This is a genomic window from Gracilibacillus halophilus YIM-C55.5 (assembly GCF_000359605.1).
GTDB classification, from domain to species: domain Bacteria; phylum Bacillota; class Bacilli; order Bacillales; family Amphibacillaceae; genus Gracilibacillus; species Gracilibacillus halophilus.
Map to the genome: position 1 here is coordinate 1 of NZ_APML01000022.1, position 115,343 is coordinate 115,343.

112 protein-coding genes, 9 pseudogenes and 1 riboswitch (1 of these 122 running past the window's edge) are annotated in these 115,343 nt (G+C 38.2%); of the genes and pseudogenes, 67 read left to right on the forward strand and 54 right to left on the reverse strand.

Annotated elements, in window-relative coordinates:
* Window positions 1-23: 23 nt before the first annotated feature.
* Together J416_RS06310 and J416_RS06315 are read right to left on the reverse strand one after the other, a co-directional pair.
* On the reverse strand, window positions 24-1,214 hold the full coding sequence (locus J416_RS06310; protein ID WP_003467004.1) for a MalY/PatB family protein: 1,191 nt from the start codon (window positions 1,212-1,214) through the stop codon (window positions 24-26).
* A 22-nt stretch (window positions 1,215-1,236) separates the two neighbouring features.
* Window positions 1,237-2,046, reverse strand: coding sequence for an alpha/beta fold hydrolase (locus J416_RS06315; protein ID WP_003467006.1), 810 nt, complete (start codon window positions 2,044-2,046; stop codon window positions 1,237-1,239).
* A 298-nt stretch (window positions 2,047-2,344) separates the two neighbouring features.
* On the opposite strand from J416_RS06315, the gene J416_RS06320 reads away from it, so the two are divergent.
* Window positions 2,345-2,683, forward strand: coding sequence for a CvfD/Ygs/GSP13 family RNA-binding post-transcriptional regulator (locus J416_RS06320; RefSeq protein WP_003467008.1), 339 nt, complete (start codon window positions 2,345-2,347; stop codon window positions 2,681-2,683).
* Between the two features lie 231 nt (window positions 2,684-2,914).
* Here J416_RS06320 and J416_RS16195 read toward each other — a convergent pair whose 3' ends face one another.
* Window positions 2,915-3,046, reverse strand: coding sequence for a DUF378 domain-containing protein (locus tag J416_RS16195; protein WP_003467011.1), 132 nt, complete (start codon window positions 3,044-3,046; stop codon window positions 2,915-2,917).
* 190 nt (window positions 3,047-3,236) lie between these two features.
* Here J416_RS16195 and J416_RS06330 point away from each other — a divergent pair.
* Both J416_RS06330 and J416_RS06335 read left to right on the forward strand, forming a co-directional pair.
* Window positions 3,237-4,582 (forward strand): annotated as a pseudogene (locus J416_RS06330) (glucose-6-phosphate isomerase).
* Window positions 4,583-4,671: 89 nt separating this feature from the next.
* A complete protein-coding gene (locus J416_RS06335; RefSeq protein WP_003467013.1) occupies window positions 4,672-5,076 on the forward strand; it encodes a YugN family protein in 405 nt (134 codons plus the stop codon).
* 54 nt (window positions 5,077-5,130) lie between these two features.
* Here the strand turns inward: J416_RS06335 and J416_RS06340 are convergent, their stop codons facing one another.
* A complete protein-coding gene (locus J416_RS06340; protein ID WP_003467014.1) occupies window positions 5,131-6,141 on the reverse strand; it encodes a potassium channel family protein in 1,011 nt (336 codons plus the stop codon).
* Window positions 6,142-6,207: 66 nt separating this feature from the next.
* On the opposite strand from J416_RS06340, the gene J416_RS06345 reads away from it, so the two are divergent.
* On the forward strand, window positions 6,208-7,272 hold the full coding sequence (locus J416_RS06345; protein ID WP_003467016.1) for a M20/M25/M40 family metallo-hydrolase: 1,065 nt from the start codon (window positions 6,208-6,210) through the stop codon (window positions 7,270-7,272).
* A 223-nt stretch (window positions 7,273-7,495) separates the two neighbouring features.
* On the opposite strand, the gene J416_RS06350 is transcribed toward J416_RS06345, so the two are convergent.
* Entirely contained in the window at window positions 7,496-7,864 is a 369-nt protein-coding gene (locus tag J416_RS06350; RefSeq protein ID WP_003467018.1) for a PaaI family thioesterase, read from the reverse strand.
* 66 nt (window positions 7,865-7,930) lie between these two features.
* Entirely contained in the window at window positions 7,931-8,875 is a 945-nt protein-coding gene (locus tag J416_RS06355; RefSeq protein WP_003467021.1) for a 1,4-dihydroxy-2-naphthoate polyprenyltransferase, read from the reverse strand.
* A gap of 239 nt (window positions 8,876-9,114) precedes the next feature.
* Here J416_RS06355 and J416_RS06360 point away from each other — a divergent pair, with 239 nt between their 5' ends.
* The 6 genes from J416_RS06360 to J416_RS06380 all read left to right on the forward strand — a co-directional run bounded on the left by J416_RS06360 (window position 9,115) and on the right by J416_RS06380 (window position 15,439).
* On the forward strand, window positions 9,115-10,497 hold the full coding sequence (locus tag J416_RS06360) for an isochorismate synthase (protein WP_003467031.1): 1,383 nt from the start codon (window positions 9,115-9,117) through the stop codon (window positions 10,495-10,497).
* On the forward strand, window positions 10,498-12,219 hold the full coding sequence (gene menD / locus J416_RS06365) for a 2-succinyl-5-enolpyruvyl-6-hydroxy-3-cyclohexene-1-carboxylic-acid synthase (protein WP_003467045.1): 1,722 nt from the start codon (window positions 10,498-10,500) through the stop codon (window positions 12,217-12,219).
* 17 nt (window positions 12,220-12,236) lie between these two features.
* Window positions 12,237-12,854: an alpha/beta fold hydrolase gene (locus tag J416_RS06370; protein WP_003467046.1), complete on the forward strand. Its 618-nt coding sequence runs from the start codon at window positions 12,237-12,239 to the stop codon at window positions 12,852-12,854.
* The gene (locus tag J416_RS16200; RefSeq protein WP_052000939.1) at window positions 12,821-13,069 is read left to right on the forward strand and encodes a hypothetical protein; all 249 of its coding nucleotides are present in this window, start codon (window positions 12,821-12,823) and stop codon (window positions 13,067-13,069) included. Before J416_RS06370 ends, J416_RS16200 begins: the two co-directional genes overlap by 34 nt.
* The gene (gene menB, locus J416_RS06375) at window positions 13,047-13,865 is read left to right on the forward strand and encodes a 1,4-dihydroxy-2-naphthoyl-CoA synthase (protein WP_003467048.1); all 819 of its coding nucleotides are present in this window, start codon (window positions 13,047-13,049) and stop codon (window positions 13,863-13,865) included. The genes J416_RS16200 and menB overlap by 23 nt, the downstream gene beginning before the upstream one ends.
* Window positions 13,866-13,957: 92 nt before the next feature.
* On the forward strand, window positions 13,958-15,439 hold the full coding sequence (locus J416_RS06380) for an o-succinylbenzoate--CoA ligase (RefSeq protein WP_003467049.1): 1,482 nt from the start codon (window positions 13,958-13,960) through the stop codon (window positions 15,437-15,439).
* Here J416_RS06380 and J416_RS06385 read toward each other — a convergent pair.
* Complete coding sequence (locus tag J416_RS06385) at window positions 15,430-16,677, reverse strand: DNA polymerase IV (protein ID WP_003467057.1); 1,248 nt, start codon at window positions 16,675-16,677, stop codon at window positions 15,430-15,432. The two genes, J416_RS06380 and J416_RS06385, sit on opposite strands and share 10 nt — an antisense overlap.
* Before the next feature lie 253 nt (window positions 16,678-16,930).
* Between J416_RS06385 and J416_RS06390 the strand changes: the two genes are divergently transcribed.
* The 6 genes from J416_RS06390 to asnB all read left to right on the forward strand — a co-directional run bounded on the left by J416_RS06390 (window position 16,931) and on the right by asnB (window position 23,019).
* The gene (locus J416_RS06390) at window positions 16,931-17,767 is read left to right on the forward strand and encodes an ABC transporter ATP-binding protein (protein WP_003467058.1); all 837 of its coding nucleotides are present in this window, start codon (window positions 16,931-16,933) and stop codon (window positions 17,765-17,767) included.
* A gap of 366 nt (window positions 17,768-18,133) precedes the next feature.
* A complete protein-coding gene (locus tag J416_RS06395; RefSeq protein ID WP_003467059.1) occupies window positions 18,134-18,445 on the forward strand; it encodes a hypothetical protein in 312 nt (103 codons plus the stop codon).
* A 109-nt stretch (window positions 18,446-18,554) separates the two neighbouring features.
* Window positions 18,555-19,118, forward strand: coding sequence for a hypothetical protein (locus J416_RS06400; protein WP_003467060.1), 564 nt, complete (start codon window positions 18,555-18,557; stop codon window positions 19,116-19,118).
* Between the two features lie 15 nt (window positions 19,119-19,133).
* Window positions 19,134-19,616, forward strand: coding sequence for an RNA deprotection pyrophosphohydrolase (gene ytkD / locus J416_RS06405; protein WP_003467061.1), 483 nt, complete (start codon window positions 19,134-19,136; stop codon window positions 19,614-19,616).
* Window positions 19,617-19,787: 171 nt separating this feature from the next.
* Complete coding sequence (gene metK / locus J416_RS06410) at window positions 19,788-20,984, forward strand: methionine adenosyltransferase (protein ID WP_003467062.1); 1,197 nt, start codon at window positions 19,788-19,790, stop codon at window positions 20,982-20,984.
* A 148-nt stretch (window positions 20,985-21,132) separates the two neighbouring features.
* On the forward strand, window positions 21,133-23,019 hold the full coding sequence (gene asnB / locus J416_RS06415) for an asparagine synthase (glutamine-hydrolyzing) (RefSeq protein ID WP_003467063.1): 1,887 nt from the start codon (window positions 21,133-21,135) through the stop codon (window positions 23,017-23,019).
* Here asnB and J416_RS06420 read toward each other — a convergent pair.
* Both J416_RS06420 and J416_RS06425 read right to left on the reverse strand, forming a co-directional pair.
* Window positions 23,016-23,879, reverse strand: a complete 864-nt coding sequence (locus tag J416_RS06420) for a C39 family peptidase (protein WP_003467064.1) — start codon at window positions 23,877-23,879, stop codon at window positions 23,016-23,018. The genes asnB and J416_RS06420 overlap by 4 nt on opposite strands.
* Window positions 23,880-23,889: 10 nt before the next feature.
* Window positions 23,890-24,411 carry a gamma carbonic anhydrase gene (locus J416_RS06425; protein ID WP_003467065.1) on the reverse strand — a complete coding sequence of 174 codons (522 nt, stop codon included), beginning with the start codon at window positions 24,409-24,411 and terminating at the stop codon, window positions 23,890-23,892.
* An 84-nt stretch (window positions 24,412-24,495) separates the two neighbouring features.
* On the opposite strand from J416_RS06425, the gene J416_RS06430 reads away from it, so the two are divergent.
* The gene (locus J416_RS06430; protein WP_003467067.1) at window positions 24,496-25,569 is read left to right on the forward strand and encodes a tetraprenyl-beta-curcumene synthase family protein; all 1,074 of its coding nucleotides are present in this window, start codon (window positions 24,496-24,498) and stop codon (window positions 25,567-25,569) included.
* A gap of 14 nt (window positions 25,570-25,583) precedes the next feature.
* On the opposite strand, the gene mnmM is transcribed toward J416_RS06430, so the two are convergent.
* The gene (gene mnmM, locus J416_RS06435; protein WP_003467070.1) at window positions 25,584-26,156 is read right to left on the reverse strand and encodes a tRNA 5-(aminomethyl)-2-thiouridylate-methyltransferase MnmM; all 573 of its coding nucleotides are present in this window, start codon (window positions 26,154-26,156) and stop codon (window positions 25,584-25,586) included.
* 98 nt (window positions 26,157-26,254) lie between these two features.
* On the opposite strand from mnmM, the gene J416_RS06440 reads away from it, so the two are divergent.
* From J416_RS06440 to J416_RS06485, 11 genes and pseudogenes are all read left to right on the forward strand, one after another.
* Entirely contained in the window at window positions 26,255-26,536 is a 282-nt protein-coding gene (locus tag J416_RS06440) for a DUF2524 family protein (protein WP_003467072.1), read from the forward strand.
* Window positions 26,537-26,737: 201 nt separating this feature from the next.
* Window positions 26,738-27,487, forward strand: coding sequence for a hypothetical protein (locus J416_RS06445; RefSeq protein WP_003467073.1), 750 nt, complete (start codon window positions 26,738-26,740; stop codon window positions 27,485-27,487).
* 2 nt (window positions 27,488-27,489) lie between these two features.
* Window positions 27,490-27,873, forward strand: a complete 384-nt coding sequence (locus J416_RS06450) for a GntR family transcriptional regulator (protein WP_003467075.1) — start codon at window positions 27,490-27,492, stop codon at window positions 27,871-27,873.
* Window positions 27,857-28,534, forward strand: coding sequence for an ABC transporter ATP-binding protein (locus J416_RS06455; RefSeq protein WP_003467077.1), 678 nt, complete (start codon window positions 27,857-27,859; stop codon window positions 28,532-28,534). Before J416_RS06450 ends, J416_RS06455 begins: the two co-directional genes overlap by 17 nt.
* Before the next feature lie 283 nt (window positions 28,535-28,817).
* A pseudogene (codB, locus tag J416_RS06460) lies at window positions 28,818-30,067 on the forward strand (cytosine permease).
* 1 nt (window position 30,068) lies between these two features.
* Complete coding sequence (codA, locus tag J416_RS06465) at window positions 30,069-31,337, forward strand: cytosine deaminase (protein ID WP_003467079.1); 1,269 nt, start codon at window positions 30,069-30,071, stop codon at window positions 31,335-31,337.
* Window positions 31,338-31,478: 141 nt separating this feature from the next.
* A complete protein-coding gene (locus tag J416_RS06470) occupies window positions 31,479-33,191 on the forward strand; it encodes a hypothetical protein (protein WP_003467081.1) in 1,713 nt (570 codons plus the stop codon).
* A gap of 265 nt (window positions 33,192-33,456) precedes the next feature.
* A complete protein-coding gene (locus J416_RS16680; protein ID WP_420805429.1) occupies window positions 33,457-33,522 on the forward strand; it encodes a hypothetical protein in 66 nt (21 codons plus the stop codon).
* Window positions 33,523-33,624: 102 nt separating this feature from the next.
* Window positions 33,625-34,263 (forward strand): helix-turn-helix transcriptional regulator, encoded by a 639-nt coding sequence (locus tag J416_RS06475; RefSeq protein WP_003467084.1) that lies wholly within the window; start codon window positions 33,625-33,627, stop codon window positions 34,261-34,263.
* A 17-nt stretch (window positions 34,264-34,280) separates the two neighbouring features.
* Complete coding sequence (locus tag J416_RS06480; protein WP_003467086.1) at window positions 34,281-35,090, forward strand: pyruvate, water dikinase regulatory protein; 810 nt, start codon at window positions 34,281-34,283, stop codon at window positions 35,088-35,090.
* Between the two features lie 23 nt (window positions 35,091-35,113).
* Window positions 35,114-36,082, forward strand: coding sequence for a 2-hydroxyacid dehydrogenase (locus J416_RS06485; protein ID WP_003467091.1), 969 nt, complete (start codon window positions 35,114-35,116; stop codon window positions 36,080-36,082).
* A 257-nt stretch (window positions 36,083-36,339) separates the two neighbouring features.
* Here J416_RS06485 and J416_RS06490 read toward each other — a convergent pair whose 3' ends face one another.
* The 4 genes and pseudogenes from J416_RS06490 to J416_RS06505 all read right to left on the reverse strand — a co-directional run bounded on the left by J416_RS06490 (window position 36,340) and on the right by J416_RS06505 (window position 40,611).
* Window positions 36,340-37,743, reverse strand: a complete 1,404-nt coding sequence (locus tag J416_RS06490) for an ABC transporter substrate-binding protein (RefSeq protein ID WP_003467093.1) — start codon at window positions 37,741-37,743, stop codon at window positions 36,340-36,342.
* Window positions 37,744-37,758: 15 nt separating this feature from the next.
* Window positions 37,759-38,570 (reverse strand): annotated as a pseudogene (locus J416_RS06495) (carbohydrate ABC transporter permease).
* Entirely contained in the window at window positions 38,567-39,472 is a 906-nt protein-coding gene (locus tag J416_RS06500) for a carbohydrate ABC transporter permease (RefSeq protein WP_240407258.1), read from the reverse strand. The pseudogene J416_RS06495 and the gene J416_RS06500 overlap by 4 nt, the downstream one beginning before the upstream one ends.
* A 14-nt stretch (window positions 39,473-39,486) precedes the next feature.
* Window positions 39,487-40,611, reverse strand: a complete 1,125-nt coding sequence (locus J416_RS06505; protein WP_003467101.1) for an ABC transporter ATP-binding protein — start codon at window positions 40,609-40,611, stop codon at window positions 39,487-39,489.
* 232 nt (window positions 40,612-40,843) lie between these two features.
* On the opposite strand from J416_RS06505, the gene J416_RS06510 reads away from it, so the two are divergent.
* From J416_RS06510 to J416_RS06525, 4 genes are all read left to right on the forward strand, one after another.
* Window positions 40,844-41,068, forward strand: coding sequence for a hypothetical protein (locus tag J416_RS06510; protein WP_003467102.1), 225 nt, complete (start codon window positions 40,844-40,846; stop codon window positions 41,066-41,068).
* Window positions 41,069-41,135: 67 nt separating this feature from the next.
* A riboswitch (cyclic di-GMP riboswitch) is annotated at window positions 41,136-41,221 on the forward strand.
* Between the two features lie 208 nt (window positions 41,222-41,429).
* Window positions 41,430-42,383 carry a flagellar assembly protein A gene (locus J416_RS16420; protein WP_040513095.1) on the forward strand — a complete coding sequence of 318 codons (954 nt, stop codon included), beginning with the start codon at window positions 41,430-41,432 and terminating at the stop codon, window positions 42,381-42,383.
* 35 nt (window positions 42,384-42,418) lie between these two features.
* Entirely contained in the window at window positions 42,419-43,525 is a 1,107-nt protein-coding gene (locus tag J416_RS16425; RefSeq protein WP_040513097.1) for a FapA family protein, read from the forward strand.
* Window positions 43,526-43,545: 20 nt separating this feature from the next.
* Entirely contained in the window at window positions 43,546-43,857 is a 312-nt protein-coding gene (locus J416_RS06525) for an STAS domain-containing protein (protein WP_003467105.1), read from the forward strand.
* Between the two features lie 68 nt (window positions 43,858-43,925).
* On the opposite strand, the gene J416_RS06530 is transcribed toward J416_RS06525, so the two are convergent.
* The 6 genes from J416_RS06530 to J416_RS16215 form a co-directional block, all read right to left on the reverse strand.
* Window positions 43,926-45,371, reverse strand: coding sequence for a NarK family nitrate/nitrite MFS transporter (locus J416_RS06530; protein WP_003467107.1), 1,446 nt, complete (start codon window positions 45,369-45,371; stop codon window positions 43,926-43,928).
* 116 nt (window positions 45,372-45,487) lie between these two features.
* Window positions 45,488-47,623: an assimilatory nitrate reductase catalytic subunit NasC gene (gene nasC / locus J416_RS06535; RefSeq protein WP_003467109.1), complete on the reverse strand. Its 2,136-nt coding sequence runs from the start codon at window positions 47,621-47,623 to the stop codon at window positions 45,488-45,490.
* Window positions 47,624-47,641: 18 nt separating this feature from the next.
* Window positions 47,642-47,908 carry a hypothetical protein gene (locus tag J416_RS15900; protein WP_003467111.1) on the reverse strand — a complete coding sequence of 89 codons (267 nt, stop codon included), beginning with the start codon at window positions 47,906-47,908 and terminating at the stop codon, window positions 47,642-47,644.
* Window positions 47,909-48,156: 248 nt separating this feature from the next.
* Complete coding sequence (locus tag J416_RS15905) at window positions 48,157-48,297, reverse strand: NAD(P)/FAD-dependent oxidoreductase (protein WP_169331762.1); 141 nt, start codon at window positions 48,295-48,297, stop codon at window positions 48,157-48,159.
* Window positions 48,294-49,151, reverse strand: a complete 858-nt coding sequence (locus J416_RS16210; protein ID WP_003467115.1) for a (2Fe-2S)-binding protein — start codon at window positions 49,149-49,151, stop codon at window positions 48,294-48,296. The genes J416_RS15905 and J416_RS16210 overlap by 4 nt, the downstream gene beginning before the upstream one ends.
* Window positions 49,133-50,002, reverse strand: coding sequence for an NAD(P)/FAD-dependent oxidoreductase (locus tag J416_RS16215; RefSeq protein WP_003467116.1), 870 nt, complete (start codon window positions 50,000-50,002; stop codon window positions 49,133-49,135). The genes J416_RS16210 and J416_RS16215 overlap by 19 nt, the downstream gene beginning before the upstream one ends.
* A 231-nt stretch (window positions 50,003-50,233) precedes the next feature.
* Here J416_RS16215 and nirB point away from each other — a divergent pair.
* From nirB to J416_RS06565, 5 genes and pseudogenes are all read left to right on the forward strand, one after another.
* Window positions 50,234-52,635: pseudogene (gene nirB / locus J416_RS06545) on the forward strand (nitrite reductase large subunit NirB).
* Between the two features lie 17 nt (window positions 52,636-52,652).
* Complete coding sequence (nirD, locus tag J416_RS06550) at window positions 52,653-52,982, forward strand: nitrite reductase small subunit NirD (protein WP_003467124.1); 330 nt, start codon at window positions 52,653-52,655, stop codon at window positions 52,980-52,982.
* Window positions 52,983-53,054: 72 nt separating this feature from the next.
* On the forward strand, window positions 53,055-53,837 hold the full coding sequence (gene cobA / locus J416_RS06555) for a uroporphyrinogen-III C-methyltransferase (RefSeq protein ID WP_003467127.1): 783 nt from the start codon (window positions 53,055-53,057) through the stop codon (window positions 53,835-53,837).
* A gap of 12 nt (window positions 53,838-53,849) precedes the next feature.
* On the forward strand, window positions 53,850-54,608 hold the full coding sequence (locus tag J416_RS06560; RefSeq protein ID WP_003467129.1) for a sirohydrochlorin chelatase: 759 nt from the start codon (window positions 53,850-53,852) through the stop codon (window positions 54,606-54,608).
* Window positions 54,593-55,630, forward strand: coding sequence for an anthranilate phosphoribosyltransferase (locus tag J416_RS06565; protein WP_003467131.1), 1,038 nt, complete (start codon window positions 54,593-54,595; stop codon window positions 55,628-55,630). The genes J416_RS06560 and J416_RS06565 overlap by 16 nt, the downstream gene beginning before the upstream one ends.
* An 18-nt stretch (window positions 55,631-55,648) precedes the next feature.
* Here the strand turns inward: J416_RS06565 and J416_RS06570 are convergent, their stop codons facing one another.
* Entirely contained in the window at window positions 55,649-56,260 is a 612-nt protein-coding gene (locus J416_RS06570) for an NAD(P)-binding protein (protein ID WP_003467132.1), read from the reverse strand.
* Between the two features lie 115 nt (window positions 56,261-56,375).
* On the opposite strand from J416_RS06570, the gene J416_RS06575 reads away from it, so the two are divergent.
* The 7 genes and pseudogenes from J416_RS06575 to J416_RS06600 all read left to right on the forward strand — a co-directional run bounded on the left by J416_RS06575 (window position 56,376) and on the right by J416_RS06600 (window position 62,532).
* Complete coding sequence (locus J416_RS06575; protein ID WP_420805428.1) at window positions 56,376-57,005, forward strand: alpha/beta hydrolase; 630 nt, start codon at window positions 56,376-56,378, stop codon at window positions 57,003-57,005.
* Between the two features lie 403 nt (window positions 57,006-57,408).
* Window positions 57,409-57,747, forward strand: coding sequence for a GntR family transcriptional regulator (locus J416_RS06580; protein WP_003467134.1), 339 nt, complete (start codon window positions 57,409-57,411; stop codon window positions 57,745-57,747).
* The gene (locus J416_RS06585) at window positions 57,722-58,621 is read left to right on the forward strand and encodes an ABC transporter ATP-binding protein (protein ID WP_003467136.1); all 900 of its coding nucleotides are present in this window, start codon (window positions 57,722-57,724) and stop codon (window positions 58,619-58,621) included. Before J416_RS06580 ends, J416_RS06585 begins: the two co-directional genes overlap by 26 nt.
* Complete coding sequence (locus J416_RS06590) at window positions 58,596-60,329, forward strand: DUF6449 domain-containing protein (protein ID WP_003467138.1); 1,734 nt, start codon at window positions 58,596-58,598, stop codon at window positions 60,327-60,329. Before J416_RS06585 ends, J416_RS06590 begins: the two co-directional genes overlap by 26 nt.
* A gap of 12 nt (window positions 60,330-60,341) precedes the next feature.
* Window positions 60,342-60,881, forward strand: coding sequence for an RNA polymerase sigma factor (locus tag J416_RS06595; protein ID WP_003467140.1), 540 nt, complete (start codon window positions 60,342-60,344; stop codon window positions 60,879-60,881).
* Between the two features lie 74 nt (window positions 60,882-60,955).
* Window positions 60,956-61,213: a hypothetical protein gene (locus tag J416_RS15730; RefSeq protein WP_156809539.1), complete on the forward strand. Its 258-nt coding sequence runs from the start codon at window positions 60,956-60,958 to the stop codon at window positions 61,211-61,213.
* Between the two features lie 279 nt (window positions 61,214-61,492).
* Window positions 61,493-62,532: pseudogene (locus J416_RS06600) on the forward strand (lactonase family protein).
* 111 nt (window positions 62,533-62,643) lie between these two features.
* Here J416_RS06600 and J416_RS15910 read toward each other — a convergent pair.
* From J416_RS15910 to J416_RS06615, 4 genes and pseudogenes are all read right to left on the reverse strand, one after another.
* Entirely contained in the window at window positions 62,644-62,820 is a 177-nt protein-coding gene (locus J416_RS15910; RefSeq protein ID WP_003467146.1) for a hypothetical protein, read from the reverse strand.
* A 16-nt stretch (window positions 62,821-62,836) separates the two neighbouring features.
* A pseudogene (locus J416_RS06605) lies at window positions 62,837-64,785 on the reverse strand (aconitate hydratase).
* A 160-nt stretch (window positions 64,786-64,945) separates the two neighbouring features.
* Window positions 64,946-66,826, reverse strand: a complete 1,881-nt coding sequence (gene htpG, locus J416_RS06610; RefSeq protein ID WP_003467149.1) for a molecular chaperone HtpG — start codon at window positions 66,824-66,826, stop codon at window positions 64,946-64,948.
* A gap of 132 nt (window positions 66,827-66,958) precedes the next feature.
* Window positions 66,959-67,555 (reverse strand): SCO family protein, encoded by a 597-nt coding sequence (locus J416_RS06615; RefSeq protein ID WP_003467150.1) that lies wholly within the window; start codon window positions 67,553-67,555, stop codon window positions 66,959-66,961.
* 681 nt (window positions 67,556-68,236) lie between these two features.
* Here J416_RS06615 and J416_RS06620 point away from each other — a divergent pair.
* Window positions 68,237-68,788, forward strand: a complete 552-nt coding sequence (locus J416_RS06620) for a hypothetical protein (protein ID WP_003467151.1) — start codon at window positions 68,237-68,239, stop codon at window positions 68,786-68,788.
* A gap of 539 nt (window positions 68,789-69,327) precedes the next feature.
* On the opposite strand, the gene J416_RS06625 is transcribed toward J416_RS06620, so the two are convergent.
* The 6 genes and pseudogenes from J416_RS06625 to J416_RS06650 form a co-directional block, all read right to left on the reverse strand.
* Window positions 69,328-69,807 (reverse strand): hypothetical protein, encoded by a 480-nt coding sequence (locus J416_RS06625; protein WP_169331763.1) that lies wholly within the window; start codon window positions 69,805-69,807, stop codon window positions 69,328-69,330.
* A complete protein-coding gene (locus J416_RS06630; protein WP_003467153.1) occupies window positions 69,747-70,043 on the reverse strand; it encodes a hypothetical protein in 297 nt (98 codons plus the stop codon). The genes J416_RS06625 and J416_RS06630 overlap by 61 nt, the downstream gene beginning before the upstream one ends.
* 37 nt (window positions 70,044-70,080) lie before the next feature.
* Window positions 70,081-73,784 (reverse strand): annotated as a pseudogene (locus J416_RS06635) (multicopper oxidase domain-containing protein).
* An 11-nt stretch (window positions 73,785-73,795) separates the two neighbouring features.
* Window positions 73,796-74,092, reverse strand: a complete 297-nt coding sequence (locus J416_RS06640) for a hypothetical protein (protein ID WP_003467154.1) — start codon at window positions 74,090-74,092, stop codon at window positions 73,796-73,798.
* 21 nt (window positions 74,093-74,113) lie between these two features.
* Window positions 74,114-74,404, reverse strand: a complete 291-nt coding sequence (locus tag J416_RS06645) for a hypothetical protein (protein WP_003467155.1) — start codon at window positions 74,402-74,404, stop codon at window positions 74,114-74,116.
* Between the two features lie 87 nt (window positions 74,405-74,491).
* The gene (locus tag J416_RS06650; protein ID WP_003467156.1) at window positions 74,492-75,262 is read right to left on the reverse strand and encodes a hypothetical protein; all 771 of its coding nucleotides are present in this window, start codon (window positions 75,260-75,262) and stop codon (window positions 74,492-74,494) included.
* A 139-nt stretch (window positions 75,263-75,401) separates the two neighbouring features.
* On the opposite strand from J416_RS06650, the gene J416_RS06655 reads away from it, so the two are divergent.
* The 3 genes from J416_RS06655 (at window position 75,402) to J416_RS06665 (ending at window position 78,073) form a co-directional block, all read left to right on the forward strand.
* Window positions 75,402-75,815: a hypothetical protein gene (locus tag J416_RS06655; RefSeq protein WP_003467157.1), complete on the forward strand. Its 414-nt coding sequence runs from the start codon at window positions 75,402-75,404 to the stop codon at window positions 75,813-75,815.
* 29 nt (window positions 75,816-75,844) lie between these two features.
* Window positions 75,845-76,300, forward strand: a complete 456-nt coding sequence (locus tag J416_RS06660; RefSeq protein WP_052000941.1) for a hypothetical protein — start codon at window positions 75,845-75,847, stop codon at window positions 76,298-76,300.
* Between the two features lie 213 nt (window positions 76,301-76,513).
* Entirely contained in the window at window positions 76,514-78,073 is a 1,560-nt protein-coding gene (locus tag J416_RS06665; protein WP_003467161.1) for an FMN-binding glutamate synthase family protein, read from the forward strand.
* A gap of 47 nt (window positions 78,074-78,120) precedes the next feature.
* On the opposite strand, the gene J416_RS06670 is transcribed toward J416_RS06665, so the two are convergent.
* From J416_RS06670 to ilvB, 8 genes are all read right to left on the reverse strand, one after another.
* Complete coding sequence (locus tag J416_RS06670) at window positions 78,121-78,828, reverse strand: TraR/DksA C4-type zinc finger protein (RefSeq protein ID WP_003467163.1); 708 nt, start codon at window positions 78,826-78,828, stop codon at window positions 78,121-78,123.
* Between the two features lie 161 nt (window positions 78,829-78,989).
* Complete coding sequence (gene leuD, locus J416_RS06675; protein ID WP_003467165.1) at window positions 78,990-79,574, reverse strand: 3-isopropylmalate dehydratase small subunit; 585 nt, start codon at window positions 79,572-79,574, stop codon at window positions 78,990-78,992.
* Window positions 79,575-79,602: 28 nt separating this feature from the next.
* Window positions 79,603-81,021 carry a 3-isopropylmalate dehydratase large subunit gene (leuC, locus tag J416_RS06680; protein ID WP_003467167.1) on the reverse strand — a complete coding sequence of 473 codons (1,419 nt, stop codon included), beginning with the start codon at window positions 81,019-81,021 and terminating at the stop codon, window positions 79,603-79,605.
* 41 nt (window positions 81,022-81,062) lie between these two features.
* The gene (leuB, locus tag J416_RS06685) at window positions 81,063-82,139 is read right to left on the reverse strand and encodes a 3-isopropylmalate dehydrogenase (protein WP_003467169.1); all 1,077 of its coding nucleotides are present in this window, start codon (window positions 82,137-82,139) and stop codon (window positions 81,063-81,065) included.
* Between the two features lie 24 nt (window positions 82,140-82,163).
* Window positions 82,164-83,708, reverse strand: coding sequence for a 2-isopropylmalate synthase (locus tag J416_RS06690; protein WP_003467171.1), 1,545 nt, complete (start codon window positions 83,706-83,708; stop codon window positions 82,164-82,166).
* Window positions 83,689-84,726 (reverse strand): ketol-acid reductoisomerase, encoded by a 1,038-nt coding sequence (gene ilvC, locus J416_RS06695; RefSeq protein ID WP_003467182.1) that lies wholly within the window; start codon window positions 84,724-84,726, stop codon window positions 83,689-83,691. Before ilvC ends, J416_RS06690 begins: the two co-directional genes overlap by 20 nt.
* 55 nt (window positions 84,727-84,781) lie before the next feature.
* Window positions 84,782-85,303 carry an acetolactate synthase small subunit gene (gene ilvN / locus J416_RS06700; RefSeq protein WP_003467184.1) on the reverse strand — a complete coding sequence of 174 codons (522 nt, stop codon included), beginning with the start codon at window positions 85,301-85,303 and terminating at the stop codon, window positions 84,782-84,784.
* A complete protein-coding gene (ilvB, locus tag J416_RS06705) occupies window positions 85,300-87,036 on the reverse strand; it encodes a biosynthetic-type acetolactate synthase large subunit (protein ID WP_003467185.1) in 1,737 nt (578 codons plus the stop codon). Before ilvB ends, ilvN begins: the two co-directional genes overlap by 4 nt.
* 695 nt (window positions 87,037-87,731) lie before the next feature.
* On the opposite strand from ilvB, the gene J416_RS06710 reads away from it, so the two are divergent.
* The 4 genes from J416_RS06710 to J416_RS16580 are packed head-to-tail and all read left to right on the forward strand — an operon-like array spanning window position 87,732 to window position 89,180.
* The gene (locus J416_RS06710) at window positions 87,732-88,190 is read left to right on the forward strand and encodes a DUF6884 domain-containing protein (RefSeq protein ID WP_003467186.1); all 459 of its coding nucleotides are present in this window, start codon (window positions 87,732-87,734) and stop codon (window positions 88,188-88,190) included.
* 11 nt (window positions 88,191-88,201) lie between these two features.
* Window positions 88,202-88,384 carry a hypothetical protein gene (locus tag J416_RS16570; protein WP_003467187.1) on the forward strand — a complete coding sequence of 61 codons (183 nt, stop codon included), beginning with the start codon at window positions 88,202-88,204 and terminating at the stop codon, window positions 88,382-88,384.
* A complete protein-coding gene (locus tag J416_RS16575; protein ID WP_338029448.1) occupies window positions 88,381-88,686 on the forward strand; it encodes an MDR/zinc-dependent alcohol dehydrogenase-like family protein in 306 nt (101 codons plus the stop codon). The genes J416_RS16570 and J416_RS16575 overlap by 4 nt, the downstream gene beginning before the upstream one ends.
* Before the next feature lie 53 nt (window positions 88,687-88,739).
* Entirely contained in the window at window positions 88,740-89,180 is a 441-nt protein-coding gene (locus tag J416_RS16580; RefSeq protein ID WP_338029449.1) for a zinc-binding dehydrogenase, read from the forward strand.
* Window positions 89,181-89,357: 177 nt separating this feature from the next.
* Here J416_RS16580 and spoVAE read toward each other — a convergent pair whose 3' ends face one another.
* From spoVAE to J416_RS06735, 4 genes are read right to left on the reverse strand one after another with little or no spacing between them, the layout of a single operon-like run.
* Window positions 89,358-89,711, reverse strand: coding sequence for a stage V sporulation protein AE (spoVAE, locus tag J416_RS06720; protein WP_003467188.1), 354 nt, complete (start codon window positions 89,709-89,711; stop codon window positions 89,358-89,360).
* A 20-nt stretch (window positions 89,712-89,731) separates the two neighbouring features.
* A complete protein-coding gene (gene spoVAD / locus J416_RS06725; protein ID WP_003467189.1) occupies window positions 89,732-90,739 on the reverse strand; it encodes a stage V sporulation protein AD in 1,008 nt (335 codons plus the stop codon).
* On the reverse strand, window positions 90,739-91,194 hold the full coding sequence (spoVAC, locus tag J416_RS06730; protein WP_003467190.1) for a stage V sporulation protein AC: 456 nt from the start codon (window positions 91,192-91,194) through the stop codon (window positions 90,739-90,741). Before spoVAC ends, spoVAD begins: the two co-directional genes overlap by 1 nt.
* A 16-nt stretch (window positions 91,195-91,210) precedes the next feature.
* Window positions 91,211-91,675: a hypothetical protein gene (locus tag J416_RS06735; RefSeq protein ID WP_003467194.1), complete on the reverse strand. Its 465-nt coding sequence runs from the start codon at window positions 91,673-91,675 to the stop codon at window positions 91,211-91,213.
* A 211-nt stretch (window positions 91,676-91,886) separates the two neighbouring features.
* On the opposite strand from J416_RS06735, the gene J416_RS06740 reads away from it, so the two are divergent.
* Window positions 91,887-92,333 (forward strand): hypothetical protein, encoded by a 447-nt coding sequence (locus J416_RS06740; protein ID WP_003467198.1) that lies wholly within the window; start codon window positions 91,887-91,889, stop codon window positions 92,331-92,333.
* 66 nt (window positions 92,334-92,399) lie between these two features.
* Here the strand turns inward: J416_RS06740 and J416_RS06745 are convergent, their stop codons facing one another.
* Together J416_RS06745 and J416_RS06750 are read right to left on the reverse strand one after the other, a co-directional pair.
* Window positions 92,400-93,533, reverse strand: a complete 1,134-nt coding sequence (locus J416_RS06745) for a S1C family serine protease (protein ID WP_003467200.1) — start codon at window positions 93,531-93,533, stop codon at window positions 92,400-92,402.
* A gap of 14 nt (window positions 93,534-93,547) precedes the next feature.
* The gene (locus J416_RS06750; RefSeq protein ID WP_003467203.1) at window positions 93,548-94,708 is read right to left on the reverse strand and encodes a zinc-ribbon domain-containing protein; all 1,161 of its coding nucleotides are present in this window, start codon (window positions 94,706-94,708) and stop codon (window positions 93,548-93,550) included.
* A gap of 544 nt (window positions 94,709-95,252) precedes the next feature.
* On the opposite strand from J416_RS06750, the pseudogene J416_RS16430 reads away from it, so the two are divergent.
* A pseudogene (locus J416_RS16430) lies at window positions 95,253-95,422 on the forward strand (aspartyl-phosphate phosphatase Spo0E family protein).
* A gap of 24 nt (window positions 95,423-95,446) precedes the next feature.
* On the opposite strand, the gene J416_RS06755 reads toward J416_RS16430, so the two are convergent.
* A complete protein-coding gene (locus tag J416_RS06755; RefSeq protein WP_003467207.1) occupies window positions 95,447-96,601 on the reverse strand; it encodes an aminotransferase A in 1,155 nt (384 codons plus the stop codon).
* Window positions 96,602-96,729: 128 nt separating this feature from the next.
* Between J416_RS06755 and J416_RS06760 the strand changes: the two genes are divergently transcribed.
* A complete protein-coding gene (locus J416_RS06760; RefSeq protein ID WP_003467210.1) occupies window positions 96,730-97,092 on the forward strand; it encodes a hypothetical protein in 363 nt (120 codons plus the stop codon).
* Window positions 97,093-97,103: 11 nt separating this feature from the next.
* Here the strand turns inward: J416_RS06760 and J416_RS06765 are convergent, their stop codons facing one another.
* From J416_RS06765 to J416_RS06775, 3 genes are read right to left on the reverse strand one after another with little or no spacing between them, the layout of a single operon-like run.
* Window positions 97,104-97,574 (reverse strand): YkyB family protein, encoded by a 471-nt coding sequence (locus J416_RS06765; RefSeq protein WP_003467213.1) that lies wholly within the window; start codon window positions 97,572-97,574, stop codon window positions 97,104-97,106.
* Window positions 97,575-97,626: 52 nt separating this feature from the next.
* Window positions 97,627-98,193: an SCO family protein gene (locus J416_RS06770; RefSeq protein ID WP_003467216.1), complete on the reverse strand. Its 567-nt coding sequence runs from the start codon at window positions 98,191-98,193 to the stop codon at window positions 97,627-97,629.
* Between the two features lie 3 nt (window positions 98,194-98,196).
* The gene (locus J416_RS06775) at window positions 98,197-99,066 is read right to left on the reverse strand and encodes a metallophosphoesterase (protein ID WP_003467218.1); all 870 of its coding nucleotides are present in this window, start codon (window positions 99,064-99,066) and stop codon (window positions 98,197-98,199) included.
* A gap of 158 nt (window positions 99,067-99,224) precedes the next feature.
* Between J416_RS06775 and cbpB the strand changes: the two genes are divergently transcribed.
* The 3 genes and pseudogenes from cbpB (at window position 99,225) to J416_RS06790 (ending at window position 101,806) form a co-directional block, all read left to right on the forward strand.
* Entirely contained in the window at window positions 99,225-99,662 is a 438-nt protein-coding gene (gene cbpB, locus J416_RS06780) for a cyclic-di-AMP-binding protein CbpB (RefSeq protein WP_003467221.1), read from the forward strand.
* Between the two features lie 74 nt (window positions 99,663-99,736).
* The gene (gene dapD / locus J416_RS06785) at window positions 99,737-100,447 is read left to right on the forward strand and encodes a 2,3,4,5-tetrahydropyridine-2,6-dicarboxylate N-acetyltransferase (RefSeq protein ID WP_003467223.1); all 711 of its coding nucleotides are present in this window, start codon (window positions 99,737-99,739) and stop codon (window positions 100,445-100,447) included.
* A 244-nt stretch (window positions 100,448-100,691) separates the two neighbouring features.
* Window positions 100,692-101,806 (forward strand): annotated as a pseudogene (locus J416_RS06790) (N-acetyldiaminopimelate deacetylase).
* Between the two features lie 83 nt (window positions 101,807-101,889).
* On the opposite strand, the gene J416_RS06795 reads toward J416_RS06790, so the two are convergent.
* Entirely contained in the window at window positions 101,890-102,723 is an 834-nt protein-coding gene (locus J416_RS06795) for a mechanosensitive ion channel family protein (protein WP_003467228.1), read from the reverse strand.
* Between the two features lie 144 nt (window positions 102,724-102,867).
* Between J416_RS06795 and J416_RS06800 the strand changes: the two genes are divergently transcribed.
* From J416_RS06800 to J416_RS06815, 4 genes are all read left to right on the forward strand, one after another.
* A complete protein-coding gene (locus J416_RS06800) occupies window positions 102,868-103,407 on the forward strand; it encodes a peroxiredoxin (protein ID WP_003467233.1) in 540 nt (179 codons plus the stop codon).
* Between the two features lie 234 nt (window positions 103,408-103,641).
* Window positions 103,642-105,393: an ABC transporter ATP-binding protein gene (locus J416_RS06805; RefSeq protein WP_003467236.1), complete on the forward strand. Its 1,752-nt coding sequence runs from the start codon at window positions 103,642-103,644 to the stop codon at window positions 105,391-105,393.
* Window positions 105,394-105,408: 15 nt separating this feature from the next.
* Window positions 105,409-107,247: an ABC transporter ATP-binding protein gene (locus J416_RS06810; protein ID WP_003467239.1), complete on the forward strand. Its 1,839-nt coding sequence runs from the start codon at window positions 105,409-105,411 to the stop codon at window positions 107,245-107,247.
* Window positions 107,248-107,357: 110 nt separating this feature from the next.
* Window positions 107,358-108,029, forward strand: coding sequence for a potassium channel family protein (locus J416_RS06815; RefSeq protein WP_003467242.1), 672 nt, complete (start codon window positions 107,358-107,360; stop codon window positions 108,027-108,029).
* A 43-nt stretch (window positions 108,030-108,072) separates the two neighbouring features.
* Here the strand turns inward: J416_RS06815 and rnjA are convergent, their stop codons facing one another.
* The 3 genes from rnjA to J416_RS15745 are packed head-to-tail and all read right to left on the reverse strand — an operon-like array spanning window position 108,073 to window position 110,115.
* Complete coding sequence (rnjA, locus tag J416_RS06820) at window positions 108,073-109,740, reverse strand: ribonuclease J1 (RefSeq protein WP_003467245.1); 1,668 nt, start codon at window positions 109,738-109,740, stop codon at window positions 108,073-108,075.
* Between the two features lie 2 nt (window positions 109,741-109,742).
* A complete protein-coding gene (locus J416_RS06825) occupies window positions 109,743-109,952 on the reverse strand; it encodes a DNA-dependent RNA polymerase subunit epsilon (protein ID WP_003467249.1) in 210 nt (69 codons plus the stop codon).
* A gap of 22 nt (window positions 109,953-109,974) precedes the next feature.
* Window positions 109,975-110,115, reverse strand: a complete 141-nt coding sequence (locus tag J416_RS15745; protein WP_156809541.1) for a hypothetical protein — start codon at window positions 110,113-110,115, stop codon at window positions 109,975-109,977.
* A gap of 331 nt (window positions 110,116-110,446) precedes the next feature.
* Here J416_RS15745 and J416_RS06830 point away from each other — a divergent pair, with 331 nt between their 5' ends.
* Window positions 110,447-111,217: a Cof-type HAD-IIB family hydrolase gene (locus J416_RS06830; protein ID WP_003467252.1), complete on the forward strand. Its 771-nt coding sequence runs from the start codon at window positions 110,447-110,449 to the stop codon at window positions 111,215-111,217.
* A 41-nt stretch (window positions 111,218-111,258) separates the two neighbouring features.
* Here the strand turns inward: J416_RS06830 and def are convergent, their stop codons facing one another.
* Window positions 111,259-111,813 carry a peptide deformylase gene (def, locus tag J416_RS06835; RefSeq protein ID WP_003467263.1) on the reverse strand — a complete coding sequence of 185 codons (555 nt, stop codon included), beginning with the start codon at window positions 111,811-111,813 and terminating at the stop codon, window positions 111,259-111,261.
* Window positions 111,814-112,022: 209 nt separating this feature from the next.
* Here def and J416_RS06840 point away from each other — a divergent pair, with 209 nt between their 5' ends.
* From J416_RS06840 to J416_RS06855, 4 genes are all read left to right on the forward strand, one after another.
* The gene (locus J416_RS06840) at window positions 112,023-112,670 is read left to right on the forward strand and encodes a YkyA family protein (protein ID WP_003467265.1); all 648 of its coding nucleotides are present in this window, start codon (window positions 112,023-112,025) and stop codon (window positions 112,668-112,670) included.
* Window positions 112,671-113,066: 396 nt separating this feature from the next.
* The gene (gene pdhA / locus J416_RS06845; protein WP_205619686.1) at window positions 113,067-114,128 is read left to right on the forward strand and encodes a pyruvate dehydrogenase (acetyl-transferring) E1 component subunit alpha; all 1,062 of its coding nucleotides are present in this window, start codon (window positions 113,067-113,069) and stop codon (window positions 114,126-114,128) included.
* Window positions 114,129-114,131: 3 nt separating this feature from the next.
* The gene (locus J416_RS06850; RefSeq protein WP_003467270.1) at window positions 114,132-115,109 is read left to right on the forward strand and encodes an alpha-ketoacid dehydrogenase subunit beta; all 978 of its coding nucleotides are present in this window, start codon (window positions 114,132-114,134) and stop codon (window positions 115,107-115,109) included.
* A gap of 82 nt (window positions 115,110-115,191) precedes the next feature.
* Window positions 115,192-115,343, forward strand: the 5' portion of a protein-coding gene (locus tag J416_RS06855) for a dihydrolipoamide acetyltransferase family protein (RefSeq protein WP_003467273.1). 1,123 nt of this gene lie beyond the right edge of the window; the window shows 152 of its 1,275 coding nt (coding positions 1-152); it begins with the start codon at window positions 115,192-115,194; its stop codon lies off the right edge, out of view.

Consider the following 115,343-nt stretch of genomic DNA (forward strand, 5'->3'; position numbering starts at 1 on the left):
TTACTTCTTTTCTTTATCGACTGTTATTTTTGATAAGCGGTGATGTCTTCATTATCAAGTGCATGAATGATTCGTTGTACCCCTTCTTTAACGGTTTCCAATGGGCATGCTACATTCATTCGTAAGAAGCCACTTCCAGCCTCTCCAAAAGACATACCGTCATTTAATCCGACTTTTGCTTTTTCTTGTATGAATTTCTTTAGATTGTCATGGTTGAGACCGAGTGAGCGAAAGTCTAACCAAAGCAAATAGGTGCCTTCTGGACGGATAAATGTGACATCAGCTCGATCTTTGAATTGTTCTTCTACGTAGTCTATATTTTCTTCCAAGTGTTCTTTTAAGTGTGTTAACCATTCTTTCCCACCACTATAGGCAGCGTCGATGGCAGCAACCCCCATCGTATTAATCATATTAAGTCCTTGCTTATGCAACATTCCTTGTACAGCGTCTCGTAATTCCTTGTTAGAAATGACAGCGTATGATACTTGTAAACCGGCTAAATTAAAAGTCTTCGTCGGTGACATTAACGTAATGGTTTGATCATTGATTTCCTCATCAAGTGATGCAATCGGAATATGACGATGTGGTTCAAATACAAGATCAGCATGAATTTCATCAGAGAAAATGAAGACATTGTATTTTTTACATAGATCAATCATTTGTTGCAATTCATCTTTCGTCCAAACTCTTCCAATTGGATTGTGCGGGTTACAAAGGATAAACGCTTTTACACCATTTTTTAATTTTTGTTCAAAATCGTCAAAGTCTATTTTGTACTCATTATCTTTTAACGTTAATGGATTTTCTACAATTTGACGGTCATGATCTTTAATCACTTTATAGAATGGTGGATAAACGGGTGTCTGAATTAAGATTTGATCATTTTTTTCAGTTAATGCTTGCACGGCCATATAAAGAGTAGAGACTACTCCTGGGCTGTAAATAATCCATGATTCAGAAATATCCCAATCGTGCTCATTTTTAATCCAATGACGTATGTTTTTATTTAATGGTGTATCTGTAAATGTATAACCGAAAATACCGTGTTGAGCTTTCTCAGTGAGTTTCTCTCTGACGGCACTTGGCACTTGGAAGTCCATATCGGCTACCCACATTGGTAGTACATCATCCGATCCATATAGTGATTGAACCAAATCCCATTTCACCGCTCGAGTATTCTTACGGTCAATAACTTTTTGAAATTCTTGTTTCATTATGGCATCTCCTTTATGTAGTCTATTCTGTTAAACAGAAGGACGCGACGGTGTATGTCGCTTCTTCCGGGATCAAATGGCCAACCTCTGAAAGAACATGTAAGACAGCATTCGGTAAAAAACGAATGAGTTCATATGCTAATTCAACTGGAAGGATGGCATCTTCAATCCCCCAAAAAATAGTGGTTGGTTGCTGAATTTGACGAAGTTGTGTCTCGTCTAAATCTCCTTCATGATCTTCTACCCATCGTAATAAACAAGGATAAATCTGCTTATCTTGAAATGGCTGTTTGTATGGGGGGATCATCTTATCCTTTATTATTGTATCATGAAAAACAGATTGACGCAGTATTTCCCGCACACCCTTTTTTCGTAATAGGTGACGTGTATATGTACTAGCCAAAGGGGCTCTGCATGCCAGGTTTACGAAGAAAGGTGTTTTCTTCATAAAACAACAAGGTGCCAGTAATGTCAGTTGATTCACGTGATTAGGATAGTGATAAGCAAATCGTAGGGCCAGCTGACCGCCCATGGAATGGCCAATAATATGAAGTCGATCGATTTGCAATTTTTCTAATAAAGTTGCAATAACACTCGTCATTTCTCGGTATGTGTAGGTAGCTTGGGCATTTTTTGAACTGAAACCAAATGGAGGGATATCGATTGTAATAACATGGAATTTCTCTTGTAATTTGGAGCATATGTTACGAAAAGAATACATGGAAGCAAGAAATCCGTGTAATAACAGAATATGTTGTGTCGCGTCTTTTTGTTTACTGATCTTATATTGATAATGGATCACATGGTTATGATATCGAAAACTTGTAGCCATACGCTGATTCCTTTCCTAACCTAAAAAAATAAGCAAAGCGAATAGAATCGCTTTGCTGTCCAGGGGGAATACGAGAAAGTCTTACGTACAATAGTATTACCCGAATCACTTCTCATTAAACATAAAATCAATCATTTTTTGTTATTTGCTTTGCGATATGACAAACCGTTATGCTAATATTACGTAAAGTCATAAATAAACAAAAGTTTTTAAGCGCAAGGACATATATCAAGCAAGACTTACCATTACGTCGTTTTGTTCCTAGTTGGACAAGTTTTGAATATAAGGAGTTGAGAATATGACTCATAAAGTTTTTCAAGAAGGGGATATCGTCGAAGGAACAGTCACAGGCGTGCAATCATATGGTGCATTTGTCGAATTAGATGATCATGTGAAAGGCCTTGTGCACATATCTGAGGTTACGAATGGGTTTGTAAAAGACATTCATCAATATGTGCAAAAAGGGGATCATATCAAAGTGAAAATTCTCCATATTGACAAAGATCAATCCCGCTTTGCCTTATCCATGCGAGCTTTAGTACAAGAAGAAAATCGTGATACTTCAGAACATGAAGTCAATCAAGGCTTTCATACACTAAAGAACAAATTGAACGAATGGATCAAGCAATCACAATAAACGAAAGAGACTGGGGCAAAAGGAAATTCATTTTTTAAAATGCATATTAATTTCCAACATACCCGAATATTAACTGACATAAACAGCTAACATTCGGGTATTCATCATTCATCCATTCTTTTGTCCGAATGTCTCACTTTTTACGAAGTGGATTCGGGTTCATTGTTCGAATCAAACAAGAAGGCAATACTAAATAACCCACTGATTCCGACAATAATATAAATGATCTTGCTAACATGCCTTCTTGCTACCACCACCAAATAAAGTTGCAACAAGGTCAAATTCAAATAAACCGATTAACCCCCAATTGATGGCTCCAATTATAATGAACAACAAAGCTATTTTTTTCCAAGTATTATCCATAAGTCACTCTCCTTTCTTATATTTTTAGTTTCTAACCGATGATTCGCGAATATACATGAAATGTTTGATTGGATTGTCATCTTACAGCAAAACATTCAGAAATTTTCAAATTCTCATGTTACAACGCTTGATTTACATCGGTGGATTCGGTACATTAAAATAGTGAGATAAATGAATGGAGGGTCAAAGAATGACACATGTACGTTTTGACTACGAAAAAGCGCTTGACTTTTTCGGGCAACATGAAATCGATTATTTAAAGGAACCCGTACGATTAGCGCATGACATGATACATAATGGAACAGGCGCTGGGAATGACTTCTTAGGTTGGGTGAATTTACCGACAGATTATGATAAAGAAGAGTTTGACCGTATTCAAAAAGCGGCTAAAAAAATTCAGTCTGATTCCGATGTGCTTTTAGTTGCTGGTATTGGTGGTTCTTATTTAGGTGCGCGTGCAGCCATCGAAATGTTAAATCATACATTTTATAATGAATTAGCCGGTAACCAACGCGATACGCCTCAAGTTTTCTTTGTGGGAAATAGTATTAGTGCACCTTATTTAAATGATTTATTTGATCTGTTAAAAGATAAAGATGTATCGGTCAATGTGATTTCTAAAAGTGGTACAACGACTGAGCCTGCGATCGCATTCCGTATTTTCCGCAAGTTCCTAGAGGATAAATACGGTGTAGAAGAGGCACGTAAGCGAATTTATGCGACGACAGACAAAGAAAAAGGTGCCTTAAAAACATTAGCGAATGAAGAAGGATATGAAAGCTTTGTTATACCAGATGACGTCGGTGGTCGTTATTCGGTATTAACGGCTGTAGGCTTATTGCCGATTGCTGTTAGTGGTATTGATATCAATGCATGATGCAAGGGGCCCAACAAGCACAACAAGAGTTAAGCGAACCAGATATGGATAAAAATCCTGCGTATCAATATGCAGCCGTTCGTAACATCCTTTATAACAAAGGGAAAACCATTGAAATGTTGATTAATTATGAGCCTGCATTACAATATTTTGCTGAATGGTGGAAACAATTATACGGAGAAAGTGAAGGAAAAGATTTCAAAGGCATTTACCCATCTAGTGCCAACTTCTCCACTGACCTTCACTCACTCGGCCAATACGTTCAAGAAGGTCGTCGTGATATTTTTGAAACGGTACTTCATGTGGAAGAACCTAAATCTGATATTACGATTGAAAAGGATAGCCAAGATCTTGACGGTTTAAATTATTTAGCTGGACAAACCATCGACTATGTAAATCAAAAAGCATACCAAGGTACATTACTTGCGCATACGGATGGACATGTTCCGAACTTACTTGTTCATTTGCCGAAGCTTGATGCATATACATTCGGATACATTGTTTATTTCTTTGAAAAAGCATGTGCGATTAGCGGATACTTACTTGGTGTGAATCCATTTGATCAACCGGGTGTAGAAGCGTATAAGAAAAATATGTTTGCTTTACTTGGTAAACCTGGATTTGAAGAAGAAAAAGAAAAGTTAGAAAAACGTTTATAAAATGCAATACTCCTCGCCTTTTACGGAGGGGAGTTTTTTTATACATAAAAGTGAAGGGACGGGTAAAAGTAAACGTAAGAGGTGATTGGATGTATCCGTTAGAATCGTCAATAAATGAGAAAGTATACCCTTTTACTCAGTTACAAGAGAAGCTAGAAACATATGGTATGTCACTTGGTGGTGCTTGGGAATATGATCATGGTTATTTTGATTTGAAATTAGCAGATGATGGTGCGTATCATTTTCTGCGCATACCGTTTCGTGCGCTTCAAGGTTCGCTCGATGAGAAAGAAGCGATGGTCCAAATTGATCAACCTTATCTCTTGTCACATCGCTACAAAAATGATGTCGACGCTTACGCAAGTAGTGGCGCGCTTGAAGGAGCTGTCAATCAATTTCAGACACCCGTAGAAAAAGATGCTGATATTCCCCATGAATACATCGAAAAAGGAAAAGAAGCATTGCAACGCTTGGAAGGTTTACTAATTAAATAATTCAGTAAAAAGCTTGGCTTACCCATGGCCAAGCTTCATTTTTCAACTTTATGATTACATATGTTTTGTTATGGGGTCTAAAAAGAGTAAGTGATCTTCTTTTTGTAATTTTTTGTGAAAAGGTGGGTGAATGAATAATTCTTCATTCCGGATAATGCCTGTTAAAATTTTTTCCTCTTGAATATAATGTTGAATCACGTCATTGAAATCATTGCCAACAAGTTCATGAGGAATTTCAATCGCGTAAAACTGTTGCTCCTCTAATGTTTGTGCGATAATATTACTCGCTTGAATCGGTGTTGTGCGAAAAATTTCCTGGTAAAATAATGAACTCATAAAACGGTTTGATCGAATGATTCCATTTGCTCCAGCACGTTTGGCGTTCTTCTTTTGTGCTTCGGTTAAAATTTCAGCAATCACATGAGCATCAGGATTGTTTCCTTTCGCTGCAATAATATTTAAGATTGTTTGTTGATCGGCTTCATCCTCGATCTTTTCTGGATCGGCGGTAATCGCTACGTATTTGGCATGTTTAATGTTTGCTTTTTGTAAAATTTGATCAGAAGTTGGATCACCATGAATGAAATGGATGTTATTTTTTTGATAGGATAGACTGGATAAGGAGTGGTCGATTAATACAACATCCATTTGTTGATCGGCTTTTTTAATCATCTTCATTAATTGTTTGGTTCGTTCATTCCAACCAATGACAACAAGATGATTCGCTCCTTTGTAGGAAACTCTTCCTTTGGTTAAATCCTGTTCATGTTTAATGGTGCCTGCCGATAATGTCGCCATATAAAATGTCACCAGCCCTCCGCCAGCAAGTATAAGTAGAATGCCAATGGTTCGTCCGACCGTGCTTAATGGTACATAATCGCCATAACCAACTGTCGATCCGGTAACAAATGCCCACCATACGCCATCAAAAAAAGTCGGAAAATGCTTAGGTTCAATGATATGAATCAAATAACCAAAAACGGTCATAAGAAAGAATACGGTGAAGAGTAAACGGATAAATGTGGGTAGATGAAAGTATAATTTCACAAATCGATTCCAGAACATATGTACATCACCAGAAAATAGTTTGTGATCTTACTCGAAAAATCATACATAGAAAGGATAGATAACATGAAACAAGAACGTATGGATTTTTTAATGGAATTACTACATACACCATCGCCATCTAGTTTAGAAATGGAGATTCAAAAGAAATGGATTCATCAAGTTCGGCCATATGCTGATGAGATTCAAACAGATAATGCTGGCAATGCGATTGCTATTGTGAATAAAGATGCTGATTTTCATGTCTTATTAGCTGGACATTGTGATGAGGTCGCTTTTGTTGTTACGAGAATTGATGAGAATGGTTTTGTTTATGTCGATAAAATGGGTGGTATTAATCCGAATGCGGCCATTGGAATGAAGGTTGAAATCATTGGTGACGAAGATACATTAAACGGTGTGATTGGTGTGAATGCACAACATCATGGTGGTGTCAAAAGTGATTTTGATGTAGAAGATTTATTTATTGATTGTGGTGCTAAAAATAAAGCGGAAGTACTCGCTCATATTCAGATAGGTGATTTAGTTGTTTATCGGCGAGATTCTGAAGTCTTATTCGACCGATATGTATCGGGGCGTGGTCTTGATAATCGTACAGGTGCATTTATGGTAGCAGAAGTGATAAAGGAATTAAAAGCAAAAGATATACAGATTGGTGTTTATGCGGTGAGTACCGTGAATGAAGAAACGAATATGGGAGGCGCGTTTTTTGCTGCAGCCGGTTTAAAACCAGATGCTGCTATTGCGTGTGATGTGACATTTGCGACTGATTATCCACATGTTAATAAGCAAAAATATGGCGATATTCGTCTAGATGGTGGTCCTGTTCTTGCAAAAGGTGCGCCGATCAATCGAAAACTCAATCGCTTGTTAGAACAAGCAGCGAGACAGTTAAATATGGAAGTCCAATATGAATTGACACCTCGTAGTACAGGTACAGATGCAGACCGCATGCGATTGACCGGTGAAGGCGTACCGATTAGTTTAGTATCATTGCCGTTGCGATATATGCATTCTCCAGTTGAAACGGTAAGTATAAAAGATATGGAAGAAGAAATCGCGTTACTAGTAGCTTTTATCGAATCATTGTCTGGAAAAGAAAGTTTAAAACCGTTAGAAGATGACTCGTGATGAGCGGGTCAAAGAGGTGAATTGTGATTTACCAGGAAATCGAGCGGGAGTGAACAGGAGATTTCCCAGTAATTTATGATTTACCGGGAAACCGAGCGAGAGTGATCAGGAGATTTCCCAGTAATTTATGATTTACCGGGAAACCGAGCGGGAGTAATCAGAAGATTTCCTATTAATTTCTAACTTCACTAGGGATTCAAGTTATAATGAGGTGCGGATCTCTTTAAATAATCCCTAGTGTGCAACGAGATGTTGCGATAAGTTGTTCTTTTTCATCAGTAACGGTAATGGAAAACACCATTGTTTGTTTGCCGATATGTAATGGTGTGGCACTTGCTGTAAGAACGCCATCTTTTTTTGCTTTGATGTGATTGCAGTTAATTTCCACACCAACGACTGATTGTTGAGTTGTATCAATTTGCTGGAGTCCACCAACACTGGCAGCAGTTTCAGCTAGGGCAACCGTCGCTCCGCCATGTAAAAATCCCATTGGTTGTTTTACAGTATCTGTGACTGGCATGTTAATCATCACTTCTTCCTTTGATGTTTTGATCGTTTCCATGCCGAGTGTATCCATAAGTGTATGTGACAATTGTGTGATCTCCTTTCATCAAATAAATGATGCCTTAAAATTGTAACGACAAGTGAGAACTTGCCGTTACAAACTTAGTGGGAAAAAGTAGTGAATCAAGAGCGACATGCCAATCAGCATTCCATACATGGTATTTGTTTTGGCTGTTGCTCCCATGGCAGGTGCCATCCCAATATTGGTTGTGTTCGCTTTAAATAGGATAATAGCTTGTTTCGTTTTTTTAATGGCAAATAAACTGATCAAACTGTAGATAGGAAGTAGCCCGATCATCATAAATATTGCACTCAACAAATAAGCGCTAATCATCAAACCTGCTAATAAATAAATGGCTTTGTCTCTTCCAAGTAAAATGGCTAACGTTTTTCTGCCGTTTTCTTGATCTTCTTCTAAATCGCGTATACTGTTTGATAATAAAATACAGCCAATGAATATTGCCACTGGTATTGAGATAAGAATCACATCCCAATTTATCGAGAGCGTTTGAATATAATAACTAATTCCGATAATAGCTGTTCCCATTAAGAGACCAGAGACAACTTCACCCAATGGACTATAGGCGATCGGATATGGACCAGCTGTATACAAGTAACCACATAACATACATATAAGTCCGACGAGACAGATCCACCAGCTAGATTCAATGCAAATGTATATGCCTAATAGCATGGCAAGTCCAAAAAATCCAAATGCTAATTTTTTTACGAGTTGTGGAGAAACGCCATCGCGCACAATGGTTCCGCCGATGCCGACTGATTCTTCATTATCTAATCCGCGTTTATAATCATAATATTCGTTAAACATGTTTGTCGCTGCTTGAATTATAATGGATGCGAGTAACATGGTAATGAATAATAGGAAATGGAATTTACCATCTAATAATGCTAACATAGTGCCAATGAAAACAGGTACAAATGAAGCCGTTAATGTATGAGGACGGAGCAATCGCCACCATACTTGAAATCCTGGTTTTTCTTTGACACGATTTTCTGCGTTTACTTTCGTATATGTCATTGTTCAATCTCCTTGATACATAAGATAAAAAAATAATATCATTTTTAAGTTTATTGAATTGTATATGTTGTGTCAATCAAGTGATCATCGTATTCATCTCTTATATAGTCGCCAATCAAGCATGTGAATATGTTTTTTTGTTATACTAGTAATAGTTTGCATCTATTTCAAAAAGAAATGATTTGTACTATAATAAATAGCGTTTATGATATTTGCCCTATGATAACGGAGGGTTATAAATGATAGAGATAAAAGAAATTAATATAGAACAAGCGTTACAAAAAGCAAAAACTAAGGCCATTGAACAAGGTAAGAGAGCTTTGTTAAGCATAGCTGAACCGATTGCGCCGATCGATCCGATTCTTTTCTTTCAATCGGGAAGTCAGTATCAAGTACCGAGAACGTTTTGGTCAAGCGCTGATCATGACTTTTTTTTAGTTGGAATTGGTAACGAAATGACGTTACATGCCAACAATGACACGTATCGTCAAATAAGTGTGCTGTGGCAGGAGTTATTAGAACATACGGTTGTGGAGCATCCCTTTTCTAATCAGAAAGTTGGCCCAATCGCATTTGGTGGTTTTCCTTTCGATGCCGATACAAACCAGTATTGGCAAGGCTTTGAAGGGAGCCAGTTTCGAGTGCCAAGATTTTTATTGACGAAAGATAAAGATCATTATTTTTTGACGATCAATGTCATGGTAGAGCATGATGAGGATATTGAGACGCTATCAGCTCAATTGGTTGAAGATAAACAGTATTTGCTATCGGCGCCATTTCATCCTCTATTCACAAATGCAATCGCCTCTAAACAAGAGAAACAAACAGAGGAATGGAAGCAATTAGTGAGACAAGCAACGGCTGAGATACGAGAAAATAAAATGAGTAAAGTTGTTTTAGCACGTCAAATGGAAGTTACGTATCATCATGAAATAGTGATTAGTCAAGTATTAGAGCATCTGCGCCGTGAGCAGAAAAATAGTTATTTATTCGCATGGGAAACGGAAGATGCTTGCTTTGTCGGCGCGACGCCAGAAAGGTTAGTGCGTGTTGATGAGCAACATTTGTTATCTACTTGCTTAGCCGGAACAGCGCCAAGGGGGGAGAGTGCTGAGAAAGACGAACAAATGGGAAGCTTTTTGATGAATGATCAAAAAAATCGAAGAGAACACCAATTTGTCGTTGATATGATCCAAGAAGCCGTTCGTAGCTTTGCAGAAAATGTTCATATACCTGATGAACCACAACTTTATCGCTTGAAAAATTTACAACATTTATATACGCCAGTACGTGCAAAATTACGGGATGAGTATACGATATTAGACGTAGTAGCTAAACTGCATCCGACACCAGCGTTAAGTGGGTTTCCGCGTTTAGCATCATTACACTTTATTCGCAAATATGAACAAATGCAGCGTGGGTGGTATGGAGCTCCGATTGGTTGGATCGATCAAGATTTTAATGGTGAGTTTGCTGTCGCGATACGTTCAGCCCTAGTGAATAAAAGCTCAGCCACGTTATTTGCTGGTTGTGGTGTCGTCGAAGATTCTGATCCTGACATTGAATTTAGTGAAACGACGATAAAGTTTACCCCCATGCTACAAGCATTAGGAGGGTTATAAATGGTAGATCAAATAGCTTTAACGAAATATGTAGGCCATTTCATCCAGCAATTATATTTGAGTGGTGTTGAAGATGTCGTCATTTCACCAGGTTCTCGTTCAACACCGTTAGCTCTAACGATGGCCGAACATCAAGGAATAAGGACATGGATTGATATTGATGAACGTTCGGCTGGCTTTTTTGCGTTGGGGATAGCAAAAGCTAATCAACAAGCTGTTGCTTTAGTTTGTTCATCGGGAACGGCTGCGGCCAATTATTTTCCAGCTGTGATTGAAGCGAGACAAAGTCGCATTCCATTAGTTGTGTTAACGGCAGATCGACCGCATGAATTACGTGATGTGGGTGCTCCTCAAGCGATTGATCAAATCAAACTGTACGGTGATTATACGAAATGGTTTCATGAAATGGCACTACCCGAAGCGTCAACGGAAATGTTACAATACGCAAAAAATCATGCCAATCGTGCTGTGTCAACGGCTGTACAACCGCATGCTGGTCCCGTACATCTGAATTTTCCTTTCCGTGAACCTTTAATTCCTGATTTTTCGCTTGATGATATCTGGGGAGAGAGAGACGTCATCCCGTCCATCACTGGTGATCGATTCGCAGATGAGAGCCAATTACGCTTTCTTTTGTCAAAAATTGCTGATAAGCAGCGAGGTATTATGATTTGTGGGCCGCATGATTCGCACCAATTACCTGAAGCGCTGGTGCATTTAGCGGAAGCATGGAATATACCGATTTTAGCTGATCCTTTATCACAATTGCGCTCGTTTCGACAGTCACAAGAGAACGTAATCGATGCCTATGATTCTTTTTTACGTTCAGAAGCCGTGCGCGATCAATTAGCTGTTGATTTTGTGGTTCGATTTGGTGCCATGCCCGTATCCAAGTCATTATTACAGTTTATCAAACGTCAAGATCATATCACTCAGATCATTGTTGATGATCCAGAAGGCTATCGGGAACCCGCGCTAAAGGGAAGTTCTTTCATTTTTGCGGCACCTCCTTTAGTAGCTAAACAATTAACAGATATCGTTGATCCGTTAAGAAAAGAATGGCTTAATCGTTGGAAAATGATCAATCAGACAACTAAAAACGTGTTACATGAAGAGACAACAACTGATAGGATGACAGAAGGGCAAGTGATGATCGGAATTCAGCAACAAATTCCTGATGATAGCATCTTATATGTCGGAAATAGTATGCCAATTCGTGATGTCGATACATTTTGGCAAAACCAACAACAATCACTTTCAATTTATGCGAATCGAGGAGCGAATGGAATTGACGGCATGTTATCGAGTGCATTAGGTGCATCAGCGAAGGGACAGCGAGTCACATTAGTCATTGGCGATGTTTCTATGCTACATAGCTTGAATGGTTTGTTGTTAGCGCGGCACTACGATTTTGATCTTACGATTGTGTTAGTGAACAATGATGGTGGGGGAATTTTCTCTTTCTTGCCACAGGCAAACATGGAGTCAGAACATTATGAAGCATTGTTCGGAACGCCGACGATGATGGATTTTGAAAACCTCGCTCGCGCGTACTCCGTCGATTATGAGGATACGAAAACGTGGGATGAATTTGTAACAGCTTTATCCCGAAGTTATCAAACGTCTGGCATCTCGCTGATTGAAGTGCAAACAGACCGTTCGGAAAATGTACAATGGCATCGCGAAAAATGGAGACAAGTCGAACAAAAATTGCTTTCATGATATAAGGATGAGTGAACATGTACATTGATGTGAATCAACGGACGTATTGGGTAGAGACTTTTGGGCAAGGCGATCCCGTTTTGTTTTTACATGGTTTTACAGGTTCAACGAAGACATGGCATTTTTTACTGGATCAACAACCGAAAGATGTTCAATTCATTTTTATCGATTTGCCGGGGCATGGACAGACAAAGATTTCTCAGCCTGTTTCTATAAAAGAATGTTGCCGTGATATTGCATCAATACTGCAGAAATTAATGATTTCATCGGTACATGTAATTGGTTATTCGATGGGAGGACGTGTGGCGTTGTCGTTTGCCTCTTGGTTTCCTTCATGGACACGCTCTCTTATTTTAGAGAGTGCATCACCAGGAATCGAATCGGTAGAAGAACGAAAACATCGCGCGCAACAAGACCAATCGCTTGCTGATTTTATTCGTCAACATACGTTAGTTGAGTTTGTCGATTATTGGGAGAACATTCCTCTCTTTCAATCGCAAAAACAGCTACCTATTGACGTACAGAGCGAAATACGCGATGAACGCTTGTGTCAACATGCTGAAGGACTTGCTTTATCACTTGAAGGAATGGGACTGGCGTTATGCCTTCTTTGTGGGACAATCTATGTCAGTTGATGCTTCCCGTTTGTCTATTGGTGGGCGAGTGGGATGAGAAATTTGTAAGCTTGGCTAAAAAAATGGATGAGCGATTGCCGAACAGTCAAGTAAAGCAGGTAAAACAGAGTGGCCATGCAATTCATGTGGAACAAGCGCAAATTTTTGGTATAATTGTAATGAACACTATCAAACAAACAGGAGGAAAGACAAATGACAGTAGAATGGATAAATGAACGTACATATGAAGATATTCTATATGAAACATATGATGGTATTGCAAAAATAACGATTAATCGTCCAGAGGTGCGCAATGCATTTCGTCCGCAAACAGTGAATGAATTAATTGATGCCTTTAGTTATGCACGTGATGATTCGCGAATTGGCGTCATTGTATTAGCTGGTGCTGGAGACAAGGCGTTTTGCGCTGGCGGTGATCAGAAAGTACGCGGACATGGCGGGTATGTCGGTGATGATCATATCCCAAGACTGAATGTATTAGACTTACAGCGTTTGATTCGTGTGATTCCAAAACCAGTCATTGCCATGGTATCTGGTTATGCAATCGGTGGAGGCCACGTATTACACGTCGTATGCGACTTAACCATTGCAGCTGACAATGCGATCTTCGGACAAACTGGACCAAAAGTAGGCAGCTTCGATGCTGGTTATGGTGCTGGATTACTAGCTAACATCGTTGGTCAAAAGAAAGCACGCGAAATCTGGTATTTGTGTCGCCAATATAGTGCTGAAGAAGCGCTAGATATGGGATTAGTAAATACCGTCGTGCCTGTGGACAAGCTAGAAGAAGAAACGGTTCAATGGTGTGAAGAAATTTTAGAAAAATCATCAACAGCATTGCGTTTCCTTAAAGCCTCCTTTAATGCTGATACGGATGGCTTAGCTGGTTTACAGCAAATGGGCGGTGACGCTACATTGCTTTATTATACGACAGATGAAGCGAAGGAAGGACGCGATGCCTTTAAAGAAAAACGTAAACCTGACTTTAAACAATTCCCTCGCTTCCCTTAATGAATGAAATCATTTGTAATCCAGCAACTCGTGATGGTATGTTGCTGGATTTTTCATATTCGATAGATACGACAAGCTGAGGAGGTGGAATAATGAGTCATATAATGGAGCATTGGTTAGAAAAACGGGCCCATTTATCACCACATGATACCGCAATTGAGACAGTGACTGGTGAAGTATGGACCTTTCGACAATTAAGAGATGCAGCGTGTGATCTTGCGAAGCGAGTGGCGTCCATAGGTCCGAAAGAAACGTCACATATTGGGATTCTATCCAATAATTCTGTCGATATGATTTTACATTTTTTCGCATGTACATATTTACAATGTCCAGCTGTGTTTTTCAATACGCGTCTATCCATTGCTGAGCTCAAACAACAATGTGACATAGCGGACGTCGAAATGTTACTGACAGCCGATCAATATCATACGATAGGAAAAGAATTAGCTGATGAAAAAAATCTACCGCATTATACGTTTAGGGAAGTGAAACAGTGTCAGCCACTATCTATTTCAGTGGCTACTGATATTGATTTAGACGTCGTATGTTCGATGATGTTCACTTCAGGTACGACTGGTATACCAAAAGCGGTGATGCACACATTTAATAATCACTGGTCAAGTGCTATTTCGTCTGCGCTTCATTTAGGATTATACTCATCTGATAAATGGTTAGCGTGTTTGCCTTTATTTCATATCGGTGGCTTGTCGATTGTGATCAAAAGTGTGATTTACGGTATGCCCATTTATTTATTGGAAACATTTGATGAAAAGCAGGTGCATGATGCGATTATGTATCAGCAGGTGACGATGATTTCAGTTGTCGCTGTAACATGCCAACGTTTATTACATGTGCTGGGCGATCAACGGTATCCTGATACATTTCGCTGCATGCTTCTTGGTGGAGGGCCAGCACCAAAATCTTTATTAGAACAAGCAAGAGAAAAAGAAGTGCCAATTGTGCAAACGTATGGTATGACGGAAACTTGTTCGCAAATTGCGACTTTATCCGCATCTGATGCACTGCGGAAACTTGGCTCGGCAGGGAAAGCGTTGTTTCCGGCATCATTACAAATTTGGCAAGATGAAAAGCAGCAATCAACCGGTCAAATTGGAGAAATTGTTGTCCGTGGACCAATGGTGACAAAAGGATACTATCAGCGACCTGATGCGAATCAATCTGTTTTTCAAAATGGCTGGTTATATACGGGTGATGTTGGATATGTAGATGATGAAGGCTTTTTGTATGTTGTTGATCGTCGAAGTGATTTAATCATATCGGGTGGCGAAAATATTTATCCTGCTGAAGTAGAAGACGTTTTATTACAACTTTCCGCAATTAATGAAGCGGGAGTTGTTGGAATAAAGAATCAAACGTGGGGAGAAGTGCCGATAGCATTTGTGGTTCTTTCTGAAACCATTGATCAAGAGACGATTTTGTCCCATTGTAAAAAGAATCTAGCTTCATTCAAAGTACCAAAGCAGATTCATTTTGTTGACGATCTACCACGTAACGCCACCAATAAATTACAACGTCACCGCTTAAAAGAGTGGGGGACAAAACATCAAGCGTAATGTCCCCCGATTTTTTTACTGCGTTCACGAGTAATGCCAGCTTCTGTATAGCTAGTAGCGCGTAGAATAGCGGTTGATCCATACTTCTCACGTATTGCGTCCATTGCATAACCAAGGTCTTTTTTCTTTTCTTGATCATCAAATAAATCCAGTTGCGTTTCTTTATCATCATATAAATTGTCTAAGCTCACAGATACACGACGGATGGGACTATGGCCATCATAAAACGTGTGAAACAACTGCAAACAAATATGATACATATGCATGGTCATATTGGTGGGGAGATCAATTGAACGCGATCGATGAAACCCGCCTTTATTGTTAGCGTACCCGATACTGAGATGGATGGTTCGACCTGCTTTTTGATGGGTGCGTGCACGGCGACACACTTCTTCTGTTAAATCGAGGATGCAAGTTCGTGTTTCTTCGGCGCTGTAATCTCGGAGTAACGTAATCCCGTGCCCAAAACCTTTCTGTTCTTCTTTGACAAATTGATCATATACAGGACTTAGATCAACGCCCCATGCATGCCAGTAAAGTTGTTCACCGATCACACCAAAACGTTTCTTTAATCGGTCGAGTGAGAAATGAGCCAGTTGGCCCAAATTAAGAATCCCCATACGGTTTAAGTGGTGAGTGAGGCGTTGACCAATGCCCCAAACTTTTTCAATCGGAATGGGCCAAAGCAAACGTTCCACATCTTCATAATGACATGCCGTAATTCCTTGCTTTTTGGCGTATAAATCCATGACGACTTTGGCCAAAAATTTATTATCACCAATACCAATGGCACAATGTAATCCCATAGTTTCGTAAAGTTCTTCTTGAAGCATTGTGGCCATTTGATAGGCTCCACCATACAATTTTTCTAATCCATCAACTGTAATCCACATTTCGTCAACCGAATACGGATGGATCGCTTCTTTGGGTACATATTGGTAAAGTAGCTTCGTAATCTCAATGGATACGTTAACATAATCGCCCATTTTCGCTTCTACAACATAAATGTCTGGGTCATATGGTAGTTCGAAATAACGACTAACGTTTTTGACACCATGTTTTCGTTTGAGAGCAGGGGAAGCAGCTAAAATGATACTTCCTGAGCGTCTTTTATCACCAACAACAGCTAACATGTCTCGCATAGGATTCAAGCCATGTTTCACACATTCAACGCTAGCATAAAAGGAGCGCATATCGATGCATAGTATTTGATGTCGAGGAAGCAAATGGTAATCCATCATATCTCACCTCTCTAAATAAAAGGAACATTTGTTCTGTTATAGTATACGATCTGTTCGAAGAAATGAAAAGCGGTAATTTTTGTCTTTTAAAATGTTAATTGATAAGGATTATCATTGACTTATCATCAAAAAAAGAATACACTAGGGGATAGAAATTCGCCGTTCCATCCAAAAATTAAAAATCGATGTTGTTTGAATCAACGAGTTACGGTGCAAATAGAGTAGGCGCGAGCAAGGGAGAGGTTCTAAGATGGACACATTAGTTACAAAGGATTTGACGCTCGGTTATGGCGATGAAGTAGTGATCGATGATTTAGATATAACGATACCGAAAGGGGAAATTTCGGTATTTATTGGCGGGAACGGATGTGGAAAATCGACGTTACTGCGTTCATTAGCACGGTTATTAAAGCCGCAACAAGGAGACGTTGTATTAAACGGTGAGGATATTGCGAAGGTTCCGACGAAAGAAGTAGCTAAACAACTTGCTATATTACCACAGAGTCCAACAAGCCCAGAAGGATTAACAGTAGAGGATTTAGTGAAACAAGGTCGTCATCCATATAAGAAAATGTTTAAAAGATGGTCGGATGAAGATGAAAAGGCAGTTCATGAAGCATTAGATGCAACGAATATGAACACATTAAAAGATCGGTCTGTTGACTCTTTATCTGGTGGTCAAAGACAGCGTGCTTGGATTGCTATGACATTAGCTCAAGGCACAGATACGATCTTATTAGATGAACCGACCACATATCTTGATATGAGTCATCAAATTGAGATTTTAGATTTGTTGTTTGAATTGAACGAAGAACGAGGCAGTACGATCGTCATGGTACTTCATGATTTGAATTTAGCATGTCGTTATGCGCATCATATCGTTGCCATTAAAGATAAGAAGGTATATGCTCAAGGAAAACCAGAGGAGATCATTAATTGCGGACTTGTACATGATGTGTTCCAAATGAAATGTGATGTCATGTATGATCCGATGTTCGGCACACCAATGTGTATTCCTCATGGCCGAGGGCGTTGCTTAATTAAAGAAGCGGTAGAGGAATCGCGACAACAACAGACAGGTTCATAAATAAGAATATTGTAAGCTGTCCCAACGTCATTTAATTGGCGTATGGGGCAGCTTTTTTTATGTTAAGGGATAGGATAGAATTTGTGTCAAACAAAATGACTGGAGGTAACTGTTTGCATCGAAAATAAATATACGCATCAAATGAAAGAAAGAAGAGCACCTGTTTGCATAAAATATGACATTTATCCTGCAAACAGAAGACTTAGCGCATACCGTTTGCATGAAAAAAAGCCGATGTGCGTCTTATCGCGAAAATCTTCGTATTGTCCATCGAATATCCATTCGTAATTGTCATTAAGTGATCCATTTCACCAATACATGTTTTGAGCGGAGAGACATACACTAACGTGAAGGAGGGATGGTGTCATGGAAAAGAAGAAATATTATGTGAATTTAGGTACGCAGGAAATATCTCAGATGGTTTATGGAAACAACAATGATTTTACGATATATGCAACAGGGGAAGAAGTTTTTTTGCTACGGGAAAAATTTAATGACATCCATGATGCTGATATGCGTTCATATGTAAGATCTCATATACCATTTACCCCGTATCATAACGATCCACAAAATGATGATTATGATACAGGCATGACCGAAGTGATCCAAATGATTTATCAGTTAGGCGATGAAAAAACAAAAAAAGATATTAATGAAATGGGCATATTAGAAAAGTGAAACAAATATAGCTTTTATACGTCTATATGAATAAACAATGGGGAATCATGTTTAACAGAATCGCGAAAAAGGAATAGTAATAATACAAGGCAATATTGGAGGGGAGAATATGAAAAAAATTAGCATCATGATTATTACGGTCTTATGCTTATCTATTTTTACTGCGACTGTCATTCAGTTACAAAGTAATAAGCAACAATATACGGTCACTTCCCATGCCGCACAAATAGAAAAAACAAATACACAGAAAACCATGAATATTCAAGCTTCATTTCTAGAAAGCCAACATCAATTGACACATGAAGATATTGTAAAGAAAACAGACCAGTTTATGGATACGTTAGTACAAGACATTGATAAGAATTATCGCGTAAAAAACTATGATACGAAGAAAGAACTATTATCAGAATTTGAATCGTTTATGAACAAAGAAGTTGCCAAACCATATATTGATTTTTATTATAAAGAAAAGGAAGAAGGATTATATATTGTTCCAACTGAAACACCAGCATGGTTTGACAATGACAACACATATGAGAAAATAGAAGAAGAGAATGAACATGTCGTTATTCAACAAACGAATCAAACGGATTTATATGGAGAGTATACCATTACCATTGGATTTGAATATATCGATGGGACATGGAAAATTTCCAGTATAGACAGAAAATAAAGGTCGTATGATACTATGAAAACTTTTTATGATTATTACAACAATAAAGTTAAACTCTCTTTTGAGGACCATCCATTTGACCCATCACCGAAACACGTATGGGTCATTTGTCGTTATCAAAAATATTGGTTGCTTACGAAACATCGCTATCGTGGTTTAGAATTTCCAGGCGGTAAAGTAGAAAAAAATGAAACACCAAAAGAAGCTGCGATTCGTGAAGTCTACGAAGAGACAGGCGGTAAAGTGGATTGCTTAGAATATATTGGTCAATATTATGTGGCAGGGAAAAAAGAACAATTAGCGAAAAATATTTACTTTGCTGCTATACGATCGATTGAAAAGCAATCAACCTACTATGAAACATTAGGCCCCAAATTGCTTGAGCATTTACCGAAAAACATTCGCACGAACAATGAATATAGTTTTATTATGAAAGATAATGTATTATCGGACAGTATCAATTATATGGAAGAGATAGGGGTGCCAACATATAGCTAACTGAACGTTAGTTATATGTTTTTTTTGGTTTCTCGTCATTCAACAAGTGTTCTTCGTGCATTTTTTGTTGATTCGTTGTATAGTTAATATGAATACCTATTTTACATACTGTTGTCGTGTTAAAATAAAAGAAGATGTTCGGTCGTTAGTAGTTTAGAAGGAGGAAGAAACATGAATCGACGCTTATTTACATCAGAATCGGTGACAGAAGGGCATCCTGATAAAATTAGTGACCAAATTTCTGATGCTATATTAGATGAAATTGTACAAAATGATCCGAATGCCCGAGTGGCTTGTGAAACAACGATAACAACGGGATTAGTGTTAGTTTCAGGAGAAATCACTACCTCTACTTATGTAGATATTCCTAAAATTGTGCGGGAAACCATTAAAGATATCGGGTATACAAGAGCGAAATATGGATTTGACGCAGAAACATGTGGCGTTCTGACAGCGATTGATGAGCAATCGGCTGATATTGCTGGTGGGGTAGACCAAGCATTAGAAGCAAGAGAAGGGCATATGACCGATGACGAAATTGAAGCAATTGGTGCTGGTGACCAAGGACTGATGTTTGGATATGCCATTAATGAAACACCAGAATTAATGCCATTACCGATTAGTTTATCGCATAAGTTAGCGAAACAGTTAAGTGATTTGCGTAAAGATAAGACGTTAGAATACTTGCGTCCAGATGGAAAAACACAGGTTACGGTTGAATATGACGAGAACAACCAGCCAAAGCGTATTGATACGATCGTTATTTCCACCCAACATCATCAGGATATAACGTTAGAACAAATTCAAGCCGATGTAACTGATAAAGTCATCAATCCCGTTGTACCAGAAGCGTTATTAGATGAAGAAACGAAATACTTTATTAACCCAACCGGTCGATTTGTAATTGGTGGGCCTCAAGGTGATGCAGGGTTAACGGGACGAAAAATCATTGTCGATACATATGGTGGTTACGCACGCCATGGCGGTGGTGCTTTTAGTGGTAAAGATGCGACAAAAGTAGACCGCTCAGCTGCTTATGCTGCGCGTTATGTGGCGAAAAATATTGTGGCAGCAGGATTAGCAGAGGCGTGTGAAGTTCAGTTTGCTTATGCGATTGGTGTTGCTCAACCGGTCTCGATTTCAATTAATACATTTGGTACAAGCGACTATTCAGAAGAAGTACTGGTTGATGCTGTTCGCAAACACTTTGATTTACGACCAGCTGGTATTATTAAAATGTTAGATTTACGTCGTCCGATTTACCGCGATACGGCCGCCTATGGGCATTTTGGGCGTACGGATGTTGAATTTCCATGGGAAAAAACGGATAAAGTGGAATTGTTAAATGATTACTTGTCAAATCATTAATGACTTCGTATAATAATATAGTCTTAAAACATGAAACCAAGTGAACAGAGCACTTGGTTTCAAAATTGTATAAAAAGATGTAAAAGTGAAATATTATTATGAAGGAATTCGTCTTATAGGATAATCAAAGGTAGAAAGTAGGGGCAAAATGTGTGGCTTTATAGGCATCATGAAAAATCAACCATCAAAAGAATTTGAAGAATACAATTACCGCAATCAAATGATCTATCATCGCGGGCCTGATGATGAAGGATATTATCAGGATGATTATGTAGCTTTCGGCTTTCGACGATTGAGTATTATCGATATTGAAAGTGGTCACCAACCCTTTCCATATGATGATGAACGTTATTGGATGGTATTTAATGGCGAAATATACAATTTTATTGAATTGCGAAATCAGTTAATGGAACAAGGACATACATTTTTAACAGATTCGGATTCAGAAGTTGTGGTAGCCATGTTTGATGTATATGGTACCGAAGCTTTTCAGTATCTGCGAGGAATGTTTGCGATTTTAATATGGGACAAGCAGGAAGCAACACTTTATGGTGCAAGAGATCCATTCGGTATCAAACCATTATATTATAAAGAATCTGAACAAGGTACATATTTTGGTTCAGAGAAGAAAAGTATTATTTCTGCAGAAGATACCGTCGATGTAAAAGCGTTACAAAATTATTTAACGTTTCAATATGTTCCCGAACCAGATACGATGCATCAATCGATTAAGAAATTAGAACCTGGTCATTATTTTGTAAAACAGCCTGGAGAAGAAATGATATTCACTCGTTATTTTCATGCTTTTTTCCAACCTTCCGTCAAACAGGAAGAGAATGTTTGGATCGATAAAATACAACAGGTAATGTATGATTCAGTCGATGTACACTTGCGAAGTGATGTTCCTGTAGGTTCGTTCTTATCAGGTGGAATTGATTCTTCACTCATTGTTTCTATCGCTAAATATTATCATCCAGAGATTAAAACCTTTTCAGTTGGTTTTGAACAGAACGGTTATTCAGAGATGGATGTTGCCAAGGAAACAGCTGATCGTTTAGGAGTAGAGAACTACCGATATGTGATTTCGCCTGAAGAATACATGGATCAGCTGCCAAGCATAATTTGGCATTTGGATGATCCGTTGGCTGATCCTGCTTGTGTTCCGTTATACTTTGTAGCAAGAGAAGCCAAAAAACATGTAACGGTGGCGTTATCTGGTGAAGGAGCCGATGAACTGTTTACAGGATATAATATTTATCGTGAGCCAGAATCATTAAAGATGTTTCAATCGATTCCGAATCCACTTAACAAAATGTTAGGTTGGATAGCCAATACCTTACCTGAAGGTGTGAAAGGAAAAAGCTTTTTAGAACGAGGGACGACACCGCTTAGTGATCGGTATATCGGCAATGCTAAGATATTTGAAGAGAAGGCCAAACAACAAATGTTAGTTCAATATGATAAGAACCAACCTTATCAAAAAGTGACAAGACCACTGTATCAACAAGTGAAAGATAGTCACTTCGTGCATCAAATGCAATATGTCGATATCCATACTTGGTTACGTGGTGATATTTTATTAAAAGCAGATAAAATGTCGATGGCTCATTCCTTGGAATTGCGTGTACCATTTTTGGATCAAGAAGTGTTTAAGGTGGCTCGTCAGATACCTGCTGAATTAAACATTGCACAAGGTACGACGAAACATATCTTGCGTCAAGCAGCAAGGGGAATTGTTCCTGATCATGTGTTGGACAGAAAGAAATTAGGCTTTCCTGTCCCCATTAGACATTGGCTAAAGAATGAAATTTATGATTGGACATTACAACTCATTCGAGAAAGTGAAACCGACCATTTATTGCACAAGCCAATGATTGAACAAATGTTGGAAAATCATCGCTTAGGTAAAGCAGATTATAGCCGTAAGCTTTGGACGGTTATTGTATTTATGCTATGGCATCAGATTTTTATCGAAAATAAATATGACTTTGATAAATTACAAACCGAAAACAAGAAGGAAAGCAAACTCGTTTAACGATTGGTTATCGTAACGGCTTGCTTCCCCATTTGCTCCCAAGCAGCAATAAATGGTCGTTTGGGAGCTTTTTTATGTTCACCATCATAAGGATCATTAAAATAAATATCATTCTCATCATATCCAGTGATCACAACCGCATGTTGCTTTCTTGTCACTTCAATCGGGCCGTCAGGTGTTTGCCATGTTTGAAACGAAGATTGTGGCAATGGTTCGTAAGTGATATTCGTAATAATGAGAACCGGTTGTTTTTGGTGAATTCGATTGAGAATTTCGGTAAAAGACGATTTCGTTAAATTTTCGGCACGATTGCCAGCATGTTGTTTGGTTAATTGATAAATCGGCTCATGATACACACCATAACCTGGCTGATCATACGTATACATACTTCCCACAAATCCGTTGTGAGGATTGCCAAAGTGAACCTTTCCATTCTTCACTTGATAAGGAGTGGTATCTTTTTTGATTTGTTCTGCTAATTGAAGCTTATCAATCGTGATCTCATGATAACGCAATAACATAGACAAGCTCGTTACCTCACATCCTCTAGGGAGTTCAGGAAACTGTCTCGCTTTCGGTATTTGCATTTGGACTGAGCGTTGTCTTTTCGTTGACATTGTTTTATGGATTGGTTGGTGATTTGTTACTTTTCGATTTTCATCTGATGGCAAACTGATGGCATGAATTAAATTGATGTCAGACGTATATATGAGATAGCCACCAAGACCGAGGCTAGTCATACTAAATAAAACAAAGTATAGCATGGCCATGATCTGAAAAATTTTTTTCTGAAAACGCTGATAAGCAAAAAATAAAAAGAATGCGAAAATCATTGATACAATAAATAAAGGGCCAACCATTAGTGCTACTTCACTCCTGTTTATTTTCTAGTTGTTTATAATACTGTCCCTTGTCAACATATTCTTGTTGAATTCGTTGCATGTCTTCGATATCTTCATCGGTGAGATCTCGAATGACTTTGGCTGGTCGCCCAAACGCTAATACACCAGGAGGAATCTTTTTTCCTGGAGGAACGAGGCTACCTGCTCCGATGAAGGCACCTTCACCAATTTCGGCACCATCAAGAATGACCGATCCCATACCAATGAGGGCATGTTTTCGTATTTTTGCTGAATGGAGCGTCACTTGATGGCCAATGGTGACATAATCTTCAACTATTAAAGGCATATCAGGACTTTGGTGTAAAAGAGATAAATCCTGTATATTAGCATAAGCACCAATTCTCACTGGGGCTACATCCCCGCGAATAACGGTTTTAAACCAAATACTTGTATACGCACCGCATTCGATGTCACCAGTGAGTACGGCATCACTTGCGACAAAAGCACTTGTATCTATTGCAGGGAAATAATCTTTATAAGGATAACGCATGAAGCAAACCTCCTTATGTTGCTTTACATGTATGATATCATATTTTGTAGATGATTCGTGAAACAGAAAAAAAGTGAGGGGAACATGGTGACCAACAAAGTTCCAACGAAAGCACCTATATTAATGAAACAAGTGTATCAAAAAATTTTTCCACAAGTGAATAAAGAATTGCGTTATTGGAGAGCACGAGCAGAAGGTATCCCCAATCTTGAATTACGTACGCAAGCTTTAGCAAGTATCGAATCAAAAAAGTTCCATTGCCAGGGTGGTTCTGTATATAGTCTGTTAGCTGGCGAGGACTGGAAGAGAGCAGTGCGTTTTATTGTGGCGTACCAGACGATTAGCGATTATTTGGATAATTTATGTGATCGCAGTACATCGATGGATCCGACTGACTTTCGCATGCTTCACCAGTCCATGGAAGATGCTCTGACCTTGTCAAACTCGATCCAGGACTATTATGTGTATCGCGATGATCGAGAGGATGCCAATTATTTAGTCGATTTAGTAAACACGTGTCGAGAAGTGCTTCAAGAAGTAGATTCATTACACGTGATTCATCCCTATATTATAAAATTAGAACAGCTGTACAGCGACCTGCAAGTACATAAGCATGTCATTCATGAGGAAAGAATTCCACGACTGGAAAATTGGTTTGCCACCTATCAAAGCCAATGGCCAATGTTGAGTTGGTATGAGTTTTCTGCTTGTACGGGTTCAACTTTAGGTATTTTCTGTATGGTATCTTATGGTTTAGGTGGATCGATTGATCATCATTTGACTGAACGGATTTATCAGAGTTATTTTCCGTACTTACAAGGATTACATATAATGCTTGATTATTTCATTGATCAACAAGAGGACTGGGAAGAAGGCGATTTGAATTTTTGCAACTATTATCAGGATGAACAAGAATTAGAGAATCGCCTTAAATATTTTATTGAACAAACCAATCATCAAGTGCAAGGGCTACCGGATCAATCGTTTCATGAAATGATTCAGCATGGTTTGGTCGGTTTATATTTGGCTGATCCAAAAGTGAGGAAGTTAGAAGCTGGTGATCGTACAGCGAAAACATTGATCAAAACGAGTGGCTTTCGGTCACAGTTTTTCCACTGGAACATTAAATTATATAACCGTTTGGCTGGTAAATCGTAAAAGATCACGATTCCCTATTCATGGGGATTCGTGATCTTTTCAATCGCTAAAATAAATGGTGGTTGATTCACTTGATTGATGAATTGATACTGTAAGACTTGAAAATATTGTTGGTCAATTTGCTCACAATAAGATAATAATGCATCTTTTTCTCGTTTGCCACCTTCGTGTCCATGATAGACAACGATGACAATGCGACCCGTTGGCTTGAGTCGTTGTTGTAACGATTGAATGGCTTTGATTGTATTGTCAGGTGTTGTAATGACAGAATGATCGCCTCTTGGTAAGTATCCAAGGTTAAAAATCGCTCCTCCTACCGTTTCATGGGGAGCCATATAATGATTCATGTTTTCATGCCCGTCAACCATTAAATTCACATTTTGTCTCTGATTCTTATCTAATAAAGACTGTGTACGATTGATCGCTTCTTGTTGAATATCAAACCCGATCACTTTCCCTTCATCACCAACGAGGTAACTCAGAAACAAAGTATCTTTCCCGTTTCCGCAAGTTCCATCGACTACGGTTTCACCGATAGTTACGTTTTTTTCCAATAGATCATGAGCAAATGGAATAATCCCTTTCATTGTGTGTACCCCTTTGTATTGAAATTATCCTTATTTTATCAGATAGTAAACGAATAAAATAGCTAGGAAGGTTAGAAACTACACGTGAGGTGATCGAAATGACGACAAGAGAATCGTTGGAACATTTATTGGCAGAAGGAAATCAAATTATTGAACAGGCGGAAGAACAGCTACAAATGTCCAACCGAAATCATTTTCATATGAATGAAGACTACACGAATGCCCATTTGGAATTGGAACAGTTATCAGAGGATATTGACCGAATGATGCGTAGTGCAAATCACCAACAAAAAGAACAACTGCACCGGTTTCAACTTGTTGTTCGTGAAAAACTAAATGATATGATACTTGATGAAGTTGATGTCACACGCTTTGAATGAGACGGGCAAACCTTTATGATTCCGCTTTGTCAAAACATCTTTAAAATCATCATTTTGGGTGATTTCAGCTCTTGCAGTTCTTGTAGGCGTCGATGTTTTGACAAAGCTTTTTTATCATCTTTTGTTCAATTTTTTCTTGTCATTACCTCTGTATTAGTGTACTATTTTAATAGTACACTAATACAAAAAGGGGAATGTGAAATGCAAGTGTATCGTGGGTTATGGCGCAAAGAAATATCAATGATGCAAGGATTTCATATCGTGAGTGGATTGTTATTAGTGATCGTCATTTTGTGGAGTATAATAACATATAACGATAGTACTTCATATTCAGATTTGGGCATTTTAGCTTATTTAACCTATCTTCATTTGACCATTATGCCGGCGACGATTTTATTTAGTTTAAATATGGAAGTGCATCAGTTATCTTTGTTATTATTTCAAAAGCAAAAAGTGGCAAAGACGATTCATATAAAGTTTTTGCATGGATTTTCGTATTCAATCATTTATCTTTTGTTTCTGATATTATTATTATATTGTTTTAAAGTCATCGGCGTCTTGGAATTTTCGAACACGACTTTGATGAAAATAGTCGGCTTATCCTTAATCTTCACTGGGACTGTATCAATGATCATGTCTGTATTGATCTATGTCGCATGGGTGATTCATCAATGGTTACGATTTAAGCTTGGTTTTTTACTAAGCATTGTTTCATTGGGACTCATAAGTTACCTCTGTCTTAAGTATAGTACACCATTTATCGCATTTATTGAGCGGTCACGAGACTTTTGGACAATTGATATCGATGGACATACGGAATTGCAAGCTCTTGCTTCGTTTCTAGGAAATCAACATTCCATCTCAATCAGTTATATACTTGTGATTCTCTGCTTGTTGATCGTATTGTATGGCGCTTTTACATGGTTATTGAAAGAAAAAGTGGAGGTGTAACCATGCCTCTACATTTTCAATCAGATAAACCGATTTATCTACAAATCGTCGATACCATGATTCATGAAATTGTGCGTGGAAGGCGATTTCCCGGTGATAAACTTCCATCGGTTCGAGAATATGCGGTTGAGGTTGGCGTCAATCCGAATACGATGCAACGTGTCTATCGTGAATTAGATGCGAGACAGATTACAAAAACAAAGCGAGGACAAGGTACATTTGTAACCGATGACGAAGAAACAATTCAACAATTACGTGAACAATTAAAGCAACGATATATTGATAGTTTTCTAACAGATATGACGGGACTGGGGTTTACAATTGAGGAGATTATTTCGAGTATCGATAAAGAGAAAGGTGGTACCTCAGATGATTCAAATCAGTAATGTCAGCAAGCGATACAGCATTCACCAAGTGTTAAAACAATGCAACATGACCATTGAGAAAGGGAAAATTGTTGGCTTGATCGGTGAAAATGGTTGTGGAAAAACTACGCTTCTAAAAGTGTTGGCTGGAATACTACGTCCGAATCATGGTCGTATAGATGGAATCCATGAAAATGATCGAAGTCGTTTTATTTCATACAGCCCTGATAATAGTTACTTTTATCCGTATTTCACGATTGAAGCGTTAATGGATTTTTATCAAGATGTTTATGAAGATTTTGATCGCGATCGCGCAGAATCATTGTTACATTTCTTTGAACTAGAGAAAAAACAAAAAATTCGTCATTTATCGAAAGGGCAAGCAGGTCGAGTGAAGATATTGATTACCATTGCGAGAAGGGCTCCATTATTGATGTTGGATGAACCACTAGCTGGGCTTGATCCAATGGTGAAACAAAAGATTATCAAAAGCTTGATTCAGTTTATTGATTTAGAACAGCAAACCTTACTGATGACAACACACGAATTAATGGAGGTTGAACCATTATTGGATGACGTGGTTGTGATGAAGCATGGCACAATTATTGAGCAATCAAGTGTCGAATCAATTCGTGAAAATGACATGGTAAGCCTTCAACAATGGTTAGAAAACACGTATTGACAAACCTATTCGTGATTGAGATAATACGAGCAATTGCATAGCGGTACCTTTAATTCAGTCCCGTGAGGCTGACAAGGACATTGGATAGCAGAAGGGAAAATTGTATCTTTTATACCCTTTTGTCTCGCTTCTTGTCAGTTGGGCAAGAAGTTTTTTATTGTCTAAAAAGAGTGTGAGATTCATTAAAGAACCATTCGATTTACAAACAAAACTTTTTTTATAATGAAACTTCATCGCCCAACGACGGTACCCGCAGCAAAGACAAGACAAGGGGGACATTATCATGGATAAGGAATTTTCTTTACAAGCTGTACCACAAGCCAATCGAAATGGATTTTGGAAAATGTTTGTTGTCATGCTTGGTTTTACGTTTTTTTCAGCGAGTATGCTATCAGGTGGCGAATTAGGCTTAGGTCTCACGATGCAGGAATTTATTTGGATGGTTTTATTAGGAAATTTAATTTTAGGTGCTTATACAGGTGGACTCGCTTATATCGCTGCAAAAACCGGTTTATCAACACACTTATTGGCCCGTTATGCCTTTGGTGAAAAAGGATCTTATCTCGCATCTTTTTTACTAGGGGGAACACAAGTCGGCTGGTTTGGTGTTGGGCTGGCAATGTTCGCTGTACCCGTTAGTGCTGCCACAGGTATTGACAGATTGCCATTAGTCATTATTTCTGGTATTGTTATGACGTTTTCTGCTTTTTTCGGAATGAAAGCACTCGCGATTCTCAGTTTTGTTGCGGTACCTGCGATTACCATTTTAGGCAGTGTATCCGTAGGAAAAGCGATCGAATCAGTTGGTGGATTGTCAGAGTTAATGGCATATCAACCTGAGGAAGCATTAGGAGTAGCAACAGCGCTGACGATTTGTGTAGCATCCTTTGCTAGTGGCGGTACATTAACACCTGACTTTGCCCGTTTTGCCAATACGAAGCGAAATGCGGTAGTGACGACATTAATTGCTTTCTTTATTGGCAATTCTTTAATGTTTTTATTTGGGGCAGTCGGAGCTATTGCGACAGGTTTATCTGATATATCTGAAGTGATGTTCACGCAAGGATTAGTGATTCCAGCCATTCTTGTACTCGGATTAAATATATGGACAACCAATGATAATTCATTATATGCGTCTGGACTCGGATTTTCGAATATTACGAAGATCAAGAAGAGTAAAGTCGTTATCTTTAATGGACTCGTGGGAACGATCTTTGCGATTTGGCTCTATAACACTTTGTCGACTGGTTGACGTTTTTAGGTGGTGCGTTACCGCCAATTGGCGCGATATTGTTAGCTGATTTCTTTCTCGTCCATAAAGGAAAATATACGCCTATTGAAAATATGACGTTTCAAACGGTACGGTTTCCTGCAATCATCGCATGGGGAGCTGGTTTCGGCGCTTCGTTTTTACCAGGAATTCCGCCGTTAAATGGCATTTTCAGTGCGATTGTTATCTACATTGGGTTAACATGGGTAACAGAAAGAGTATTTTCAGCTAGCAAAGAAGCTATTGTAGGAAAAGAGGGATAGTGTGATTATTCAAAACGCAAGATTACCAAAGCAAGAAGGGCTGTGGAATCTTTATATTGATCATGGCAAATTTACAGCTATCGAACAGGCGTCGAAAAACCAATCAATGCATGATGCCATTGACGTGAAAGGAAAATTAGTGAGCGCACCATTTATTGAACCTCATGTTCACTTAGATACGACCTTAACAGCAGGCGAACCGAAATGGAATGAAAGTGGGACCTTATTTGAAGGCATTTCTACATGGGCAGAACGAAAACAATCATTGAGTGTTGAAGATGTGAAAACAAGAGCCAAGAAGGCATTAAAATGGCAAATTGCACAAGGTATTCAACATGTTCGTTCACATGTGGACGTGACCGATCCTTCATTGACGGCAATGAAAGCATTAGTAGAAGTGAAGAAAGAAATGAAGGACTATGTTGACCTGCAACTTGTTGCTTTCCCTCAAGAAGGGTTTTTGTCCTATCCGAATGGAACCGAGCTTGTCGAAGAGGCCTTAAAGATGGGCGCAGATGTAGTAGGTGGGATTCCTCACTTTGAATTCACCCGCGAATATGGGGTGGATTCAATGAAAATCGCCTTTGATTTGGCTGAAACATATGATCGTTTGCTTGATATTCACTGTGATGAAATCGATGATGAACAATCCCGTTTTATTGAAGTCGTTGCAACAGAAGCGTATCAACGTGGCTTTGGTAGTAAAGTAACAGCAAGTCACACCACAGCAATGCATTCCTATAATGGTGCGTATGTCTCTAAATTAATGAAAATTCTACGTTTGTCTGAGATTAATATCATCGCGAATCCGTTAGTTAATATTCATTTACAGGGTCGTTTTGATGACTATCCGAAACGACGTGGTATTACACGCGTAAAAGAATTAACGGAAGCTGGGCTGAATGTTAGTTTTGGCCATGATGATATCTTTGACCCTTGGTATCCGTTAGGTACAGGGAATATGTTACAAGTATTGCATATGGGGATTCATTTGACACACCTTATGGGCTATCACCAAATCATCAATGCATTCGACTTGATTACCAAAAACAGTGCGGTCACATTGAATATTGAAGATCAATACGGTATTGAAGTAGGCAAGCCAGCAAACTTTATCGTATTAGAAGCGACGAATGTTTATGATGCGATACGTAAACAAGCGGAAGTTACCGCCTCTTATCGTTATGGAAAATTAATTGCTGAGACGAAACCGAAAGAAACTGAAATACACTTAGGTGTAGAAAAAGAAATCATTGATTTTGAAAGATAGAGTGGAGGCTCTATCTTTTAATTTTGGCTCTTTACGTAACGTTTGTTGTAAGATGTTTGTCCAATGAATAGGAAATAAAAATTTTTGAAACTTATTAGTTGCCCATTCGTAGAAATAGTAGTAGAGAAGGGGGAAATTTTTATGATAGGAGTTCTTATCGCAACATTGCTCGCTATGATTCTCTATGTAGTGGGCGTGATAATTACTGTTAGTTTATCAAGCGCATCTACTTCTAAAGTGATGAAGTATGGATTGACGCTTTTTGTGGTCGGCTATATCTTGACGGCGGTTATTTTTTATTTTGTCCTGCCGGCAGTAACCATTCCAAATATGCTGTTTGCTAATTTGGTGATAGCTGTTGTTTTCATGTCTTTGTTATTATTCACGATACAAGCAGGGGAAAAGATAGAAACCAAAGTGAAAAGACCTATCGTGATATTGTTTAGTGCCGTTATCATTTCGGTTATTGTTGTCGTTGTTGCAGGATTTATGAGCTTAGAGAAAGCACATCAGTCGATTACTACATCAGAAGAAGATGAAGCGGAGCCGCTAACGAAGGAAGAAACGCCTATTACGGTAGCGCCGGAATTTGCTCGAAATAAAATTCAAAAATCGATGAGTGCTGTACCGAATCCGCAATTTTATGATTTAGGTAAGCTACAAGTGCAACGGGTAGATGAAGAAGTGGTTTACGTTGCACCTGTTGAATTTACAGGATTTTTCAAATATATACGAGGAAAAGAAACAGCCGGATATTTTACGATCTCTGCTACGAATGTCAATGCACAACCAGAGTTTCATGATCATGAAATGAAGTATACAAATTCCAGTTACTTCAGCAACTATGTGAAGCGTGTCATCTATAATCAATATCCACATTACATCCAAAGTGGTGAAGCTCAACTAGAAGTCGATGATAATGGAAAAGCATGGTATGTACAAACTCTATATCGCCCAATGCACATCACGAATAATCCTAATATGGATGAACTGCGTGTCGTTGTGATTGATCCGACGTCAAGTGAAATGGAAATGTTTCGACCAAGTGATGCACCATCATTCGTGGAAGGGTCCATTAGTTCTGAAATGGCTACAGTAGAGAATAACTATTTCGGTAAATACATTCATGGATGGTTGAATAGTGTGTTCGGTAAACGTGATGTCAAAATACCAAATGCCTCAGGATCAGAGAAAGGGGTCACGCCGATTTTTGCGTCCAACGGTGAGATGTTTTATTTTACTGACATGACTTCACCTAAAGAAAACATCGATTCAGCGCTAGGCTATACGCTGATTCATGCAAGAACAGGTGAGTTAACGTATTTTGGTGGAGAGAAGAATACAGCGATTATGGATAGTGAAGGTGCGAAACAAATTGTTAATAAGCAATTCCCAGAAAAACAATGGGAAGGATATATGCCTGTCTTGTATAACATTGATGGGAATCCAACATGGGTGGTCAACGTATTAGATCCGAACGGTCTGCATAAGCAATACGCTTATATAAAAGCAAATGACTCTGATTTTGCGGTGTTTGGTGATACAGCGAATGAAACGTTAGATGCTTATCGGATGGCGCTGTTGCAAAATCCAGGTAATGTAGGAGCAACGGATGAAGCCAATCTAACGCCAGTATCTGGTACGGTTGATCGTGTGCTTGTGACATCAACTGAAGAGGGACAAATGGTTCAATTCTTGCTAGAAAACGATCAGACGATTTATACAGTAAATGCAAGCACGGTGCCACGAGCGATTTTCCTTTCATCAGGGGATATGATTGAAGCACAAGTACAAGAAATGGATGGTAACACAGCAACTGTTGAAGAAATGACGATTGATCAGTTAACAGAATAGTGTTGGAAATGCGGGGTTACGCCAGTTAGTAATCCCGCATTTGTTTCCTCATTTTTTCTATGTTAAAAAAGCTTATGATTCACAAATTGTCGATGATATATTAAAATATAAGAAATCGCTTACAAATAAAGGTGTTTTTGATGAGCGATAAAATGACATTTACCGCATTAAGAGATATTGAGATCCGTGATCGTTTTTGGAAAGAACGAATGAACCTTGTTAAAGAAAAGATCAGATCCATTGTGTACCGTTTAAATGGAAAGCGATTCCTTATCGTTATTGGGGCAATCGTGGAAAAGGCGGAATGACCGTTTGGATGCGACATCAATAAGTCTAAAAATGAAAATTCTGTTATTCAAGCTCAGTGACTAGTTATGTTATGATAGAGTTAGGATAAATGTAAACGTGCAATGGGATGATTCAGGAGGATACGATGCTGGAATTTACGAATAGGCAACAGCAGATCATTAAAATTTTAGAAAAACATGAACCCATCACCGCCATACAAATTGCTGAGATGCTCGGTGTGAGTAAAGGAGCTATACGGTCCGATTTGGCCGTTTTAGTGATGACAGGTCATATTGAAGCAAAACCGAAAGTAGGATATTATTTAGCTTCTAAGAATCACTCCTCTTCTCGTCTAGTCGATTGGCAACAGAAGAAAGTTCAAGAAATTCAAGGTGTAGCGATTACTGTTCAAGGAACGACAACGGTTAATGATGCGGTCATTTCTTTGTTTTTAGAAGATGTTGGCACGCTTATTGTTGTAGATGAAAATCAATGTTTAAGAGGTATTGTTTCCCGAAAAGATTTGCTAAAGGTGACGCTGGGAAACCCGCAAGCCACGTCAATGCCTGTTCAATTGGTGATGACCAAACAACCAAAAGTTTATACGATATCGCCTGAGGATTCGGTCATAGATGCAGCCAGAAAGATGGTTTATTACCAAATTGATAGCTTGCCTGTTGTTCGAGCATCTGAGAATGATCACGAAAATCATGTGAAAGTAGTCGGTCGAATTACGAAGACAAATATCGTAAAGACATTAGTTGAATGGGAATTAGAAGCATAGATAAAGGGGAGCTTAACATGGTAGAGAAACAATCATTGATCTATGTATGTTCAGATGCCGTAGGAGAAACAGCTGAAGCAGTCGTTCAAGCGACGGTACGACAGTTTAATCATCAAAATATTCGAATAAAAAGAATGAGTCATATACAAACAGAAGAAGAAATCGAGGCCATCGTCCAACAAGCGAAGGCTAAACAAGGGTTTATCGCATATACATTAGTCCAACCAGAATTAAGAGCAAAAATCCAACAAGAGTCCATTCGATATGATATTCGTTCGGTGGATGTGATGGGACCAATGATGCAAGCATATATCGATACGTTTAACGACGATCCAAAGCCAGAACCAGGACAACGCCAAGTGTTAGATGAGGCCTATTTTAGACGTATTGAAGCTGTTGAATTTGCTGTGAAATACGACGATGGTAAAGATGTAAAGGGACTCCTAATGGCGGATGTTGTATTAATTGGTGTTTCGCGTACATCAAAAACACCGCTTAGTATTTTCTTAGCTCATAAAGGATTGAAAACGGCCAATTTACCAATTTTACCGGATATGCAAGCGCCTGAAGAATTATTCGCCTCAGCTGACCGTATGATTATTGGGTTAACGATTGATCCCGATCAATTGTTAAAAATACGAACAGAACGTTTAAAGTCGTTAGGATTACCACCTCAATCCAAATATGCATCATTGGAACAAATAAACCATGAATTGCAAACCGCCGATCAATTAATGGAGAGATTACAGTGTCCAGTAATTAACGTATCTGATAAATCCATTGAAGAAACGGCTGGAATTATTATGGATATCGTATCAAATCCATAAATCAGATGAGAAGGGTGATCGAAATGAGTGATAAAGTTTTAGTAACAGAACCGATTCCGCAATCCGTCAAAGATTATCTTCGTCAACATGTAGAACTTGAGACATGGGATACGGCTGAACAAATGCCAAGAGAATTATTATTAGAAAAAATTCAAGATGTAGACGCACTCATTACAGCAAAAGATGACATTAATACAGAGTTATTAGAAACGGCTAAGCAATTAAAAGTAGTTAGTAATGTTTCTGTTGGCTATGATAACTATGACGTAGAAGCATTAAAACAAGCGGAAGTTGTTGCGACACATACACCATATGTTTTGGATGAAACGGTAGCTGATTTAATTTTCGGTCTTATGTTAGCTAGTGCAAGAAGAATTCCAGAATTACATCAATATGTTAGACAAGGCAAATGGAACCGTTCCGTGGATGAGTCGTTATTTGGTTGGAATGTGCATCATAAAAAACTGGGAATTATCGGACTCGGTAGAATTGGTGAAAAAGTAGCTAGACGAGCTCGTTTCGGATTTGAAATGGAAGTAAGTTATTATAATCGCACGCGAAATCAGGAAGCTGAAGTAAAGAACGATGTGAATTATGAATCGTTCGACACACTGCTAGAATCATCTGACTTCATTTTGCTAATGACTCCTTTAACCGAACAGACTTATCATATGATCGATGAAGCAGCATTTAAAAAAATGAAATCAACTTGTTTCTTTATCAATGCGTCGAGAGGAGCCGTTGTTGATGAACGAGCGATGATAGAGGCGCTACAACAAGAAAGAATGTTAGGTGCGGGGTTAGATGTGTTTGAACAAGAACCTGTTGATCCTAACAATCCATTATTACATATGTCGAATGTTATCACACTACCACATGTGGGCTCCGCAACTGCTGAAACACGGGAAGAGATGAAAATGTTTGCTGCCAAAAATGCGATTCAAGCATTAAACGGAGAACAGCCAGAAGCAGTGATTAAAGAATTACAATGAAAAACTTATAAATCAATGACTGGCGAATCAATACATCAAATAGAATGAAGAATAGTGGCTGTTTGCATTGAAAATCGATTTATGCTTCAAATCGATGGGGTAACTATGGTTGTTTGCATCGAATATTCATTTATCCTGCAAATAGATGATATTGAGCTCGTTGTTTGCATGCTAAAAGGGAACTGCTTCAAAAATTCAAAGAAGATGAAATCGCCCTCAAAAGTTAAGTTCGGGTATAACTTTTGAGGGCGGTTTTCTTACTGATTCGCTCGATTGGCTTGTTCGATGACTCGATCCGTTTCTTCTTTCGCTGCATCTAATGCTTCTTGTGGGTCAGTGCCTTCTAAAAGGTTTTCCATGGCTGTGACTACTTGTTGGCGCGCTTCTGGAAATACCGAGATGAGTGCTCCTTGTGTGGCATATGTGGATTCTGTTTCTTGTAATTGATCAACTGTTACCTTTAGTTGAGGGTATTCTTCCCACTTTTCTTGAACAATGTCCTCTTCATAAGCACTTGGGTTAATCGCAAAGTATCCTGTATCAATATGCCATTTTGCTTGGATTTCAGATGTTTGTAAATACTTCATAAATTCCCATGCTGCTTCTTGTTGAGATTCATCAATGCCATTGGACATCCATAACGAAGCGCCGCCAATAATCACGCCATTTCGTTCAGCTTCATCAGAATAAGGGATATATGATACGCCAACATCAAATGGGGCTGTTTCTACTGTGTTGGCAACACCTGCTGAGGAATCTAAATACATCGCCGTATTTTCTGTTTGAAATGCTGCACGAATATCATCCCAATTTGAACCGAAGTTTCCATAGGTTCCTGCTTGATTCATATCATCGATGAGTTCAAACACGCGCAAACCTTCTTCTTCGTTAAATAGAGCTTCTGTGGCATCATCTGTCCTGCCATTGTCATGATTCACAAATAAACCACCTTGTGTTGCAACTAATTCTTCGAAAAACCATCCGTAATTCAGAATGGAAAACCCGTAACGTTCTGTGTTATCACCATCGGTTATTGTTAATTTTTCGCCTGCTTCTTTGATTTCAGCAAAGGTTTGTGGTGGGTTATCAGGATCTAATCCAGCTTCTTCGAATGCATCTTTGTTGTACAGCATAACAGGTGTCGACGAATTAAAAGGCATCGAATACAGTTGACCATCTACCGTATAGTAGTTTAGAATATTTTCCTCTAATTGACTTATATCATAACCTTCTTCATCAATAAATGATTGAACTGGTTCAATAAATCCACTATCAATCATATATTTGGTACCGACTTCAAATGTTTGAATAATTGCTGGAGCGTCATTGGTCCCACCAACACTACGGAACTTTGTTAACGCTTCTTCATAGGATCCTTGAAATTCTGGGATAATTCGATAATTGTCTTGAGAGTCATTAAAACTTTGAACGATTTCCTCTAATGATTCTTGCCCGGCACCAGACATCGCATGCCAAAACACAGCTTCAACCGTTTCATTTTCAGAATCAGAAGTTTCCTCTGATGAGTCATTACTTTCTGTCGCTGATTCTTCTGTGTTTGTTTCATTTTCTTCGTTTTCCTCACCTTCTGCGTCATTCGAACAAGCTGTCACAATCAAGAAACTTGTCATCACAAGTAAATAGATGAGAAATTTTTTCATCATGTATCCTCCTCGCTATTTTAGTGCCCCTTGAGAAAGGCCTTTTTGCAATTGCTTCTGTCCGATGAATAATAAAATTAATGTTGGTACAATGACAATCATCACACCGGCCATTACCACCCCCCAATCTGTCGCCATTTCTTGTGTTTGCAATTGTTTTAAGCCGATTTGAACAGGTCGTACATCATCATTATTCGTTACCAAAAGAGGCCATAAATACATATTCCAAGTGGTTAGGAAACTATAAGCCCTAAGGTGACGAAAGAAGTGCGGCAATATGGAATAACAACTTTCCAGAAAAACGTAAAAGAGGTCAAACCAGCCAAATCACTGGCTTCCTTCAATTCGTTCGGTACGGTCTTGAAATGTTGCCGTAAAAGAAAGGTACCAAAAGCAATGGCAAAAAACGGAATGGTTAATGCCTCATATTGATTCACCCAATCCAATTGTTGAATCGTCAAGAAGTTAGGAATCATTGTTGCCTCCCATGGAATCATCATTGTAGAGATGAAGATAAAAAATAAAACGTTTCTTCCTTTAAATGGGACAAATACAAAAGCAAAAGCCGCTAACGCACTTACAATTAGTTGACCAATCATGACGACTGTTGATACAAAGAAACTGTTCCACAAATAGTGAGCAAGAGGTAATCGCTCGAATGCTTTTTGATAATTATCGAAATGAAAGGATGCGGGCAATAACTTTCCTTGTAATAGTTCAGCACCACTCATAAAGCTAATTAAAAAAGCATAAATAATGGGGAAAACGACCATGATTGCTGCTAATGTTAACAGTCCATACGTCAAAACCATTCGTGGAAGATTCATTGGTAATGCACCTTCCTTTCCCCGAAACGAAATTGTAAAATTGTTACGATGAGAATACATAAAAATAAGAAAATCGATTGTGCACTCGCTGTACCAAACTGATAATTGACAAATGCCTCACGGTAGATCGAATAAACGATTAAATTCGTAGACTCTGATGGTCCCCCTTGCGTTAAAATATCGACTTGTCCAAAAGTTTGAAAAGCGTTAATCAGCGATACCGTAATGACAAAAAATAAAGTAGGTGAAAGCATAGGTAGCGTGATTCTTCTTAATTGATAAAAGTAGCCAGCGCCATTAATTCTTGCACTTTCATATAAATGTTCATCAATATTTTGTAAGCCACCGAGTAGTATTAAGAATGTAAACCCGATATTCATCCAAATCGTAGTGATTGATATGGATAATAACGCCCATTGAGGATCGAGCAACCATTCGATTTCGCTGCCACCTAAAGTGTTGATCAATTGATTGAATAGTCCCATACTCGGATGGAAGATAAATAACCAGACAACAGCTGAAGCAGCGACTGATATCCCCATGGTAGAGGCAAAAAGTGTGCGAAAAAAACCAATTCCTTTTAATTTTTCGTTTGCTATTAATGCAAGAAAAAGAGATATGATCACACTAGTTGGCACGGTTAACAATACAAATATCAAAGTAGCTCGTATACTTTTATGAAAACTTTCAGATTGAATGATATATTGATAGTTTTCTAGACCGACAAAAACATTGGCCATACCTTGTTGATCAGTGAGAAAAAAGCTTAGATAAAAAGTTTTCAGCAATGGGTAAAATAAGAATACACTGAATAGAAGTATGGATGGCCATAAATACAATATCGCACGACGCCAATAAATAAATTGCCATTTTGGTGCACTTGTCTTATTTTGTAGCTTCATTTCTACTTCAGGTTTCATACCGTTCCTACTTTCATCTGTTGATCGTTCTTTTTACTTGGCCCTTGTAATAAGGATTTTGTATTTTGGTCAAACACGCACCATGCCGTATGGTCAAAATATACAGGCACTTGATCGCCTACTTTTACATTCCATTGTCCATACCATTTCGCATGCCATGTCGTTTCATTCCATTCAAAACTAAGTAATGTTTCGGTACCAAGAATTTCGACGTGATCAATCGTTACCATTAATGATTGGGCACCGATCTCTTGGACATTTTGATGAGAAATAAATTCTGGGCGTATCCCCATTAAGACGCTTGTTTGTTTTTGAATGTCTTCTTTAAACATGTGAATGGGAATTTGCAATTGGTTGCCGATCACAATATGTTGGTCTTGTACGAGACCAGGTGTAATATTCATAGGAGGTGAACCGATAAAATGGGCCACAAATGTATTACTAGGTGCATTGTAAACATCAATCGGGTTGCCGATTTGTTGAATTTCACCTTCATTTATTACCATCATTCGATCTCCCATTGTCATTGCTTCAATTTGATCGTGAGTGACATAAATCATGGTCATTTGTAGCTTTCTTTGTAATTTACGAATCTCAGAACGCATATAAGCTCTTAATTTGGCGTCGAGATTCGACAACGGTTCATCCATTAAACAAATCGGGGTTTGTGAAGCAATCGCGCGAGCCAGGGCAACACGTTGCCGTTGTCCACCTGAAAGATGCCGTGGTTTCCGCTTTAAATAATCGGTGAGTCCGAGTAAATCAGCTGTTTCACTGCATCGTTTTTTACGTTCATATTTTTTAATCTTTTGTACGTCGAGTCCAAACGTAATGTTATCTTCTACAGATAGGTGGGGGTATAGGGCATAGTTTTGAAATACCATCGATAAATTGCGCTTGCTAGGCGGGAGAAAATTTGCTTGTTGGTGATCAATATAAATGGACCCATTCGAAATGGACTCAAGTCCTGCAATCATTCGCAATAATGTACTTTTTCCACAACCAGAAGGTCCAACAAGGACAAAAAATTCCCCTGGTTCTACTTTTACGCTGACATGGTTAACCACTGGAGTGTTTGCTTCAAATGACTTTGTCACCCTATCTAATTCAACAGCATACATGTGTTAAACGCTCCTTTTTTTTGTAGCATTTGTCTATGTAGAGTATAAGAAAATAATGTAAAATTGCCATAAATGTGGTGTAAAATTCTCTTTATTAAAATTTAAATTCCTTTACAAATGGGGGTTTTGTGCGAAAAATAGAGATTTTCATAGAAAATAATACTTTCAAAATGATATAAATGTTGTATGATAGTAATGTGAATTTATATTGTGATGATAATGAGGTGTAAATGTGGATGTGATAAGAGAATCAATGCAATTACCATTAGACAATGTGTTAGGCATGTTGCTTTACGCATTTCTTTTTATAACAGTAGCTGGTTTACTCACGTTAGCTGGTTTAAAATGGATTCCTAATCAATTACCATATGCTGTAAAAAGTGTGGTAGTTTTTGTGGTTGTATGTATTAGTCTTGTCATTTGGTATCAAGTTTTGATCGAGCCAGCGATTCCCTAATGGAAACGCGTATTGACGGAAATGATATAGTACTTTAGAATAGTATGAAAGTAAAACTTTTTTACTACAAACGAAAGGGCAAACTTATCGAAAGGTAAGGACGCAAAGCCTAAGGATCTAACGTCATTTGACTATGATAGCCGGGTTGCCGAAGGTAGATTACACAGTGAAGTCACTTCAAAAGAACACGCTGTAATGTGCGCCTTCTTTTTGAAGTGATTTTTTTATGCATTGACCTCTTTCATTTATGTAAATCATGAGGTGCCTAACAATGCTTATCATCCCTTCAATAACCGTATTGTGGCAATAGAAGATGGAAAGGCGCAAGTCATGATTTTTCATAAGACAAGGAGGGATTGCTATGAAGCAAATGGTATCAAAAGGTAAGACTGTTGAAGCAGCGGTTACCCGTGGTTTACAACTGATGGATCTCACGAAAGATCAAGTCGATATCGAAGTCCTTCAAGTCGAAACGGAAGGGTTTATTGGACTTGGCAAGAAACAAGCCGCCGTAAAATTGACGAAACAAGAATTCACTCCACATGACACCGATGATGAAGATACGCTTTCTGAAACATTAAACAACACAACAGAAACACTAGAAGATCTAGTTGAACAAACACTAGAGGAACAAGAAGTTGAAGATGAAGCACAATTACATAATCACGAATCGTCTATGAGCAGTCGAGAAAACTGGAATATTTCAGAAGGAACAGCTTGGGTGAAAAACAATCAAATACATATGGCTCATGCTTCGGAACAATTCCCAACAGCTCGTATAGGTGATGGGATTACACTTTTTCAAAACGGAGAACAAGTAAATAGAAAAACAGTAGTATTACGCAAGGATACGCAGTATGATATAAGCTTTGATGAAGAAATAGAGAAACCTAAACGTTGGCGAATTATAGAGAGAAAACATGGACTTGAAGCTGTTCTAGAAATAACGCCTGGTGAAAAAACGAAGCAATTTGTAGCCGACGTTCCACCGAGTGATTATATTGAATTACATTTAAATCAAACGACTGAAATCGTAAATGATCTAACCGCTAATGAAATTTATGAACAATTAGAGGCATTAAATATTTCTTATGGGATTCATGATAAAGAAATAGAACGAGCTGCATCTACTATAGAAGAAAACGAATTTATTATCGCTTCAGGGAAAGAATCGAAAGCAGGAATGGACGGGGAGTTAGAAGTTCGAGTGAAAATTAATGCTGAAAATGCATTAGTGGAAGATGAGCATGGAAATATTGATTTTCGTGACTCGAATATGATTCCAAATATTGAAGCCGGAACCATTATGCTGTAGTTCATCCGCCTATACCTGGACTTCCTGGACGTACGGTGAAAGATGAAGAAATTCCTGCAAAGGATGGTTATCCATTGCAAGTGATTGCAAGTGAAGGTACCCAGTTCGTAGCAGACAACATTATGGCAACAGAAGCAGGGAGACCCGTCATTGAACAACGAGGACGAACTGTAAAAACGATGGTGATGTCCCGCTACGTCCATCAAGGTAATGTCAATATAAAGTCGGGGAATATCAAGTTTAACGGTGATGTTGAAATTGTTGGTGAAGTTGAAGAGAATATGAAAGTGGAAGCTGGGGGAGACATATATATCCACCAAGCCATTAGTGAATCAACAATTACCGCTTCTAAATCAATTATTAGTAAAGGTAACGTACTTCAATCAATGGTGACAGCAGGTAAGCATAACTTATTGGTGATCGAACTTGGAAACTTACTACGAATTATGGAAAAACAATTATCCAAAATGCTTACAATTATTCAACAAATGATGGGAGCAAAAGCTTATAAACAGAAAGAATTTGAAACGAAAGGGTTACAACCACTCATTATTATCTTACTTGAAAGAAAATTTATTGATTTTCGAACTTATGCTCAAAAATATGTAGATATTATCAATAAAGGAAGCGAATATATTGATGAAGAGGATTGGATGGAAGTAAGCGAAGAATTGCAATCCATATTTTTAGTACTGTCGAATCAGAAGACAACACTCGGACACTTACATCATTTGCAGGAAACGATGAATGAATTGGCTGAAACAACAAAAGAAGAAGTGGAACCGAATTCATATGTGACCGTTTCCAGTGCAACAAACAGCACGGTTTATTCTAGTGGCAATGTCAATATTGTTGGTAAAGGTTGTATCAATACAAAAGTACACGCGGGTGGTAAACTAGTGATTCAGAATGTTCTTCGAGGGGGTGAAGTCTTTGGCCGTCTCGGTGTATCAGTAGCAGAGGCTGGTGCTGTCAGTGGTACAAAAACGATCATTTCGACAACTTCTGATTATTCAATAACGATTTCCCATGCGTATGAAGGAACTGTACTACGTATTGGAGAAGCTACTCGGCAACTTACGAGAGAAGAATACAATATTAAAGCAGTGTTAGGAGACGATGAAGAAATCGTCATTCGATAAAAGGTGAGGAGGAAATGGTTATGCTGGCCTATCAAATACATGAAGAAAAAAATAAACTGTTTGTAGAACTCGAAGGTGATCTCGATATTGAATCGACTGAGATCATCAATAATGAATTACTTCCTCGTTTTCTTCAACATGAGACTGTGGTGATCGATTTTGCTACTGTGGGGTTTGTAGACTCATCAGGGATGGGATTGTTAATTCAAATCGTGAAACAGATGAAAGAAAAAGACCAACAGATACAAATTATTCATGTGAAAGAAGACATTTTAGAAGTGTTCGATATGGTACAGATGCATGAAATCATAGGAAATGACGTGATCGTTTAATGTTATCAACTATATGTAGCAGGCTCCCTAAATCATTCGCTCTGAATGTCATAGGGAGCCTGTTGATTTTAAAATGATGCAGCCTTTTCTGTATGTTTTTGTGGTGCAGTAGCTGTAGCTTTTGTAGCTTCTGGTTCTTCCATAAAGAACATGCATAGAAAACATATCACAGCCGATAATCCAATCACAATGAAGAATATGGTCGGATTCACCATGGTAAAAATGGTTAAGAAGATAACAGCGCCAATATTTCCATATGCGCCCACCATTCCCGAAATTTGTCCAGTCACTGACTTTTTCACAAGTGGAACCATCGCATATACTGCCCCTTCTCCTGCTTGAACGAAGAATGAGCAACTGATTGTCATTAATACCGCTAGCCATATGGGCCAACTAGAACCGATAAGTGCCATTCCGATATAACCGAAAGCCAATCCGCTAATGAAAATCATTAACGTTCGTTTGCGTCCGAATTTATCACTAAACCAACCGCCACTCGGCCGAGACATTAAATTCATAAACGCAAAGCTTCCACCAATCATACCAGCTTGCGCAACGCCTAAGGCAAATGTTTCTTCAAAAAATTGTGGTAACATCGATACGACAGCTAACTCAGATCCAAATGTGCAAAAGTAAGCAAAATTAAGAATGGCGACCTGTTTAAAAGAATATTTTTCTCTTTCGGGCACTCCTTTCTTGAGATGATCTTTATTCACACTCCAAATTTTTGATAAATGGTAAATCAATAATCCGATCAGAGTTAGGAAAATAACGATGGCAACATAATCACTAATAAAGTGTAAATGATATAAACGATACGTTTGAAAGGCTAAGATGCCAAACACTGGTATACTCATCAGCATTAACCCAATCAAATCTTTATAACTAGTGACGATTAATGCACCACTTCTTTTTGGGCGTGTAAATGTTTCACCGTTTGGTGTATCTTGCACCAATCGAAGGAATAAAAAGCCGTATACAAGACTGATCATACCGGTTAATGCAATCGCATATCGCCATCCATTTTCTCCGCCAAATAGGAGAGCAAGCGCAGGTAATGTCATGGCTGCTGCGGCAGAACCGAAATTTCCCCAACCTCCATAAATCCCTTCTGCAAAGCCAACATGTTTTTTGGGAAACCATTCTGAAACGAGACGAATACCTACAACGAAACCAGCTCCAATTAATGCTAAGAAGATTCTAGATAACATGAGTTGTGTAAAAGAATTGGATAATGCAAAAGCAAAACACGGAAGACTTAAAATGATCAGCAATCCCGCAAATACTTTCCTTGAACCGAAGCGATCGACTAACATCCCAATTAATACTCTAGCTGGTATGGTTAAGGTGACGTTGGCCACTGATAATAACGCAATCTCGTCATTCGTTAAGCCAAACTGATCACGTAATGTTGTCATAAATGGTGCCATATTAAACCAGACAACAAAAGTAATGAAAAACGCTAATGTTGTAAATCCTAATATTTTTTTATTCCCTTGATAGTTCCTCTCCATCGAAAATCCCTCCAATTTTGCTTTTCTATGGATGTTATTATATCGAAGTGAAAGAAAAGTAAAACAAAGTTGTTAGTAAATGTAACAACAATTATCAATACCCGACACCACTCTCATTAACGTACAGGAGAAATCGTCACCACGCTTATTTTAAAGCCAGGCATGCGACAATAAGGGTCCAATTGATCTGCGACAAGTCGGTTTACATTTTGCGTTTCTGTCCAGTGAAAAGGTACGAATACTGTATCTTTTCGAATCGAGGTCGAACGTTTACTGCGAACAATAATCCATCCATGTTCTGAAATGACTTTCACAAGCGAGTTCTCTTTAATATCAAAGAAATCAGCAGTTTCTGGATGCATTTCGACATATGCCTCAAATTCACGCGCAGCTAAAGATGGACTCATTCTAGTTTGTTCACCGGTTAAATAATGAGACATGACTCGGCCAGTTGTGAGATATAATGGATAATTGTTATTAGGTTGTGGTTTTTGTTTCAAGGTTTGATTTTTGACGACTGCCATTTTGGCTTTGCCATCAGGATGAGCAAATGTTTCTTCAAATAATCGCTCAGTTCCTGGGTCATTCTTAGAAGTGCAAGGCCATCGAATACCTTCTTCTTTTCTTAGTCGATCATAGGTTATGCCTGAATAGTCAGCCTTTCCTTTTTGACTTGCTAAGCGCAATTCTTCAAAGATCGCTTCTGCTGATGGGAATGAAAAATATGTTCCTTTTCCAAGTCGATCAGCTATGTCGCATAGAATTTGCCAATCATGCTTTGCCTCTCCCTGAATGGGGTAACTAGCCTCGCGAAGCATGACCCGACCTTCGACATTTGTTACGGTTCCTTCATCTTCTAAATAACTAGTAGAAGGGAGGACTAGATCTGCTAGTTTCGCAGTTTCGGACAAAAATAGATCGACAACAACTAAGAATTTTAATTTCTTTAGTGCTGATTGAATAAAGTTGGCATTTGGATTTGAAACGACTGGATTCGAACACATGACGAACATACTTGATATCGAACCTGATTCAATCTCTTCAAACATTTCATACGCAGAGACACCTTTTCCAGGTAATTCTGATTCTTTGATGCCCCATATGTCTGCGATATAAGCTCTGTGATTTGGATTTTCAATGGATCTGTATCCTGGTAATTGATCGGCTTTTTGACCATGTTCCCTAGCTCCTTGGCCATTACCTTGTCCAGTAATCGCACCAAAACCAGAATATTTCTTGCCAATCTTTCCAGTGGCTAAAAGTAAGTTGAGAAATCCTCGTACCGTTTCTGTGCCATTGATTTGTTGTTCGATTCCACGTGCGGTAAAAATCATGCCACTGTCTTCATGACCAAACACTTTGGCAGCTTGATACAAGTCGTCAACACTGACACCACTAACCGTTGCTATTTCATTCAAATCGAGTGAAGTGACATACCTTTCGACCTCTTCAAAATGCTCGGTGCGTGTTTCAATAAATGTAGGATCAATGTATTGTTCTTCAATTAAGATTTTTAGCATACCATTCGCGATGGCAATATCAGAACCAGGTTTGTTTTTTAAATGAAGATCGGCTAACTGGGTCGTTTTTGTTTCACGCGGATCGATGGCGATAATGTACGCACCATTTTCTTTTGCTTTTTCAAAATAGGGCATCATGGTTGGTTGACATTCGGCAATATTGGTTCCGGCCAATAGAATACAACGTGTTTCAGGAACTTCTTGTAAAGTGTTCGTGAATCCGCGATCAAGACCGAAACTTAAATTCGCACCAGTTGCAGCAGAGGCCATACATAATCGCCCGTTATAATCAATATATTTTGTTCCAAGAGCCACCCGAGCAAATTTACCGAGCAGATATGCTTCTTCATTTGTGAGTGACGCACTACCATATACAGAAAGGCTATCTTGCCCGTCTGTGTTTTGAATCATTTGAAACCGTTCTTGAATCGTCTGATAAGCTACTTCCCAAGAGACGGGTTGAAATTCACCGTTCACCTTTAATAACGGTTGTTTGAGTCGATTGTGGTGTAAAGCATGCTGGTGAGCATTCATGCCTTTGACACACAATCTTCCTTCAGAAGTGGGGTTATCTTTACCAACGGTTTTCTGTTTTTTTCTTGTCACAATGCGTTGTTCAATGAGCTGCATTTTGCACTGCATGCTGCAAAAAGGACATTGTGTATCGAATGTATGTTCAGATTGTACTTTTTGTTGTTTTTGGCGAAAATAATTTAACATGAGGTCTGTCAACGTTCGCTCATCCTTTCTTTATTTCATCAGTGTCACGGAAGATTTTTTGTGTGTACGTTGGTCACTTGAGAGATTTTCGTTTAACTCATGACGTAATCTTTCATCAAATAATACTTCTCTAATGTGAACGATCCCAAGACGAGTGATCCAATCTGTGATTGATTCTTTGAAAAAAGCCGATTGACGATAATATTGAATGATTCCAAGTACAAAGAATAATGTATCTTCTTCTTTGTGTCCGGTAAACAATAACGAAGAAGATGATGGGGTCTCCTGACTTTCCATTATATAAATGTCCCATCTGTCATTCGCGTTTACGATTTGCAATGCACGATTGTTATAAAAATGAAGTGCATCAAAACAACATGTCACCGCAATGTTCAAGTTAGATGGCATCATGACATATTCGGTAGCGTATGCCAGGTGTTTGGTGAATTGTATATTTGCTGTTTTGTCGCATGAACAAATTGACTCTGTATTCGGTGTGACGATCTTTGTTACGTGATGAAAAGAGTCATTGCGTAATTTCATATCTAATTCGTTACATACTTGATTGAATTGAGACGGATGAATGCTTGAATCGTTATCTGCTGTTCATTCGTGATGGATAGGGGAGAAAGTGAATATTTATCCACAATTTCTCCTATCTTTTTTAACTGATCTGCTTCAATCATGCCGGCATATAATTGTGGCGTAATTGAATAAGTGCCGTCCGCTGCAATGGTTGCATTTGTTTTCTCATCAATGTAAATCGTCTCTTGATCAATGTCTGAACTGGTTGGATCAAGCATTTGTAAATAGTAACGAATCGCCGGATAACAGATGTCACAACCTCCCGCTGACGCCAGTTTAACTTGTTCATTACCATTTCTACTGTTTGTAGTTGGTTTGATTGGATTTCATAAATGATGTCTTCCTCTGTGAGATCCGTACAGGAACAAAATTGATTGTTTTTGACGGTTTCATCAAAAGCATCACTTTTCATATACGTTAATAGTTCTTGCACAACAGGTTTGCATCCACCACAGGAACTTGATGCTTTGGTGCATGCTTTGACTTCGTCGACGGTTTCTAATTCGTTTAACACGGCTTCATCGATAATTGTCCCTTTAGAGACTTGATTACAAGTACATATGTTTTCGTTTCGAGACACGGTTGCTGCATAGGATGTACTTATATCAATTGAATCCAATAGTTTTGATTTGTCACGATCACGGATGAATTTATTTTTTTTCATGACGTCTAACATTCGAGGTGCTAACGTCGTGTCACCGTAAAGAATGGCACCTATCGCTTTATCTTCTTTAAAGATAATTTTCTTATAGGTATGGTTGATTTCATCGTAGGAAGCGATTGACTGTGTGCTCGTTGATGTCGTTACATCCCCAACTGAAAAAAGATCCACCCCAGATATCTTTAATTGCGTTGATAGAATCGATCCTTGGTATCGCTTGGAGTCGTTATTGCCTAGATAATGAGCTAATACTTCCCCTTGTTGATACAAAGGTTTTACGAGCCCGTAGACCATCTGATTATGCTCTGCACACTCTCCAAGAGCGTAAATATTGGCATCACTCGTCTGGAGATAGTCATTGACGATAATGCTCGATTGACATTAATGCCAGCATCCTTCGCTAGGTCAACATTAGGTTGTATCCCCACTGCCATAATGACAAGGTCCGTCTGGAGTGAATGGCCATCAGTAAACGTAAGTCCTTCGACGTGATGATGACCACAAATTTCTTTCGTTTCCTTGTTTAATAGAAATTGAATACCTTGATTTTCCAACGTTGCTTGGAGCATCGAAGCGGCTCTCGTATCAAGTTGCTTATTCATAATTCGATCAGAGAGATGCACAACCTGAACATCCATGCCCAAATGAACAAGCCCGCGTGCTGCTTCTAAACCAAGTAACCCACCACCAATAACGGTTGCTGAACGGTGAGTCTGTGCTAAATTCATCATGTTCTTGCAGTCATCAATGGTCCGAAAAACCGTTACTCCTTGTTTTTCAATACCAGGAACAGGTAGTATAACGGGGGTTGACCCCGTTGCAATCACTAAATAATCATATGAAATCTTGCGTCCTTTCTCTGACACAACGGTTCTTTCATGACGATTAATTTGTGTAACAGCTTCATTAGGATAAAACGTAATTTGATTAGTTTCATACCAGTCCCAGTCATTCAATGTGATGTCTTCTAATGACGTGTCCCCTTGTAGGACTGATGAAAGCATTAGTCGACTGTAATTCGTATAAGGTTCGTCACCAAAAATCGTGATTTGGTAACGATTGTGTGTGTCTTTTTGCAATAATTGCTCGATGAAGTGTACACCGGCCATTCCATTTCCAATAAGAATCAGTTGTTCTTTATCCATCTTGCTAAACCTCCTATCCATCGGCTAGCAATCTTCTCTATAAACGAAGCGTACAGCAGTTTGATTTGATTGTCTTATCTTTTGTTAGAAAAACTCACTGTGTTTTTTTGCTGAGTGAGCATTCCATCAAAAATATTGTGTTAGATATACTGACAAGTTGTTCGTAATCGATTTGAAAGGAGCTTATGATAAAAGCAAGTTAAATTTCCAAAGCAAATTGGGGGATGCATAATGCAAAAACAGAAACTGGTTTTAATCGGAAATGGTATGGCAGGCATACGAACGATTGAAGAAATTTTAAAGTTGTTACCTAATCATTTTGAAATTACAGTCTTCGGGAAGGAGCCGTATCCAAACTATAATCGGATTCAATTATCGAAAGTGTTGCAGGGAGATACGGAGATAAAGGATATTACATTAAATGAATGGCAATGGTATGAAGATAATGGTATCTTGTTTTATCCAGGAGAAACGGTAACAGCGATTGATAAGCAAGCACAAGTGATCTACACAGACAAAGGAAAAGAAACACCCTATGATTCTTTAATTATTGCTACTGGTTCCAATCCATTTATGTTGCCATTACCAGGCGCGGACAAAGAAGGAGTCACCGCCTTCCGCGACATTAAAGATTGCGAGACGATGATTGATTCATCAAAACAATATCAAAGAGCAGCGGTTATTGGTGGTGGGCTACTTGGTTTGGAAGCTGCCCGTGGATTATTGAACTTAGGTATGGAAGTCGATGTCATTCATTTATCAGATTATTTAATGGAACGTCAACTTGATCGAACAGCAGGTGATTTATTGAGGAAAGAGCTCGAATCACAAGGAATGAATTTCCTCATGGAAAAGCAAACTACTGAAATTACAGGGAAGAAACGAGTAAATGGCGTGAAGTTTGCTGATGGTGGTAGTATTCCAACCGATTTAGTTGTGATGGCGGTCGGTATTAAACCAAATGTTCGTTTAGCGCAAGACTCTGGGATTGAAGTAAATAAAGGGATTGTCGTTAACAATCATATGGAGACAAATGTGCCAAATATTTATGCAGTGGGAGAATGTGCTGAACATAATCAAATGGTTTATGGTTTGGTGGCGCCGTTATACGAACAGGGGAAAGCATTAGCCAAACATATTTGCGGCATGAATCATCAAGGATACACAGGTTCTGTTCTCTCGACACAGCTGAAAGTGTCTGGTGTTGATGTTTTTTCAACTGGATTGATTAATGAAACCAATGACACCAAGTCGATTAAAGTGTTTGATGAATGGCGAAATACGTATAAAAAAATATTAGTCCAAGATGACACGTTAAAAGGAGCCGTATTGTTTGGTGATACGAAAGAAGGAACCAAGCTATTAAGTCTTATTAAGAAAGGGGCAAATGTTGAAGAGTATTTAGAAAGCCAACAATCGGCTGACGATGATGAATCCATTGTCAAGTCCATGGAAAATGATGAAATTGTATGTGGGTGTAATGGTGTATCGAAAGGAGAAATTGTCGAAGCCATACAATCTGACGGTCTTACATCGGTTGCAGAAGTGAAAGGCGCGACAAATGCTTCTCGTTCATGTGGCACATGTAAAACTTAGTTTCTGATTTACTAGAAGATACCTTAGGGGATGAATATGAAGGCAATGAAAAAGAATCCATTTGCACATGTACAGATCTAACACGTGATGAGGTAATTTCAGAAATTCGCGAAAAAGGTCTAACACATACAAGAGAAGTCATGAATGTATTGGAATGGAAGACAGAAGAAGGATGCTCGAAATGTAAACCAGCACTAAACTATTATTTAAATATGATCTATCCAAAAGATCATGAAGATGAAAGAGAATCTCGATTTGTGAACGAACGGATGCATGCCAATATTCAAAAAGATGGTACCTATTCCGTTGTGCCAAGAATTTATGGTGGTGTAACGAATGCTCAAGACCTTCGCACGATTGCAGATGTTGCAGAAAAGTATGACGTGGGCATGATTAAATTGACGGGTGGACAACGAATCGATTTGTTAGGTGTAAAGAAAGAAGATTTACCGGATGTATGGAACGATCTAGGCATGCCGTCAGGTTCAGCATATGCAAAATCCGTACGAACGGTCAAAACTTGTGTAGGATCTGAATTTTGTCGTTTTGGTACACAAGATTCAACTGGTATGGGGATTCAATTGGAGAAAAAATTTGAAGGGTTAAATACACCGCATAAAGTGAAGATGGCGGTATCTGCGTGTCCACGTAACTGTGCAGAAGGGGGAATTAAAGATGTTGGTGTTGTTGGCTTAGATGGTGTATGGGAAATTTATGTCGGAGGTAATGGTGGTACGGAACTACGCCAAGCGGAACTATTAGTAAAAGTGAAAACGGAACAAGAAGTATTGGAATATACAGCCGCATTTTTACAATATTACCGTGAGAATGCCAGCTACTTAGAACGCACATCACACTATGTGGAACGAGTTGGCATTGAACACGTTCAAGAAGTTGTTAATGATGATCAATTACGTAAAGCATTAAATCAACGTATGGATGAGGCGTTGGATGCTTACAACGAACCTTGGAATGAAGTGCTAGAAAGTGAAACAACACTGAAAGATTTATATGAAAAAGTAATGGCTAAATCATAATTTGGGGGATCAAACTTATGGAGCAAACGGTTCGAAACGTATTTATTGGATATGACACAGAGCTACCTGAGCGGATTGGTAAAACCATTGTACTCGAGGATATGGAGATTGCTGTATTTAAGTTAACAAATGGCAATATCTATGCAATTGAAAATCGCTGTCCTCATCGGGGAGGTGTTCTTTCCGAGGGGATGGTGAGTGGGGAACATGTATTTTGCCCATTACATGATTGGAAAATTAATATGAAAGATGGCCTTGTTCAAGCACCAGATGAAGGTTGTGTACAGACTTATGATGTGATTCATGAAGATGATAAAGTTTATGTTCAAGTACCATTAACTGAATAACATTACTGAATACTCTTGATGAATGGATAGATAAATGATGTAGTTGTTTAAAATGGTTTGGGGGGACAAACAATGGGGAAAATATATTTAGTTGGTGCTGGCCCGGGTGATCCAGAATTAATAACGGTTAAAGGTTTATCATGTATCAAACAAGCAGATGTGATTTTATATGATCGGTTAGTGGCACCTCAACTATTACAAGAAGCCAAACGAGAAGCAAATCTTATCTATTGTGGAAAACTTCCCAAATTGCATGTAATGAAACAAGAAACAATTAACGATATACTCATTACGTATGCAGAACAAGGGAAAACTGTGGTAAGATTAAAAGGAGGAGATCCCTTTGTATTTGGTCGAGGGGCTGAAGAAGTCCAAGCAATCGTCACACGAGGAATAGATTATGAGGTTGTACCTGGCATTACTTCTGGTATTGCTGCGCCAGCCTCTATGAATATTCCAATCACTCATCGAGACCTTGGTCGTTCATTTGCGCTGGTTACTGGACACTCGAAGCATGGTGAGCCACAGGACGTAAAATGGAATCAGTTAGTTGATACGGTAGATACGATCGCTATTTACATGGGCGTTCGACATCTACCTGCCATTGTCAAGGCCATCGTCCATGCTGGTAAATTAGCGGATACACCAGTTGCCGTGATTCAAGAAGGAACAACGTCGCATCAAAAAGCAGTAACTGGAACGCTAAGTACTATTGTGGAAATCGTAGAGAAAGAACATATTCAAAATCCAGCAATGATTATTATTGGTGAAGTGGTACGTATTGGCGAAGAAATCAATCATTTGACCGAATTACAACAAAGGATGTATCGATCACCCGTTGCAGAAGCTTTTTAGGAGTGAAACAAAATGAAGGCAGTCATTTATCTATATCATGGGAGTAGAGTCGAGGCAGCGAAGGAAGAAGCGATTCAGTTGTTTGAAAAGGTACGAAAGCATGTCGATATCGAGCTTCAAACACATTGTTTCTTAGAATTACAAGAACCTGATTTGTCTCAGGCAGTAGAAAAAGTAATTGCAAAAGGCGCGACACAGGTCCATATATTACCTGTTTTATTACTAACAGCAGGGCATGCCAAACGTGATATTCCTGAACTAATTCATCAGGAAGAAGAAAAATACCCCCACATTCCATTCCGATATGGAAGAGCCATCGAAATTGATCCATTAATGGTTGATGTTGTCGTTGATCAAATTTATCAAACAACGACATCAGTGGAAGGGTATGACCTATTATTTGTCGGAAGAGGAAGTAGCGATATTGATGCGATCAATGATACGGAAACCATTGTTCAGATGTTGCGACAGAGGTTTCCGTTTCAAACGATTGAAAAAAGCTTTTTAGCTGCCAGTGAACCGAAATTTGAGTCTTATTTAGAAAAAAAGGTACTTGAACAAGAAAAATCAATGATCGTTATCCCGTATTTATTGTTTACTGGTAAACTGATTGAAGGGATGCAACAATTTATTCATCAATTAAACCAAAAGACTGATCAATCGATTATGATGACGGACTATTTAAGTCATCATGACAATGTTGTGACCGTATTAATCGACAGAGTCAACGAACTTGTGGTAGGGGAGGATGCCCAGTGCAACAGTGGTTAAAAGAAGTAGCAAGAGGAAAAAAAGGGGCTAAAGATTTAAGTTTTGATGAAACGGTTCAAATCGCTCAAACGATTATATCTGGTGAAGCTACCGATGCGCAATTAGCCGCTTATTTAGTAGCAGAACGCATAAAAATGGAGTCCCCAGAAGAATTGTATGCTTTTATTTATGAATTAAAAAAGCAGACACAATTTCTTGATATGGATGATTCGTTTCGAGAACAATTGATTGATTTTGCGGGTCCGTATAACGGAAGGAACTCTTTTGCAGCGACGATACCTGTTTCCCTATTACTAGCTGATTACCAAGTACCAACCTTTATTGCAGCTAGTGATACCTTGCCACCGAAATACGGGTTATCTTTAAAGTCGATTATACAGGAATTAGGTATGCCAGTTGGAGTTGACCCACAATCCACGAGTCATACGTTAAAAGATGATTTTTTTGCTTTTGCTGACACGGAAACATTTTGTCCTTCCCTCGCTGATGTTCGCAACGTTCGTCAAGAGATTGGTGTCCGTACGCTATTTAATACGGTAGAAAAATTATTAAACATTAGTGGTGCCAAAAATGTAATGCTTGGTGCTTTTCATCGTACAGCGATTAACAAGTTAAATGATGTCTTTCAACAACTTGATTATCAACATGTCTATATGGTACAAGGTTTGGAAGGCTCTGAAGATGTTCCTGTTCATCGAAATAGTTTTGTGTTTCATTGGACGCCAGAGAAGTTAACTTCATTTAGTGTGAAACCAAAAACCTATGGACTGGAATGCAAAGATTTTGATAAGCATCAGAAGTTATCAGCCCATGAACAAAGCGAAATCATTCAGTCATTGTTAAGCGGCGAACAAAGAAAAGATTTCCAGTATTATTATTATCAAGTATTGTTAAATGCGGGATTACGATATTATTTATTTGGTATCACAGAAGAGATTGAAGAAGGAATCGACATAGCGAGGAAACAACTCGCTGATGGGAATGTGATCGAACGATTGAAAAGTAAAAAAGAAACAACGTAACGAAGCAGTTTTTTTAATTTATAACTGCTTCGTTATCTTTTTGAACAATTGTTGTTGTCGGGTAGGGTCAAGGATAGGTTCTTCTACAAGTTGCTTAAGTAGTTCATGTTTTTTTTGTTTGGAGATGTCACTTTGTTTGATGTGCTTTCTCATTTGATATAAAAACGAAATATAGTCTTCGTAAGAATCAGGGAATTGTTTGGCTAAATCATGCTTTACTTTCTTGGCGAGCATTGGGCTTGCGCCACCAGTATAGATAGCTAATTGAAATTTACCTCTTTGAATCGTGGCAGGAAAGTCAATATCCCCCTGATCAGCTTGACTTACTGCATTAATCCAAGCGTGACGTGGTGCATCTTGCTTAATTTGTTGATTGATTGTTGCGTCATCAGTGGCAATAATAATGACATCTGCGTCTATTACATCCCCTAATTGATAATACCTTGGCAACCATGTTAAAGGATATTCATCAATGAGTTCTTTTAAATGATTGGTGACATTCGGACTAATAATAGTGATTTGCTGACAAGATGGTAGTAATGAAGATACACGTCGCTCGGCCATTTTCCCGCCACCGATGATCGTGATGTTTCGATGAGTGAGATCAATCATTAATGGTATCTTTGGCATTTTATTTCCCTCGCGTTTCTAGAATATGTTACTATTGTAATTAGTATAAATAAAAGTGACAAGCTTGTTGATACGTTTTTTTACATCATCTCGTTATCGTACGGTGTGTGATGTAATGCTAGAAAGGGTGTTTATATTGGAACATATTTTTATTGAGGGAAAGAATTTAAACGGTCCTACATTTTTATTATTACATGGAACGGGTGGAACAGAGAAGGATTTGCTCCCATTAGCTGAGATGGTAGATCCTGATGCAAATGTATTGAGTGTGCGTGGAAATGTTTCTGAAAATGGCATGCCACGTTTTTTTAAACGCTTAGCTGAAGGCGTGTTTGATGAAGAAGACTTGATCGAGCGTACAAAGGAATTATATCAATTTTTAGATGAAGCTGCGGAAGAATATGGATTTGATCGTAACTATGTGATTGCTTTCGGCTATTCAAATGGAGCCAATATTGCAGGCAGCTTGCTATTCCATTATCAAGATGCACTTGCTGCTGCTGTATTGCACCATCCGATGGTACCACGAAGAGGGATTGAACTACCTGATTTAGCGACGGTGAAAGTATTGATTACCGCAGGACGTAATGATCCACTTTGCACTGAACAGGAATCGAATGATCTAGAGAAAATTTTAAAAGACAATGGGGCAAACGTTCAACTTCACTGGGAAGATGGTGGCCATCAATTAACAAAAACGGAAGTGGAAGCAGCAAAACAGTGGTATGAAAATGAATTGAAATAGCATAAACGAATCATCCAACGGCTATGTATCTACATTTAGGTACATAGTTTTTTTGTGGAAGAAGCATTTCACTCTAGATTCAAATCGTTCATAGATTGATCAAATGAATGTATCATGCGCTTAATTTCATACCATCATTTTAGCGATGTCACTAATATTACCATCCAGTTTAAAGAATGATTAAAATTAAATGCTGCTGATTTTAAAAAAATATATATAAAAATTTTCATCCCCCCTTGAAATTTTTCCAATTTGTCATATAATGATACTGTATTAAATATATTAATACAGTTAGTACAATTCATACACTTCATACAGAAGTGGGGAGGGATGTCATGTTTGAACTTGACTTGCGCAACCGACAGCGATCTATGAACAACTTGTTGAAAAGTTCAAGCAATTAATGATTAATGATGTATTAAAACAGGACGAAAAATTGCCTTCGGTTCGTACGTTAGCTCAACAGCTTTCGATTAATCCAAATACGATTCAAAAAGCTTATCGTGAGTTAGAAAGTCAAGGCTATATTTATTCTGTAAAAGGGAAAGGGAGTTTTGTGAATCATATGCTCGCTACAGACCATAGTGAAGAGAAGGAACGAATGAAAACATCGTTAAAAAAAGATATTTCCGAAGCCTTATATCTCGGGATGACAGAAGATGAACTGATGGAATTAGTACGTGAAGTGAAACGTAACTTGTCTGGGGGTGAAGGATATGATTCAGATTCAAGACGTCCATAAGAAATTTGAAAAAGATGTCGTCTTGCAAGATATCTCATTACAAATTCGTTCAGGATCGATTTACGGTTTGTTAGGTTCCAACGGTGCAGGAAAGACAACACTACTCAAAATTATGAGCGGCATTATCCGTCAAAATAGCGGTCATGTTCAGATCGAGGAAAATGATGTTTATGAGAATATTGATCTGAAGGAACGAATGATTTTTATTCCTGATGTACCTTTTTTCTTCTCGCATTATACAGTGAAACAGATGGCAAATTTTTATCAAGATATATACCCAAATTGGAACCAAGAGCGATTCGAACAGATGCGACAACTATTAGATTTGGAAGTTGATCGGAAAATTCATCGATTTTCAAAAGGGATGCAACGCCAAGTCGCTTTTTGGTTAGCATTATGCGCAATGCCAGATTACTTAATATTGGACGAACCATTTGACGGCTTAGACCCAGTGATTCGCAAAAAAATTCGTTCTTGGATCATTCAAGATGTAGCAGAGCGTGAGATGACTGTCATTATTTCATCGCACAATTTGCGCGAAGTCGAAGATATATGTGATGCAGTAGGTATTATTCACCGAGGTCAATTGATGCTTGAAAAAGATCTTGACGATTTAAAATCTGATATTCATAAAGTGCAACTCGCCTTTCGACAAGAGAGATCTGATCAGATGTTTGAAAACCTTGATGTCGTTTATAAGGAGAAGCGAGGCAGTGTGTACGTCTGTATTATTCGCGGTGAGTATGAAGATATTGAAGAACAGATCGCTCAATTTGATCCCGTCGTCTTTGATATCCTGCCACTTACACTAGAAGAGATTTTTGTCTATGAAATGGAGGGTGTCGGTTATGCGGTGGATAACATCTTACTTTAAGCCAGAAGTGATGAAGCAAGGTTTTCGCTCTGTTGGCTGGATAGGGATTGGTTATTTTCTCGTGTTATTGTTTGTCTTACCATTGCAAGTGATTATGTATGTAACGAATGACGAATGGCATCAATTTACAACGAGTTCCCCTGCATTTGCAACAATATTCGACATTAATAGTCAGTTTCAATTCCTTACGATCATCATTGTACCAGTGATAACGGGCATTTTCGCTTTTCGCTATCTACAATTGAAAAGTTCTGCTGACTTTATTCACAGTTTGCCTTTAAAACGGGGGAAATTATTTGATCAGCATTATTTAATCGGTTATTTGATGATGATCATTCCACTGACATTCATTGCTGTGATCATGTATGTGTTATCTATGACTATGGACGTTGGTACGATTTATCAAATGAAGGATATTGGGCCTTGGTTTGGGCAAATGGTACTCGTTGTTACGTTACTTTATGTATTCACGGTTCTAATTGGTCAAATAAGTGGTATATCTGCAGTTCAGGGTGGTCTAAGTTATATATTTTTATTATTTCCTTATGGGATAACCATTCTTATCTTCTTTAATTTAGAAATGTTGTTACACGGATATTATCCAGGCTATCGTTGGGAAGAAAATATTATCCAATGGTCGCCGCTCTTACAAAATGTCGAACAACAACCTGGTGAATATACAAGTGCAAGAATTTGGAGTTACTTGATTGCATCCATTGTCATTTATTTATTGGCACGATGGTTATATACAAAGCGTCCAGTAGAAGCAGCGACGCAAGCTATTGCATTTTCTCAGTTAAAACCTGTGTTCAAATTCGGGATTACGTTTTGTTTTATGTTAGTAGGTGGCATGTACTTTGGTTACGTGCAAGGTCAACATTTTGGTTGGACGATATTCGGGTATTTATTCGGTTCATTGTTAGGATATGTTTTATCAGAAATGTTAATTCAAAAAACGTGGCGTGTCTTCCATCAATGGAGAGGATTTCTCGTTTATATTGGTGTTTCGATGTTAATCGTATTATCGCTTGTGTTTGATTGGTACGGTTATGAAACACGCATTCCAAATGCGAATCAAGTAGACAGTGTATTATTTTATGATCAGTCCAGTCGACATCATCAATCACGATATACACAAGAAGAATTACCTGCGATCAAAAATCAGGAAGTGAAAGAAATGATTGTACAATTGCATGAGTATATCCTCGAGAATGATATTAGCTCAAAATCATATGCAAGAACATCTTATGAGGATTCTATTGATATAACGGGTGCCTTCTCTCCAACTGATATAACGTTCGTTTATAATTTGGATAATGGTCGAAAAATTAAAAGGCAATACTTTATTCCGGATCGTGGAGCAGTTGAAGAATATTTGCAACCGATTATGAATTCTGAAGCATTTAAAAAATTGAACCGACCAAGCCTTTTCGATGATCAAACAAATTATACGACAGCAGGGATTTCAGCCAATGATACAGCAAGGTCAACGAGTACTTCCAATCAGCAAGTGATTCAAAAATTAATTACAGCTTTACAAAAAGATTATTTAGCAGCTGATTATCAAACGCTCATTAACGCGCAACAGTCAAAATATCATATTAATTTCAGTTATAAAGCAGACCATTTGTATTCCATGAGAGTTCCAGCTAGTTATACCAACACGATCGATGTATTAGAAGAAGAACAGCTAATTACGCAAGAATAGGGGATGGGGTGCATGGAAAGTGTTCTAGAAAAGCAATGCTTGACAATTGATGACATGGTGCATAAGTATCAAGACATGATGTATCGGACAGCTGTGAAAATACTCAGAGATCCGCAGTTAGCAGAAGATGCGCTGCAAGAGGCATGGGTGAAAGTTTATCGATCAAATGTAGCTGTTTATCAAATCGAAAAGTTACCCGCATGGTTACGTACGATTACATCACGAGTCGCCATTGACCTTTTACGAAAGGAACAACGTACGAAGATGTGTTTACTCGATGAGAATTTTAATTTGGAAGAGTGGCGCATTTATTCACGTGATGACACAGATCAAATGGTCAATTGGCATGATACGATTCACGAAGTCAATCAATGCCTCAATCGGAGTTACAAGTTGAAGAAAATCTTCTGTTTAAAATTTTATCAAGGATTATCAGATCAAGAAATTGCTGCTTTATTAAATATATCCTATTCAGCTGTTAAAACAAGAGTGCATCGAGCAAGACAAATGGTGAAAAAATATTACGGAATCGAGAAAAAATCAGAAGCGTAAAAGTTTCTGGTTTTTTCTTTTGATCAAAAGGATTATAATGGATATAGTAGCATAGATAAAAAAGGGATGACCGTATGAGTTTTGTAATATATGTTGTGTTACCATGGACGTTTTTATGCTTGTTTTTTGTAGGTGGATTGTATAGCGTTTGGAAAAGACGCCCGTATGTATGGGGGTTTATCTGTTGTATGCTTGGGGTTGTTATTTATTTAATCGGTAATGAAGCCGTCGGTGGATTTAATGGCATGAGTTTAAGTTTGATCGGCGCTTTACCATTTACGATAGGGTTATTTATTTTATTCTTTTTATTTATCGGTGACAAATTCCAATAATCCTTGATTTTACACAGTATGCTTTACTGTCATTAGGAAATCATAAGATTGTACCCAAATGAGTAGGAGGGATACAATGCGTACACGTAACATGGTACTTCCGATGTTAGCGTCGATTGGAATTGGAGCCTATGCTTATTACCAGATCAGACAAGGAAACAATTCAAACAATATAGGTCAGTAAAGCATAAAAAGAAAACTTGGCATTTGGCCAAGTTTTCTTTTTTCGTTTATAATAAATAGGAGGCGTCAGAAAATTTACACAGAAAGGATTTTTATATGGGGAACAATCAATATATTGGATATGTAGGCACATATACGAAAAAAGATAGTCAAGGTGTCTACCGTTTTCGTTTCAATGCTGATGAAAAACGTATCGATCAAGTGGAACCTGTTGCATCGCTTGAAAACCCTACATATGTGACGGTGTCTGAAGACAATCAATTTTTATATGCCGTTTCAAAAGAAGGTGATGAGGGAGGAGTAACCGCTTTTCAAATTGGAGATGATGGTGAGCTGACGAAAGTAAATAGTCAAGCATCAGCTGGTTCACCGCCTTGTCATGTGAGTGTTCGCAGTGATAACCGTTTCGTACTAACGGCTAACTTTCATACCAAACAAGTAGAAGCATATCCCGTTCATCAGGATGGTTCGGTACAAGCACCACATGTGGTAGAACATGAGGGATCTGGCCACATGAACGCCAAGAAAAGCCACACTTACACTATGCTGGTTTTACTCCTGATGAACAGTATGTGATCGTCGTCGATTTAGGTAGCGATGAAATTACGACGTATCAACCAGATAATGGTGAATTGAAAAAGGTCGCAGTTTTCAATACAAAACCAGGAAGTGGACCGCGTCATATTGCCTTTCATCCTAATGGTGAATACGCTTATGTGATGACAGAAATTAGCAATGAAGTCATCGTACTTCGCTATAACGGCAATGGTTTATTTGAAGAAGTGGACACAATATCGACGATTCCTGCTGATTTTACTGAAAACAATCAAGGAAGTGCGATTCATTTATCTTCGGACGGAAAGTTTGTGTATGTCGGCAATCGTGGGCATAATTCAATTGCGATTTTCAAAGTGAAGAATGATTTCACATTAGAATTGGTCGAATGGACTCATACAGAAGGCGATTGGCCAAGAGATTTTGTATTAGATCCAACAGAAAAATTTGTTGTCGCTTCGAACCAAAATTCTGGAACACTGGCATTATTCGAACGTGATCAAGAAAACGGAACCTTGCAGTTAGTGCAAAAGGATGTAGAAGCTCCAGAAGCTGTTTGTGTTAAATTTTTACATCAATAAAAAATAAAAGACAGGGACAATCCCAATAAAAAAGGAGTGGTACTCGCTGTTGAATGAGGTGAGTATCACTCCTTTATGATAAGAATTCAAGGTGATTTTTACGTATTCATGTTATTCTAATGTTCGATTGGTGATGTCGGTGTCGACAATGTCGTTTTCTGCTGCTTCATATTTTGAAACAAAGCCGTCACCGTTACAAATAGAGCAGGTGTAGCGCCATTCTTCATCATCCATTAATAACCCACTTCCGTCACAGGCTTTACAGCGCATATCTTGGGAACCCGTCATAGAGATCCTCCTTTGACTACGAAGTTAAATTGGATTTGTTTTTCATCCAGTTAATAATACCACCAGCTAAAACAATATCAATATGACGATCCGTAAGATCATGTTCTACCGTAATCGTTTCGTCACTGTCTTTGATTTTTACATCAAAACGATTTGAACGCTGGATGGCTTCATGGACATTTTCAAAAGATAATACAGTCCCTTGATCTATCTTTTCGTAGTCGCTAGTATGAGCAAAACGTAAAGGTAATATACCAAAATTGATCAGGTTCTGTAAGTGAATCCGTGCAAAATCCTTCACTAATACTACTTTTAACCCTAAATAGCGTGGTGCTAATGCTGCATGTTCGCGACTGGAACCTTGCCCGTAGTTAACGCCACCGACAACCATATGACCTCCGTCATCACGAGCTTTCATGGCTCGCTCGTAATACGCTTCATCGATAATCTCAAACGTAAATGTGCTGATTTTTTGGATATTACTACGGAATGGAAGTACACGTGAACCACCTGCCAAGATTTCATCCGTCGAAATGTTATCACCCATTTTTAATAAAACAGGTAATTCAAAATGATTCTCAATCGGTGAAAAATTAGGGATCGATGTAATATTTGGTCCTTTCTCTAACTCAACCGATGCCCCTGATGGTTTCGGTGGTGCTTCTAATAAGCCGTCAGTATGATCTGATTTTGGTTCGTTAACAGTCGGATATTTCATATCAAGCGTACGTGGATCAGTAATTTCACCAGTTAAAGCAGAAGCGGCCGCTGTTTCTGGACTACATAAAAATACACTGTCTTCTTTGGTTCCTGACCTGCCAGGAAAGTTTCGAGGTGTCGTACGTAAACTATTTCGACCTGTGGCGGGTGCTTGCCCCATACCGATACAACCATTACATCCAGCTTGGTGCATGCGAGCTCCTGCTGCGAGTAGGCTGGCAATATGGCCATTATCAACTAATTGGGTTAACAATTGACGAGATGTAGGGTTGATATCAAATGACAATCCTTCGGCGATCGTTTTGCCTTTCACAATGTCAGCTGCAATCGCGAAATCGCGATAACCTGGATTAGCTGAAGAGCCAATGTAAGATTGATAAATCGGTTCACCTTTTAACTCACTTACAGGTACTACATTCCCTGGACTAGACGGTTTCGCTATCAGTGGTTCTAAAGAAGATAAATCAATTTCTTCATGTATGTCATAGGTTGCTCCTTGATCTGGTGTGAGTTCTGTCCACTCATCTTCACGACCTTGTTGTTTAAGGAACTGTTTCACGACTTTATCTGAAGGAAAAACAGTAGCAGTAGCACCTAGTTCGGCCCCCATGTTGGCAATTACGTGTCGGTCCATTGCCGATAAATGTTTTAGCCCTGGGCCGTAATATTCAATAATTTTACCAACACCGCCTTTTACATCATGACGGCGTAACATTTCAAGAATAACATCTTTGGCACTCACCCAGTCTGGCAAATCACCTGTTAATTTTACGCCCATAATTTGTGGCATTTTAACATAGTATGGTTCGCCAGCAATTGCCATTGCTACATCGATACCACCTGCACCGATGGCAAGCATTCCCATACAACCATTTGCACACGTGTGGCTATCAGATCCAAGTAGTGTTTTGCCCGGTTTTGCTAATCGTTGCATATGTACCGGGTGACTGACACCATTACCAGGCGACTGTAGTGGATGCCAAATCTGCGTGCAGCGCTCCGTAGAAAGAGATGATCGTCGGCATTGCGAAAATCTTCTTGAATCAAGTTATGATCCACATATTGAGCGGATACTTCGGTTTTCGCTTGATCAAGTCCCATCGCTTCTAATTCAAGCATTACCATGGTACCAGTTGCGTCTTGAGTTAATGTTTGATCAATGCTAAGTCCAATTTCATTTCCAGGTTCCATCGTACCTGAGACTAAATGTTGTTCGATTAATTTCTGTGCTACGTTCTGTTTCATGAAAAAACCTCCCTTTATGGTAGGAATCATAGGTAAAACATCGAATGAAAAAAACAATAGTTGCTTCTATTATTACTATTTCACGAAAACCTATGCGTTAAACGCATGGCAAAAAGAAAACCTCTATTCGTGATTGAATAGAGGTTCGCTGTTAAATGCGTTATGCCATTACTTTGCACATATCGTTGGTGAGTGCAACAGGATCATCGACTGGTAATCCTTCGATTAATAAAGCTTGGTTATATAAAATGTTGGTATATAATTGTACTTTTTCTTTGTCATTTTCATGTGCATCAACAAGCGCTTGGAAAATGTCATGCTTATTATTAATTTCAAGCACTTTATTCGCTTCAATATTTTGGTTATCTGGCATTTGTTTTAATACTTTTTCCATTTCAATTGATACTTCTCCTTCTGCGGATAAGCAGACAGGATGTGATTTTAAACGTGTAGAAAGCTTAACATCTTTCACTTTATTGCCGAGAATTTCTTTCATTTCTGTTAACAGATCTTTATGTTCTTCTTTTTGTTTCTCAGCTTCTTGTTTGGTTTCTTCATCTTCTAAATCTAAGTCACCACTAGCAACCGATTTGAACTCCTTATCGTCATATTGCATAAGCATTTTAATGGCGAATTCATCGACTTCATCCGTGAAATAAAGAATTTCATAGCCTTTATCTTTCACGAGTTCAGTTTGTGGTAGGTTTTCAATCCGGTCATGTGATTCACCTGTTGCGTAATAAATATATTCTTGATCTTCTGGCATGCGTTCAACATATTCGCTTAAGCTGACAAGTTTTTTCTCGCTGGATGAGTAGAATAAGAGCAAGTCTTGTAATTTTTCTTTATTGGCACCAAATTCAGCGTACACGCCATATTTTAATTGACGACCAAAGGCATCGAAAAACTTCTCGTATTTTTCACGGTCATTTTTCAACAAGCTGAGTAAATGATTTTTCACTTTTTTCTCAATGTTTTTTGAGATTAATCGGACTTGTTTATCTTGTTGTAAGATTTCTCTAGATATATTTAAGGATAAATCTTCCGAGTCAACAATTCCTTTGACAAAGCTGAAGTGATCTGGAAGTAAATCGGCACATTTCTCCATAATGAGTACACCATTCGAATAGAGTTCTAATCCCTTTTCGAAATCCTGTGAATAATAGTTAAATGGTAATTGCTCAGGAATGTAAAGAATAGATTGGAAACGTACCATACCATCTACGCTAATGTGAAGATGACTTAATGGTTGATCAAATCCAAATCGTTTTTCTTGATAAAAGCTTTCATAGTCCTCATCCGTTAACTCTTGTTTATTTTTTCGCCAGATAGGAACCATATTGTTCAGCGTCTGTTCCTCGGTCACTTCTTCGAATGTTTCTTCATCATCTTCTTTCGGTTTCTGTTCGGTCACATCCATTTTGATTGGATAACGGATGAAGTCAGAATATTTTTTAATGATGGATGTTAAACGCTGTTCTTCTAAAAATTCATCATAATTTTCATCTTCGGTATTTTCTTTGAGCTGAATAATGATTTCAGTTCCAACTTCTTCTCTGTCAATCGGTTCAATGGTATAGCCATCTTGCCCGTTTGATTCCCATTTATATCCTTCTTCATGATGGAGCGCACGGGTATAGACGGTGACTTTGTCTGCTACCATGAATGAAGAATAAAAACCAACACCGAATTGTCCAATAATCTCTTGTCCATCTTCCATTTCGACTTGATTTTTAAAATCAAGGGAACCACTTTTAGCAATGGTACCAAGATTTGTTTCTAATTCTTCTCGCGTCATTCCGATTCCGGTATCTTTGATCGTTAATGTACGGTTTTCTTGGTCAGGTTCAATACGAATATAGTAATCGTCTTGATTAAACGTCATTTGATCATCCGTTAGTGCTTGGTAATAGATTTTGTCGATGGCATCACTAGCATTGGAGATGATTTCGCGTAAGAAAATTTCTTTCTGAGAATAAATCGAGTTCACCATCATTTCTAATAGTCGTTGCGATTCAGCCTGGAATTGTTTTTTCTCCATCTAAGTTACCTCCTTATTGTTCGATATGTAGATTAGCACTCTAATTGTTTGAGTGCTAACATACCATAAATATCATATAAATGCAGTCATGTCAATGGTTTAACTTTTATAATGATAACATTTCACTTTCGGCTATCGAGTAAGAGAAGTTGCATCAGTAACAATTAAATCTATATCAATGGATTGTCCTGCAGTGGCCATATCGTAAACTGCGCGTATATGATTTTCTTGATCGAGAAGGTACATAGTTGTACTGTGAACAATGGTCTGATCATTTAATTCATCGACATACATTTGGAATTGCGAGGTAATCTCCTTCGTTTGGGAGCTTGTTCCTCTTAACCAATGCCATCCGGCTCGGTCTTCGGTAAAATGGTTGGCATACTCTTGAATTACTTGTTCTGTATCATTAGTGGGATCCATTGTAATTGAAACAAGCTCAATTTCACTTTGTAACACCCCTCGATCCTTTAATTTCTCCTGTACGTTCGCTAAGTCAATCATCGTTAATGGACAAATGTCTGGACAATTTGTATAAAAGAAAGTCACAATTTTAACTTTGTCGTTTGCAAATTGATATGTGTCACTATGAATGTTATCGATTTGAAAATCAGATACTTGGTCCAAAATAGGTAATCCATCTTGATTTGGCCAAAGTAGATAAAAAGTGATAAATAAACTAATAAAGAGAAAAATGAACCATATATATTTTCGACGTTTATGAAACATCTTGCTTTTCCCCCCTCACTGATAATCTATGTCTGAACCATCTTAAATGCTTTCGTAAGAAAATAAAATGTGCGTTTTCATAAGGATGCGTGTACAAGCATGCTAAGTGTCTTTTCATATACTGAAGTATAATGTAAAGGAGGTGCTTAGTCATGTCATGCTTTGAATGTCGAAAGCGCAGAAGAAAGTGTTGTTCGTTGTGTGATAAAAAGAATTTTCAGCATTTCAAGCCTTTCTGTGAGTGTCGTCGCTTTGCCTTCCATGATCCTTGTTCCACTTGTCATAGGTTTGACTGCCATCATTGTCATGGTTAATGTAAGAGGAGCTACTTCGCGCTCCTTTTTTTCGCTGTTCTTCTAAAAGATCGTTCGTTTGTGTAAACCGTGTAAAAAGGAGGTGATCCATGATTGACAACCATACAGGTTAGAGGTGGTCGTCATAAACTGTATAGAAAAGTAAAAATGAAAGGGGACTTGTTATATTGAGACGACGTTTTCATGATGGTTGTCCTTGTGATGATCACCTTGATTGTTGCCATTGTGATTCGAAGCATATTCATTTTGATAATCGATTGGCACCATTAAGAAGGCATAAACGACGAGAAATAAGTGAGACAGGTCACCATTGTAATAACCCTAATATTATCGTCATGATTTTTCAATAAGAGGAGGAGATGTTGAAGTGAGTGTAGATCATTGTCCACATTGTGGGAAAGATCAATTCTTAGGAGCTCGGGACTTTCATCGTGATTTCGATCATCACCATATCGATCGACACAAATTTGATCGGGATGTTTGTATTTGTGAAAGTTTTGTTTGTGATGATCATTTTAAAGTACGTTTAGGAGGATTAACGGGGGGACTCAACTTTCGACTTCGTCAGTTGACTGGATGTGAAGTGAAAATGAAAGTGACGTGTGGGGAAACCTGTAAAACGATTTTAGCTAAGATTTGTTTTGTCGGAAGTGACTTTGTTGAAGTAAACGTTTTAACGGGCGATCGTGAGGATATTTGGGACGATTTAGATGATGAGGAAGAAAAGGAACTTAAACATGATATTTTAAAACGTAGAAGAAAAAAACGACAACTTCAACGTCACCACAAGAGAAGAGATCATCATGATATAAAAGATACTTTTATTTTCCCTTTTGAGTCGATAAAATGGTTTGAACTAAAAGATGATTGCGATTGTGACTGCGATGATTGTCATGGTGATTGTGACTGTCATACCTAATATTGACTTGAACTAATGAGCACCGAATAACTGAGACGAAACGAGAAATACTGCTTTGTCTCATTTTCTCCATTGGTATAAGTATATCACTCAGTACAGATATATGCGAAATGAATGTTTTTCGTGATAGATACTAATGGGTCAAAATGTAAAAAAGAAGAGTGGTACTCGTCACTAAATTAACTGAGTATCACTCTTTTTACAAGGGTTGTTTTCGTCATTTTTGTTTTAGATCGTATATGCTTCGTTTTCCGTGAACTTATGCCAAGCGTTCTCGAGCTGACAACATTTGATCGTTGCAAAGGGATGGTTTGTTCTCGCTGGAGTCGACTTACTGCTTTGTTGATAAGCAAATTGAATCAAGTGGACCAGAAGCGAACGTAAATGGTTCCTAACATCAACAATCAATGGGAGCCATTTTTACATGATTTTAGTTAGTCTAAGTTTCTATTTGTGGCAGGCATGAAAGGGCAAAACTTTCATGCCTGCATACGTGTAACAAAATTTTCATTGTTCATTTGATGTGAGGTCAAGTCTTTTTATCTACCTAGAGGTGCTTGGATTATATTTATTCTATCTGCAGGGAGGATCATTTGCTCTCGTTTTTCATTACATAATGTTAGTGAATCTTGATCAACTTGGTATAATTGCCCTTGTATACGTTCTTGATTTGTTACAATTTCTATTCGTTCATCGATGAATGATAATAAATAGACACGTAATGTGAGACCATAAAATAACTGAATTAATTCTGGTGAACCAGATACGACTTGGCCAAAGTGTAGTGTGAGACAACGTCTGAAACATGGACCAATATGCTCTAATCTATCTCCGTGAAGCGGATCGGCAAACTGGTTAGCTAAATCAATCCAACAAATCATTTCATTTGGTATAATGAATTGAAATGTTTTATGGGTTAAGATGGTAAAATCATTTCCAGCAAGTTGCACTCTTCCTTTCATTCGTTCATTGCGATCGCGAAGGGTAACTTGTACGTTTTGTCCAACCAAACCTTCCATGGCATGTGGATGACTTCATTTTCCTCAAAGTCACTGGATAATGCCGTGTTTAGTAAAAATTGATTGGCAGCCCGAATGCGTTGTTCAACTTCTTCTAAAGTGTCTTGTGGCAAACAACTATTTGGAGATGGGAGTTCGAGTCGTTGTAGTCGTTCTGGACAAGCATTGAGTTGACAAATGTTACTGGAAGAATGTGTGAGAATGTCTTCAAATATTGGCAAATCCTTGTTTGTCATAGTAAAAACACCTCCTTTCGAAAAAAGGAAGGGGGGATTATTTCCCCCTTTTGATCCGCTTTAATTGTTTTCTTTTGATCCCCTTTGGATAGTGTTCTAACATCGGTAGCTCATGGTTACGTTTTGGCAATACACGGATAATGCCCCACATGCCTTGCTCAATATCCCAACGAATGTTTCCCGATCGATACATATAGTCACCTGGAATAAAAGATAAACCACCAGCACCATAAAAGAGTTCTAAATTCGCTGTATGACCAGCTACGATCTCTCCTACAATGGATTTAATCGTTGAATTGAGATCTTGTGTGTCACTTTTCCAGTAATGCCCATGAAGATGGTACGTGTGTGATCTCCTTCTTTCCGATGGGTTTACGAGACGAATGGTGATTGGGTCACCGGGATGCGCTACAAAGATTGGTGTTGAAGGATCTCCATGTGTTTTGGAACTAAACAGTTTTTTCAGTTCAGGTATGTCACGAAAACGATTAATGAGACGTTCGGTACGATAATTAAACCCACGTGATCCATTGTCATACGTATCGACTAAATCGGGTTCTCCTTCTCCGTTTAACAAGATACCATCAATTGGATCAACAATTAGTTGGTCTTTCTTATCTAATAAACGGGCACCATCATATAACACTTGGGCAAATTCTCGAGTCTCTGGTAAAAACGGTTGTTGTAAAATGACCTGAGAGCTAGTTTTGACTGGCTCGCGGGTGTAAGAATTCAATATTTTCGTTCCTCTTGGTTCAGCCACAAACATACCAAATGTTCCTAATGAACGGTGATTACGGATGTCAGCCATATCCCACATGCCACATGCCCCGACTGGTGCATCGACAAACCATTTATACGTAACAGTTTCTCCTACACCAGCCGTTTGATCAAAATTAAATCCAACAGTTTCTCCAGATGATGTTTGAACATCATATTGAATGAGTTGTGGATGCAAGGATATACGCACAGAAGGTGGATAAAACGCCTGCTCTTTCACTGGCGGATAAGGCCATATACCATCTAAAAATGGGAACTGATCGAATGCTAAAAAGCTCGTTAACTGCACCTCTACAATATCACCCTGATTCGCGCGTATGACGAGCGGTTCAGGATTTTTTTCGCCACATAAAATATCATCCATATCTTCACGAAGTGCAAATACAATACCAAAAGGATCGTGCTCACCGTCTGTACTGTATTGAATCGGAGTGTGAAAGGCGACAATATCAAAATGCTTTATTGGAGCGTTGGTCGGTGCTTCTTTAGGTGGTAAGACTATATCGGCTTTCGGTGGTGGTTCTTCTGTACATTTTGGTAAAGGTTTCGTTCGTTTAGGCGGTAATTTGCGGTCAGGTAAAGGAATGAGGAAATCAACCTCTTGATCAAAAGCACGAATCAACCCCCATAGGCCGTTCCATAAATCTTCTTCTGTTTCAAACGTCCATAAATAATCTCCAGCTCGAATTGTATTGGTTTCGATAGTGAACGATTCGGAAATGCCGATATGCTGTTGGGACTTAAATTCGGAGTCCAAATCCGGACGCTCAGGCTTCCAACGTAAACCATGTATATTAAAACTGTGTGATTCTTCATGAGCTCCTTGCAGAAGACGAATGCGAATCGGGTCTCCTTCGTAGCTTTGCAATATCGGTGTAACCGGATCGCCGTGGACAAATGAACTGAATGAATAAGCAGGATCGCAATCTTTGCCTAATCGAAATTGAAGGGGTTCATTTTTATAGTTGACACCAAATAGTCCAGGATCATCTTCGGACCCGGGAAATTCTGGTGGATTTAATGGATCACCTTTCTTATCATACAAAAAGGTGAAATCCTGTACAAACAATACTTGATCTCGATAATCAGGAATCAATGGGTGAACCGCTGTAACCTGTGTGCCATTATCCACATCTTCACCTGTTTGAGAATCCAAAAACTTCGTAAATCTTGCATGAACGACACCTGAACCGAACACACCGTGTTGCTGATGATAGTTCGCAAATAAATGGTCATGAAAAAACCATGCTTTTAATTCAACATCCGCAAAATATTCGTAACGAATCGTTTGTCCCTGTAATACACTAGAATCATAGTTCCAGCCTACATTTGCACCGTCGTTCACTAACACATCAAATTTGACAAAATGAATATGCAACGCTTCTTCGTACGTCCTCGTTACGAGTTGAAATGCATCTCCATCGGCGATATTTGGCACTCGATTGGTAAAGTTTACACGGATGCAAGTACCTGCTGGCGCATGAAAAGTTAATGGCTCGGGTTCCTTTTCCCCTGAACAAACGGCCTCAATATCTTCATCGAGCACATAAATTCTTGCTTTCGGGTCATTCCATCCTTGTCGGTTATAGATGATCGGTAATTCGATTAATGAGACATTGTACTCTTTAACAAGCGGATTATCTGCTACGCCACATGGATCGGCAAATACTGCTCCAGGTCTTGGGTTTGGAATGGCAGCATTTCTTTCAAGCTTAGTTAAATCACGCCCGCCAACAATACCAAGTGGGGGTCTTGGTGCTTTTCTACCGACTTTGCTGGAATGAAATTTGGGAATCCAGGATTCTTTTCTGTTGGCTTCGGTGGCTTGCGACGATCTGGCAATGGTTGTAGTGGTTGAATCGGCACACCATTCGGATAACATTGACTACCGTCTTGTAAGGTGTTAAAGATACGATTCATGCCCCACATTCCAGCTGCAAAATGCGGATATAAATGGCAGTGAATAATCCCGTCACCAAAAGCTTGTTGCAAACTGCCTAACCCATATAAGGGTTCGACATCATACCAAGCTTGCGGACTGATGGCTTGTGAATCAATAATTTCTGATTCGGTATTTTGGGGATCTTTAAACCATTGGTGGACATGATAATGAAAAGCGTGTGTTTCTTTCCCCCCTGCATGCACCAGTCGTATTTTGGCTGGATCACCGACATATCCTCTCAAAATGGGTGTTGCTGGATCGCCAAATACCCAAGAGTCATGGTGCACTTCTTCGCCATCACAATCTGGACAGACAACGGCTTCTTCAATAAGTCGGTGTCGATTCGTTAATGGTTCAAAGCGATAATTGATGGCGTGTGTGGATTCACTGTCTTGATTCGTCACTGGATTGATGGGACGGTTACCGGTTAAATCTTGAGTCGGCATTTCATCATGAAAGATCCAGGCGTATTCGCGAAATGAAGGGAGAAACGGGTGATGTATATCAGCATACAGTCCGCTATTGAATGGCTTTCCCGTTTCAGGGTCGGTCCAAGATGAGCCTCTTTTCTCTACAAATAATGCGCCAAATAACCCGTTAATGTTCGAGCCATTATCACTACTTGCGGGATTACCTAAATCACTAAATAGAAACGTTCCCTCGTGATTGGCTTTTATTTGATAACAAATTTGTTCTCCACAATCGACGAGAGTATTCTCATTAAACCCAACGTTGGCCCCATCTGAATCCATAACATTATAGTCAGCTTCTTGAAAATGCATGCCTGTGGCAAAGGGTAATTGATTTTCAAACAAAATCTCGACCGTATCCCCATCATTGGCACGAATAACTAAAGGCTGAACAAGGTCAACAGGTGTAAAAGGATTCTTGCGTACGCGTTCACGTACGTGGTTTTCATTTTCCTTTAAAACATAGATCATTCCGTCGGGATTATGATCACCAAAGTTATTCAATACAATCCGTATCGGAATGGCAACTACATGATAGAAACGTTTCATGACTCCCCTCCTTAATAAATTTCATCTTTTAATTCCGGAATGCTAGGACCATTATCTCGTTCAATAAAAAAGGTTTGAATTTGATGAATATGAATATTCCAAATCCGATTTTCTAATTGTGAAATCGAAGTAGTCTCTACATCGATAAATACATGGTCTTCAATCACATCAATGATTTTACCAATGAACACGAAGGGAAAGGCAGGGGTAAGTATAAACACTCTTCTACCAATACCTTCTTCAAAATGTTCAATCAACGCTTGATCATGCAATACATTTATCGTAATAGGCATAAAATTATCGCTCATTCGTTTGATACTCCTCTCTAGTTAGGTTAGTGGAAACGGCATATTACAGTTAAAATTACCAGTCATGTTGGATATTTTTTCTAATGGAAAACTTAAAGGAATAGGAAATTCAAAGAATGGTGCATTTACGAGCTTGATGGTAACGGGAAACAGTGTAATTTGTCCATCCTCAATTTCTGAAATCTTTCCACAAAATATCGGGCGAAATGTTTGCCCAAATAAATTTAACTGATCAGCATTAGTGACTAGTAAGACTTCGTCACCTTTCATTTTTTCTAAATCGTTTAAAAAATGATCACGTTTTTTATTCAAAATATTCACTCCTTTGTACAGTAAGCATAAATTCTTCGATTGCTAGTTATCATATGTTTTTTGCTAGGACTTGTATAGTTCAATGAACTAGAAGGGGAAAACGTTTAGAAAGAAATGTTTGATAATGCTTAACATCCGTAACGTTTTGATATAAGAAATTGTCCTGATTTGAATGAATTGATTCGTTTGGAAGGTAGAAAGATGAATGTAATTGTTTTGACAAGCAACGATTCGGCCAGATTGTTTTTCATTTGTATTGAGTCGAATTTCCACCCAAGTGTTGATCCATGACGCTAAGTTGGTCTGTAATGATTCTTCAAAAAACTGTTGCTTCAAAATATCACGTTTCGCGACCGTTTTCCCAAAGTCATGTAATAACTTGTTTCGTAAATCATTGTCATATATATAATGTTGATGGGAATTTGTATAGTTTGGCACATCAAATGGTATATTAGCTGAATCAATGCTTGCATAAGGGATCCAAAATCGATTCTTTAAATTTGTAAGCATGATAAAATCCCGTCCAATGGTGCTGACTTTACCTTGCGTGTAAATGCGATGATTCCCATGTTTTGAGTAAACTTCTACCTGTTGGTTGCGTTTTGATTTAAAGAATTTTCTGAGTCGGATCGCTTTTCCGTTCCTTTTATCTCTTTTACTAATGTTTAACACATTGGCTTGATCCATATATTCCATCACGAGCCGATTTTCTTCTGTTGTTGTGAATGAAGTTGGTGAGGTAAGTTCATCATTATGTTTTTGATGGCTCTCTTCCTCTGTCATTGTTTCTTGCCTACGTTCTTCCCATAATTGATCAATATATTCAGCTAATGTCGTCGGTTTTTCTTTAGTACTCATAAATACCACCTCATTTATTTGTTTACTTATTATATGAAAACGCACGTCTGCTTGTTTTTTGTTCTTGCGTATACACTCATTTATCGGGCGAATGCATAGGATACATTATAAATAAAAGTGATGGGGGAAAAGAAATAAGATGAATGTGTTAGGCGTAATGTTGTACGTAAATGCATTATTGATTGTTTCATGTTATATGTACGTGTACCGTGATCGAACATTAATTGGATTTCAGCTCGGCATGAATATATCTATGATGGCAGGAAGCTTTTTGGCTATGTCAACGGGAGTGATTTTGATTTATCAATTTCCTCTACAATTTGCGATGGTAACCATTATATCTGTGTTCGTAGGTATGATTACAGGAAGTTTATTTGGCGCGTTATTTGATTATCAAACCTTATTGACAGGATATGTAAATGGAGTGATGGTTGGAATGATGGCACCGATGATCGGTGCTGCAGCGAATTTTAATTTACAGTTTGTATGGTTGATGGAAAGTGTCCTCATTATATCTCTACTGTTGATCGTTTCATCGAGCCGATATGGTTAACTCAAAAAGAGGGGAGAGAGGGAGTTTTGTTGTTTTGGGTAATGTTTTTAATGAACCTTTATATTAGCGTGTGCTTATATCTTATGATCCACAAAAAAAGGAAAATATTTGATGATCGATTTTCGATGATTCTTAGCTATTGTATAAGTAGTGTGTCTAGTATAGCCATTACGCTGCATATCACCTTTCTAGTCGAATTGGATTTTGTTCAATTATCTATCGTGAGTAGTTTCATTGGAGGTGGAATCGGTTGGTTATTCGGATCCCTTCGTACGTTTCAATCTTTACTAGCAGGATTTTCTCACGGGATGATCGGTGGTTTGATGGGAATGATGTTAGGCGCCGTGATACAAGATCCGAGTTTATGTAGTTTACCTGCTTACTATCAGCGTGCCATCGAATTAAACATGGTGATTTTTAGCATATTTACAACTGGTTTGACGACTATGATGTGTGGCATGGTTTATTATGCTTTTCGCGTGTAAGACAATGAGAAAGAAAAAACTTAGAATATTCCGTCGGGAAGCCTGGGATACTAAATATTGTATCTGCTTTTGAAAGGAGGGATAACGTGGAGCTAGATTGGATCTGGAAGTCAATTTTAATTAAAATAAAGGTCATCACACCCCACCACCTGATCATTTGAAATAATCCATTACATAGTACGTCCAAAATATGATAGAAATGGGTGAACTTAAATGAATACTGCTAATATATTAACGATTATTGGATTTGTAACAATTGTACTGGTCTTGTTGTTATTAGTAGGCTTTATTTTTTACATATATCGGATTGATAAAAATCAAAGACAGCATCCCGTATTAAGAAATTATCCTGTCATTGGTCATGTGCGTTATTTTTTTGAAAAAATCGGACCTGAATTTAGGCAATATTTCTTCGATCATGATAATGAAGGAAAACCTTTTTCGAGAAGAGAATTTCAGCATATTGTCCGTAAAGCGAAATATAAACGAGATGTGATTGGCTTTGGTTCACAACGAGATTTTGAAGAACCAGGTTTTTTTATACGAAATTCATTATTTCCGAAGTTAACGAAAGAATTACGCATTGATTGGGAAACAACAGTGGAAACGAAACGATATTTATTGTTAAAAGACCCACTGTTTATGGAAAGAAAAGAGGAATTGGAAACGGAACAATCGAGTGCTTATCTTTTACCTGAAGAAGATGCGATCGTGATCGGATCACAAACACCTCATCCATTTATCGTACGAGGACAAATTGGTATGTCGGCGATGAGTTATGGATCACTTGGCGATCGGGCGATTACGACATTATCAAAAGGATTAGGCATTGCAAAAGGATCTTGGATGAATACAGGAGAGGGAGGACTGTCGGAATATCATTTAAAAGGGGACGTTGATTTAATGATGCAAATTGGCCCTGGATTATTCGGTGTACGGGATAAACAAGGGAATATGGACTGGGATAAATTACGTGAGAAAAGTGAAATTCCGCAACTCAAAGCCTTTGAAGTCAAGCTAGCACAAGGTGCAAAAACACGTGGTGGACATATTGATGGTGAAAAAGTGACCGAAGAGATTGCACGTATTCGAAATGTTGAGCCATTTGAGCCAGTGGATAGCCCCAACCGATTTGAAGCGTTACAAGAGCCTAAGTCATTGTTACGTTTTATCGATAAGATTCGAGATTGTGCTGAAAAACCTGTAGGAATGAAAGTAGTGATTGGCAGCAGTCATGAGGCAGAAGACATTGCCAAGGCTATTGATGATACACAAATCGCTCCTGATTTTATTACGATTGATGGGGGAGAGGGGGGGACAGGTGCTTCATATCAGGAATTAACTGATAGTGTAGGGTTACCAATTAAGTCAGCTTTACCCTTAGTTGATGACGCTTTGAAAACATATGGTGTCAGAGATCAAGTGAAAATTATTGCATCCGGTAAATTGTCTTCGCCTGATCAAGCTGCTATTGCATTAGCATTAGGAGCAGACCTTATTAATATCGCTCGTGGGCTTATGTTTACAGTGGGGTGCATTCAGACATTGAAATGTGCTTCCAATGCTTGTCCAGTAGGTGTTGCAACGACTGATCCAGAGCTTCAGAAAGCATTAGTGATTGATGAAAAGAAATGGCGTACAGCGAACTATATAATTACCATGAGAAAAGGATTGTTCCGCGTGGCTGCAGCAGCTGGGCTCGAATCGCCGCTTCAATTGGATCGGCAACATGTTGTGTTTAAAGATGAAAAAGGAAAAATTGAAGAATGGTAGTTAACGTTATAACATGTGCCACCCAAATGTTTGGATGGCACAATTCATTAGCGATCCGTGTAGAGAATGGATCCGACATCTGTTTCGTCTAAATAATCCTCATACGCTTCGTGTTTTTCATTGACACCGATATATTTTCCATGACTATCAGCTAAAAGAAAGCTCTCGACGTCTTCCGCTGATCCAACAAGCTCATCTGAATGATAATACATGTTGTCATAATCCTTTTCAGTGTCATAAAAATCAGAAGGACCATCGGAAGATCCGTATTTTTCGACTTGTTGCCAAGCGTCTTCTCGATCAAAAATAACCGATTCTTCTTCCGCCAATTCGGTATCAGTCATTTGAATATTTGCATCAAGTATATCCTCCTCAATGGGTCTTGTACGTTTGACTGATTGTTCGGCATGTTTTCTACAGCGTTTCGTTGTGGGCATTGCCAACATTCTGTCAGTTGGAATATCTTCATTACAAACTTCGCATATACCGTAATTTCCGTCATCAATCGCTTGTAAAGCTTTTTCTATATCTTTTAATTCTTGTTCTGAATGATCATTTAATGCCACATCTTTTTCTCGCTCATATAATTCAGTACCCGTATCTGCAGGATGATTATCATAATTGGCTAATTCAGAAACAGAGGATTTTAATAATTCTTGATCCAATCCGAAGTGGTCTGATAAATGTGCTGCGATTTGTGATTGGCGCTCGGTTAACTCATCTTTACATTGTTGTAATTGATCATGATTTAACAACCTCAACACCTCCCATTTAACGAGCAGTCTTAGTATATCCAGAATCGCTTTGAAAAAACGATTGTGAATGTTGGAAATCTCGCCAAAAGGGTAAATAAAAAGCAGGCGAATAGAAAATAATATTAAAGAAAATCCTGATGTATGACTACATCAGGATAAGATTACGTTTGGTTCGCTTCAAACGTAGCAATATGATTTTCGTAGTTAAGGGTAACAGCAATTTCGTCCCAACCATTTAATAACATTTCACGTTTATAATCATCGATGTCAAATGTCGTTTCAAATCCTTGGTTATCAAATACTTTTTTCGATTCAAGATCTACTGTTAGATGATACGTATCGGCTTCAGCGTTATCAATTAATGTTTGGACCTTATCTTCTGGCAATTTAACGGGTAAAATCCCATTCTTTGTACAATTGTTAAAGAAGATATCAGCGAAACTAGGAGCGATGATCACGCGAAATCCATAATCTTCTAATGCCCAAGGTGCGTGTTCACGAGATGAACCGCAACCGAAATTTTCACCAGCCACTAAAATGGATGCACCGTCATACTTAGGCTGATTAAGAGAAAAGTCTTCGCGCAATTTACCTTTTGAATCAAAGCGCCAGTTGTAAAAAACAAATTGGCCAAAGCCTTTACGTGAGATTCGTTTTAGAAACTGTTTGGGAATAATTTGATCGGTATCAATATTGGCACGGTTTAATGGATAAACCAAGCCTTGGTGTTTACGAATCGGTTCCATGCTTTACGTAGCCTCCTTATTGATCATTTTAGCTAGGTGTTGGTACAGAAAGATGACGAACATCAACAAAATGCCCTTTAATCGCTGCAGCAGCAGCCATCTCTGGACTGACTAGATGAGTACGTGCACCAGTACCTTGACGGCCTTCAAAGTTACGGTTGGAAGTAGAAGCACAACGTTCTCCTTCTGGTACCACATCATCATTCATCGCTAGACACATGCTACACCCAGCCGCTCTCCATTCAAAGCCTGCATCTTTAAAAATTTGATCAATTCCTTCTTCTTCTGCAGCAGTTTTCACACTATGTGAGCCAGGAACGACCATTGCCCGTACGTTCGGGTGAACTTTTTGTCCTTTTATAATCGATGAGGCTTTACGAAGATCAGCTAAACGCGAATTTGTACATGAACCAATAAATACGTGTTCGATTTCGACGGAAGAAATAGGTTCGCCACCTTCAAGTCCCATATATTCAAGCGCGCGTTCAATATCATTGCGTTCGTTGTCATCTTTGGCATCATCAATTGTTGGGACATTTGCACTTACTGGAATACACATACTTGGATTGGTTCCCCAAGATACTTGTGGTTCAATTTCATCGGCATTTATTTCTAGCACTTCGTCATAAATTGCACCATCATCGGTTGCTAGTGACTTCCAATCTTCAGCTGCACGTTCAAAAGCTTCTCCTTCTGGAACGTAGCGTTTGCCGCGCAAGAATTCAACCGTTGTATCATCAGGACTAATTAACCCTGCGCGTGCACCTGCTTCAATAGACATGTTACAAATCGTCATACGACCTTCCATTGGCAAGTTGCGAATCGCTTCACCGGTATATTCGATAATATGTCCTGTACCGAATTTGACACCAAATTTACCGATGATAGCAAGAATTAAGTCTTTTGCGGTTACCCCTGTACCTAACGTACCATTGACTTTTACGTTCATTGTTTTTGGTTTTGCTTGCCATACGGTTTGTGTAGCTAACACGTGTTCGACTTCACTTGTTCCAATACCAAAGGCCAACGCTCCAAATGCACCGTGAGTAGAAGTATGGCTATCTCCACATACAATTGTTTTTCCTGGTTGCGTAAGACCAAGCTCAGGTCCAATCACGTGAACGATTCCCTGATCGGGATGATGAATATCTGCTAACGGTACATCAAATTCTTCGCAGTTATCTTTCAATGTTTCCATTTGTGTTTTGGAAACTTCGTCTTTAATGACGTTACGATGAATCGTTGGTACGTTATGATCCATGGTTGCAAACGTTAAGTCTGGACGACGGACTTTTCGATTATTGATTCGCAGTCCCTCGAATGCTTGGGGGGAGGTGACCTCATGAACCAAATGCAAATCGATATACATTAAATCTGGTTTACCTTCTTCTTGGTGAACCATATGTCTATCCCAAATCTTTTCAATAATCGTCTTTGGTTTTCTCATTTTTCACACTCCTTACGTTGAGATTTTTGTTCATGTTCAGATCAATCTACACTTTTTATTGCTTGAATGATTAGTCGAGTCATTTCTTCTGTATTGACGAGTTGGCCGTTTTCGTTATTAAGATCGGCTGTATGGTAATTTTGGTTGATCACTGATTCAACTGCTGATTCAATGGCATTTGCTTCATCGTTCAACGCAAATGAATAACGGAGCATCATCGCAGCTGATAAAATCATAGCTATAGGGTTCGCAATTCCTTTTCCTGCAATATCTGGTGCTGAGCCGTGCGCTGGTTCATACAAACCAACCCCGTTTTCTGCTAAGCTTGCGGAAGGTAACATCCCAAGTGACCCTGTAAGAACAGAAGCCTCATCACTTAAAATATCACCAAACATGTTCTCCGTTACAATGACATCGAAATCAGTCGGGTCGGTAATTAATTTCATTGCCGCAGCGTCAACTAAAACGTGATCTACCGTTACATCAGGGTATTCCTTACGTTTTTCTTCAACGATTTCTCTCCATAGTTTACTAGATTCTAAAACGTTGGCTTTATCAACCGAAGTAAGGTGCTGATTTCGAATTTGAGCACTTTGAAATGCCTTGTCAATAATGCGCTCCATCTCTTCTTTGGTATAGGAGAGTGTGTCGATGACGGCATTACCGTTATCCTGTCTTTCACTTGGTTTTCCGAAATATAGTCCACCGGTTAGTTCGCGAACAATTAGTAAATCACTGCCTTGAATGATTTCTTCTTTTAATGGTGAAGCGTGTACCAATTGTTTAAACCCTTTAACAGGACGTAAATTTGCATATAAGTCTAACGCTTTTCGAATGCCGAGTAGTCCTCGTTCTGGTCGAAGATCGGAAGGATTTTGATCCCATTTGGGTCCACCAACGGCACCTAATAATACAGCGTCAGCACCTTTGCATCCTTTCACTGTATCTTTAGGAAGGGGAGTACCATGTTGGTCAATAGCACTCCCACCAATATCATACGTTGAAAATTCAAAGTTTATATCATACGTTTCACTAATTGCCTCTAGTACTTGTTTTGCTGCCTTGGTGACTTCAACTCCAATTCCATCACCAGGGAGCATGGCTATTTTTTTACTCACGCAACGGACCTCCTACGAAATGAATTACGATGATGAAGCTATATCAGCTTGTGTTTGATAAATGGCACGATTGACACCATTCAAATAAGCCTCAACAGCAGCTTCGAGTACGTCTTGTGCAGAAGCTCTGCCACTAACATTCACATCATCAACTGTCATGCTTACATGAACTTCAGCCAAGGCATCACGACCTTGCCCAATAGAATTCAGTTGAAAATCTGTCAAATGCGTCTCTTCACGTACGATTTGATCGAGTGTGTTGTATAATGCTTCTACACTTCCTTGTCCTGTACCAGTATGCTCAATCGTTTCTTCATTTGGAGCAGTTAAAATGACGGTTGCTTTTGGTTTATCCGAAGAACGATATTGCACGTTAAAGTCTTGCATTTGATATCTTTTTACATTCGACGTGTCTGTTTGAATATCTGTTAAAATAGAAAACAGGTCGTCATCAGTGACTTCTCTTTTGCGATCTGTCAATTGTTTGAATGCTTTAAATGCTTCTTTGAGTTTTTCTTCTGATAAATCATATCCAAGCTGCTTAATCTTATCAGTAAAAGCATGACGCCCCGAATGTTTACCTAACACGAGGTTATTGGATTGCACGCCAACCAATTCAGGTGTTATAATTTCATAAGTTTGAGCATTTTTTAATACACCATCTTGGTGGATACCAGATTCATGAGCAAATGCGTTTCGGCCAACAACAGCTTTGTTTGCTGGAACTGTCATACCAGTAAACTTACTCGCAAGGTCACTCGTACGTTTAATTTCATTTAATGTTAAGTTTGTATAAAAAGGATAATAATCATTACGAATATTTAATGCAACGCCAAACTCTTCTAATGCAGCATTCCCTGCACGTTCGCCAATGCCGTTAATCGTACCTTCAACTTGTGTCGCTCCATTCTCGATGGCAGCAAATGAGTTCGCAAGGGCCATACCTAAGTCATCGTGACAATGGCAAGATAAATCAACCTTTTCGATATTTGGGACATTTTCCTTCAAATAGCGAAACATGTGACCATATTCTGTTGGCATCGTGTAGCCAACGGTGTCTGGAAGGTTAATCACGGTGGCACCTGCATCAATCACTTTTTCAATAATCTTTGCTAAGAAATCAAGATCCGTTCGAGATGCATCTTCAGCTGACCACTCAACATGATTAAATTTCTTCTTTCCGTACTTCACCATTTCTACTGCTGTTTCAATCACTTCTTCAGGTGTTTTCTGTAATTTATATTCCATATGAATAGGGGAGGTCGCGATAAAAATGTGAAGTCTCGGATCGGCTGCATTTTTTAATGCTTCTGCGCAGGCGTCAATATCAGACTTCACTGCACGTGCCAAACCAATAACAGATACGTTTTTCACGGTTTCTGCAATTTGCTTTACTGCATTGAAATCGCCTTGGGAGGAAGCAGGAAAGCCTGCCTCCATAATATCTACGCCAAAGCGTTCCAATTGCTTAGCAAGTTCTACTTTCTCAAGTTTGTTCAAATTGACACCAGGAGATTGTTCACCATCTCTTAATGTGGTGTCGAAAATTTTAATTTGAGTTTGAGTCATCAGAGACCACTTCCTTTTTATTTATCGCCTTTTGTTTTACAAATGGCATTAATTCACGCAACTCTTTACCTACTTCTTCAATTAGGTGTTGACTTTCTTGGTTGTTAATCGCGTTGAATCGTGGTCTATTGGTTTGATTTTCAAGAATCCATCCTTGGGCAAATTCACCGTTTTGGATATCAGATAAGATATCTTTCATTCGGTCTTTTGTGCTGTCATCAATGACGCGTGGACCAGATACAAAGTCACCCCATTGTGCAGTATCAGAAATGGAATAACGCATACCTTCAAGTCCGCCTTCATACATCAAATCGACAATGAGTTTTAGCTCGTGTAGACATTCGAAGTAGGCAACTTCTGGTTGATATCCGGCATCGACTAATGTTTCAAAACCTGCTTTTACAAGGCTAGAAAGACCACCACATAGTACAGCTTGCTCACCAAACAAGTCTGTTTCTGTTTCTTCTTGGAAAGATGTTTCAAGAATGCCAGCACGACCAGCGCCAATTCCTTTAGCATACGCTAGCGCAAGGTCTGTTGCCTTACCAGTAGGGTTTTGAAAGATACCGTATAGTGACGGTACACCAGCGCCATCTTCAAACGTTCTGCGTACTAAATGACCAGGTCCTTTTGGCGCAACAAGAAATACATCAACATCTTCTGGTGGTACAACCTGTCTGAAATGAATGTTAAAGCCGTGAGCAAAAACTAATGCATTGCCAGCTTCTAAGTTCGGCTTAATGCTCTCTTCATAAATACGTGGCTGATATTCGTCTGGAAGTAGGATCATGATGACGTCTGCTGCTTTTGTAGCATCAGCGACGGATTGTACTTCGACGCCATCTTCAACTGCTTTATCCCAGGATTTCCCTTTACGCAAGCCGACAACAACGTCAAAGCCACTTTCTTTTAAATTTAATGCATGTGCATGACCTTGAGAGCCATACCCGATAATCGCGATTTTTTTAGATTGTAATACCCCTTCATCAATATTATGGTTATAAAGTACTTTTGTCATAATAATACATCCTCTCATAAAAGTTTAGTTAATTTATATTAATGAAAATTAATATCTAGTTCAATAGTGAGTAAAACTGGTTTTCTTTTTGATCAGGTTGTTGGCCTCGTGTGAATGCTGTTAAGCCAGTTCTAGCAAGTTCCTTAATGCCATATGGTCTCAACAGTTCGATTAATGCTTCAATTTTATCTGGCTTTCCAGTCACTTGAATCGAAAGGCTATCTTTACTTACATCAATGATCGAAGCACGGAAGGGTTCAATAATCCCTTGAATCTCACTACGCAACTGGCTATTGCTGACAATCTTAATCAGTGCCAGTTCACGAGCAACAATGGCTTTTTCAGTGATATCGGACACTTTGATGACATCAATTTGTTTATTTAATTGTTTCGTTACTTGTTCGAGTTTCTGATAATCTTCGACGTCGACGACAAATGTCATTTTTGAAATATTTTCGGACTCTGTTTGCCCAACCGAAATGCTTTCTATGTTAAATTGACGACGTTGTAAGAGTCCAGTGACGCGGTTTAACACGCCACTTCGATCTCTTACCGTAGCTGTAATGATTCGTTTCATGGTTTCACCCCAATCATTTCGTTTAGTCCTTTACCTGGTGCAATCATTGGAAATACGTTTTCTTGTTGAATCACTCGACAGTCAACAACGACTGGACCTTCATAATCAAAGATTTCTGGTAAAGCTTTTTCGAATTCATCTTGCGTCGATAGCTTCATTCCCTTGATATTATATGATTCAGCTAACTTGACGAAATCCGGCTGAATACTGAAGATTGATTCAGAATATCGTTCTGAATAAAATGCTTCTTGCCATTGTCGAACCATGCCTAAAGCTTCATTGTTAACGATAATCACTTTTACCGGTAATCCTCGTTCTTGCAATATAGATAATTCCTGCATGGTCATTTGAAAACCGCCATCACCAACAATAGCCACGACCTGTTCATTTGGTTGTGCGAGTTGTGCACCGATGGCTGATGGGAATCCGAATCCCATGGTTCCTAATCCACCAGAAGATACCCAACGATCTGGCTTTGTGAATTGATAGTATTGTGCTGCCCACATTTGGTGTTGCCCTACGTCTGTTGTAACAATCGCATCTCCTTTGGTTGCTTCATGAATTTTTTTAATTACCCATTGACCAATCATTTCTTGGTCTGGATTATTGAACCAAAGTGGGTAATTTTCTTGGTTTTCATGAATTCTTACGAGCCAATCATCATGCGATGGCTTCTCGATTTCTTGCGCTTGTAATTGTTTGATCGCTTCTTTGGCATCACTAACGATTGGTATTTGTGTTGGTACATTTTTACCAATTTCCGCTGGATCGATATCGATATGAGCAATTGTTGCATTTGGCGCGAATGAAGCCAAGTTTCCAGTTAATCGATCATCAAAACGAGCGCCAATGTTAATTAATAAATCACATTCATATAGTGCGGTGTTGGCTGCATATGTCCCATGCATGCCCGCCATTCCTAAAAATAGCGGATGGTCTCCAGGGAAACCGCCTAACCCCAATAACGTCGATGTTACTGGTAGAGAATAAGTCTCGGCAAATTGCTGTATCTCTTCAGATGCACCAGAGAACAATACACCAGCTCCCGTTAAAATGATCGGTTGTTTTGCATCTCCGATCGCTTTTGCTAATTTCTTCACTTGCAAAGGGTTTGGTTTTGTTGTTGGTTGATATCCAGGTAAGTCAATTTCAGCGTGTGTTGTTAATGTTTCTTCAACGACTTGTGCTGAAATATCCTTAGGAATATCAATTAATACCGGCCCTTTTCGTCCTGTAGATGCAATATGAAATGCTTCTTTTACGGTTTGTGGCAAATCAGCTAAATCACGAACTTGATAATTGTGCTTCGTAATCGGAGTTGTAATTCCCATCACATCTGCTTCTTGGAAACCGTCCGTGCCGATTAAGCCTCGAGCGACTTGCCCTGTAATCACGACAAGTGGTAAAGAGTCAATCATCGCATCTGCTAAGCCAGTGACTAAATTTGTTGCTCCAGGTCCTGAAGTCGCGATCACAACACCAGGTTTTCCTGAAACGCGTGCAAAGCCTTCTGCTGCGTGGATTGATCCTTGCTCATGTCGCGCTAGGATTTGATTAAACGAGCCTTTTGCCTTGTATAAAGCGTCAAAGATAGGTAAAACAGCGCCGCCAGGGTAGCCAAACAGTGTATCTACATTTTGATCAATTAAGGATTCGACTAATAAATCAGCACCTGTTTTTGGTTCATTTTCTTCTGTAGATACTGTTTCAGCCTGTTTTTTTGCTTGTTCCACGTTAATCCCTCCTAAGAAATAATGGTTATGAATATTGATAGAATCATTTCATCTGATTGACTTTTATTACATATAATCGAAATATAGAAAAAAGGCCTATTCTAACTTGTGCATTGCTTCTATATTAAAAGCGAATGAACAAGGGAGAAAAGGCCTTTCTTTTCACGGTACCACCCTGATTTACAACATTCTCACGAATATTGCCTCATGAAGCTATACGTCGTTGGATAGCTTCGTTTTGATAACAGGTGGAGCACACCCGGTAAAACTTAGTTTGCCCACAAAGCAGTTCAGTTTTACACTCAGGGATGAGTATCGAAATAGATGTATTACCAAGCTTCCAGCACCCTTGGCTCTCTGTTAATACAGTTTCCTATTTCTTTGTTCCCTTCAACGTTTTTTATGCTGATATGATGTTATATTTTACTTTTAAACGTATTTTATTCTACGCATTTCACGTTTACTATTAAATATCTGATTGACGACAATAATACAACCAATTTCGTCTTTGGTCAACCGTTTTTTAATAATTTTCTGACATTAATTTTATCGAGAACACAACGTAAGCGATACCATTGTTATCTTATTAAGGATTTGCGAAGTTTAAACTTTTTGTAAACTAAGTATTTGATTGACTATTGTTTGATTATCATATATTTTACAATGTATGAAAACAGTCAGAAAAGGTGAGAAAAATGCACACTTTATGCATTATACCGTGTGGACGGAAAAAAATTTGGGATAAATATTCCTATCAAGGGCCTACTGAAGCGAAAGATGCTTATATTGGTGTTTTGCATCGTCTATGCCGTCAATATGTACGTATGCATGACCTTGATTGGGTGATTTTATCAGCAAAATATGGGTTGTTGTGCCCTGAAGACGTAGTATGGGGAAATTATGATGTTTCGTTTCATGATAAGAAATCAAAAATTATACCAATGCACACGATGAAGCAACAAAAACAAGAGAAAAAGTTAGCCCGTTACAAAAATATTATTGTGTTGGCTGGGAAAAAGTATCAACCGATTGTGAATGAACTTTTTTCCGAAGCACATAGGATTCAATATCCTCTGTTGGGAACGAAGGGAATCGGTGACATGCAATCGAGATTAAAATCAGCTATTGAAACTGGACATGTGATTCACAAATAGGAGGTTTTTACATGAAGGCTTATGTACTAAGAAGTGGAACATTATCACAAGAACAAATGAAAGAACCAGTGATTCATAACAATCAAGTGAAAATTAAGATGAAAAGTGCTGGTTTGAATCATCGCGACTTGAAGATTCCAGAACGATACACGAAAGAAGATCCATTGATTTTAGGTTCTGATGGGCTGGTGTGATACAAGAAATTGGGGAGGAAGTGACACGGTTTTCCGTTGGAGATGAGGTAATCATAAATCCTAGTTTATATTGGTATGAAAAATCAGAAGCACCGCCGGCAAATTTTGAAATCCTTGGCATGCCTCATCACGGCACATTAGCAGAAAAAGTTGCGATTTCTGAAGATTTCGTCGAACCAAAACCTGCTCATTTTTCTTGGGAAGAAGCAGGAGTGTTTACACTCTCAGCTGTAACGGGTTATCGAGCATTAATGACAAAAGCTCAAATCCAGTCAGACGATACATTATTCATCCTGGTGTAGGTGGGGGAGTAAATACACTCATTATTTTATTGGCAAAAGCAATCGGCGCGCGTGTGATAACGACATCACGTCATCAGTCAAAACTCACAAAAGCAACATCAATAGGGGCAGATCGTGTGTTACAAACGGATGCAGATTGGCAAAAAGAATTAAACGGTGAAAAAATCGATGTTGTGATTGAAAGTGTAGGTGGAGCGACATTTAATCGTTCGCTCGATGTGTTAAAGAAAGGGGGAAGGATTGTTACATTTGGTTCCTCAACGAATGATCAAATCACTTTTAATTTGCGGAGCTTCTTCTATGGTCAATATCATTTATATGGTTCGACGATGGGAAGTAGGGAAGAGTTACATTCGTTATTGGACTTTGTGAATCAATATCGCATTCAACCGGTTCTTGATCAAACATTTACACTAGATGAAATGGAACATGCTTGGGCCCGCTTGCAAGAACAAGAGCAGTTTGGAAAGATTGCCATTCGTCTAGATAGCTAAAAAGCGCAATAACCTTTAAAGAAGGTGAAAAACACAAGAAGGCTGGATATAACTAATTAGAAAGAACGAGAATCCGAACAATCTAAGAGAAATTGAAGCGATATTAATGTTCGGATTTTCCTTTCTACTTACTCTTTTGTCTATCAGAGAATTGTTATCTATCTATACAGTATATAATTACTCTCCTTTCGGTTTAAAGAGGATAGCGCCAATCATTCCGAAAATAATAGCAGCTGATATACCAGAGCTTGTTACTTCAAACATGCCGGTTACTACGCCGATTAACCCATGTTTTTCGGCTTCCTCTAAAGCCCCGTGAACGAGAGAATTACCAAAACTTGTGATAGGAACGGTAGCACCAGCTCCTGCAAAATCAATGAGTGGTTCGTATAGACCAAATCCATCTAATATTGCTCCGCCAACAACAAGTATACTTAATGTATGTCCTGGTGTAAGTTTTCCGACATCTAACAGTAATTGACCGACTACACAAATCAATCCACCTATGACAAATGACCAAACAAAAACCATTGATGTATCACCTCATTCTCTTAATCGTTATTTTCAATGGAGACGGCATGTGCAATGCACGGTATGGTTTCTTTTTGTTGCACCGTTAATGGTGATAACAAAGCACCTGTAGCAACAACTAAAATTTTATTACACAACTTTTTGTTTAATTGTTGAATAAAATGTCCATATGTAACGACTGATGAACACGCAGTTCCACTTCCACCTGAGAAGACAGGTTGTGATGGCTTGTAAATGATGAGTCCGCAATCCAGTAATTGATTTTCGCTCATTTGGTGATTTTGCTGGAGTAACATCTCATAACAAAGGTTTCGTCCAATTTTTCCTAAATCTCCTGTAATAATGAAGTCATAATAATCTGCTTGTACACCTCTTTCTAGAAGATGTGTGTTGATCGTGTCAAAAGCTGCGGGTGCCATGGCTCCTCCCATATTGAATGGATCGGTCATATCACGATCAATCACTTTTCCAACAGTAGCAGACGTTACTTTAGGACCATTTCCTTGTTTAGCAAGAAGAGCTATACCACTACCAGTAACGGTCCACTGTGAAGTCTCTGGCTTTTGGCTGCCGTATTCCGTCGGGTAACGGAATTGTCTCTCAGCCGCCGCATGATGACTAGCCGCTCCTGTTAATACATAATTTGCATTTGATTGGCTAAGAATCGATGCCGACAAAGCCAACCCTTCCATGGAGGTAGCGCAAGCATTAAACATACCGAGAAACGGAATATCAAAATCACTAGCTGCAAAATTGGTTGGCGTTAATTGATTAATTAAGTCGCCATGAAGAAATACATTAATATCTTCAAAGGAAAGGTTTGCTTTTTCTGTGGCAATTTTACTCGCCTCATAAATTAAATGGCGGTGAGCTTGTTCAAATGTTTTTTCTTCCATCCATTGATCCGAGAAAAATAGGTCAAAATCATCGGCTATATTCCCTTGGGCTTCAAATGGACCGCCTACAATTCCCGTTGATATTATAGCTGGAGGTTGTTCGAACATCCAAGTTTGTCTTCCTAACAGCATTACATTCCACTCCAATACGAAAATAGTGTTTTGATGAGCGCAATAACAAAAGCAGAAAAGACACCAAATAAAATGACAGAACCAGCTAACTTAAACATATTACCACCAACCCCTTGAACAAAGCCTTCGGTGCGATGCTCAATGGCTGCAGAAATGACAGCATTCCCAAATCCTGTTACCGGTACAGCTGTGCCTGCCCCTGCAAATTGTGCGATTCGATCATAGATACCAAAACCTGTTAATAACATCGTGATAAAAATTAATGTGGCAGTAGTTGGATTTCCTACCGTTTCTTCCGTGAAGTTAAAAAAATACATATAAGTAGTTGAAATGGCTTGACCGAAAACACAAATGAGTCCACCAATGATAAATGCTTTGATGCAGTTTTTTAATAGAGGCCGCTTTGGTTCGACAGATTGTTCATAATCTTTATAGTTTGATGACTGTTGACTCAAGATTTTTTCACTCCCGTCATGTTTTTTCTTTTTGTAATTTCTTTAGTTGTTTGAGCTTTTTTTTCAACTTGACTTTATCGGTTTCGTTGTTTTTTTGTAACTGATGAAGTTCCATATAAAATTTTTGGTCGGATGTGACTGTAATATCTTTCATTTGTAATGCTTTTTTTAACTTTTTTTCAACTTCTTTTTCGATCGTTTGCTCATTCAATTGTTGAAACGTATGGGCTTGAATGGCAATAAATAATTGTTGTTCGATCGCCATGCCAATGTATGAATGAATACGATCATCGTCTTGCAAAATGGTATCAGCGGTCTTCGATAAGGGATCAGATGACTGATAATCTTGATGGGTAATATTTGTTGATTGTGGTGAATGGTATTCGTTATTTTCATTGGATGATTCTTGATTTGAAGAACACCCTGTGATTAGTAAACATAAAAGACCAATGGATAAAATATAGTTTTTGAATCGGATCATCATATCTCTTCCTTTAATAAAATGTAGTGTTACTTTTATTATGTTGGTTGGAATAAAAAAAACTATACACAGTATTTTTTCATGTTTTATGGAAATAGGCATTATTGGAAGAAGATTTATTAAAATTGTTAAATTGTTGAAACTTTTTGGGTGTTTTATTCGTCAATTAGAGTAGAGATTAGACAAGGTTAGTGATTGGAGGAAGTGATAAATGTGGAAAAAGATATGGCTGGTTTTACTATTTATCACTTTGATTGCGATCGTTGTTTTCATTTACATACGTGGAGCTATTTCACCTACGTTAGCCAATACGGTGAATGTCGAAAAGGCCTATAAAGACTTTATCATTCACCTGCGTATTGAGGGAACAGAAGATGGCTTTCAAGTGTTACGAGCGCTTGAATATACTGGTGATAAAAAGGTCAGTATATCTCATCGAACACCGTTAATAGAAGTGTCAGTAGGAAAGGATAACGGGACATTTACAGGTAACTTAATTACGAAAGAACTACAACCTTCTATCCGTTATTATGCACAAGAACCGTTAGCACTCGATTCAAAAGAAGTAGGTGAACATAAAGTATATATACATGCGCAATTTTTATTTCAAGGCGAGTGGCAAGACATAAAAACAACCAAAACGATTACATTTGAATAAAGTATAAACATATTCCAAACAAAAGGTAGTTATCTATTGGTCAAAAGATAACTACCTATGTCTTCATTAGTCATTCTGTTTCTTGTAATCAATAATTTTTATTTGTCCATTTTCTTTGGCGATTTGCAATTGATACTTGCGAGTTTCCTCTGTTTCCTTATAATCTTCATCACGGATTGTTGCTTTGACTTGAACATTTACCGTCACTTCTTGATTTTCAATCGGATGTAACTTTACACGATCCACCGTGATTTTTATTATTGACTTGAATGTTTGCCGAAAGGACGTATAATCCATACTTTCTTGTTTTGCGCTGCCAAGCAAAGTATAGGCATTGATATAATCACGAATCGATATACTCTCAAAAAAATATTTCGAAATATATTTCGCATTTTCAGTAAATGCTTCTTTATCAAACGATTGATTGGCTAGATTTGGGTAGGATAAATCCTTGTCTTTCGCAGATTCAACCCAGTTAGTTATTTGATCATTGACGCGAAACATCGGAATGCTAAAGCCAATATCAGTATCTTCTACTCCTGCTGCGTTAATACCAATGACTTCACCTGTTTCACGTAATATCAGCGGTCCACCGCTGTTCCCGTGAGTGATATCAGCTGAAATTTGATAGGCTTGTTCATAATCATAATTATTAATTGAAAAAGAACGTTCTGTACCAACAATTAATCCTAAAGAGACAGCATTTTGATAGCCGATCGGACTCCCAACTGCTAAAATTTCATCACCAATTTCAGCTTCATAATCCGGATTATAAGTTAAAGGTTTAATGTTTTGTAATTCTGGTACGCGAATGAGGGCGATATCGTCTGTCATTTCGTGGTTAATAATAGCTGCCGGAAATGTACGTGTATTCGATAGCTTAACGACTACACGTTCAGCATCTTCAATGACGTGTGCATTCGTAACAATATCACCTCGATGATTAATAACAAATCCTGCTCCACTTTTGGTACGCGCTTCATTACTAGCTTCAATTTGAACGACAGCTTTTTGTGCTTGATGAATGATTTCCTTTAAACTTTGATCACCATTTTGGCTGTCGATTGATGATACGAGTGTATTCTCTGCTTCTAATGGCTCATGCTTCCAAGAGTGAATAACATAAAATATGATAGATGTTATAGCTAGAACGGAAACCATGATGATTAAAATTTTCCGTCTTGTTGAACGTATTTGCATATAATGGCCTCCTATTAATCGTTTAAGAACCATGTGATTTCATCAGTTGCTATCTCATAAGTCTTATCTTCTTCTGCCACATTTGAATGTGTGAATTCAATTTGACCCACTTCATTCGGATAAAGGGTTTCTGGGTAAACATAGACTTCATGTTGAAGAAGCTCGTTATCTCCGCCATCTTTTATCGTGTATTGAACTAAAATGGAATGGATCGGGACGCTTGCAACACTTTTTAATTCACCCGTTACCTTTAGATCGTTTTTATCTTGTTTTATGTCTAAATTCAGCAATTCAACGGCATCATTTTGATTAACCTCTTTTTCTTCCTCGAATTTCGTAAGAGCTTGTTCAATTCGTTGCTCTCGAGCAGTTTCAAATGCCACTTTTTCTTTATTAATTGTCGTTTCTAAATTTTTTAATTGTTCTGACTCACCTAAGATCGTTAAACTGTCTTCTACGACTGTTAAAGCTTGAGAAAATTGATTTTCTTCTAACAAATTTGTTGCTTTCTTCGTCGTCATAGATATCAGTTTTTCTTCTGTTTTTTGCTTTAAATTCTCGGTTTGCTTATTATTAATGGATTCCAATTGATATAGAATAGCTTTCAATGTATCAGTTGTTGGCTCATCATCTAATTTAGTCGTTAGTTGCTGGATTAATGTTTCATCTTCTTTGACTTGAAGTTCTTGCTGTAATTGCTCAACTAGTTGGCCAGTATAACTCTCTAATTTTGACTCAATTTGATGGATGATCGAGAGCGACTCATTATATTGCTTTTGTTCATTTAATGCGTTGATATTGGCTATTTCTTCTTGATATGTGATGGCTTTTTCTAAAAATTGTGATACTTGTTGGGCCACAGGAAAGTTCTTTTTTTTGTTCAAAGCTTGATCTGTAAGTTGTTTCGCTTGCTCATAATCTCCAATTAATGCCATCTCTTCAGCTTGTTTGAATTTAGCTAATGCCTTCTGCTCCTGATATGACAAAAAGAAATGCGCAGAAAGTACGGATATGATGCCAATTAAAATAAGAGTCATTGGGAGAATGAGCTTTTTCCATGATCTCTTTTCAACATAAGCTCGATTTTCCAAATTTTCTGGTAATGATTCACCACAGGTTACACAAAAATTTTCCGTTTGTTCGACTTGATTTCCGCAATATGGGCAATAATACAATGTAGCACCACCTTTTGATGATCATGATTAAAATTTATACGGGTACGATTTTCTATCCATTATTGTCAAATTGTTATCTTACGGTATAATAGTAGTAAATCTCCAAAAACGAGGTGTAAATATGAGTGCGATTTTAGGCATTTTATGTTTTGTTATATTAATCGGTTGTATCGGTTATAGCATTTTTGACCGTGTATAATGTACACAAATACTTATCAATGATTAGTGGAGAGGGTTTTCTCTACTAATCATCACTTCATTCCACCATCAACAATAATCTGTCGTAACCATTCAAGAATCTAATGTTTTTCGTTCGTCAATATGGCCTTCCTACTTACTACTATATCAAACTATAAAACAAGATGCTTGTTATTTTCTCTTCTATAATTTATATTCTATTACATATATTTGTATATTTACATAGTTATGTTAAAATTCCAATAGAGAAGTAAAAGAATGATAGAACTTGTAATATTGGGGATTAACGCTGAAATAGAAGTAAATGGATGTAGAATGGGGGTAACTCGGTGTGACGTTCTATTCGATGGAATTGATAAATAAAATAGAGAAATTGCGGAGAGAAATGGCCGATGTTGCCCTTAAAAAGGGGATCACCAGCCAGAGTCTCTGATGATCAGCCAGCAACTAGATGAATTATTAAATCATTATGAAGAATATAAACGAGTTGAATCCAGTACGCTTGATAAACCGTAAAGTAGAAAGGGGAAACCTTCTGCTTTACGGTTTTTTTAAAAAGGTTTCCATTCGATTCAATCCCTCAGCTAAAGTATCTAAATGATAAGCATAGGATAAACGTAAAAACCCTTCGCCATATGCAGAAAATGCACTACCAGGTACTAAGGCGACTTTAGCTTGTTTGACTAGGTCAATAGCAATGCTAAATGAATCTTGTTGTAGATGACGGACATCAATGAAGTAATAAAAAGCCCCATCTGGTAGATAACTCGCTAGATTCAGTTCTTGTAATTTTTGATAAACGAAATCTCTTCGTTTTTGGTAAGCATCACGCATAGGATGAGCATCGTTTTTCCCGGTTGTTAATGCTTCATATGCAGCTTGTTGACTAATTGAACTAGCACATGAAACGTTGTATTGATGGACCTTTAGCATATGTTTTTGGAGCCAATGAGGTGCGAGTATATACCCAACTCGAAACCCAGTCATCGCATGTGATTTAGACACGCCATTAATAATAATTGTTTGATCTCGAATGATGTCAAACTGACCAATAGAATGATGGGATTGCGTATAAACGAGTTCACTATAAATCTCATCAGCAATCATAAACAGGCGATGTTTGTAAATGAGATGTGCAATGTCTCCTAATTCCTTTTTCGTTAATGAAGCCCCAGTTGGATTGGAAGGGTAAGGAATTAACACGCATTTTGTGTTTTCAGTAATGGCCTGTTCAATTAATTCGGCAGTAAGTTTAAACTGATGTTCTCTTGTATCCACATGTATAGGGGTTGCTCCTGATAAGCGGATTAAAGGCTCGTATCCAGGATATACAGGCCCTGGAATAATGACTTCATCTCCTGGGCTTAAGATTGTACGTAGTGTTACATCCAGTGCTTGTGAAGCTCCAACCGTAACAATTACTTCATTAGTAGGTTCAAATGAAACGTGATATTTTTCGCGGTAAAAATGGGCGATGGCTTCTCTTAACGGCAGTATTCCTGCGTTATGTGTATAACTCGTTTTATTTTGCGTTATAGCAGCTTTGGTACTGTCTTTGATATGATCTGGAGTAGGAAAGTCGGGCTGACCAATCGTTAATGAAAGTACATCTTTTTCATCAGTCACCATATTGAAAAATTGGCGTATGCCTGAGATTTGTAGCTGTTTTACTTGCGGATTAATTCGGTGTTCCAAAATTGCTCCTCCTCGGATGAATATGAATTATAGATCGATGTATTTCTGGCAAGAATATAGTTATATCGATAAATATAGCCATATTCTATCATAATAAGGTGAACAAGAACAAAAAAGGAGGAAGCTTTATGAATTCAATAGCTGATCAACTGTACCAATTTGTTGATTATATATTAATAGCGTTTCGGACAGAGTTATTTATTGTGCTATATGCGTTCATTTTTTTAATCGTGTGTTATTATTTTCTTTATCCGTTTGTACAGTTGTTTATTGCATGGGAGTGGAAAACATTTCTTGCATTTTTCATAAGTATTATTTTTATGCTGTTGGTTTTTCAAAATATCTTTTCAATCCAAGAAACCAAAATATTACTTATTGCGATTATTGTATTTTCATTTTTTATCGGTGGAAAAAAGGGAATCCAATGGTTCAAATATCAACGCAAGAAGAAAAGATTAAAATCCATGTCTTATCGAAAGAGAGCACATTAAACAGGCTCTCTTTAATATTGTTGTTTTCGTTTATGATAAAAAGGAGAAAGGGTTTGTGAGGCAGCAGGTTTCTGTCGTTTTTGATGTGATTTCGGTGAGGAATGATTCTTTGGCTCTGATTTGTTTAAATAGTCATGGAGTATTCGTTTCGCTTTAGATAAGGATACAGCTGGTTTGGGATTCGAATATTGGTAATCTAATGTCCCTAAATGTGTTAGTTGTTTCATATCCTCTTTGCTGGGTGGAATGTGGAAATAATATTGATCGATATTTACAAGTAAGACGGAATGTTGCCGACTATATTTGGGATTATTTGAAAAATGAAGTCCCATTTTTTGGGCTAATCCGTCTTTTAGTAGTTTGTCCATGGCTTGTTTTTTTAATTCATATAACTTGCTTGGATCTGGTGCCGTTTTTGCATGCCGATTCACGATAAATAACGCTTGTCCAAGTTCATTTCGTTTGTATTTTTGTTCATTCATTAGATGTCCCCCTTCTAAAAAAGGAGGCTGGGATAACCAGCCTTATATTAGATTATTGAATCGATTGTATTTTATCAACAATTTTTTGCATGTTATCGGCTTGTGTCCCATTGTAATTATCAACGACTTTTCCATTTGGAGACACGATGAAGAACTTATTCGAATGAAGCACTTGATCTGAATTTTCTGGATTTTCGACAAGTGTACTGAATGATTCTTTAGCCAATTGTTTAATTTCATCGTCACTATACCCAGTTAGTAAGTTCCAATTGTCAAACTGAGCCCCTCGATCCTCGGCAAATTGTTTTAATATTTGCGGTGTATCATTTGTTGGATCGACACTAAAGGACACTAGTTCAGCATCAATGTTGTTTTCAGCCAGTAATGATTGTAATCGAGACATATTACTCGTCATCGGAGGGCATACCCTTTCACAATTTGTAAAAATAAAATTCGCAACCCATGTTTTCCCTTGTAATTGGTCGCTCGAGAATGTTTCATCGTTTTGGTTTGTGTAAGAGAACGCATCAATGTCAGATTCGCCACTGTTTTCATCTGAAGCTGTGCCACAACTGGCCAGCAGAAGTAAAGTAAAGCTTGCGATTATTAATTTCTTCATTTATTAACCTCCATTTGTATGTGATGTGGACGATAGCTGAAATACGGTCATTTCTGGTCGACATAAAAAACGATAAGGCAATCGCGTTGTCCCAATTCCTCGACTGACATGTAGCTGTAAAGGGTATTGTCCAATCTGGTATTCACCTTCTACATATTTCTCAGCTAAATAAGGTGTGTATACATATCCGACAAATGGGATTTGAACTTGACCACCATGACTATGACCAGATAGCTGTACATCGATAGGATATTGCGAGACAGAGTCAGCGTAATCCGGTTCATGAGCTAAAAGGATCGTAAAATAGTGCTCTGCTTGGTTGCTAACAGCGTTAGTAACGCTTGGGTCTCCTAATAAAGCATCATCGACCCCAGCTAAGACTATCTTATCATCATTTTTTTGTAAAATGGTATGACTATTTTGTAACAATTTAAATTCAGATTTATCAAATACTTGCTTAACAATATCAGTACCATATCCGCCGTGATCATGGTTTCCATATATCCAGTATTTCCCGTGTTTACTTGTTATGTTTTGTAAGCAACTACTTATTCGATCATCCCAATCAAATTGGTCAGGATGATCAACTAAATCACCGGTAAAGACGACAAGGTCAGGTGTAAGCTGATTGATTTCTGCTGCTAAATTTTCTAATTGATTGATGGTATAATGATAACCAATATGTGTATCACTGAATTGAAGGATACGGAATCCGTCAAAACTCTCAGGTATATTCGTAGATTCTATCGTTTGGTGACGAATGCGTAACATTTTCGGTTCAATTTCACGTGCATAATAATATGTCCCCCCAGTGAGTCCGAACAAGGCGAGAGCACTTGTGAATAATCTTTTAATAAATGTCCGACGATTCATGGAAGAAGCCCTTTCTCACGATTATTAATTCAATTATATCATGGATCACTCATTATGCCATGTTTATATATAATTTACACACATTTACTATTCATTTTGTGTTAAAATGAAGAAGGTGAAGCGATGGCTCCTTCACTATAAGAAAAAGGAGTGTCATGATGACAAAACTTGGACATTTAACGTTAGCCGATCTAACAGTACAGGATCTACTGATACCAGCAGACAAAGTTGCGCACGTACAAGTTGGAAATCCGGCGGAGCATGCGCTACTCGTTTTGGTTCAGTCTGGGTATGCCTCGGTACCTGTTTTAGATATGTATTATAAATATCAAGGGACAATCGGCAAAACGAAAATATTACAAAATGTCATGGGGATGGAACGCTTTGAAATGGAAAAGTTATCGGAAATAAAGGTGGAGTCTGTTATGGATGTAGATACACCGAAGGTAACGAAAGATATGGATTTTCTTACTTGTTTAAAACTCGTCATCAATCATCCATTTGCCTGTGTAGTGGATGAACAAGGATACTTTGAAGGAATACTAACAAGACGGGCGATTTTAAAGCAAGTGAATAAATCAATGTATATCGATTGAAAATACTTGTATAAATGAAATCCATTTTGTAATATGTACATTGGAAAATATGATAGAAAACGGAGGAAACTACAATGGATGCAAATGAAATTATTTCTTTTATATCAAACAGTACAAAATCTACGCCTGTTAAGGTATATGTGAAAGGGAACAACTTAAAGCAAATAGAGGATCATAAAGCTGTTCAAGCGTTTGTCAGCGAAGATAATGGTGTGCTATTTGGTGAATGGAAAGACATTCAAGAAGCGCTGTCTACATATTCAGAGCAAATTCAAGATTATGTCATTGAAAATGATCGCAGAAATTCTGCTATTCCTCTACTTGATTTAAAAGACGTGAACGCTCGTATTGAGCCTGGTGCCATTATTCGTGATCAAGTGGAAATTGGTGATGGAGCTGTCATTATGTTTGGTGCAATGATTAATATCGGTTCTGTCGTTGGTGAAGGCACAATGATTGATATGAACGCTTCACTTGGAGGACGCGCTACAGTAGGGAAAAACTGTCACGTTGGAGCGGGTGCTGTCTTAGCGGGTGTCATAGAACCACCATCTGCCCAACCAGTTGTCATTGAGGATGGAGTTGTCATTGGTGCGAATGCTGTTATCTTAGAAGGAGTTACCGTTGGTGAAGGTGCGGTAGTTGCTGCTGGTTCTGTGGTTACCCAAGACGTTCCAGCTAACACCGTCGTTGGTGGAACACCAGCAAAAGTATTGAAAGAAATTGATGAACAAACGAAATCAAAAACAGAAATTATGGAAGCTTTACGTAAGCTAGATGATTAAGGAAGAATAGAGAAGTAAAGCGTTGTTAGGACAAAGTAGCAAATGTCGTTTTATGGTATAAACCTAAAAAATTCATTTACCATACGAACAGCTCGATGCGAAATAATAACCCGGACCTTACCATTTGAAACTTGGATGAGGTTCGGGTTTTAGAGCATCAGATGCTTGTCATTTATTTTCTTCGCAAATTTTTACCTATCACCAGATTGTTGGCAACATCTACTGCCAAAGAAAGGGTATTTTTATGGAACAGGATTTTTTAATCAACATTCGTCGTGAATTGCATCAGATCCCAGAATTAGGTTTCAAGAAACGAAAACACAGCAATTTCTTTTAGATCAAATAAAACAAATGGATCAGACTCATTTGCAAATTACTACTTGGCATACAGGTTTATTTGTTTTCGTAAAGGGCAAGCAGCCGAGACGGACGATTGCCTACCGAACGGATATTGATGGTCTGCCGATTCAAGAACAAACAGGCTACTCTTTTTCTTCCACACATGCTGGCAATATGCATGCCTGTGGACACGATTTTCATATGACGATTGCTCTAGGTGTACTGCATACATTATCTAAACATCCTGTAGATGATAATGTTTTATTTGTCTTTCAGCCTGCAGAAGAAGGACCTGGTGGAGCACAACCGATGCTTGCATCAAAGGAATTTCAATCATTTCATGTTGATATGATATTTGCGCTTCATATTGCACCAGAATTACCAGTAGGTACGGTGTCAAGTAAAGAAGGGTTGTTGTTTGCCAACACGAGTGAATTGTTCATCGATTTCATCGGACAAGGTGGTCATGCTGCATATCCTCATGTAACAAAAGATATGGTTGTGGCTGCAAGCACATTCGTGACACAAATGCAACAGATTATTTCTCGGAAAATAGATCCGTTAGATAGTGGTGTGATCTCAATTGGCAAAGTAACGAGTGGAACGGTGCAAAATATTATTGCTGAGCAAGCAAGGCTTGAAGGAACGATTCGGACACTTTCTCCAGAAACGATGCAGTTAATTAAAAAAGAATTGGAACAGATGATGCGTGGCTTTGAGCTTACATATGATTGCTCAATAAAAGTCGATTATGGAGCAAATTACTACCAAGTATATAATACGAAGCCATATGTTGACCAATTCCAACAAGCTGTACAAAAAGAAGGGATCACCTTTCAAACCGCAAGTCAGGCGATGACAGGGGAAGATTTTGGTTATTTCCTTAAAGAGATACCGGGTTTTATGTTTTGGTTAGGTGTCGATTCTCCTTATGGTTTACATCATAGTCAACTGACACCTAAGGAAGATGCGTTAACAGTCGGTGTTAACGCCGTATTAGCAATGATACATCATGTATAGATAATGAAAGAAGGCAGTGTCCGACAAGTCAATGTAGTATCGGATACTGCCTTCTTATAAAATTGAATCTTATCGATAGTTGCTTATGTGTCTTTCTGAATATAAACTTGATGTGGATATGGAATCTCAATCCCCTGTTGATCAAATGCATGTTTGATCTGTTTACGAATATCACGTTCTGCTCCCCATTGCTCCATGTTTTCAGTTCTTCCGATGATTCGTAGAACAATTTCACTCGTACCAAATGCTTGTACACCGATCACGTCTGGGCCTTCAACGAAACGTTCATCTGCTTGGAATTCATCACACACTTCTTGTAGCACGGTCATGGCTTTATCAACATCATCGCCATAGTCAATACCGATATCCACTAATGCTTGCATACTTCCTCTGGAATGATTGCTGACACCAGAAATATTTCGGTTAGGTATAAAATTTAATGTACCATCAAAACTACGTATTTGTGTTGTTCGCAAGCCAACTTCTTCTACAATACCATTAAAGCCAGCAGCCGTTACGTAATCACCGACATCGATTTGTTTCTCTAGCAAAATAAAAAATCCTGTAACAACATCACTAACAAGTCCTTGCGCACCGAAGCCAATCGCAAGACCAACCACACCGGCACTTGCCAATAATGGCCCGATTGGTATTTCAAATATAGCGAACACCATCATAATAAAAAGAAACATTAACGTGTAAGAAAACGCGTTATGTAATAGTTTTTCCAATGTTTGAAGTCGTGCCTCTGAAATCTTTTGTTTTGATGTTGACTTCGTTAATGCCGTACTGATTACTTTTTTGCCAATTGGAGCGAGAATTGCTAATAAAATGACTAATAATCCAATTTTCACACCGTACTGAATGGTATTTTCTACCATGGAACTCCAATTTATTTGCCATCCATTGACGAACATAGTTGATCACCCTCCTCGCTGAAGTCTATGTTTATCCTAAGCGAAAACAACATCACTCGCAACTCATATGATGTTTGAAGATATGATTTTCTTGCCATACTGTAAATGAAAAGTAAATATTTAGATTTGGAGGTAGATATAGATATGGAACGAATGGTAGGTAGACAAGCACCGCAATTTGATATGGAAGCTGTTTTTCCAGATCAATCATTTGGTAAGGTTTCATTAGATGAATGCATGAAAGATGCAAGATGGACGGTTTTGTTTTTTTATCCCATGGATTTTACATTTGTTTGTCCAACTGAAATTACTGCGCTTTCGGATCGGTATGACGAATTTGAAGCATTAGACGCAACGGTTATTGGTGCTTCAACAGATACCATTCATACACATTTAGCGTGGATAAAAACACCGCGGTCTGAAAATGGATTAGGTCCGCTTCACTTTCCATTAGCGGCTGATACAAATCACCAAGTAGCCAAGCAGTATGGGGTTTTGATTGAAGAAGAAGGAGTTGCCTTGCGAGGTCTATTTATTATCAGTCCAGCGGGTGAATTGCAATATCAAGTCATCAACCATAATAATATTGGTCGTGATGTAGATGAGACATTACGTGTCTTACAAGCATTGCAAACGGGGGCGTTATGTCCAGCAAATTGGAAACCAGGTCAGCAGACATTATAAAATGAGCGATGAAAGAGATGATTTTAAAATGGTTTTTATCATGTAAGTAGAGCTGGAATCGAAAATGGAATGGTGATAACATGATACAAAATAAGTCATTCAAAGTTGTATCGTGTTATCCCGTATTTTTTCTGGACCCAATGAAAAAAATTTTGGAAAATAAGTCGAAAAGGTGGAAATTTATTGTTAAACCCGTTATATTAAATAATACGTTCATTTAGGGGGTGCTAAACGATGGATACGTTTCGAAAATTAAAACATTTTTATTGGCCATTTAAAAAATATTTTATCGCTTCTGTTTTTTTTGTTTTAATTGTAACCGCAATCACAGTTGTCTATCCAATTATTTTGCAGATTACTATTGATCATGTGGTCATAGCCGGTGAATATCAGTTAATACGTTATATAGCACTAATTTTTATTTTGCTCATGCTGATTAAAGGGGTGGCCAACTTTCTACAGCAGTATCTAGGAGATTTGTTCGGTATTCAGTCAGTGTTTACTTTACGTGATCAACTATATAAGAAATTGCAAAGACTTTCGTTTACTTACTATGATAATGCACGAACAGGAGACTTAATGTCACGCTTAACAATGGATGTTGAGGGATTTCGTTTTTTCTTATCAGCAGGATGTAAGGAGCTTATCCGAGTTACTTTATTAATTTTAATAAGTTTGAGTGTTATGTTTTTTTATTCAGTACCACTAGCGCTTGTTACAATGGCTGCTATGCCTTTTTTAGCGATTGTTGTTTTTCGATTTGATCGCAAAGTTCACCCAGCTTTTCGACAAGTTCGGAAGTCATTGGGACGATTAAATACAAGAATTCAAGAAAATGTGAGTGGTATGAATACAGTCAAATCATTATCGAAAGAAGATTTTGAAATAAAACGTTTCACAACAAATAACGAAAATTATCGCGACGTCAATATATTCACTTCAAATATATGGTCAAGGTATTTTCCGTTTATGGAGTTTATCGGTAATGTAAGTATGGTGGCATTGTTAATTTATGGTGGTTATTTAGTAATTAATGGACAATTAGAGTTAGGAGAATTAGTAGCGTTTTTCAGTTTAGTCACTTATATATTAGGTCCTCTCATGAATTTAGGGTTTATCGTCAATCAGTTTTCTCAAGCCAAAGCTTCGGGTGAAAGATTACTAGAGATATTGGAGGCGAAAGAAGATGTAGTTGACGAAAAACATCCGTTCGTTCCTACCGAAATGAAGGGACACGTTACCTTTCAAAATGTGACATTAGCGTATACCAAGGATGATGACACTGCCTTAGAAAATATCACTTTTGATGCACCTCCTGGAAAAGTCATCGGTTTAATCGGTCCAACTGGAGCTGGTAAGACGAGTATTACGCAATTAATCACTCGCTTTTATGAGCCAGAAGAGGGAGAAGTGCTCGTGGATGGTCGTCCTACCAATGCTTATCCGCTGAAATGGTTACGAAAGCATATCGGTTTTGTCTTACAGGAATCCTTTTTATTCTCAACCACAATTAAGGAAAATATTGCCTATGGGAATCCTGAAGCATCGATGGATGATATTGTAGATGCAGCTAAACGTGCTCAGGCTCATGATTTTATTATGGAAATGCCAGATGGTTATCATACGATGCTCGGTGAACGTGGCATGGGATTATCAGGTGGTCAAAAACAAAGAATTGCGATCGCTCGTGCGATTTTAATCGATCCAAAAATTTTGGTGCTAGATGATGCGACGTCTGCTGTTGATATGGAGACGGAATTTCAAATTCAGAAAGCTTTAAAAGAAGTGATGAAAGATCGAACAACATTTATTATTGCTCATCGAATCTCTTCATTAAAACATGCTGACGAAATACTCGTTATGGAGAAAGGGGAAATCGTTGAACGGGGAACGCATCATCAGCTGATACAAAACGAGGGACCGTATCACCGTATTTATCAGATTCAATATCAAGATCGTGAAGCTATATTACAGTCTGTTCATTAAAAGGAGGGAAAAAGAATGGCAACGAGTGATACCATCAATCAACAAAAAGCCAATCGTCCGCACTTAAAGCGATTTTACTATCCACTTGATCAAGCGGTAGAGAAACCTTTTAACTGGAAACAAATGTTACGTTTGTTACGATATCTACTCCCATACAGTAAAACATTATTGCCAGGTGCTGTCATCGCAATGCTCATATCCACAGCTGTTCGACTGGTCGTACCGATTATAATTGGTAAAGTAGTCATTGATGTTGCTATTGATAATCGGGATGTCACATTATTAACGTATCTCATCATAGGTGTTTCGCTTCTGTACGTCATTAGTTATGTTGGTAATATGTTTCGAATCAAATGGGTGAATATTTTAGGTCAGCGTGTTATTTATGATTTAAGAGAAACTTTGTTCTCACACGTTCAAAGACTGTCACATAACTTTTTCGATAAACGTTCGGCTGGTTCCATACTCGTTCGGATACTGAATGATGTCAATTCACTACAAGAATTATTTACGAACGGGATCATTAATTTACTGATGGATGTCGTCATGTTATCAGGCATCATTGTCATCTTATTTGTATTGAGTCCACCTCTTGCTTTAGCCGTTTTGGTGATTCTACCCATCATGTTTTTCATTTCGACGAAGTTACGACGTCGGATTCGTCGCTCATGGCAAGATGTTCGGATTCAAAAGTCAAGATTAAACTCGCATTTAAATGAAAGTATGCAAGGCATTCGTATTACACAATCTTTTGCCCAAGAGAAAGAAAATACCGAGTTTTTCAATGGTGTAAATACCGATAATTTTGAAAAAGAAAGAACGGCGATGAAAAAGAGTGCATACTTTGGGCCGTTTGTAGAAATGAGTAATGCTATTGGAACCGTTATTTTAATCGCTTACGGCTCGCACTTAATCTTGAATCAAACGATAGAGATTGGAACATTTGTATCATTTGCTTTTTATTTAGGGATGTTTTGGGAACCTATTTCGAGGCTGGGGCAAATATATAATCAATTATTAGTGGCAATGGCTTCATCAGAGCGTATTTTTGAATTTTTAGATGAAGAACCTAATGTGAAAGAAAAGAAACATGCCCAATCATTTACAGACATGCAAGGGAACATCACGTTTGATCAAGTACAATTTTCCTACGACGATGATCGAATCGCTTTGCACGAGATTTCGTTAAAGATTAAAAAGGGTCAAACGGTTGCGCTAGTCGGACATACTGGTTCTGGTAAATCGACCATCGCAAATCTTATTAGCCGATTTTACGATCCGACAGAAGGTGCTGTATATGTTGATGGATATGACCTTCGAGATATGCGTTTAGATAGTTTGCGAACGAATATTTCTGTCGTTTTACAGGATACGTTCATTTTTTCAGGGACCATTATGGAAAACATTCGATTTGGTCGGCCAGATGCAACAGATGATGATGTGAAAGAAGCTGCTCGTGTAGTAGGTGCGGATGCATTTATACAACGACTTTCCAGCGGATATGAGACGGAAGTAGAAGAAAGAGGGAACATTTTATCTGCTGGTGAAAGGCAATTGCTCTCATTTGCACGAGCGTTATTAGCAGATCCGCGCATTATTATATTAGATGAGGCAACAGCCAGTATTGATACAGAAACAGAAATGCAAATTCAAAAAGCGCTAAAGCGACTTCTAAGCGGACGTACGGCTATTATGATTGCTCACCGATTATCGACTATTCGTGAAGCAGATAATATTATTGTGTTAGAAAACGGAAAAATATTAGAACAGGGCAATCACGATGAATTAATGAAACGTGAGGGAGAATATTATCATCTTGTGAAATCACAGTTTGATATGCTTGATGCCTTGTAGTTCATGCGTAAATCAGATTGTTATGATCTGGTTTACTTTTTTGTATTTTGCCTCTATGATGAATATGAAAGTAAAATTTTCTAGAGATTATGGAAGTTGGAGGAATCATGATGAAACGCGAGTTTGCAGTAATTGGTCTAGGTCGTTTTGGTGGCAGTATATGTCGTGAATTAAGTGAAGAAGGGATGGACGTTCTAGCGATTGATGCTGATGAAGATAAAATTGATGAATTTAAAGATATCGCTGCACATGCTGTAATTGCAGATACAACGGATGATAAAGTTCTAAAAGAGTTAGGGATACGGAATATTGAACACGTTATTGTGGCGATCGGTGATAATATTCAAGCAAGTATTTTAACTACTATTATGTTAAAAGAACTTGGTATTAAGACATTAACTGTGAAAGCACAGAATGACTACCACGAAAAAGTGTTGAAGAAGATTGGCGCGGATTATGTTGTCCATCCTGAAAGAGATATGGGGAGACGAATAGCGCACAGCATCATTTCTACCAACATTTTAGACCATCTAGAGCTCTCTGATGATCACAGTATCGTGGAAGTAAAAGCAGGAAAACGGATGGATGGAAAAACATTAGTAGATCTTGATATTCGCGCTCAATATGGATGTAATATTGTTGCTATTAAAGAAGCAGATGAAAAAGGTATTAATGTTTCGCCGATGGCTACCCAAACGATTGAGGCAGATGATATCTTAATCGTTATTGGTGCCGATAAAGATATATCTAGATTCGAAAAGCAATTGGTTGTAGAAGACTAAAAAACAAGCCCTAAGTGTTTGGTTCACTTAGGGCTTGTTTTCATTAGACTTCCATAATGATTGGTAAAATCATTGGACGTCGTTTGGTTTTATCAAATAGGAAAGGAGCAATTGTATCGGTAATTTCATTTTTGATCTCCGACCATTGTGTTGTTCGTCGTTCCATAACTTTTTCAAGATGCTTGGCAACGATTTTCTGAGCTTGATTAATTAAATCTTCAGATTCTCGCATATAGACAAAACCTCTTGAAATGATATCTGGTCCAGATGCAATATGGAACTCCTTCATATTGATGCTAACGACAACAATCACTAATCCCTCTTCAGATAATATTCGACGATCTCGTAACACAATATTTCCAATATCTCCAATTCCGCTACCGTCAACATAAACAGAACCGGATGGAATCTTACCAGCAACGGAAGCATGATCTTTACCGAGCGCTAATACTTCTCCGTTATCCATAACGAAGCTTTGTTTTGTTGGGACGCCACATGCTTCTGCTAGTTTTGTATGTTCTTTTAACATACGATATTCACCATGAATCGGCATGAAAAACTTCGGCTGAATAAGTTTTAACATTAATTTTTGTTCTTCTTGTCCACCATGTCCAGACGTATGAATGTCATTTAATGGTCCATGAATGACTTCTGCTCCTGCGCGGTAGAGACGGTCGATAATGCGACTGACACTGATCGTATTCCCAGGGATTGGTGATGAGGAGAATACGACTGTATCACCAGGTGTCATTTGAATTTGTCGGTGTGTACCATTTGCAATTCTAGACAGTGCGGCCATTGGTTCACCTTGTGAGCCTGTACATAAAATGGCTACTTCGTCGGCGGGTAGTTGATTAATTTGATTAGCGTCAATGAACGTATCCTTTGGAGCACGAATATAACCTAATTCCAATCCAATTTTAATGGAAGCTTCCATACTCCGCCCAAATACAGCAATTTTTCGATTGTTTTTGACCGCAGCTTCAACAGCTTGCTGAAGGCGGTGAATATTGGACGCAAAGGTAGCAAAAATTAATCTACCTTCTACCCGAGAGAAAATATCGTGAATACTGTCACCAACTACGCGTTCTGATAAGGTGAAGCCAGAAACTTCACTATTCGTACTATCGGAAAGTAAGCATAATACCCCTTCTTTTCCGATCTCTGCCATTTTAGCAATGTTTGCAGGTTCACCGACCGGTGTGAAGTCGAACTTGAAATCACCTGTATGAACAACATTTCCTGGCGGCGTTTTAACTACAATACCATAAGAATCCGGAATGCTATGTGTCGTACGAAAAAAAGATACAGATGTCTTACGAAACTTAATGACATCATCTTCTTGAAACGTGTGTAATTTTGTTCTACGTAATAATCCGTGTTCATCCAATTTATTGCGGATCAATCCTGCTGCTAATTTACCAGCATATATCGGCACATTAATCTCACGTAATAAATAAGGGATACCACCGATGTGGTCTTCATGTCCGTGAGTAATAAAAAGGCCTTTGATTTTGTCCTGATTTTGTATTAAATACGTATAATCAGGGATGACATAATCAATCCCTAATAGTTCATCTTCTGGAAATTTTATTCCAGCATCTACCAGGACAATCTCATCTTGAAACTGTATGCCATAGGTGTTCTTTCCAATCTCGCCGAGTCCACCGAGGGCAAATACAGCTGTTTGATCATTTTTTACAAATTTCATAATTAGGCGTTCTCCACTTTAAAATCTTCTGATTGTTGTTCGTATGCCAAATGATCCTCGTTTAATGCTTGGATGAACTCGATATTAATTTGATGATCTTTTAAATAATGGCGAACTTCCCGTTCAGCATCTGCTTCAACATACAGAGCTTTTGTATTTTCACGAACAGGAATTTCATCTGGTCGATCTTGATAAAGTACTTTATATATCATTATATCTCTCCTTTTATCTTTCTTATTGCGATTCATTATCTTTTTTGGATTCTATGGTTGATTGCTGTAATTTCATTGAACGACGAAATGTAGTTGGCACACCTTTTTTCCTTAATACATCACGTAACCGTCTTTTTAACTTCTCTTTCAGCCGTTTTAACATGGTTACCTCGAACTCCTTTCTATAATGAGTATAGAAAGATAAGCACGTAGTTAGAATGAACCGATCCAATCCCTATTACTAACTAGTATAGTATGATTCGGAAAAATTTGAAACAAAAAAGTTTGATAAATTGAAATATTTTTTCTTTCTGGAACGACATTGAGCCAATCAAACAGTTAATGAAATTCTACAAAGCGTCCTTACATACTCATTATGTATAGGTTTGCCAATGAGGCATTCCTTATGCATTTGCTTTTTCATGTTATAATATATGAAGTGTATATACAGCTACATGAACAACTATAGAACAAAGAAGTGAGGAGATCTAACGATGAGTCAACCGATTATATTTTTAGATATTGATGGGACGATTTCAGATCACGATAAGAACATTCCGAAAGCGACGAAAGATGCCGTCAATCAATTGCATAAAAATGGTGCATCTGTCGTAATTGCTACGGGACGAGCTCCATTTATGTTTCAAGACATCATGCAAGAATTACAGATTCATTCCTACATAAGCTTTAACGGTCAGTATGTTGTATATAAAGGAAAAGTTGTCCATGACCATCCATTACCTGTTGAACAGTTACAAAAGTTGCAAGATTATAGTCTTAAGCAAAATGACCCAATCGTGTATCAATCAGTAAATACGATGAAATCAACAGTGACTTATCATCGATATATTGAAGAAAGTATGAAAAGTTTGAAACGTGATCATCCGGAGTATGACGACTCTTTTTATCGTTCGCAGCCGATCTATCAAGCTTTAATATTTAATGAAGATAAAGAAGAAGCTTACGAAAAGCAGTTTGAACAAATGCGTTTTGTCCGTTGGCATGAGTATTCTTGTGATGTATTACCAGCCGTTGGTTCCAAAGCATATGGTATTGAACAATTTATCAATAACCTTGGATTAGATTGGAAAGATACTTACGCTTTTGGTGATGGGTTAAATGATCAAGAGATGCTAGAGAAAGTGAATGTAGGCGTAGCGATGGGCAATAGTGTAGAACCACTAAAAGTAAAAGCGGACGCTGTAACTGATGATGTTTCAGCAAACGGATTGGCCAATGGACTAAAAAAACTAAAACTCATATAAGAAGGGAGGCTTTCCTTTCTTATATGAGCAATATCGATGGATTATTGATCGCATGGTTTGGCGTTTTCAGGTGCAAGAAATGGATCTTGTTTGTTAATATGGTCGTAGAACATGACGCCATTTAGATGATCAATTTCATGTTGAAACACGATCGCTGCATATCCTCTTAATTTTAACGTGATTTCATTTCCTTCCAAATCAGTAGCTTTGATTGTTACTTTTCGATAGCGAGGAACATACCCTGGAACTTCACGGTCAACAGATAAACAACCTTCTCCTCCAGATAAATACGTTTGGGCAACGGAATGGCTAACGATTTTCGGATTAAATAAACCGTAACTATATTCTACATCATCAAAGTCAGTGAAATGCACAGCCATCATTCGTTTTGATAACCCAATTTGTGGTGCCGCTAAACCGACGCCAGGTCGCAAATTGTACTTTTCGGCGATTTCTTCATCTTGACTATTTTTTAAAAAGGTAAGCATCTCTTCTAACGTATTTTTATCATCTGTTGATGGTGGCATTTCCACATCTTTTGCTACTTGAGTTAAGATGGGATTGCCTTCTTTCACAATATCATCCATTGTAATCATGATTTTTTCACCCCATAAATTATCTTTTGCATTTATTATCATAACGAATTTGATAAAAAAAATATAGTTAAAGTTATTATAGGATTGTTGTATAAGCAAAACATAATTTTCATTTGTCTTCATATAATATTTTTAGAGTCAATCCTATCATCATATGTTATAATAGACGAGTCAATATAGAGAATAAAACTAGGAGGAACATTTGGGAGATGAGAAAATTAGGCATTTTAGTTACGATGATCACCATGCTGTTGCTCATTGGATGTAATCAAGAATCGACCGTTGAGAAAATGTATGATCATCTAGAAACAGCAGTAGAGTTAGAACAGCCATTTGCTGAAAAACAAGATACGTTTTCTGAGTTAGAAGAACGAGATCAAGAAATATACAATGAATTAATTCAATTATCTGCAGATGAGTTGGACAAAATTGAATCATTGACTGGTGAAGCATTAAATAATATTGAAGAAAGAAAAAAAATCTTAGCTGATGAAAAAGAAAGCATGAAGAGCGCAGAGGAAGAATTTTTGAAAGCGAAAAAATTAGTTTCTGATTTGGATGATCCGTTGCAAGAGACTGCAAATGAAATGATAACAACGATGGAAGAACGGTATCAAACATACTATGAATTAAATGATGCTTATATGGTATCACTAGAAGAAGAAAAAGCCCTCTACGAATTGTTTCAAAAAGAGGATTTAACTGAGGAAGAATTGAGTAATCTAATCAATACGGTCAATCAACAATATGAAACGTTAATGGAATTAAACGATACATTCAATGAATTAACAAATACATATAATGACCAAAAGGCTAATTTTTATCAAGAGGCCGATCTAAATATTGTTCAAGACTAAAACTTCTGCAACATGCGGAAGTTTTTTATTTTTGTTTATTTTAAATTGGTACAGATGAAAAAAATAGATGAAACAGTTACCGATAATGATTGTGAATGAAAAGTTTTAGTTGCATAGGAAATATAAAAATTATAATATTATTTGTGTCAAACTGTTTGACCAACTGAGCACTATAAGCTAAACTATACTTAATAAAAATTGTACCAATCCATTTCGCTAATAAGAATGTAACAGTTTTTATGCTGCTGGATTGAGTTAGATACAAGCATGTAGGTATACCAATTACGATATGTTTGGTACAGATTTTTGAATCTTTTGGGAAAGCTATTCCTGATGATTATAATTTGCAATGAAGAAAGGAAGAGGTGAATATCTTTGAAACGTACATTAGAAAATATGGAAGAACAGTTCGAAACGTTTCAAATCTTGAATGAAGAAGGTAAGGTCGTTAATGAAGATGCTATGCCTGAACTTTCAGATGAAGAATTAAGAGAATTAATGTACCGTATGGTTTATACGAGAATTCTTGATCAACGTTCCATTGCGCTAAACCGTCAAGGTCGTTTAGGTTTCTACGCACCAACAGCTGGTCAAGAAGCATCACAATTAGGTACGCAATTTGCACTAGAGCAAGAAGATTTTATTTTACCTGCATACCGTGATGTTCCACAATTAATCTGGCATGGACTACCATTATACAAAGCATTTCTTTTCTCACGTGGGCATTATCATGGCAACCAAATGCCAGAAGGTGTAAATGCACTTAGTCCACAAATTATTATTGGTGCACAATACACACAAGCAGCTGGTGTTGCTATGGGGCTTAAGAAGCGTGGTAAGAATTCTGTTGCTATTACCTATACAGGTGATGGTGGTACGTCTCAAGGTGATTTCTACGAAGGAATTAACTTTGCAGGTGCTTATCAAGCTCCCGCTATTTTCGTAGTACAAAATAACCAATTTGCGATTTCGGTTCCAGTTGAAAAACAAACAGCCGCAGATACGTTAGCGCAAAAAGCAATAGCTGCTGGTATCGAAGGAATTCAAGTGGATGGTATGGATATATTAGCTGTCTATGCTGCCACAAAAGCTGCAAGAGAGCGTGGCATTAATGGCGAGGGACCAACACTCATCGAAACACTTACTTACCGTTATGGTCCACACACAATGGCGGGTGATGATCCGACTCGTTATCGTACAGAAGATATGGATAATGAATGGGAACAACGTGATCCAATTGTGCGTTTCCGTAAATACTTAGAAGAAAAAGGCATATGGTCAGAAGACGAAGAAAATGAAGTCATTGAAAAAGCAAAAGAGGAAATCAAAGCAGCAATTAAGAAAACGGATGAGCAACCGAAGCAAAAAGTAACAGAATTAATTGACAACATGTATGAAGAGCTTCCAGCACATTTACAAGAACAAAGAGAAGAATATAAAGAAAAGGAGTCGAAGTAAACTATGGCTCAAATGACGATGATTCAAGCAATCACTGAAGCATTACGCACAGAGTTGAAAAACGATGAGAATGTTCTCGTCTTTGGTGAAGATGTCGGACAAAACGGTGGTGTGTTCCGTGCGACTGAAGGATTGCAACAAGAATTTGGTGAAGACCGAGTTTTTGATACACCTTTAGCTGAATCCGGTATTATTGGAATGTCTACAGGTCTATCAACACAAGGTTTCAGACCTGTTCCAGAGATCCAATTCTTTGGCTTCGTCTATGAAGCAATGGATGCGATCAATGGACAAATGGCGCGTCTACGTTATCGTTCAGGTAATACAGAAAATGCGCCAGTGACAATTCGTTCTCCATTTGGTGGTGGTGTGCATACGCCGGAATTGCATGCGGACTCATTGGAAGGCTTAATCACACAACAACCAGGTATGAAAGTTGTTATTCCATCGAATCCATATGACGCGAAAGGGTTACTCATTTCTTCTATACGTGATAACGATCCTGTCGTATATCTGGAGCATATGAAGTTATATCGTTCTTTCCGTGAAGAAGTGCCTGATGAAGATTACACGGTTGATCTTGGCAAAGCGAATGTAAAACGTGAAGGTACAGATGTAACAATTGTTGCTTATGGCGCGATGGTTCATGCAGCATTAAAAGCGGCTGATGAGTTAGAGCAAGATGGTGTTCAAGCCGAAGTAATTGATTTACGTACAGTAATGCCAATTGACTTTGACACCATCGTTGAATCTGTACAGAAAACGAATCGTGTTGTGATGGTACAAGAAGCGCAACGTCAAGCTGGTATCGCTTCTTATGTTGTATCACAAATTCAAGAGAGAGCGATCCTTCACTTAGAAGCACCGATTAAGACGGTAGCTGCACCAGACACTGTATATGCATTTACACAAGCAGAAGAAGTATGGTTACCAAATTATAAAGATATTACCGAGAAAGTAAACGAAGTTATCCATTTTTAATTGATAGCTTTCGTTATACCCTGAATCGAATAATCAACAACGGATTACAGACTCTATAAAAAAGAGACGGGAGGTCATTTCCATGGCTTATGAATTTAAATTGCCTGACATTGGTGAGGGTATTCATGAAGGTGAAATTGCAAAATGGTTTGTCAAAGCTGGCGATGAAATCAAAGAAGATGACGTGCTTTGTGAAGTACAAAATGATAAATCAGTAGTTGAAATTCCTTCACC

Bases quoted from the DNA above. Each gene is read 5' to 3' on its own strand.
- J416_RS06440 (WP_003467072.1), top strand. From the start codon at position 26,255: ATGACGACAAGAGAATCGTTGGAACATTTATTGGCAGAAGGAAATCAA.
- J416_RS06355 (WP_003467021.1), bottom strand. From the start codon at position 8,875: ATGACATATACGAAAGTAAACGCAGAAAATCGTGTCAAAGAAAAACCA.
- J416_RS06585 (WP_003467136.1), top strand. From the start codon at position 57,722: ATGATTCAGATTCAAGACGTCCATAAGAAATTTGAAAAAGATGTCGTC.
- J416_RS06830 (WP_003467252.1), top strand. From the start codon at position 110,447: ATGAGTCAACCGATTATATTTTTAGATATTGATGGGACGATTTCAGAT.
- cobA (WP_003467127.1), top strand. From the start codon at position 53,055: ATGGGGAAAATATATTTAGTTGGTGCTGGCCCGGGTGATCCAGAATTA.
- spoVAE (WP_003467188.1), bottom strand. From the start codon at position 89,711: ATGGTTTTTGTTTGGTCATTTGTCATAGGTGGATTGATTTGTGTAGTC.
- nirD (WP_003467124.1), top strand. From the start codon at position 52,653: ATGGAGCAAACGGTTCGAAACGTATTTATTGGATATGACACAGAGCTA.
- J416_RS06650 (WP_003467156.1), bottom strand. From the start codon at position 75,262: ATGAGTACTAAAGAAAAACCGACGACATTAGCTGAATATATTGATCAA.
- J416_RS06840 (WP_003467265.1), top strand. From the start codon at position 112,023: ATGAGAAAATTAGGCATTTTAGTTACGATGATCACCATGCTGTTGCTC.
- J416_RS06525 (WP_003467105.1), top strand. From the start codon at position 43,546: ATGCTGGCCTATCAAATACATGAAGAAAAAAATAAACTGTTTGTAGAA.
- J416_RS06470 (WP_003467081.1), top strand. From the start codon at position 31,479: ATGATAGGAGTTCTTATCGCAACATTGCTCGCTATGATTCTCTATGTA.
- spoVAD (WP_003467189.1), bottom strand. From the start codon at position 90,739: ATGCTGTTAGGAAGACAAACTTGGATGTTCGAACAACCTCCAGCTATA.
- J416_RS16195 (WP_003467011.1), bottom strand. From the start codon at position 3,046: ATGGATAATACTTGGAAAAAAATAGCTTTGTTGTTCATTATAATTGGA.
- J416_RS06630 (WP_003467153.1), bottom strand. From the start codon at position 70,043: ATGACAAACAAGGATTTGCCAATATTTGAAGACATTCTCACACATTCT.
- J416_RS06420 (WP_003467064.1), bottom strand. From the start codon at position 23,879: ATGGTTGGCCCTTTATTTATTGTATCAATGATTTTCGCATTCTTTTTA.
- metK (WP_003467062.1), top strand. From the start codon at position 19,788: ATGAATCGACGCTTATTTACATCAGAATCGGTGACAGAAGGGCATCCT.
- J416_RS06430 (WP_003467067.1), top strand. From the start codon at position 24,496: ATGGTGACCAACAAAGTTCCAACGAAAGCACCTATATTAATGAAACAA.
- J416_RS06745 (WP_003467200.1), bottom strand. From the start codon at position 93,533: ATGCAAATACGTTCAACAAGACGGAAAATTTTAATCATCATGGTTTCC.
- J416_RS06320 (WP_003467008.1), top strand. From the start codon at position 2,345: ATGACTCATAAAGTTTTTCAAGAAGGGGATATCGTCGAAGGAACAGTC.
- def (WP_003467263.1), bottom strand. From the start codon at position 111,813: ATGATTACAATGGATGATATTGTGAAAGAAGGCAATCCCATCTTAACT.
- J416_RS06345 (WP_003467016.1), top strand. From the start codon at position 6,208: ATGAAACAAGAACGTATGGATTTTTTAATGGAATTACTACATACACCA.
- J416_RS06505 (WP_003467101.1), bottom strand. From the start codon at position 40,611: ATGTATGCTGTTGAATTAGATAGGGTGACAAAGTCATTTGAAGCAAAC.
- J416_RS06595 (WP_003467140.1), top strand. From the start codon at position 60,342: ATGGAAAGTGTTCTAGAAAAGCAATGCTTGACAATTGATGACATGGTG.
- J416_RS06310 (WP_003467004.1), bottom strand. From the start codon at position 1,214: ATGAAACAAGAATTTCAAAAAGTTATTGACCGTAAGAATACTCGAGCG.
- leuD (WP_003467165.1), bottom strand. From the start codon at position 79,574: ATGGAACCGATTCGTAAACACCAAGGCTTGGTTTATCCATTAAACCGT.
- J416_RS06490 (WP_003467093.1), bottom strand. From the start codon at position 37,743: ATGAAAAAATTTCTCATCTATTTACTTGTGATGACAAGTTTCTTGATT.
- J416_RS06360 (WP_003467031.1), top strand. From the start codon at position 9,115: ATGATAGAGATAAAAGAAATTAATATAGAACAAGCGTTACAAAAAGCA.
- J416_RS06380 (WP_003467049.1), top strand. From the start codon at position 13,958: ATGAGTCATATAATGGAGCATTGGTTAGAAAAACGGGCCCATTTATCA.
- J416_RS06475 (WP_003467084.1), top strand. From the start codon at position 33,625: ATGCTGGAATTTACGAATAGGCAACAGCAGATCATTAAAATTTTAGAA.
- J416_RS06570 (WP_003467132.1), bottom strand. From the start codon at position 56,260: ATGCCAAAGATACCATTAATGATTGATCTCACTCATCGAAACATCACG.
- J416_RS06385 (WP_003467057.1), bottom strand. From the start codon at position 16,677: ATGGATTACCATTTGCTTCCTCGACATCAAATACTATGCATCGATATG.
- J416_RS06770 (WP_003467216.1), bottom strand. From the start codon at position 98,193: ATGAAGAAATTAATAATCGCAAGCTTTACTTTACTTCTGCTGGCCAGT.
- leuC (WP_003467167.1), bottom strand. From the start codon at position 81,021: ATGAGAAAACCAAAGACGATTATTGAAAAGATTTGGGATAGACATATG.
- J416_RS06445 (WP_003467073.1), top strand. From the start codon at position 26,738: ATGCAAGTGTATCGTGGGTTATGGCGCAAAGAAATATCAATGATGCAA.
- cbpB (WP_003467221.1), top strand. From the start codon at position 99,225: ATGACAAAACTTGGACATTTAACGTTAGCCGATCTAACAGTACAGGAT.
- J416_RS06395 (WP_003467059.1), top strand. From the start codon at position 18,134: ATGGAAAAGAAGAAATATTATGTGAATTTAGGTACGCAGGAAATATCT.
- J416_RS06560 (WP_003467129.1), top strand. From the start codon at position 53,850: ATGAAGGCAGTCATTTATCTATATCATGGGAGTAGAGTCGAGGCAGCG.
- J416_RS06450 (WP_003467075.1), top strand. From the start codon at position 27,490: ATGCCTCTACATTTTCAATCAGATAAACCGATTTATCTACAAATCGTC.
- ytkD (WP_003467061.1), top strand. From the start codon at position 19,134: ATGAAAACTTTTTATGATTATTACAACAATAAAGTTAAACTCTCTTTT.
- J416_RS16570 (WP_003467187.1), top strand. From the start codon at position 88,202: ATGAAGGCTTATGTACTAAGAAGTGGAACATTATCACAAGAACAAATG.
- J416_RS06390 (WP_003467058.1), top strand. From the start codon at position 16,931: ATGGACACATTAGTTACAAAGGATTTGACGCTCGGTTATGGCGATGAA.
- J416_RS06400 (WP_003467060.1), top strand. From the start codon at position 18,555: ATGAAAAAAATTAGCATCATGATTATTACGGTCTTATGCTTATCTATT.
- J416_RS06530 (WP_003467107.1), bottom strand. From the start codon at position 45,371: ATGGAGAGGAACTATCAAGGGAATAAAAAAATATTAGGATTTACAACA.
- pdhA (WP_205619686.1), top strand. From the start codon at position 113,067: ATGGAAGAACAGTTCGAAACGTTTCAAATCTTGAATGAAGAAGGTAAG.
- J416_RS06590 (WP_003467138.1), top strand. From the start codon at position 58,596: ATGCGGTGGATAACATCTTACTTTAAGCCAGAAGTGATGAAGCAAGGT.
- J416_RS06825 (WP_003467249.1), bottom strand. From the start codon at position 109,952: ATGATATATAAAGTACTTTATCAAGATCGACCAGATGAAATTCCTGTT.
- J416_RS06640 (WP_003467154.1), bottom strand. From the start codon at position 74,092: ATGAGCGATAATTTTATGCCTATTACGATAAATGTATTGCATGATCAA.
- J416_RS06805 (WP_003467236.1), top strand. From the start codon at position 103,642: ATGGATACGTTTCGAAAATTAAAACATTTTTATTGGCCATTTAAAAAA.
- J416_RS06340 (WP_003467014.1), bottom strand. From the start codon at position 6,141: ATGTTCTGGAATCGATTTGTGAAATTATACTTTCATCTACCCACATTT.
- J416_RS15900 (WP_003467111.1), bottom strand. From the start codon at position 47,908: ATGGAAAGTCAGGAGACCCCATCATCTTCTTCGTTATTGTTTACCGGA.
- J416_RS15910 (WP_003467146.1), bottom strand. From the start codon at position 62,820: ATGACGGGTTCCCAAGATATGCGCTGTAAAGCCTGTGACGGAAGTGGG.
- J416_RS06335 (WP_003467013.1), top strand. From the start codon at position 4,672: ATGTATCCGTTAGAATCGTCAATAAATGAGAAAGTATACCCTTTTACT.
- J416_RS06480 (WP_003467086.1), top strand. From the start codon at position 34,281: ATGGTAGAGAAACAATCATTGATCTATGTATGTTCAGATGCCGTAGGA.
- J416_RS06500 (WP_240407258.1), bottom strand. From the start codon at position 39,472: ATGAAGCTACAAAATAAGACAAGTGCACCAAAATGGCAATTTATTTAT.
- J416_RS06800 (WP_003467233.1), top strand. From the start codon at position 102,868: ATGGAACGAATGGTAGGTAGACAAGCACCGCAATTTGATATGGAAGCT.
- J416_RS06850 (WP_003467270.1), top strand. From the start codon at position 114,132: ATGGCTCAAATGACGATGATTCAAGCAATCACTGAAGCATTACGCACA.
- J416_RS15745 (WP_156809541.1), bottom strand. From the start codon at position 110,115: ATGTTAAAACGGCTGAAAGAGAAGTTAAAAAGACGGTTACGTGATGTA.
- menB (WP_003467048.1), top strand. From the start codon at position 13,047: ATGACAGTAGAATGGATAAATGAACGTACATATGAAGATATTCTATAT.
- J416_RS16215 (WP_003467116.1), bottom strand. From the start codon at position 50,002: ATGGATAAAGAACAACTGATTCTTATTGGAAATGGAATGGCCGGTGTA.
- J416_RS06615 (WP_003467150.1), bottom strand. From the start codon at position 67,555: ATGTTTCATAAACGTCGAAAATATATATGGTTCATTTTTCTCTTTATT.
- J416_RS16420 (WP_040513095.1), top strand. From the start codon at position 41,430: ATGAAGCAAATGGTATCAAAAGGTAAGACTGTTGAAGCAGCGGTTACC.
- J416_RS06315 (WP_003467006.1), bottom strand. From the start codon at position 2,046: ATGGCTACAAGTTTTCGATATCATAACCATGTGATCCATTATCAATAT.
- J416_RS06370 (WP_003467046.1), top strand. From the start codon at position 12,237: ATGTACATTGATGTGAATCAACGGACGTATTGGGTAGAGACTTTTGGG.
- J416_RS06815 (WP_003467242.1), top strand. From the start codon at position 107,358: ATGAAACGCGAGTTTGCAGTAATTGGTCTAGGTCGTTTTGGTGGCAGT.
- J416_RS06710 (WP_003467186.1), top strand. From the start codon at position 87,732: ATGCACACTTTATGCATTATACCGTGTGGACGGAAAAAAATTTGGGAT.
- J416_RS06795 (WP_003467228.1), bottom strand. From the start codon at position 102,723: ATGTTCGTCAATGGATGGCAAATAAATTGGAGTTCCATGGTAGAAAAT.
- J416_RS06485 (WP_003467091.1), top strand. From the start codon at position 35,114: ATGAGTGATAAAGTTTTAGTAACAGAACCGATTCCGCAATCCGTCAAA.
- J416_RS15730 (WP_156809539.1), top strand. From the start codon at position 60,956: ATGAGTTTTGTAATATATGTTGTGTTACCATGGACGTTTTTATGCTTG.
- J416_RS16210 (WP_003467115.1), bottom strand. From the start codon at position 49,151: ATGGTCTACGGGCTCGTAAAACCTTTGTATCAACAAGGGGAAGTATTA.
- mnmM (WP_003467070.1), bottom strand. From the start codon at position 26,156: ATGAAAGGGATTATTCCATTTGCTCATGATCTATTGGAAAAAAACGTA.
- J416_RS06625 (WP_169331763.1), bottom strand. From the start codon at position 69,807: ATGGAAGGTTTGGTTGGACAAAACGTACAAGTTACCCTTCGCGATCGC.
- dapD (WP_003467223.1), top strand. From the start codon at position 99,737: ATGGATGCAAATGAAATTATTTCTTTTATATCAAACAGTACAAAATCT.
- J416_RS06810 (WP_003467239.1), top strand. From the start codon at position 105,409: ATGGCAACGAGTGATACCATCAATCAACAAAAAGCCAATCGTCCGCAC.
- J416_RS06760 (WP_003467210.1), top strand. From the start codon at position 96,730: ATGAATTCAATAGCTGATCAACTGTACCAATTTGTTGATTATATATTA.
- J416_RS06740 (WP_003467198.1), top strand. From the start codon at position 91,887: ATGTGGAAAAAGATATGGCTGGTTTTACTATTTATCACTTTGATTGCG.
- J416_RS06690 (WP_003467171.1), bottom strand. From the start codon at position 83,708: ATGACTCAAACTCAAATTAAAATTTTCGACACCACATTAAGAGATGGT.
- J416_RS15905 (WP_169331762.1), bottom strand. From the start codon at position 48,297: ATGATTGAAGCAGATCAGTTAAAAAAGATAGGAGAAATTGTGGATAAA.
- rnjA (WP_003467245.1), bottom strand. From the start codon at position 109,740: ATGAAATTTGTAAAAAATGATCAAACAGCTGTATTTGCCCTCGGTGGA.
- J416_RS06765 (WP_003467213.1), bottom strand. From the start codon at position 97,574: ATGAATGAACAAAAATACAAACGAAATGAACTTGGACAAGCGTTATTT.
- J416_RS06580 (WP_003467134.1), top strand. From the start codon at position 57,409: ATGATTAATGATGTATTAAAACAGGACGAAAAATTGCCTTCGGTTCGT.
- asnB (WP_003467063.1), top strand. From the start codon at position 21,133: ATGTGTGGCTTTATAGGCATCATGAAAAATCAACCATCAAAAGAATTT.
- J416_RS06455 (WP_003467077.1), top strand. From the start codon at position 27,857: ATGATTCAAATCAGTAATGTCAGCAAGCGATACAGCATTCACCAAGTG.
- htpG (WP_003467149.1), bottom strand. From the start codon at position 66,826: ATGGAGAAAAAACAATTCCAGGCTGAATCGCAACGACTATTAGAAATG.
- ilvN (WP_003467184.1), bottom strand. From the start codon at position 85,303: ATGAAACGAATCATTACAGCTACGGTAAGAGATCGAAGTGGCGTGTTA.
- J416_RS16200 (WP_052000939.1), top strand. From the start codon at position 12,821: ATGCCTTCTTTGTGGGACAATCTATGTCAGTTGATGCTTCCCGTTTGT.
- J416_RS06775 (WP_003467218.1), bottom strand. From the start codon at position 99,066: ATGAATCGTCGGACATTTATTAAAAGATTATTCACAAGTGCTCTCGCC.
- J416_RS06665 (WP_003467161.1), top strand. From the start codon at position 76,514: ATGAATACTGCTAATATATTAACGATTATTGGATTTGTAACAATTGTA.
- J416_RS06425 (WP_003467065.1), bottom strand. From the start codon at position 24,411: ATGCGTTATCCTTATAAAGATTATTTCCCTGCAATAGATACAAGTGCT.
- ilvC (WP_003467182.1), bottom strand. From the start codon at position 84,726: ATGACAAAAGTACTTTATAACCATAATATTGATGAAGGGGTATTACAA.
- J416_RS06575 (WP_420805428.1), top strand. From the start codon at position 56,376: ATGCTAGAAAGGGTGTTTATATTGGAACATATTTTTATTGAGGGAAAG.
- J416_RS06735 (WP_003467194.1), bottom strand. From the start codon at position 91,675: ATGATCCGATTCAAAAACTATATTTTATCCATTGGTCTTTTATGTTTA.
- menD (WP_003467045.1), top strand. From the start codon at position 10,498: ATGGTAGATCAAATAGCTTTAACGAAATATGTAGGCCATTTCATCCAG.
- J416_RS06655 (WP_003467157.1), top strand. From the start codon at position 75,402: ATGAATGTGTTAGGCGTAATGTTGTACGTAAATGCATTATTGATTGTT.